General features: G+C 55.8%; 94 protein-coding genes and 4 tRNA genes. 72 read left to right on the top strand and 26 right to left on the bottom strand.

Translation table 11 applies throughout. The features are described 5' to 3' along the window. Positions 1-218: 218 nt before the first annotated feature. Complete coding sequence (locus E0E37_RS01735; protein ID WP_130861244.1) at positions 219-1,646, bottom strand: sigma-54 interaction domain-containing protein; 1,428 nt, start codon at positions 1,644-1,646, stop codon at positions 219-221. Positions 1,647-1,900: 254 nt separating this feature from the next. On the opposite strand from E0E37_RS01735, the gene E0E37_RS01730 reads away from it, so the two are divergent. From E0E37_RS01730 to E0E37_RS01710, 5 genes are read left to right on the top strand one after another with little or no spacing between them, the layout of a single operon-like run. Next, the gene (locus tag E0E37_RS01730) at positions 1,901-2,092 is read left to right on the top strand and encodes a hypothetical protein (RefSeq protein WP_130861243.1); all 192 of its coding nucleotides are present in this window, start codon (positions 1,901-1,903) and stop codon (positions 2,090-2,092) included. Next, on the top strand, positions 2,089-2,742 hold the full coding sequence (tmk, locus tag E0E37_RS01725; RefSeq protein WP_130861242.1) for a dTMP kinase: 654 nt from the start codon (positions 2,089-2,091) through the stop codon (positions 2,740-2,742). Before E0E37_RS01730 ends, tmk begins: the two co-directional genes overlap by 4 nt. Positions 2,743-2,758: 16 nt before the next feature. Further along, positions 2,759-3,622 carry a DNA polymerase III subunit gene (locus tag E0E37_RS01720; protein WP_130861241.1) on the top strand — a complete coding sequence of 288 codons (864 nt, stop codon included), beginning with the start codon at positions 2,759-2,761 and terminating at the stop codon, positions 3,620-3,622. A 16-nt stretch (positions 3,623-3,638) separates the two neighbouring features. Beyond that, entirely contained in the window at positions 3,639-4,559 is a 921-nt protein-coding gene (locus E0E37_RS01715) for a PSP1 domain-containing protein (protein ID WP_130861240.1), read from the top strand. Position 4,560: 1 nt separating this feature from the next. Then, positions 4,561-5,421, top strand: coding sequence for a tRNA1(Val) (adenine(37)-N6)-methyltransferase (locus tag E0E37_RS01710; protein ID WP_130861239.1), 861 nt, complete (start codon positions 4,561-4,563; stop codon positions 5,419-5,421). A gap of 45 nt (positions 5,422-5,466) precedes the next feature. Here the strand turns inward: E0E37_RS01710 and E0E37_RS01705 are convergent, their stop codons facing one another. Both E0E37_RS01705 and E0E37_RS01700 read right to left on the bottom strand, forming a co-directional pair. Continuing rightward, positions 5,467-5,709, bottom strand: coding sequence for an AbrB/MazE/SpoVT family DNA-binding domain-containing protein (locus tag E0E37_RS01705; RefSeq protein WP_130861238.1), 243 nt, complete (start codon positions 5,707-5,709; stop codon positions 5,467-5,469). 136 nt (positions 5,710-5,845) lie between these two features. After that, positions 5,846-6,187, bottom strand: a complete 342-nt coding sequence (locus tag E0E37_RS01700; protein WP_130861237.1) for a hypothetical protein — start codon at positions 6,185-6,187, stop codon at positions 5,846-5,848. A 234-nt stretch (positions 6,188-6,421) separates the two neighbouring features. Here E0E37_RS01700 and E0E37_RS01695 point away from each other — a divergent pair, with 234 nt between their 5' ends. From E0E37_RS01695 to E0E37_RS01660, 8 genes are all read left to right on the top strand, one after another. Continuing rightward, positions 6,422-7,015, top strand: a complete 594-nt coding sequence (locus E0E37_RS01695; protein ID WP_246019604.1) for a nucleoside recognition domain-containing protein — start codon at positions 6,422-6,424, stop codon at positions 7,013-7,015. After that, positions 7,000-7,527 carry a spore maturation protein gene (locus tag E0E37_RS01690; RefSeq protein WP_130861236.1) on the top strand — a complete coding sequence of 176 codons (528 nt, stop codon included), beginning with the start codon at positions 7,000-7,002 and terminating at the stop codon, positions 7,525-7,527. Before E0E37_RS01695 ends, E0E37_RS01690 begins: the two co-directional genes overlap by 16 nt. Positions 7,528-7,951: 424 nt before the next feature. Beyond that, a complete protein-coding gene (gene murA, locus E0E37_RS01685) occupies positions 7,952-9,214 on the top strand; it encodes a UDP-N-acetylglucosamine 1-carboxyvinyltransferase (protein ID WP_130861235.1) in 1,263 nt (420 codons plus the stop codon). 419 nt (positions 9,215-9,633) lie between these two features. Further along, positions 9,634-9,987, top strand: coding sequence for a hypothetical protein (locus E0E37_RS01680; RefSeq protein WP_130861234.1), 354 nt, complete (start codon positions 9,634-9,636; stop codon positions 9,985-9,987). Between the two features lie 169 nt (positions 9,988-10,156). Beyond that, positions 10,157-18,538, top strand: a complete 8,382-nt coding sequence (locus E0E37_RS01675; RefSeq protein ID WP_130861233.1) for an S-layer homology domain-containing protein — start codon at positions 10,157-10,159, stop codon at positions 18,536-18,538. Positions 18,539-18,747: 209 nt separating this feature from the next. Then, positions 18,748-19,764 (top strand): stage II sporulation protein D, encoded by a 1,017-nt coding sequence (gene spoIID / locus E0E37_RS01670; RefSeq protein WP_130861232.1) that lies wholly within the window; start codon positions 18,748-18,750, stop codon positions 19,762-19,764. 110 nt (positions 19,765-19,874) lie between these two features. Next, positions 19,875-21,740, top strand: coding sequence for a TolB-like translocation protein (locus tag E0E37_RS01665; protein ID WP_130861231.1), 1,866 nt, complete (start codon positions 19,875-19,877; stop codon positions 21,738-21,740). 14 nt (positions 21,741-21,754) lie between these two features. Beyond that, positions 21,755-22,369: a hypothetical protein gene (locus E0E37_RS01660; RefSeq protein WP_130861230.1), complete on the top strand. Its 615-nt coding sequence runs from the start codon at positions 21,755-21,757 to the stop codon at positions 22,367-22,369. A gap of 98 nt (positions 22,370-22,467) precedes the next feature. On the opposite strand, the gene uraA is transcribed toward E0E37_RS01660, so the two are convergent. From uraA to E0E37_RS01610, 10 genes are all read right to left on the bottom strand, one after another. Further along, positions 22,468-23,763 carry a uracil permease gene (gene uraA, locus E0E37_RS01655; protein ID WP_130861229.1) on the bottom strand — a complete coding sequence of 432 codons (1,296 nt, stop codon included), beginning with the start codon at positions 23,761-23,763 and terminating at the stop codon, positions 22,468-22,470. A 186-nt stretch (positions 23,764-23,949) separates the two neighbouring features. Then, positions 23,950-24,126: a ribbon-helix-helix domain-containing protein gene (locus E0E37_RS01650; RefSeq protein ID WP_130861228.1), complete on the bottom strand. Its 177-nt coding sequence runs from the start codon at positions 24,124-24,126 to the stop codon at positions 23,950-23,952. Positions 24,127-24,194: 68 nt separating this feature from the next. Next, positions 24,195-25,226, bottom strand: coding sequence for an SPFH domain-containing protein (locus tag E0E37_RS01645; RefSeq protein WP_246019603.1), 1,032 nt, complete (start codon positions 25,224-25,226; stop codon positions 24,195-24,197). A 183-nt stretch (positions 25,227-25,409) separates the two neighbouring features. After that, complete coding sequence (locus tag E0E37_RS01640; protein ID WP_130861227.1) at positions 25,410-26,480, bottom strand: type IV pilus twitching motility protein PilT; 1,071 nt, start codon at positions 26,478-26,480, stop codon at positions 25,410-25,412. 52 nt (positions 26,481-26,532) lie between these two features. After that, positions 26,533-26,928, bottom strand: coding sequence for a hypothetical protein (locus E0E37_RS01635; protein ID WP_130861226.1), 396 nt, complete (start codon positions 26,926-26,928; stop codon positions 26,533-26,535). Beyond that, the gene (locus E0E37_RS01630; protein WP_130861225.1) at positions 26,925-27,413 is read right to left on the bottom strand and encodes a hypothetical protein; all 489 of its coding nucleotides are present in this window, start codon (positions 27,411-27,413) and stop codon (positions 26,925-26,927) included. Before E0E37_RS01630 ends, E0E37_RS01635 begins: the two co-directional genes overlap by 4 nt. Beyond that, positions 27,406-27,912, bottom strand: a complete 507-nt coding sequence (locus E0E37_RS01625) for a DUF4860 domain-containing protein (RefSeq protein WP_165445152.1) — start codon at positions 27,910-27,912, stop codon at positions 27,406-27,408. The genes E0E37_RS01630 and E0E37_RS01625 overlap by 8 nt, the downstream gene beginning before the upstream one ends. 31 nt (positions 27,913-27,943) lie before the next feature. Then, positions 27,944-28,309 carry a hypothetical protein gene (locus E0E37_RS01620; RefSeq protein ID WP_246019602.1) on the bottom strand — a complete coding sequence of 122 codons (366 nt, stop codon included), beginning with the start codon at positions 28,307-28,309 and terminating at the stop codon, positions 27,944-27,946. A gap of 55 nt (positions 28,310-28,364) precedes the next feature. Beyond that, on the bottom strand, positions 28,365-29,432 hold the full coding sequence (locus E0E37_RS01615; RefSeq protein ID WP_130861223.1) for a type II secretion system F family protein: 1,068 nt from the start codon (positions 29,430-29,432) through the stop codon (positions 28,365-28,367). A gap of 4 nt (positions 29,433-29,436) precedes the next feature. Beyond that, the gene (locus E0E37_RS01610) at positions 29,437-30,120 is read right to left on the bottom strand and encodes a class D sortase (protein WP_130861222.1); all 684 of its coding nucleotides are present in this window, start codon (positions 30,118-30,120) and stop codon (positions 29,437-29,439) included. A 336-nt stretch (positions 30,121-30,456) separates the two neighbouring features. On the opposite strand from E0E37_RS01610, the gene E0E37_RS01605 reads away from it, so the two are divergent. The 7 genes from E0E37_RS01605 to E0E37_RS01575 all read left to right on the top strand — a co-directional run bounded on the left by E0E37_RS01605 (position 30,457) and on the right by E0E37_RS01575 (position 37,136). Then, complete coding sequence (locus tag E0E37_RS01605) at positions 30,457-31,689, top strand: BTAD domain-containing putative transcriptional regulator (RefSeq protein WP_130861221.1); 1,233 nt, start codon at positions 30,457-30,459, stop codon at positions 31,687-31,689. Further along, the gene (locus tag E0E37_RS18770; RefSeq protein ID WP_246019601.1) at positions 31,682-32,134 is read left to right on the top strand and encodes a hypothetical protein; all 453 of its coding nucleotides are present in this window, start codon (positions 31,682-31,684) and stop codon (positions 32,132-32,134) included. Before E0E37_RS01605 ends, E0E37_RS18770 begins: the two co-directional genes overlap by 8 nt. 64 nt (positions 32,135-32,198) lie before the next feature. Continuing rightward, entirely contained in the window at positions 32,199-32,423 is a 225-nt protein-coding gene (locus E0E37_RS01595; RefSeq protein ID WP_246019600.1) for a hypothetical protein, read from the top strand. A 111-nt stretch (positions 32,424-32,534) separates the two neighbouring features. Continuing rightward, positions 32,535-33,338: a transglutaminase-like domain-containing protein gene (locus E0E37_RS01590; RefSeq protein ID WP_130861219.1), complete on the top strand. Its 804-nt coding sequence runs from the start codon at positions 32,535-32,537 to the stop codon at positions 33,336-33,338. A 156-nt stretch (positions 33,339-33,494) separates the two neighbouring features. Then, a complete protein-coding gene (locus E0E37_RS01585) occupies positions 33,495-34,307 on the top strand; it encodes a MerR family transcriptional regulator (RefSeq protein WP_130861218.1) in 813 nt (270 codons plus the stop codon). A gap of 204 nt (positions 34,308-34,511) precedes the next feature. Beyond that, entirely contained in the window at positions 34,512-35,912 is a 1,401-nt protein-coding gene (locus tag E0E37_RS01580) for a YfcC family protein (protein WP_130861253.1), read from the top strand. A gap of 30 nt (positions 35,913-35,942) precedes the next feature. After that, positions 35,943-37,136 (top strand): M20 metallopeptidase family protein, encoded by a 1,194-nt coding sequence (locus E0E37_RS01575; RefSeq protein WP_165445151.1) that lies wholly within the window; start codon positions 35,943-35,945, stop codon positions 37,134-37,136. A 184-nt stretch (positions 37,137-37,320) separates the two neighbouring features. Here the strand turns inward: E0E37_RS01575 and E0E37_RS01570 are convergent, their stop codons facing one another. Further along, complete coding sequence (locus E0E37_RS01570; RefSeq protein ID WP_130861216.1) at positions 37,321-38,043, bottom strand: DUF5131 family protein; 723 nt, start codon at positions 38,041-38,043, stop codon at positions 37,321-37,323. 127 nt (positions 38,044-38,170) lie between these two features. Further along, a tRNA-Arg gene (locus E0E37_RS01565) sits at positions 38,171-38,247 on the bottom strand. A gap of 207 nt (positions 38,248-38,454) precedes the next feature. Between E0E37_RS01565 and E0E37_RS01560 the strand changes: the two genes are divergently transcribed. Further along, the gene (locus E0E37_RS01560) at positions 38,455-38,808 is read left to right on the top strand and encodes a hypothetical protein (RefSeq protein WP_130861215.1); all 354 of its coding nucleotides are present in this window, start codon (positions 38,455-38,457) and stop codon (positions 38,806-38,808) included. 70 nt (positions 38,809-38,878) lie between these two features. On the opposite strand, the gene E0E37_RS01555 is transcribed toward E0E37_RS01560, so the two are convergent. After that, positions 38,879-39,451 (bottom strand): rhomboid family intramembrane serine protease, encoded by a 573-nt coding sequence (locus tag E0E37_RS01555; RefSeq protein ID WP_207302903.1) that lies wholly within the window; start codon positions 39,449-39,451, stop codon positions 38,879-38,881. Between the two features lie 369 nt (positions 39,452-39,820). Here E0E37_RS01555 and E0E37_RS01550 point away from each other — a divergent pair, with 369 nt between their 5' ends. Both E0E37_RS01550 and E0E37_RS01545 read left to right on the top strand, forming a co-directional pair. Next, entirely contained in the window at positions 39,821-40,036 is a 216-nt protein-coding gene (locus tag E0E37_RS01550) for a cold-shock protein (protein WP_130861214.1), read from the top strand. 207 nt (positions 40,037-40,243) lie between these two features. After that, positions 40,244-41,830 carry an amidohydrolase gene (locus E0E37_RS01545; RefSeq protein WP_165445150.1) on the top strand — a complete coding sequence of 529 codons (1,587 nt, stop codon included), beginning with the start codon at positions 40,244-40,246 and terminating at the stop codon, positions 41,828-41,830. A 58-nt stretch (positions 41,831-41,888) separates the two neighbouring features. Here the strand turns inward: E0E37_RS01545 and E0E37_RS01540 are convergent, their stop codons facing one another. From E0E37_RS01540 to E0E37_RS01530, 3 genes are all read right to left on the bottom strand, one after another. Then, positions 41,889-42,776, bottom strand: a complete 888-nt coding sequence (locus tag E0E37_RS01540; protein ID WP_130861212.1) for an MBL fold metallo-hydrolase — start codon at positions 42,774-42,776, stop codon at positions 41,889-41,891. Between the two features lie 171 nt (positions 42,777-42,947). Continuing rightward, positions 42,948-44,228: a serine--tRNA ligase gene (serS, locus tag E0E37_RS01535; protein WP_130861211.1), complete on the bottom strand. Its 1,281-nt coding sequence runs from the start codon at positions 44,226-44,228 to the stop codon at positions 42,948-42,950. A 394-nt stretch (positions 44,229-44,622) separates the two neighbouring features. Next, positions 44,623-45,330 (bottom strand): J domain-containing protein, encoded by a 708-nt coding sequence (locus tag E0E37_RS01530; protein WP_130861210.1) that lies wholly within the window; start codon positions 45,328-45,330, stop codon positions 44,623-44,625. Between the two features lie 352 nt (positions 45,331-45,682). On the opposite strand from E0E37_RS01530, the gene E0E37_RS01525 reads away from it, so the two are divergent. The 22 genes from E0E37_RS01525 to E0E37_RS01425 all read left to right on the top strand — a co-directional run bounded on the left by E0E37_RS01525 (position 45,683) and on the right by E0E37_RS01425 (position 71,436). Then, positions 45,683-47,005 (top strand): HD-GYP domain-containing protein, encoded by a 1,323-nt coding sequence (locus E0E37_RS01525; protein WP_130861209.1) that lies wholly within the window; start codon positions 45,683-45,685, stop codon positions 47,003-47,005. A gap of 220 nt (positions 47,006-47,225) precedes the next feature. After that, positions 47,226-47,299, top strand: a tRNA-Gly gene (locus tag E0E37_RS01520). 250 nt (positions 47,300-47,549) lie between these two features. Then, the gene (locus E0E37_RS01515) at positions 47,550-49,415 is read left to right on the top strand and encodes an EAL domain-containing protein (protein WP_130861208.1); all 1,866 of its coding nucleotides are present in this window, start codon (positions 47,550-47,552) and stop codon (positions 49,413-49,415) included. A 250-nt stretch (positions 49,416-49,665) separates the two neighbouring features. Continuing rightward, positions 49,666-50,568: a response regulator transcription factor gene (locus tag E0E37_RS18975; protein WP_165445149.1), complete on the top strand. Its 903-nt coding sequence runs from the start codon at positions 49,666-49,668 to the stop codon at positions 50,566-50,568. A gap of 71 nt (positions 50,569-50,639) precedes the next feature. Further along, a complete protein-coding gene (locus tag E0E37_RS01505) occupies positions 50,640-52,052 on the top strand; it encodes a sensor histidine kinase (protein WP_130861206.1) in 1,413 nt (470 codons plus the stop codon). A 349-nt stretch (positions 52,053-52,401) separates the two neighbouring features. Then, positions 52,402-53,283, top strand: a complete 882-nt coding sequence (locus E0E37_RS01500) for a phosphate ABC transporter substrate-binding protein (RefSeq protein WP_130861205.1) — start codon at positions 52,402-52,404, stop codon at positions 53,281-53,283. 232 nt (positions 53,284-53,515) lie between these two features. Then, positions 53,516-54,406: a phosphate ABC transporter permease subunit PstC gene (pstC, locus tag E0E37_RS01495; protein ID WP_130861204.1), complete on the top strand. Its 891-nt coding sequence runs from the start codon at positions 53,516-53,518 to the stop codon at positions 54,404-54,406. Next, a complete protein-coding gene (pstA, locus tag E0E37_RS01490; protein ID WP_246019599.1) occupies positions 54,403-55,257 on the top strand; it encodes a phosphate ABC transporter permease PstA in 855 nt (284 codons plus the stop codon). Before pstC ends, pstA begins: the two co-directional genes overlap by 4 nt. A gap of 142 nt (positions 55,258-55,399) precedes the next feature. Continuing rightward, positions 55,400-56,155, top strand: coding sequence for a phosphate ABC transporter ATP-binding protein PstB (gene pstB, locus E0E37_RS01485; RefSeq protein ID WP_216858907.1), 756 nt, complete (start codon positions 55,400-55,402; stop codon positions 56,153-56,155). Between the two features lie 17 nt (positions 56,156-56,172). Beyond that, a complete protein-coding gene (gene phoU / locus E0E37_RS01480; RefSeq protein ID WP_207302902.1) occupies positions 56,173-56,895 on the top strand; it encodes a phosphate signaling complex protein PhoU in 723 nt (240 codons plus the stop codon). Between the two features lie 293 nt (positions 56,896-57,188). After that, complete coding sequence (locus tag E0E37_RS01475; RefSeq protein ID WP_130861203.1) at positions 57,189-57,908, top strand: amino acid ABC transporter ATP-binding protein; 720 nt, start codon at positions 57,189-57,191, stop codon at positions 57,906-57,908. Positions 57,909-58,581: 673 nt separating this feature from the next. Continuing rightward, positions 58,582-62,376 (top strand): phosphoribosylformylglycinamidine synthase, encoded by a 3,795-nt coding sequence (locus tag E0E37_RS01470; RefSeq protein WP_130861202.1) that lies wholly within the window; start codon positions 58,582-58,584, stop codon positions 62,374-62,376. A 116-nt stretch (positions 62,377-62,492) separates the two neighbouring features. Further along, positions 62,493-62,981: a 5-(carboxyamino)imidazole ribonucleotide mutase gene (purE, locus tag E0E37_RS01465; RefSeq protein WP_130861201.1), complete on the top strand. Its 489-nt coding sequence runs from the start codon at positions 62,493-62,495 to the stop codon at positions 62,979-62,981. A gap of 165 nt (positions 62,982-63,146) precedes the next feature. Further along, positions 63,147-63,851, top strand: a complete 705-nt coding sequence (purC, locus tag E0E37_RS01460) for a phosphoribosylaminoimidazolesuccinocarboxamide synthase (protein ID WP_130861200.1) — start codon at positions 63,147-63,149, stop codon at positions 63,849-63,851. 21 nt (positions 63,852-63,872) lie between these two features. Next, positions 63,873-64,904 carry a phosphoribosylformylglycinamidine cyclo-ligase gene (gene purM / locus E0E37_RS01455; RefSeq protein WP_130861199.1) on the top strand — a complete coding sequence of 344 codons (1,032 nt, stop codon included), beginning with the start codon at positions 63,873-63,875 and terminating at the stop codon, positions 64,902-64,904. Further along, positions 64,898-65,500 carry a phosphoribosylglycinamide formyltransferase gene (gene purN / locus E0E37_RS01450; protein ID WP_130861198.1) on the top strand — a complete coding sequence of 201 codons (603 nt, stop codon included), beginning with the start codon at positions 64,898-64,900 and terminating at the stop codon, positions 65,498-65,500. The genes purM and purN overlap by 7 nt, the downstream gene beginning before the upstream one ends. Positions 65,501-65,592: 92 nt before the next feature. Then, a complete protein-coding gene (locus tag E0E37_RS01445; RefSeq protein WP_130861197.1) occupies positions 65,593-67,023 on the top strand; it encodes an amidophosphoribosyltransferase in 1,431 nt (476 codons plus the stop codon). A 33-nt stretch (positions 67,024-67,056) separates the two neighbouring features. Next, on the top strand, positions 67,057-68,340 hold the full coding sequence (purD, locus tag E0E37_RS01440) for a phosphoribosylamine--glycine ligase (RefSeq protein WP_130861196.1): 1,284 nt from the start codon (positions 67,057-67,059) through the stop codon (positions 68,338-68,340). An 89-nt stretch (positions 68,341-68,429) separates the two neighbouring features. Next, positions 68,430-69,248 (top strand): bifunctional 5,10-methylenetetrahydrofolate dehydrogenase/5,10-methenyltetrahydrofolate cyclohydrolase, encoded by an 819-nt coding sequence (locus E0E37_RS01435; protein WP_130861195.1) that lies wholly within the window; start codon positions 68,430-68,432, stop codon positions 69,246-69,248. A 257-nt stretch (positions 69,249-69,505) separates the two neighbouring features. Beyond that, a tRNA-Ala gene (locus E0E37_RS01430) sits at positions 69,506-69,581 on the top strand. Positions 69,582-70,088: 507 nt separating this feature from the next. Next, positions 70,089-70,256, top strand: a complete 168-nt coding sequence (locus E0E37_RS18465) for a hypothetical protein (RefSeq protein ID WP_165445148.1) — start codon at positions 70,089-70,091, stop codon at positions 70,254-70,256. A gap of 556 nt (positions 70,257-70,812) precedes the next feature. After that, positions 70,813-71,436, top strand: coding sequence for a recombinase family protein (locus E0E37_RS01425; protein ID WP_130861194.1), 624 nt, complete (start codon positions 70,813-70,815; stop codon positions 71,434-71,436). Between the two features lie 105 nt (positions 71,437-71,541). Here E0E37_RS01425 and E0E37_RS01420 read toward each other — a convergent pair whose 3' ends face one another. Continuing rightward, positions 71,542-73,605, bottom strand: a complete 2,064-nt coding sequence (locus E0E37_RS01420) for an InlB B-repeat-containing protein (protein ID WP_130861193.1) — start codon at positions 73,603-73,605, stop codon at positions 71,542-71,544. Between the two features lie 302 nt (positions 73,606-73,907). Between E0E37_RS01420 and E0E37_RS01415 the strand changes: the two genes are divergently transcribed. Both E0E37_RS01415 and E0E37_RS01410 read left to right on the top strand, forming a co-directional pair. Continuing rightward, on the top strand, positions 73,908-74,564 hold the full coding sequence (locus E0E37_RS01415) for a hypothetical protein (RefSeq protein WP_130861192.1): 657 nt from the start codon (positions 73,908-73,910) through the stop codon (positions 74,562-74,564). A 112-nt stretch (positions 74,565-74,676) separates the two neighbouring features. Beyond that, a complete protein-coding gene (locus tag E0E37_RS01410) occupies positions 74,677-74,841 on the top strand; it encodes a hypothetical protein (protein ID WP_130861191.1) in 165 nt (54 codons plus the stop codon). 470 nt (positions 74,842-75,311) lie between these two features. Here E0E37_RS01410 and yaaA read toward each other — a convergent pair whose 3' ends face one another. After that, positions 75,312-76,100: a peroxide stress protein YaaA gene (yaaA, locus tag E0E37_RS01405; RefSeq protein WP_130861190.1), complete on the bottom strand. Its 789-nt coding sequence runs from the start codon at positions 76,098-76,100 to the stop codon at positions 75,312-75,314. A 319-nt stretch (positions 76,101-76,419) separates the two neighbouring features. On the opposite strand from yaaA, the gene E0E37_RS01400 reads away from it, so the two are divergent. From E0E37_RS01400 to E0E37_RS01350, 11 genes are all read left to right on the top strand, one after another. Beyond that, positions 76,420-77,487, top strand: a complete 1,068-nt coding sequence (locus E0E37_RS01400) for a fumarylacetoacetate hydrolase family protein (protein ID WP_130861189.1) — start codon at positions 76,420-76,422, stop codon at positions 77,485-77,487. 105 nt (positions 77,488-77,592) lie between these two features. Next, a complete protein-coding gene (locus tag E0E37_RS01395) occupies positions 77,593-78,963 on the top strand; it encodes a radical SAM protein (RefSeq protein WP_130861188.1) in 1,371 nt (456 codons plus the stop codon). Between the two features lie 312 nt (positions 78,964-79,275). Continuing rightward, a complete protein-coding gene (locus E0E37_RS01390; protein WP_130861187.1) occupies positions 79,276-80,586 on the top strand; it encodes a nickel pincer cofactor-dependent isomerase, group 22 in 1,311 nt (436 codons plus the stop codon). Positions 80,587-80,620: 34 nt separating this feature from the next. Next, positions 80,621-81,625, top strand: a complete 1,005-nt coding sequence (locus E0E37_RS01385; RefSeq protein ID WP_130861186.1) for a tripartite tricarboxylate transporter substrate binding protein — start codon at positions 80,621-80,623, stop codon at positions 81,623-81,625. 174 nt (positions 81,626-81,799) lie between these two features. Beyond that, positions 81,800-82,336 (top strand): tripartite tricarboxylate transporter TctB family protein, encoded by a 537-nt coding sequence (locus tag E0E37_RS01380; RefSeq protein WP_130861185.1) that lies wholly within the window; start codon positions 81,800-81,802, stop codon positions 82,334-82,336. Between the two features lie 21 nt (positions 82,337-82,357). After that, positions 82,358-83,899, top strand: a complete 1,542-nt coding sequence (locus tag E0E37_RS01375) for a tripartite tricarboxylate transporter permease (protein WP_130861184.1) — start codon at positions 82,358-82,360, stop codon at positions 83,897-83,899. A 48-nt stretch (positions 83,900-83,947) separates the two neighbouring features. Continuing rightward, positions 83,948-85,414, top strand: coding sequence for a glycerate kinase type-2 family protein (locus E0E37_RS01370; RefSeq protein WP_246019598.1), 1,467 nt, complete (start codon positions 83,948-83,950; stop codon positions 85,412-85,414). Next, on the top strand, positions 85,411-86,694 hold the full coding sequence (eno, locus tag E0E37_RS01365) for a phosphopyruvate hydratase (protein ID WP_246019597.1): 1,284 nt from the start codon (positions 85,411-85,413) through the stop codon (positions 86,692-86,694). Before E0E37_RS01370 ends, eno (E0E37_RS01365) begins: the two co-directional genes overlap by 4 nt. Positions 86,695-86,712: 18 nt before the next feature. Next, a complete protein-coding gene (gene eno / locus E0E37_RS01360; protein ID WP_130861183.1) occupies positions 86,713-87,996 on the top strand; it encodes a phosphopyruvate hydratase in 1,284 nt (427 codons plus the stop codon). An 81-nt stretch (positions 87,997-88,077) separates the two neighbouring features. Continuing rightward, complete coding sequence (locus E0E37_RS01355) at positions 88,078-88,926, top strand: MurR/RpiR family transcriptional regulator (RefSeq protein WP_246019606.1); 849 nt, start codon at positions 88,078-88,080, stop codon at positions 88,924-88,926. Between the two features lie 303 nt (positions 88,927-89,229). Next, positions 89,230-89,583 carry an Hpt domain-containing protein gene (locus E0E37_RS01350; RefSeq protein WP_130861181.1) on the top strand — a complete coding sequence of 118 codons (354 nt, stop codon included), beginning with the start codon at positions 89,230-89,232 and terminating at the stop codon, positions 89,581-89,583. Positions 89,584-89,859: 276 nt separating this feature from the next. Here E0E37_RS01350 and E0E37_RS01345 read toward each other — a convergent pair. The 4 genes from E0E37_RS01345 to E0E37_RS01330 all read right to left on the bottom strand — a co-directional run bounded on the left by E0E37_RS01345 (position 89,860) and on the right by E0E37_RS01330 (position 92,648). After that, a tRNA-Val gene (locus E0E37_RS01345) sits at positions 89,860-89,936 on the bottom strand. 93 nt (positions 89,937-90,029) lie between these two features. Continuing rightward, positions 90,030-90,986 carry an ATP-dependent DNA ligase gene (locus E0E37_RS01340; RefSeq protein WP_130861180.1) on the bottom strand — a complete coding sequence of 319 codons (957 nt, stop codon included), beginning with the start codon at positions 90,984-90,986 and terminating at the stop codon, positions 90,030-90,032. Then, a complete protein-coding gene (gene ku, locus E0E37_RS01335) occupies positions 90,987-91,799 on the bottom strand; it encodes a non-homologous end joining protein Ku (protein ID WP_130861179.1) in 813 nt (270 codons plus the stop codon). A gap of 174 nt (positions 91,800-91,973) precedes the next feature. Then, a complete protein-coding gene (locus E0E37_RS01330; RefSeq protein ID WP_130861178.1) occupies positions 91,974-92,648 on the bottom strand; it encodes a manganese catalase family protein in 675 nt (224 codons plus the stop codon). A gap of 335 nt (positions 92,649-92,983) precedes the next feature. Here E0E37_RS01330 and E0E37_RS01325 point away from each other — a divergent pair, with 335 nt between their 5' ends. The 10 genes from E0E37_RS01325 (at position 92,984) to E0E37_RS01280 (ending at position 104,574) form a co-directional block, all read left to right on the top strand. Then, positions 92,984-94,948 carry a fructose-1,6-bisphosphatase gene (locus E0E37_RS01325; protein ID WP_130861177.1) on the top strand — a complete coding sequence of 655 codons (1,965 nt, stop codon included), beginning with the start codon at positions 92,984-92,986 and terminating at the stop codon, positions 94,946-94,948. 355 nt (positions 94,949-95,303) lie between these two features. Further along, positions 95,304-97,847 carry an FAD-dependent oxidoreductase gene (locus E0E37_RS01320; protein ID WP_130861176.1) on the top strand — a complete coding sequence of 848 codons (2,544 nt, stop codon included), beginning with the start codon at positions 95,304-95,306 and terminating at the stop codon, positions 97,845-97,847. 685 nt (positions 97,848-98,532) lie between these two features. Next, complete coding sequence (locus tag E0E37_RS01315) at positions 98,533-99,618, top strand: TRAP transporter substrate-binding protein (RefSeq protein WP_130861175.1); 1,086 nt, start codon at positions 98,533-98,535, stop codon at positions 99,616-99,618. Positions 99,619-99,720: 102 nt separating this feature from the next. Next, positions 99,721-100,245, top strand: a complete 525-nt coding sequence (locus E0E37_RS01310; RefSeq protein ID WP_130861174.1) for a TRAP transporter small permease — start codon at positions 99,721-99,723, stop codon at positions 100,243-100,245. Beyond that, entirely contained in the window at positions 100,242-101,531 is a 1,290-nt protein-coding gene (locus tag E0E37_RS01305) for a TRAP transporter large permease (protein WP_130861173.1), read from the top strand. The genes E0E37_RS01310 and E0E37_RS01305 overlap by 4 nt, the downstream gene beginning before the upstream one ends. Positions 101,532-101,544: 13 nt before the next feature. Further along, positions 101,545-102,282: an SDR family NAD(P)-dependent oxidoreductase gene (locus tag E0E37_RS01300; RefSeq protein WP_130861172.1), complete on the top strand. Its 738-nt coding sequence runs from the start codon at positions 101,545-101,547 to the stop codon at positions 102,280-102,282. An 11-nt stretch (positions 102,283-102,293) separates the two neighbouring features. Next, positions 102,294-102,686: a cupin domain-containing protein gene (locus E0E37_RS01295; protein ID WP_130861171.1), complete on the top strand. Its 393-nt coding sequence runs from the start codon at positions 102,294-102,296 to the stop codon at positions 102,684-102,686. Further along, on the top strand, positions 102,683-103,150 hold the full coding sequence (locus tag E0E37_RS01290) for a VOC family protein (protein ID WP_130861170.1): 468 nt from the start codon (positions 102,683-102,685) through the stop codon (positions 103,148-103,150). The genes E0E37_RS01295 and E0E37_RS01290 overlap by 4 nt, the downstream gene beginning before the upstream one ends. A gap of 9 nt (positions 103,151-103,159) precedes the next feature. Next, positions 103,160-104,182, top strand: coding sequence for a zinc-dependent alcohol dehydrogenase (locus E0E37_RS01285; RefSeq protein WP_130861169.1), 1,023 nt, complete (start codon positions 103,160-103,162; stop codon positions 104,180-104,182). Between the two features lie 20 nt (positions 104,183-104,202). Further along, on the top strand, positions 104,203-104,574 hold the full coding sequence (locus E0E37_RS01280; RefSeq protein WP_130861168.1) for a cupin domain-containing protein: 372 nt from the start codon (positions 104,203-104,205) through the stop codon (positions 104,572-104,574). 82 nt (positions 104,575-104,656) lie between these two features. Here the strand turns inward: E0E37_RS01280 and E0E37_RS01275 are convergent, their stop codons facing one another. After that, entirely contained in the window at positions 104,657-106,849 is a 2,193-nt protein-coding gene (locus tag E0E37_RS01275) for a sigma-54-dependent Fis family transcriptional regulator (RefSeq protein ID WP_165445147.1), read from the bottom strand. Positions 106,850-107,288: 439 nt separating this feature from the next. Between E0E37_RS01275 and E0E37_RS01270 the strand changes: the two genes are divergently transcribed. From E0E37_RS01270 to E0E37_RS01255, 4 genes are all read left to right on the top strand, one after another. Continuing rightward, a complete protein-coding gene (locus E0E37_RS01270; RefSeq protein WP_130861166.1) occupies positions 107,289-108,266 on the top strand; it encodes a thiamine pyrophosphate-dependent dehydrogenase E1 component subunit alpha in 978 nt (325 codons plus the stop codon). 124 nt (positions 108,267-108,390) lie between these two features. After that, positions 108,391-109,365 (top strand): alpha-ketoacid dehydrogenase subunit beta, encoded by a 975-nt coding sequence (locus tag E0E37_RS01265; RefSeq protein ID WP_130861165.1) that lies wholly within the window; start codon positions 108,391-108,393, stop codon positions 109,363-109,365. 14 nt (positions 109,366-109,379) lie between these two features. After that, positions 109,380-110,825: a 2-oxo acid dehydrogenase subunit E2 gene (locus E0E37_RS01260; protein ID WP_130861164.1), complete on the top strand. Its 1,446-nt coding sequence runs from the start codon at positions 109,380-109,382 to the stop codon at positions 110,823-110,825. A gap of 17 nt (positions 110,826-110,842) precedes the next feature. After that, the gene (locus E0E37_RS01255) at positions 110,843-111,139 is read left to right on the top strand and encodes a biotin/lipoyl-containing protein (RefSeq protein WP_130861163.1); all 297 of its coding nucleotides are present in this window, start codon (positions 110,843-110,845) and stop codon (positions 111,137-111,139) included. Positions 111,140-111,232 lie beyond the last annotated feature (93 nt).

Genomic DNA, 111,232 nt, shown 5'->3' with positions numbered 1-111,232 from the left:
GAGAATACGGGATGAAAGAAGAGCAGATCGAGGAGTTCACGAAGAGCACCATTGAGAACCAGCAGCGGCTGCTGAAGAACAACTACGTGTTCCTGACGGAGGAGGAGATCCGAGAGATCTTCGCCGCCCTGTATTGATAGTCGATGACATGTGACGAGAGAACGGATAAAAAAACCGCGGAGCAGCCGAAAGCTGTCTCCGCGGTTTTTTAATGCAGTTTATTTATCGCTCTGATAATCCTTGCCCAGATATTTGCTGAGCTTCTGGGAGGCCGTGGGCTGGCTGATGCCCAGAGCTCTGGCCACGCCGGTGGTGGTCTTGTACTTCTCGTAGTTTTTCACAAGGACAGCCTTTTCCACGGAATTCAGGATGCCTTTCAGCGAAGTGGATTCGGAGTGCAGCGCCAGCTGAAGCTCGTCGGTGTGGATATGGGAGGGCAGTTCCTTTTCCGTGATGGTGAAATCATCGCAGGTGAGCACGGCGCGCTCCACAATGTTTTCCAGCTCCCGCACGTTGCCCGGCCAGTCGTAGCTTTCCATGCAGTCGATGGCGCCGCTGGAGAAAGTGTGAGACACGCCGTACTGTTCACAGAATTTTTTCGTAAAGTGGCTGACCAGGTGAATAATGTCTTCTTTCCGCTGCCGGAGGGGCGGGATGCTCAGCTCCAGCACGTTCAGGCGGTAATAGAGGTCCTCGCGGAAGCGGCCCTCTTTGATCAGGCCGGCCAGATCACAATTGGTGGCGGCGATCAGGCGGAAATCCACGGGCTTCTCTCTCAGGCCGCCCACGGGCATGACCTTCTTTTCCTGAATGACCTTAAGGAGTTTGACCTGCATGTGCAGGGGCATTTCTCCGATCTCGTCCAGAAACAACGTGCCGCCGTCTGCCAGTTCGATCAGCCCGGCTTTTCCGCCGGAACCGGCCCCGGTAAAGGCGCCTTTTTCGTAGCCGAACAATTCCGATTCCAGCAGCTGCTCGGGGATGGCGCCGCAGTTGATGGAGATGATGGGCGCGCCGCTGCGCTTGCTGTTGCGGTGGATAATGTCCACAAATAGGTTTTTGCCTACGCCGGATTCACCGGTGATGAGTACGGTGGCGTCAAATCCGGCCACTTTCAGGGCCATGTTTACCAGTTCCTGGATCCGCGGGCTGACGCCTACGATAGTCGTCTCCCCGTTCAGCTTCTGCCTGAGACTGATCAGCTCCGCACTGTATGCCGCCAGCGTATTTTGCAGATCATCGTACTCGTCTTTCAGCTGCTCATATTTCTCCGCATTCCGCGTATAGCTGATGATTTTGTGCAGGCTCCCGTCATCGTTAAAGATGGGGATGGAGGTACACATCAGATAATTGTCGTTTCCCGTATGCTGCAGCATGGTAGCAGGCTTCAGCGTGCGGAGGACGATAGCGGAGATACAGGGATCGAAGATCTTGCGTTCTTCCATTTCAAAGATGGAATGACCGATGGCCTCCTCGATGGGGATGCCGTACATGGATTCAAAGCTGGGCAGAGCGCTTTCTATGATCCCCTCGGGGCTGATGATGGTAAAATCGTCATAGAGAGTTTCAAGGATCCGGTAAAAATCGGTCTCGCTGTTGAGAATACCGCGGCTCTGCGCATTGTTGTTGTCGTTCACATTTTCCATGATGACGTCCTTTCTGTCAGACGGCAGCCAGTCTAACCGGCCGGCGGCGGACACGGAGGAAGAACCATATGAGTCCGTGTTCGCGGGCTTTTCCTGCGTTCTGTTTACAGTATATCACAAAGATCAGTGTGCTGAAAAGAGCGGCGTGGCATGAAGCGCGTTTTTAGTTGGCGTGTCCACGTTTTTATGATATACTTTATTTTGGATGCGGCTGTTCAGAAACGCGCCGCGCCGGAGAGGAGTGAGACGGCGGGATGTCAATTATGTTGCCGGAGATTGCCTTTGTGGTTTTGTTGTGCGTACCTGTTGCCATTTTAGCCGGATTTCTGCTGATCAGGCTGATGGACGAGTACATCCGCATCAATCAAGAAAAAAAAGAGGAAAAGGAGCGCAGGCGTAAAGCTGCTGAGCAGCAAAACCGCAGGCGCAGGGGATATTATAGATGAGCGAGGGGTTGTTTATTACTTTTGAGGGGCCGGACGGCTCGGGAAAGACGACGCAGATCCAGCGCCTGAAGGCGCTTCTCGAAGAGCGTGGGATAGAGGCGGTGCTCACCAGAGAGCCGGGCGGAACTCCCATCGGCGAAAAGATCCGGGAGATCATTCTGGACAGAGAAAACGGGGAAATGGACAGCCTGACCGAGGCCTTTCTGTATGCCTCCTCCCGTGCACAGCACGTGGCGCAGGTCATAAAACCTGCTCTGGAGGCGGGAAAGACTGTGATCTGCGACCGCTTTACAGATTCGTCTATCGTGTATCAGGGCTATGGCCGCGGCCTGGGCGACAGGGTGCGCGTCATCAACCAGATCGCTGTTCAGGGTCTGGAACCGGATGTGACATTCTTTCTGAAGCTTCCCCCCCAGACAGGAAAAGACCGGATCAAAGCCGAGGAACAGGACCGGATGGAACTGGAAAAGATCGAATTTCACAACGAGGTCTTTCACGGCTATGAGGAACTGGAGCGGATGGAGCCGGAGCGGTTTATCGCCGTGGACGCCGCCCGCAGCATAGACGAAGTGGCCGGGGAGATCCGTCTCCACATGTGCCGTCTGCTGGAGAAGGCCGAGTCGGAGATGAAAACGGAAAGACAGGAATAGAAAGTGAGTTGGGGGAATGGCTTTACGAAATATAGCGGGAAATGAGCGGATCGTGGAGCGGCTGGCGGAGTCGGTGCGCACGGGAACAGTGTCTCACGCTTACCTGTTCGAGGGCGATTCTCACGCGGACAAATTCGCGGTGGCGAAGGAGTTTGCAAAAGCTGTGCTCTGTGAGGAGAACCTGCGGGGAGACGCCTGCGACCAGTGTGTGAACTGCAGAAAGATGGACCACGGTAATTATGAAGATTTTATAGAGATCGGCGCGGACGGAAGCAGTATCAAGGATGAAGCGATCCTCGCGCTGCAGGGCGAGCTGGCGAAAAAGCCTTATGCGGGCAGCCGCCATATCGTCGTCATCAGAGACGCGGACACCATGACGCTGCGGGCGCAGAACCGTCTGCTGAAAACGCTGGAGGAACCCGCGTTGGGAACGGTCATCATGCTGCTGTCGGAGAATACGGAGAATCTGGTCTCCACTATCTTGTCCCGCTGCATCGTGTTCCGGCTCCACGGCCAGGACAGTGTGGCGGCGGAAGAGGTGAGGGAACGGGCCCGGCTCTTCGCGGAGCTGGCGGTGGAACGGGCGCCTTTCTACAGGATGTCCGCGGCGCTGGGGGACATCGCCCAGAAAAGGGAGGAAGCCGGAGCCTTTCTGGACAGTCTGGAGAGAAGGTTCCGGGACATGGCTCTGTGCGCCTACGATAAAAGAGAGACGCTGCTGTATGAACCGGAGGACAGAACGGCTCTGAAGGAACAGGGGCGCATGCTGACGCCGGCGCGTCTGGCGGCGGCGGTATCTGCCATAGAAGAAGCGCGCAGAGATCTGGCGCGAAATATCAATACAGGGTATGCGCTGAAAAATATGATTTTAAAGCTTTAATGGAGGATAAAAATAGATGGTAAAAGTAGCCGGTATCCGGTTTAAGACAGCGGGAAAGGTATACTATTTCGATCCCAACGGGCTGGATCTGAAAAAAGGTGACGAGGTGATCGTTGAAACTGCCCGGGGTATGGAATACGGAACGCTGACTTTAGATATAACCGATGTGGATGAGAAAGACATCGTGGCGCCGCTGAAGAAGATCGTGCGCGTTGCCGACGATAAGGACCGAAAACAGCACGCGGAGAATCAGAAGAAAAAAGAGAGGGCCATGACGCTCTGTCAGGAGAAGGTGGACAAGCATAAGCTGGAGATGAAGCTGATCGATGTGGAGTACACCTTTGACAACAGCAAGATCATCTTTTACTTTACGGCCGACGGGAGGGTGGATTTCCGCGAGCTGGTAAAGGATCTGGCGGGCGTGTTCAAGATGCGCATCGAGCTGCGTCAGATCGGCGTTCGCGATGAAGCGAAAATGATGGGCGGCATCGGCAGCTGCGGCCGCGGGCTGTGCTGCCACACGTGGCTGCCTGATTTTGAGCCGGTCTCTATTAAGATGGCCAAGGTGCAGAATCTGTCTCTGAATCCCACAAAGATCTCAGGGATATGCGGCCGTCTGATGTGCTGCCTCAAATTTGAGAACGAAGTTTACTATGAACTGAAAAAGGGCATGCCGGACATGGGCGAACACATCAAGACCAGGGATGGAAACGCCGTGGTGGTAGATGTCAACATTTTGGAAAACAAGATCAAGTGCCGCCTGGTGCTGGAAGAAAAGAATCAGGACAAGCCGGAAAAGCTGTCCACAGATTTTTACTTCTACAAAAAAGAAGAGATCAGGCGCAGCGATAAGCGCCGCAATAAAGAGAAGGACAAGAAGGACGATGAGATCGACGAAAGCCTGCTGGCCGAGATCAAGGACATCCTGAAGGACTGATATGTGCGGATACGACGAAAAGACTGCCGGAAACGGCGGCGCCGTTGCAGAAGGGAGCTCCGCCGTTTCCGGCGCTGCGTCCGGGAACTCCGGGGCCGGATGGGCGGAAGGGCAGGAGGAACGGATCGATGAGATCGGGTTTTCCGGCTACCGCCTTATACAGCGGCCTGCGGAATTCTGCTATGGGATCGACGCGGTGCTGCTGGCCGATTTTGCCCGAGTGAGAGACGGCGGCCGGATCTGCGATCTGGGCACGGGAACGGGCGTTATACCGCTGATCCTGCGCCACAAGACGAAAGCGGCGGAGATCTGGGGCGTAGAGCTTCAGGCGGCGTCCTTCCGGCTGGCGCGGCGAAACGCGCGGATCAACGGACTGGAGGAGAGTCTCCATTTTCTCCTGAGCGATGTGAAGGAGGCGGCGGAAAAACTGGGCAGAGGGACCTTCGATGCAGTAGTGTCCAATCCGCCGTATATGGCCGGCGGAGGGGGACTTCTCAGCCGGAATCCCGCCAAACTGACGGCCCGTCACGAGACGACGGCGTCCCTGTCTGATTTTGTACGGGCGGCGGCGGAGCTGCTCAACGGCCGCGGCAGTTTCTATCTGGTCCATCGGCCTTCCCGGCTGGCGGATATACTGGTCTGTTGCAGAGAGAATCGTCTGGAGCCGAAGCTGCTGCGCATGGTGGCTCCCCGTGAGGGCGCGGCGCCCAATATTCTGCTTCTGCAGTGTGTGAAAAACGGCAATCCGGAGCTGAATATACTGCCTCAGCTGAATGTATATGACGGCGACGGAGGTTATACGGAAGAGGTCCTGCGCATCTACGGGCGCCGGCCTGAACAGAGCATTAAAAAACCTGATTGAAGAATCTTTCAATCAGGTTTTTTGGCTTAGCTTGTCCGGCCTCTGCTAAAGACTTTTCATTTCTTTGAGACAGTCTGCGCAGACGTTCTTGCCTTTCACGTTGGATACGTTCTTTGCGTTTCCGCAGAAGATACAGGCCGGCTCATACTTCTTCAGAAGAATGTAGTCGCCATCCACATAAATTTCGATTGGGTCTTTGATCTCGATATCGAGAGTTCTTCTCAGTTCGATAGGAAGAACGATCCGCCCCAATTCGTCAACTTTTCTTACAATGCCAGTAGCTTTCATAAGTCTTCCTCCTTTTAGATTGCGCATCCCTGCCCGTTGGTGAGTGAGTGTGATTTAATTTATTATGACCCTTATATTAACAGTTTGGAAAAAAACAGTCAACCTATTTTCCGGCAAATTCACATAATCTTCAAAATTATTTTGAAGCGTCCCTGCTCTTTCTGTCCAAAAGGTTATTTAAGGATCCTAATGCATTGATAATATTGGTCATGGCCGACACCACGCTCTGGTTTCCCCGGATAATATCCGCGATCGTTGAGACCGAAGCGGACACATCGCCGATGACCTTCTCCGCTTCCTCCGCGCCGTCTCTGGCTACGCCGGAAATGACCTCGGCGTCCGCCATGATCTTCGCCATGGATTTTGCGGAAGGGATAAGATTTTTGACCAGTACAATAAGGTAAATCAGTAAAGCAATAATACCTGCGAAAATCAGAAGGATACCCAGATCTTGCAGCGAAATTGTTATTTCTGCCATATTAGCCGTCCTCTCTGCTAAGAATTTACTGTTGTTTTTCTTCTTTCTCTATTATCGCTTACCGGATGAATTTTTACAACATCTATTTTCATTTTCTGCATATGATGTGTAAAAGCTAACAGTTACATCCATAGTTTACTTCATAGTGAGAGCAGAGTCAACAGCCAGAATGTAGGTAAACCGATTTATTTAAGGAATCCTATAACTATTGGGTGATATGGGGGTGGTAGGTTTATGATGAATTACATATGGATCGCCATGCTGCTTCTGGGGATCGCATTCGCGGGCGTCACCGGACAGATGGCGGCGTTCAGCGATCAGATACTCAGCAACGCCGGAGAAGCCGTGGAATTTGTCATCGGGCTGGCGGGGATCATGGGGGTATGGTCGGGCATCATGAATATTGCGAGAAAGACGGGACTGATCGACGCGGCCGCCAGACTGGCTGCTCCGGTCATGCGCTTCCTGTTTCCCGGCCTGACGGACAAGGAGACTGTGTCGGCCATCCTCATGAGCTTTATGGCGAATGTATTCGGCGCGGGGAACAGCGCTACGGTGTTTTCTCTTCAGGCGATGACGCTTCTCGACCGGCAGAACGGCGGCAGAGAGACGGCCAGCAACGCCATGTGCATGTTTCTCGCCGTGAACATGTCGATGGTGCAGCTGGTGCCGATCACGGTGCTGGCCATCCGCAGTGAGACGGGATCAGCGAACCCGGAAAGCATTATCATCCCCTCTATTTTGGCGGGGCTGTTCTCCATGGCGGTGTCCATCGCGCTCTGCAAGTATTACGAGAGGAGAGACAGGAAAAAATGGCGCAGATCTTAAATACCATTTCACTTTTTTTCATTCCGGCGGTACTGTCTATCGTCATCGGCTACGGCCTTTACAGGCGGGCGCCGATCTACGATTATTTTATCGAGGGCGTGAAAGAGGGACTGCAGTCCGCTGTGGAGATCCTTCCGTTTATCATCGCGATCTTCGTGGGGATCGCGGCGGTAGTGTCTTCCGGAGCCATGGAGTTTCTGCAGGATCTGGCAGCGCCGTTGTTTCAGGCATTCGGCGTGCCTAAGGAGCTGACTTCTCTGATCATTTTACGCCCTGTTTCCGGCAGCGGATCCATGGGCGTACTGGAGCACGTGCTTTCTACCTATGGTCCGGACAGCTTTGTGGGAAGGTGCGCTTCCGTCATGACGGGCAGCTGCGAGACCGTTTTTTATGTTTTTGCCGTCTATTTCGGAGTCACTTCCGTAAAACGGATGCGTCACTGTCTGCCAGTGGGACTTGTGGGATATCTGGCGGGCATTCTGGCCTCCGTTTTTATCTGCCGGTACATTTAAAAAGGGCCATCCGATCCCATGAGCGGCCGGAGTGACAGAAGCGCCGCCCACGGTCAGCGCAAATTTATGTGGACGCGCGTATATTTGTCTGCAGAATGGCCATACTTACAGACAGAAGGAAGAGATTATAAAATATGTTTTTGTCCCCCTTTAACATATGCGTTACCGTCTCTTCCTTTTATTCTGTTTTTGATCCGGATACCGACCCTTCCAGAGCGGAAAATATGCAGGGCAAATTGCGGTTTGTTTTGACAATGTATGTGAAAATGATTATAATAAAACAAGTATGAAACGATCAGACGCAGATTAAAATAATGACGGATCGTTAGCTGACGGCCGATGTTCAAAGCGGTGCGGGAGAGAACGGACGGCGGCGATTTCATTAGTATTTGCAGTCTTTTTGTCAATATATCTGGAGGTAACGGTGGGTAAATTTTTAGTGGAGAAGTGCGGACCGCTGAGCGGTGAAGTGGAAATCAGCGGTTCAAAGAACGCGGTGCTGCCGATCATGGCCGCTGCACTTCTGGCGGAAGGGCGCTGTGAGATCAACGATGTGCCTGCGCTGCGGGACGTTGACGTGATGTGCCGCCTGCTGCGCAGCATGGGTTCCGTGGTAACGGAAGATTACGAAAATGCGACGATTTCTATAGAGACGGAAAAAATTGTAGCGGAGGAGGTTCCTTATGAGCTGGTAAAGCGGATGAGGGCTTCTTTCTTTGTGATGGGTCCTCTTCTGGCGAAAACGGGCAGGGCAAAGATCGCACAGCCCGGAGGCTGCGCCATCGGAGAGCGCCCCATCGACCTGCATCTCAAGGGCCTGCGTATACTGGGCGCGCAGATCACCGAAGGGCACGGGTATGTGGAAGCTGTGGCTGAAAAGCTGCATGGGGGCAAGGTATATCTCGACTTTCCCAGCGTTGGGGCCACGGAGAATATCATGATGGCGGCCACGCTGGCTGAGGGAGTGACTGTGATCGAAAATGCGGCGGAGGAGCCGGAGATCGTCGATCTGGCCAACTTTTTGAACAAAATGGGCGCCAGGATCAAGGGCGCCGGTACGGATACCATTAAGATCGAAGGCGTGGAAGCGATGCACGGAACCCGTCACACCGTTATTCCCGACCGCATCGAGACGGGGACCTTTATGGTGGCGGCGGCCATCACAAGAGGCGATATCCTGATCCGAAACGTGGTTCCGGATCACGTAAAACCGGTGATCGCCAAGCTGGTGGAGTGCGGCGTGGTCATCGAGGATACCGACGAGGGCATGCGGGTCAGAGGCAATGTGAATCCGCTCATATCTACAGATATAAAGACGCTCCCCTATCCCGGGTTTCCCACGGACATGCAGTCGCTGTTCATGGCGCTGCTGGCCACCACGGAGGGACCCAGCGTGGTCATCGAGACGGTCTTTGAGAACCGTTTCATGCACGTTGGCGAGCTGAATCGGATGGGTGCAAATATCAAGATCGACGGAAAGAGCGCCCTGATACCGGGACAGAGAAAGCTGCTGGGGGCGCAGGTGATCTCCACGGATCTGAGAGCAGGCGCGGCGCTGGTGCTGGCCGGACTTACCGCAGAGGGGGTCACAGAGGTATCGGAGATCTACCACATTGACCGCGGCTATGAAAAATTTAAAGAAAAGCTCAACGGACTGGGCGCCAAGGTGAGCCGGATCGACGACTGAGAGCGGCGGCCCGGATCCAACAGAAACAGCAGGACAGATTTACGTGAAAAACGGAGATCTGTCTTTTTTATTGTGTGCCAGACGGCGCACGTCTCTTAAAGGAAAGAATATAGCCGAAGGCAACGGTGTCTATCGTGAGGCAGAATTAGTAATTTGACCTAGGTTTTATATGAAAATGTTTTTTATAAAAAAAGATATTATTCATGGATAAACATAATAAGAAAAAAATATTTGGCATAACAGGATGATCTGCGTATAGAATCATGAAATACATGAAAAGGCGATGTGTTTTTCATGTAAAGTCAGCATGCCCTGATTAGATTTTTTATGTAAAGTGTGCTAAGGTAAAAATAGGAGTAAAATAATTTGGCAGGATGGGGGTGTGCATCATAAAAAATATAATTAAAAAGGAAGAGTATTTGTTTTATATTTTGGCTGCGCTTGTTTATCTTGTGGAGTATATCGAGTGGTCTTTTCCACCTGGCAATGTATGGGATTATGATTTGGATGTTATTTGGAATATACAGCTTCTGATCTATATGATGGGAGGAGTTACGGTTGCAGCCTCCGTAAATGCTGGATCAAAGTTGTATGAAAACAAAAGATTCTTGGTGCTCATGATCTGTCTGATCATATTGGACGGATATATATTAGATCGGCTTCTATTTCGCAAAAAACATTATCTTTCATTAATGATTCTTGGTTCTCATGTTTATTTGCTTTGCTGTTCATTATTTAAAACGCTGGTGATACGCGGCGGTCGGCGCAGATGAAAAGAGCCGTGATGGAACTGAAAATATTTCAGCTGGAACGTGAAAGAGCCGGTAGTAGAAAAGTTAAAAATTATAAATCTCTTCCAAACTTCTACTTTTTTTGATACAATATATGAGTAATGTGGGAAATCACAACTGAATATGGAATTTTGGAAGGAGGAAGTCTGCGATGCTGGAGAGTGGGGTCCGTATCGTAGTCGAAATGGGGAAGCGCTGTCCTTTTTTAAGGCGGCCGGCGTGTGAGACCGTGCGCTTTCTCTTCACGCTCATTTCGATGAGAGAAAAGTACAGGAGCCTGGCGGTGATATACCGGCAGGAATTTTTGCGTGGGTCTCGCAGGGGGATCGCCTTTTTGCTGTGCTTCTGCATGACGGCGGCGCTGTTTCCAGTGCCGGTCCAGGCGGCTGATCCGTCTGGATCGGAGGAGGCGGAAGCGCCGTACAGTGCAGGCCAGAGGACGATCACCGGCGATATTCAGGGCCCGGTGACCATCAGCGAGGACACGGTCTGGGGAGGCGGAACCATCGCCAACGCCGTGACGGTCGCTTCGGGAGCGTCCTTCGTGGTAGAGGGCAATATGCGTTTGGCGTGGAACTGCACCATCAACGTGGAAGAGAACGCGGCGCTGGTGTTTCAGAACGCCGCGGTACAGCGGGATGACGGCAAGTACAGGCTGACTCTGTCAGGTGAAGGCCGGCTGGAGGTGGAGGGCGACTGCCTGTGGGCTTTCAGTATTCAGCAGGGGCTTGACATGACGGTGCGGCCGGGCGCCGTTCTCCGGCTGGGAGCGGCCATGATCGTGGGCCAGGATATGAATATTCGGGGAGGCGGAACCATCATTCGGGGAGACGTATCGACCCAGCAGCTGATCAGGCTGCCGGACAGCGCAGGCGTAACGGTGCGCTTTTCTGAGATCACGCTGGACGGGGGAGCTGTCTGGAAGGGCGGCGCAGCCGGTCCCGAGGGAAATACCGGACGGTCCGCATCGGCTCCGCTGCTCTATGTGGGCGGCCAGTGCGAAGCGGTATTGGAAGACGGCGCAGTGCTTCAGAATAACTGCAACACCGCCAGGGACGGCGCAACGAACGGAATAGGCGGCGGCGTGTATATAGCGGGCGGCCCGTCGTCCGGGGGCTGTCTGGTCATGGAGCCGGGAAGCTGCGTCAGAGACAACTATACGGCGGCCATTTCGGGGAGCGAGGCAGCCGGGGGCGTTACCGTAGGCTCCGGGACCGGCGGATCGGAATCGCTGATCATGACCGGAGGAGAGATCAGGGGCAACTGCGGGCCTGTGGGCGGCGTGTCGCTGCAGTCGGGCGGCTGTGTGGTCTCAGGTGTGCCGGTAGTTGGGGACAACAGAAAAACGGGAGACGGCCAGGAGGATGCGCCGGACAACATTTATGCAGCTGATGGTCTGACGGTCACAGTGAAGGGCCCTCTGGAAGCGGGGGCCTATCTGGGCGCGTCCTGCCGGGATGTGACGGAAACGCGGGAGGTCCTGTTTGCGGAGGGAGCTTCCGGGGAGACCGGTTATGAGATCACGGCGGAGGACGCGTCCCGCTTTGCCTGCGATTCAGCGAAATGCATCGCCGTGCTGGAGACGGAGACCGGAAAGATATTCCTGCGGGAAAATCTGTGCAGCGTCGTCTTTAAGACAATGGACGGCAGCGCGGAGTATAAAAGGACGGTGACCTATGCGGGGCAGAAGGTCGAACTGTTTGTGCCGGATACGCCGGAAGGCTACAGCCCGTTCAGTCGCCTGACCTGGACCACGGAGCCCATGGGGGGCGGGGAGCGGTTCGATTTCAGCAAGCCTGTGAGCGGCAGTATCACTCTCTATGCTCTTTGGGAAGACGCCGACGGTACGGAAGAAAACCCTTATCGCATCACCACCCAGGAACAGCTGGTCTCCATGGCAGAGGGGATCAACGGAGCGGATGCTCAGGAGACTTACAAAGACCGTTGGTTCGTGCTGGAGACAGACGCGGCTTATACGCAGGAGCAGGGCATCGGCGCCGGCGCCGGCGCTTTCGAAGGCTGTTTTGACGGAAACGGGCACACGATCACGGTGGATATGACGCAGAAGGACAGCGCTGCTTACACCGGGCTGTTTGCAAGGATCGGCGCTTCCGGAACCGTGAAGGATCTTACGGTAGAGGGCAGCGTGAAGGTGACGGGGACGTCCGGCGACGGAACATTCCGGGCGGCGGGGCTGGCTGCATACTGTGAAGGTGTGTTGGAAAACTGCACGAATCTGGCGTCGGTAACGGTATCTTTCACCGGAACAGGCAGCATCGACGCAGGCGGAGTGGCTGGATTTTGCAGCGGCGGAGCGGTCTCCGGATGTGCGAACGAGGGAGCCGTTTCTGCTGTCGGATACGAGGTCTGCGTGGGAGGGGTCCTGGGACGGGTCTCGGCCACGGATGTGAAAGCCTGCGAAAACCGCGGTGCGGTGGCAGGGGAAGGGTCCCGGTCCGTCAGGGCGGGAGGTGCGGCCGGAGCTTTCCGCGGCGGGGAAACAGGCGGAATGTTTGCGGACTGCGGCAACAGAGGAACCGTTACAGGCAGAATGATGAAATCCGGAGAGGACTGTTTCAACTACACCGGAGGAGTGGTGGGCCACGGGGAGAATATGGCCGTGCAGCGCTGCACAAACGCGGGAACCGTCCAGATCAAAAAGACCTGCCGCAATTCCAGGCTGGGTGGTATCGCAGGGGCCGCCGCGTCGGCGGAGATCAGCGGCTGCACCAACGAAGGAGCGGTGGAGACGGACATCAGCGGCAGCCCATGGACAGTGACGCTGGCCGCAGGGGGCCTGGCCGGCGAGATCAGCGGCGGCATCCGCAATTCCTCAAACAGCGGCAGTCTGGATCTGCGGCTCAAAAGCATCGACACAGTGTACCGGCGGGCGGTCCTGGAAGGCGGCGGTCTGGCCGGATACGCGGACGGAAGTATTTTTAACAGCTGCAATACGGGATCGCTGTCGGGAAAGATCGACATCCTGGCGCTGCCGGGGGAAGAGGAGCCGGGAAGCATACGTCTTGCGGGACTGGTATGCCGCCTGAACAATGTCTACGACGAAAAGCTGGAGAATTGCTACAGCACCGCTGATTTCGCCATGGAGGGGACCGGAAGCGGCGGGGCCGGCGTCTCGTCAGGCGCGTTCGGTCTGGTAGGAAGTCTGGAAAAGAAAGTGAGCTACTGCTTCTGGAAGACCGGCGGAGCGGGAGCGTCTCTGCCCTTTGGCCCGGATGGGGGCGGAAATAAAATCGACAGGGGCATGAACCGGTCCTTTGCAGGGCCTGACGGCGCGCTGTCGGAAGAGATCTCCTTTCCCGAGCAGGACGGCGCTGTGTACGACAGTCTGCTGAGCATCCTGAACGCCTATGCGGCGGGCAACGCCGAGCTGGGTCTGTCCCCCTGGAGAACGGCGCCGGGAGAAAATGAAGGCTATCCGGCGCTGGGCCGGGCGGCGGTGCCGCAGGTGACGGCCAGAACAGAAGATTCGGTCACCATTGAGATCATCGCAGGGCACCGCTACGCTATCACAGAGACCGCACAGAAGCCCGGAGCGGAGGAATGGATCGTGACCTCGGAGAAGCGCTATACCTTCTCCGGTCTTTCCATGGATACGCCCTACTATATCTGGGCGCAGAAGATCGGCGCTGAGGAGGACACGGGTTCGCTGAAGGTTTTCACGGCACGCGGGATCATATCGCTGACCATCACCGATTCGGCGCTGGACTACGACGGGCTGGATCACACGCTGAGGGCGCAGGTGACCACGCCGGAAAGCGGCGCGTCCGTCACCTACCTGAATCCGGAGACGGACAAGTATGAAGCGGAACCGCCCCGGTATTCCAGTGCAGGGGAGTATACCATCCATTACCGGGCCCAGGCCAGGGGTTATGAGGACAAGGAGGGGACTGCCAGGCTGACGATCAGAGCGCTGCCGCTTTCGCTTAGCACGCCCGCGGCGGTCTGTTCCGAAAAGGAGTACGACGGTACCACGCAGGCGGCGGTGAGCTTTGCCGGAGCGCTGGATGCGTTCGGGATACTGGATGGGGACAGAGGCGATGTGACGCTGACCGCCGCTGCCTTCTACGCCGGTGCGGACGTGGGAGAGGCAAAGAACGTCACAGTGGTCTACAGTCTGCTTGGCAGCGCGGCAGAGAACTATAAGGCGCCGCAGAGAGACGCCGGGTATACGTCGGCCATCATCCCGAGAACGGTGACTGTCACCGGGGCTGCCGTCCTTGAGCGGGATTACGATCAGAGCCGCCGGGTACAGGTCACCGGCGGCGCGCTGGCAGGCGTGGTGCCCGGGGATGAAGACACTGTGGGACTGTCCTCCGCACAGGCATGGGGGACGATAGAAGACTCGGATGCCGGCCGGGGAAAAGCGGTGACTGTCACCGGATATCGCCTGACTGGAACGGGTAAGGAAAATTACCGGCTGGAGCAGCCCCGGGGACTCACCGTCACGATCCGGCCCAGGAGCCTGGGATCCGACGGAGTTTACAGCAGCGGAGTCACCGTGGCTGCCATCGGCACACAGATCTATACAGGCCTGCCCCTCTCTCCGGCGGCGGTGGTGACGGATGGAGAAAGAAGACTAAAGAGCGAAAAGGATTACACGCTGGACTATAAAGACAACGTGGATCCCGGTTCCGCCAGAGTGCTGATCACGGGAAAAGGCAACTATACGGGAACGATCACCGCTGCGTTCCTCATCGGCTACGGAAAGCCGGATCCGGGAAGTTTTTCGGTGGATGTGAGCGGGAAAAACGAACGGGGCTGGTACCGGGCTCCTTTTGAGATCCGGGCGTCCCAGGGCTGCGTTCTGGCCTCAGATCCCAAGGCAGGCCCGTGGACGGCGGCGCTGAGCATGGATGAGGAGACTCCCGCGGAGGGGCGGACAGCTGCCGTTTACATCAGAGAAGACCGCGCCGGATCTGCGGTGGCGGAGCTGCCGGTCTTCTACCGCATGGACAAGAGTCTTCCAGTCCTTGAGGACGGCGGAATTTCCGGCGTGCCTTCGGGCTGGACAAAGGAAAGTCCGGATATTATACTTTCGCCGGAAGACGGTATTTCGGGCGTGGAAAGCGTGAGCGTGACCCTGTCCTCCGGAGGCGCCGTCACGGCAGTGACGGTGACGGGACCGGATCCGCAGGGCAAATACATATTTACGGCGGATGTAAACGGGATCTATGAGGTGACGATCACAGACCGGGCGGGCAACAGCGCCAGCCGGGAGATAACCGTAAGCAAAATCGACAGAGATAAGCCTTCGGTATTTTTCCAGCCGGAAATTGCAGAGGACAGATGGCACGGAGGGATGAGCGTGGCGGTCACTGCGGAGGACGGCGCGGGGAGCCGGCCGGAGGAAATATCGCTGGAGCTGTCGGTGAACGGCGCCGCGGTGTCAAATCCGGCGGCGCTTCTGACCAGCGGCGTTTACGCGCTGCGGGCCAAGGCGAGAGACGCCGCGGGAAATGAAGAGCTGGCCTTTCGGACCGTGCGGGTGGACACGGTGATCGACGATTTTGCGCGGCTGGTGCGGGATGCAGACGGGAGCTTTGAACAGCTGTACGGCGTTCTGACAGCCTACGCAGATTACACAGAGGATCAAAAGCAGCATATAAGGAACAGCGACGACGGGGAGAAAGCGTGGACAGATCTGTCCGCAGCGGTGAACGCCGTGGGTCCCGGTCTGCTGGCGGAGATCCAAAAGGTGCTGGAGGCGGGAGGCCCCGCCATAGGGGACATCGTGCGGGCGGAGGTGCTCTATGAAATTCTGCCTCCGGAGTACAAAAAACAGATCGACGGCGCAGCTATGAAGAGGCTGGCCGCCGACCGGGCGGCGGCGCAGGGCGCTGTGGACCGGGTACTGTCCGCAGCGACTTATGAAGAGCAGAAGGCGGCCGCCTTCTCCAAGTGGGGTTACGGCGGGCTGACGGATGGTCAAAAAAAGCTCTTCGGAAATGAACCGGGATTGACAGAGCGGCTGGAGACTATGGTCGGGGATGTGACGGCGGTAGATGGAGTTCTGGGCCTTCTCTCCAGGGTAGAAAAACCCTATAGACCGGCATCTAAAGCCGGAATCGCGGAAACGCAGAACGCCAGACAGGAGCTGAGCGGCTACCAGGCTGGTCTGATCCCGGAGTTTGAAAACCGCCTGATCGACGCTCTCATCGTCATGAAAGACAGGACGGAAGCCGCGGAAGCACTGGCGGAGGCACTGCCCGCGCCGGAGGATTTTCAGCGGTCCGACGAGAGACGGCTGAGAGCGGCGCTGGAGGCGTATGGGGATCTTACCGCGGAAGAGAAGGCAATGTACGCGGAAGATCTGGCGGGGAAGCTGGACGCCCTCTACGAAGTTATGCTCGCCGGGCTGACGGAAGATCTGGAAGGGTCGGAGGATACGAAAGCCGCGGCGGCAGCGGTCCGCATTATGCTGCGGGTATACGACGATCCGGACCGCACGGTGGAGACGATACGGCAGGCGGAGGAGGCCTATGAAGCGCTGGAACCGGCGGCAAAAAATGCCTATGACAATACGGCGGTCAGAGAGGGATCCGGCGCAGCGGAGCTGCTGGCGGAACTTTCGGCGGATCGGGAAGCCGTGTTGGAGCTGACCGGTCTTTTCGGAGGGTTTCTCTCCGAGGGGTCGGAGGATCATCTGAGGACGCTGGAGCCGGGCGATCTTCCCGTACTGCAGGCTGGACTGGAGCAATTTGAAGAATTGAGCCAGGTTCGCAGGCGTTTGACTGACTGCTCCGTCTCCGGAGCGGCCGGCGCCCTGTCCGGGCTGTGCGCGGCCGCGGAGCGGACGAAGACGCTGATCGGAAACATCCCCCTTCACGATGAATGGGATCCGTCCACAGGCGGGCCGCAGTTTGCCTGCTGCAGCGGACAGGTCCTGGATCCCCATGATTTCAGCCGGCACCGGGCGGCGCTGGAGGCGGCGGCTGCGGACTTCGCAGGGCTGCCGGACCGCGCGGGGGAACTGTTGACCCAGGAAGAAAAAGAAAGGCTGCGCATAGAATACGGAGCGCTGATGGCATTCCTGAATTTCAGCGTCAGGGCGGAGACGCCCACCACGGTCATCGAGCTTCGGGGCCTGTCCGGCGGTCTGGATTTTTCCGATGCGGAAGGGGCCGCTAAGATGACGCTTTCTGTGGAGGCGAGGGACGAGGTCTGTGCCGTCGCCCCAGAAGCGCCGGCGGGAAAGTCGCTTCTGCTCTCCGTCAATATCCGGATCCTGGCCCGGCTGTTCGACGATGCGGGTGCGGACCCGACAACGGAAGCGCCTTACCGAACGCTGGCGCTGCAGCCTTTGCCCGGGCGGCGGATCCTGGTAAGGATGAAGGTGCCGGCCGGCTGCCGCAAAGATTCGGTGGAGATCTGGCATGTGGCCGACAGCGGCGCGCTTTACCGCCTGCGGGATTTCATTCTGGTCAGGGAAGAGGACTGCGTCTATGCGGTCTTTGAGACCGACGGCTTCAGCCAGTTCCTTCTCTACGGACAGGTGGAAACACAAAACAGCGGGTCGGGACACGGTCATTCGTCCCGTCCGAACCTGCCTGCGGATCCTGTCGCGGAGGAGATCAAGGCGGTATTCAGCGATATCGGAGGCCACTGGGCGGAAGAAAACATTCGCTTCGCCGCTCAGAAGGGCTTTCTCAGCGGTATGAGCGACGGAACGTTCCATCCGGAAGAGGGAGCTTCCCGGGCCATGACGGTAACGGCGCTCTGGAATATGGCAGGAAAGCCCCGGCCCGGAGGCAAGGATCACTTTTCTGACGTGAAGCCGGGCAGCTGGTATGAGGATGCGGTGAACTGGGCCGCGGAGCAGGGGATCGTGGCCGGTACCGGCGGCGGCCGGTTTGAAGCAGAGCGGCCGGTCACACGACAGGAACTGGCGGTGATCTTTTACAATTTCAGCCGCCGGGCGGCCGGATGGGATGCAGGGCACGGGTCCGGGACCCGGGAGACCGTGAGCGCGGCGTCGTGGAATGGGGCGGCCGGAGAAACCGGGGCGGAGCTGATCCTGCTGGAAAAAAGCGGGCATATCGCGGCGGTGCCCAGCGAAAAGGACAGGGATCAACTGGAGACAGAACAATTACTGCGCCGTGGGGAGCTGAGCAGGTTCCCTCTGGCTCTTCTGTCGGCCAGACAGAAGATCTCCGCCATGTTTCGGTGGGAATGGCAGAACGCGGGCCGCGGGTCTGCCGGGACCCGGACGATAGGAACGTCCCGGGAGGAACTGGGCGCACGGGAACGAAAGCAGGACGTCCCGACGGCGCTGTCATCGCCGCTGTCATTGCCGCTGACAGCTCTCTCCGCATCCGCGGTGGATATGGCGTCGGTCTATGAGGATCAGGATAGGATCGCCGTCTGGGCGCGGGATGCGGTGTCGTGGTGCATGGAGAACAGTATCATGACAGGGCGGCCCGGAAATCGTTTCGTGCCGGAGGATCCTGCAGTCAGGGCGGAGCTTGCGACAGTGGTGCAGAAGTTTTCGCAATGGCTGGACGGCGCAAGGTAAGAGGGCCCGGGCCTCCGTTTTTTTCAGAAAAAGTCTTTCCCGCGCATGGAAGCGCAGGGAAAGGCTTTTTCTTTTTTTGTTCTTATCCCCAGCCCTTCGCATATAAATAGAGAGTGAAGTACAAGCCGCCGGAAAAAGGGACAAGGCCGGAAGAGACGCGGCTGAACGGCCGGCAGCGTTAAGCGAATCTTTTAGTGTGGAGGTGCAGGATGAAGCGATACCAGAGGGAGATCGTTAAGTATACCGCCGTGATCTGTTTTACAGTGATTTTTTCTTTGATTGTGCTGCCCGGGATCATTGTGGGCCTGTATCCCCAGGGATCCGGTGAAAAACCGCCTGTGCCCGGTCAGACGCAGGCTCCAGGGCCGGATATTCAGATCAATGTCTACCGCCATGAGAGCGGGAAGGTGGTCTCCGTCCCGTTGGAAGAATATGTGAAGGGCGTGGTGGCGGGGGAGATGCCGAGCACTTTTGAGGTGGAGGCGCTGAAGGCGCAGGCCGTGGCCGCCCGCACGTATGCCGTCTCCAAGGTGAGACGTTCCGCCACGGGAAATCCAGCGGAGCATCCGGACGCCCCGCTGTGCGACGATGTGCACTGCCAGGTCTACAGGACGGAGGAGGAGCTGAAAAAGCTGAAAGGCGACCAGTGGATGGCGGAGGGGTATAAAAAGATTTCAGAAGCCGTGGAGGCCACGGCGGGTCAGGTGATGTACTACCAGGGGGCGCTGGTGGAACAGCCCCTGTTTCACTCCTCCAGCGGGGGGAAAACAGAGAATTCGGAAGACGTGTTTACTTCCGCGCTGCCTTATCTGCGCAGTGTTGACAGTCCCTATGAGGAGGACGCGCCCCATCAGGGGGAGAGCGTCAGCATCAGCATGGCCACCTTCGCCTCAAAGATCAAAAGCGTGTATCCAAACGCCGGAACGATCAGCAGGGACACGGTCAAGATCACAGAGCACAGCGAGGGAGGCCGGGTGGAGACCATGAAGGTGGGAAACGCGTCGGTCACAGGGCGCAGGGTGCGGGATCTTTTCGGGCTGCGCTCCGCCAATTTCACCATCAGCTTTACAGGCAGCGATATCGTGTTCACTACCACCGGCTACGGCCACGGCGTAGGTATGAGTCAGTATGGGGCAAACGGCATGGCGAAGGCGGGCTTCGGCTACACAGATATCCTGAGCCATTACTACAGCGGCGTGGAAGTGAAGCCGGTCACGGCACAGTAAAAATAACCGAGTGCTTTTTTGCCGGAACAGGCAGGCGCCGCATTATCCTCTGTTTTTTTTCGCCAGTCTATCGTATAATGATAGCAGGATGGAAAAAGAGGAGAACGCAGATGAAAAAAATGAGAGGTGCCGCCGCGGCTCTGGCCGGATTGCTGCTTTGCGCGTCCATTCTGACGGGCTGCGCGCCAAAAGCCCACATTGAGGATAAGCCCAAGAAGTCTTATGTGAAATGGATGAAGGTCGCCGACGGAGAATATATGCCCTTTACAATGCCTGAATATATGGGGACGAAGGGTCTGTTCATTCAGCGTATGGGGTACGAGGAGCCGGAGGAGATCTATCACGCCGACCTGAAGACAGACAAGGTATCGCTGATCAGCAGCGGCTTTGATTACAGGGGCGAGCTGGAGAAGGCGAAGGAACAGCTGAGGGCACGGGATCGGGATCTGTCTGGAATAGGCACGCAGTACCTGCCGAAGCGGAACGCGATCCTGATCCAGGTGAATTCACCGGAGCTGTGGCTCTATCATATCGAGAAGGGGGAGCTTGAGCTGCTGGGGAACGGTGATTATACCGGCATGCCTTTTGAGCAGATCTACAATTCCGCTTTTGAGAAATGGGGGGAGCAGACTTATCTGTACCCGTATTCCGGCGTGCTGCCTTCCCCTGATGAAAAGCTGCTGGCTTTCGGGTCCGATCTCACGCAGGCGGCCGGACAGACAGGGCAGGAGATATGGCTGTACGACATGCAGGATCAGACGGAGAAACAGCTGCTGGCCGGGGAAGGACCGGGCGTGGATCTCACGGCCGAAGGCTGGGTCAGCGATGGCATGCTGCTGTGCGTGGAGAGACGCGCGGGAGGAGAGACGGAGGACGGCGGCGGAATGTCTGTTTTTCTGGCGGATCCCCATGGCCGGCGCACGGAGCTGGAGCTCTTTGGAGAAAATCCTCCCGAGGATATGCGGGTATACGCGGCCGGCGGCGCGGTGATCGCATCCTCCGACGAGAGGGGGATCCAGGCGTATCGGGTGGACCAGGCCGGCAAGACTGAGCTGATCCTGGATCATCAGCTGGACGAGGGGAGTATGCGGGGCGAGCCTAAAATGAACCGGAACGGCACGCAGCTGGCCTATCTAACCGCGCCGGATCCCTACAGCGCCGACCGGTATCTGCAGATCCTGAGCGTCAAGGACGGCGGCGAGAGAAAGATCGACGCCGTGCGGATCGGGGAAGGTGTGGAGACCAGCATTAAGAACTATTGGTGGATCGACAGCAGCAGACTGCTGATCACCGTGAGAGAAGAATGGGACGGGCAGGAGACCGGGTCTACCTGGGTTCTGGACCTGAGAGCGGAAGAACAGGCCGGCGGGGAAGGAGACGGAGCCGGGGAGAACGGCAGCAACGGTCAGAACGGGGGTACGCAGAACGCGGCGGAGACCGCTGTGGAGATCGACGAGGCGCGGGCCCAGGACAGAGCGAAGACGAGAGACGCGTCGGTCATGGCGCGGGCTTATATGTTGATACTGGAGCGTATTTACGAGGAAAGTCCTCAGCTGAATCAGCCCGTATTGGGATCCTCTGAGAGCGGCTCCGGCGGAGGAGAGGGCGAGACGGCCGGGACGGCCGGGACGGCCACGGAAGGCGCGGTACAGGAGGAAGGACTCCGGTATCTGGCGCTGGATACCACGGACATGCTGTGGCTCACTGATGCGCAGAAAGCGGAGCTGATCTCCATGGCCGCGGAAAAATGGGGCGTTCAGGTTCTGGACCGCACCTACACCCAGCTGGGGCAGGAGGGATATCTGAACGAAGACGGGTATTTTGAGGACGGAATGGTGCTCAAAATTACAGGCGGATATTTTATGAACAATGAGATGAAGGCAGACGCACTGAAGCTTCGCTCGGCTCATGAGGGAGCGTCCCTCTCCGGGCTTACGCTGCGGTTTGAAAACGACAGCTGGCGCATGAAGAAGTAGCGGGGAATCGTAAAATGGCCAAGGAAGAAAAAGAACTGGAAGCGGGGATGGGAGCGGCAACAGAGCCCGAAGCCGGAGCCGGAAGGGATCAGGAAGAACAACGGGATAAGATCAGGCGGGCCATGACCTCTGTGGTCTGGGTCCTGGCCATGCTTTCCATTCTGCTGACCGGATGCGGGGCGCCGTCGGATACGCTGGGCGATCCGGTGGAAGCCTATCTGACGGCCATCGGTCAGTTGGAGGACCCCGAGGCGTTTGCGGAAGAAGAAGGCATGAATTATATCGCGGTGGACACCCGCTATATGACGGGATTTGGATCAAAGGATGACAAAAAACGATTCCTGTCCGAACTCTCTGACCGCTACGGGACGGAGGTCCTGGACAAGAATCAGGTACAGCTGGCCAGGGGAGGATATCTGAGGGACAATACGTCCTTTGACGACGGTGTGTTGTTCCGTCTGAGGGAACTGGATTATTCCACGTATGACGAGAACCCTGTGGTGCTTGAAGTTGCGGAATGGGGCCGGGGAACGGAGACCATGCTGCGCCGGCGGGTGACGCTGGAGGCGGAGGACGGAGAGTGGACGGTGACAGATATGACTGAGATCACAGAGAAGGGCCTGTACTGACAGATGAGAAATGAAAACCGGCAGCCGGCGGAACGGAGCTTTCAGAAAAACTCCGGGACCGCCGGCTGCCGGTTTTTGGTTCTATGAGGGGCAGGGGACTACTGGATGGTGTCGGAGACGCCTTCGTCGTTGGACAGATTGGCTCTGTCGATGATGTAGAATATCAGGGACAGGAGCATGGCGACGATGGTAGCCAGGGCCATGCCCTTCAGCTGCACCTCTCCGATCTGAATGAAAGCGCCGGACAGTCCGGTGACGAAGACCACGGAGGTCAGGGCCAGATTTCTGGATCTGTCGTAGTTGACCTTGCCTTCCACCAGCAGACGCAGACCGGAGGAGGCGATCATTCCGTAGAGCAGGAAGGACACGCCGCCCATGACCGGATCGGGGATCGTCATAATGAGGGCGGAGATCTTTCCGATGAAGCCCAGAAGCAGGGAGAGGATCCCGGCTCCGCCGATCACCCATACGCTGTAGACTCTGGTGATGGCCATGACGCCCATGTTCTCTCCGTAGGTAGTGGTGGGAACGGAACCGCAGAAACCGGAGATCATGGTGGACAGTCCGTCGCCCAGCAGAGTTCTGTGAAGTCCCGGGTCTTTGATGATATCCCTTCCGACGATCTTTCCGGTCACGATCTGATGGCCGATGTGCTCGGAGATGACGACTAATGTAGCCGGGAGAATGATCATGACAGCGCTCATATTCCACTTGGGAGCGCTGAAATTGGGCATGGCGAACCAGCCCGCCTCAGATACGGCGCTGAAGTCCACCAGGCCCAGAGGCAGGGAGACGAGATAGCCCACCACGATAGCGATAAGCACCGGGATGGCGCTGAAGAATTTGCGGAAGAGCACGGAGCCGAAAACGGCTGTGCCCAGAGTGATCACAAATACCAGGACGAAGGAGGGATTGATCTCCGTGTACGTATCGCTCAGGACCAGACCGCCCATGCCTGCGGCGCTGCCCGCCAGCTCCAGGCCGATGAGCGCCACAACAGGCCCCATAGCCGCAGTGGGCAGCAGAACATCGATCCATTTCGTGCCGAATACTTTAATAATGCCGGCGGCCACACAAAATAAAGCCCCGGAAACAATGAAACCGCCTAAGGCGTATTGAAAACCGAGGTTCGGGTTTGCCAGTATGATAAGTGTGGGCGAAATAAAAGCAAAGCTGGAACCTAAGAAGGCTGGCGCTTTGCCTTTTGTGAGAAATATATAAAGAAGGGTACCGATACCGTTCATGACCAGCACCACTGCGGGGTTTATGCCGAAGATCGCGGGAACCAGTACAGATGCGCTGAACATGGCGAATAAATGCTGAATACTGAGCGGGATGCACTGACCCAGGGGCACGCGCTCGTCTACTTGAATGACTTTTCGTAACTCACTCATTGCTACTTTTCCTCCTTTGTTTTGACCACTGAAAATTTAACTCGAATAATAATACCATCCCGCGCAAAAAGATGCAACCCCTAAAAAAGAAAATATGCTCACAAAAAAGCGGGCGGAGAAAGGCCGGTCCGGCGTCCATTCTCTGCCCGCTGCGGAAGGATCGAGATCCGACCTGTCCGCCTTCGCTCATTCTTTATGGGTTTTCGATCCGTTTTTTCGGCGCTTTACACATTCGGTAAGCAGATACTCGATCTGTCCGTTGACGGATCTGAATTCGTCCTCCGCCCAGGCGGCGAGTTCTTCATACAATACGGCGGAAAGACGAAGGGGAACCTGTTTTTTGCTTTTCTCTTTGTTTTCCACGATTCCTTCGGCCTCCTCGCAATGGAGCCGGCGGCATTCTCCCGGCCCGCGTGGTTTTCTGCCCGCTGTTAGTAGAGCGAGCCGCTGTTGACGATGGGCTGGGCGTCTTTGTTGCCGCAGAGCACCACCAGCAGATTGCTGACCATGGCAGCCTTGCGCTCATCGTCCAGTTCCACGATATCGCCTTCGGACAGCTTGTTCAGAGCCATTTCCACCATGCTTACGGCTCCGTCCACGATCATCTTTCTGGCGTCGATGATGGCGGCTGCCTGCTGGCGCTGCAGCATGGCGGCGGCGATCTCCGGCGCGTAGGCCAGATGGGTGATCCGGGCCTCCGTGATCTCAAGGCCGGCGATATTTACCTTAGACTGAATTTCTTCCTTGAGCTTTTCGGCGACTTCCTGACTGCTGCCCCGCAGAGAGCTCTCGTCGCTGCCTTCTGCGATATCATAAGGGTAGAGGCGCACGATGTTTCTCAGCGCGGAGTCGCACTGGATCGACAGGTACTCCTGATAATTATCCACATTGAACACTGCCTTGGCGGTGTTTACCACCTTCCAGATGACCACGATCCCGATGATGATGGGATTTCCCAGTTGGTCGTTGATCTTCTGCCTGTCGTTGGAGAGGGTCATGGCCTTCAGAGAGATCTTCTTTTTTCCTGTAGTTATGGTCTGGCCGTTGATAGAGACGCCCTTGATGGTGACGGCGGCGCTGCCGTTATCAGAAGGGGCCGGCGCCGCAGCGATAGTTTCAGACGCGGGATTGGCTGCGGTGACGAAGGGGTTGACAAAGAAAAATCCGGGTCCCTTCAGCGTTCCGTAGTATTTGCCGAACAGCGTCAGCACGTAGGCCTCGTTGGGTTTGAGCACCTTGAGACCACAGAAAATGATAGGAGCGGCGATGACGAGATAGCATGCCCCTACCAGACAGAAAAGTACGCAGAGAGCGGCGGAATACCAGGCGATGGAAGCGCCCAGCACGATCAGCGCCACCGCGGCTATCATGAGAAAAATATTCAGAAGAAGCATGGGCATGCCGCCCACTCCCGGAGCCTGTTTCTCTTCCATCTGAAAGTCTGCGCGTTTTGTTTCATCCATTATAAAAACCCCCTTTTGTGATCCATTGTGCGCGTTGGAGTCTGCCCTCCGCAGGCGTGCGGCACCGCCGGTACCGGACGGACCGGTCCGTTCGGATCTGCGCGGAGCCTGCCGGCAGGACAGAGGCTGCACACAAAATGAAATCTATGTGATATCAAAATAATATCACATATTTCGAGGTTGTCAACTATTTTTCGACAGGTTGTCCAGGCTGCGGCGCATGGATTCCTGGTTGAGACTGTACAGAAGGGCGTTTTCCCGGGAGATAACGCCGGCGCTGAAGAGGTTCAGGAGACTTTTGTCCATGCCGATCATCCCCTGATCGGAGGAACTGTAGATGACAGAATCGATCTGGTGGACCTTGGCGTCACGGATCATCGTGCGGATGGCATTGTTGCAGATCATGATCTCGAAAGCGGGAACGGGAAGGCCTTTCTCCGAGGGGATCAGCTGCTGGCAGACCACGGCGTTCAGGACCATGGAAAGCTGAACGCGGACCTGCTGCTGCTGGTTGGGCGGAAAAACGTCGATGATGCGGTCTACTGTGTTGGCCGCGCCCAGGGTGTGAAGGGTGGAGAGGACCAGCAGGCCGGTCTCCGCCGCGGACATGGCGGTGGCGATAGTGTCGTAGTCCCTCATCTCGCCGAGGAGGATCACATTTGGAGCTTCCCGCAGAGCGGCCCGCAGGCCCATGCCGTAGCTGGCGGTATCCAGAGGAACCTCCCGCTGGGTCACGATGCTTTTTTTGTGCTGATGCAGGTATTCAAGAGGATCTTCCAGCGTGATGATGTGGGCCTCCCTGCTCTGGTTGATCCGATCGATCAGACAGGCCAGAGTGGTGGACTTTCCGCTGCCCGCGGGACCGGTGACCAGGACCAGGCCTTTTGTCATGGATGAAAGATCTACGACTGTTTCCGGTATGCCGAGCTCCGTCGGATCGGGAAGCCGAAAAGCTACCACGCGCAGCACGGCAGCCATGGTGCCCCGCTGCATAAAGGTGTTGACGCGGAAGCGGCCCAGATTGGAGATGGAAAACGAGAAATCGTCGTCGTGGCTCTGCAGGTAGGGCTGAATATCCCGGCCCGCCATAGCGTACAGCTGACGGATCAGCGATTCCGTATCTCCGGGCATCAGGCGGCCGCCTTCCGTCAGGATGCGTTTATTGACTGAGTAGGACAGGGCGCGGCCCGCGACGATAAAGACCTCGCTGGCCTTCTGTCCGGTGATCCGCTCCAGAAAGAGATTAAAATCCATTGGTTTCCTCCATCATGATATAAAACTTGCTGTGGATCCGGCGGACGGCCGGTTACTCCACGATGACGTCGCTGAACTGGGGCAGGTGTTCGTCGTAATCCCAGACTTCCACGGCGGTCAGTTTTTCTTCCAGAAGCCGCAGCCGGCCGTCGGTGACGCTGATGGTGACCTGCAGCGCCTGACGGTCTGTCACGGGAAAGGAGGCGGTGACGCTCTCCGGGAGCGTCCCGCGGGAAAGACCGGCGTCCACTTCCGCAAGCCAGGCTTCCGCCGCGCTGTCCGCAGCATAGTAAGCGGCGGTATAATCCGTGCTTTTTTCTGTCAGCCGAAAGTCGGAGAGGGCGGTCATGAGAGACAGGGAGGCCAGAACGGTCAGGCACAGGACTACGAAGACCAGGAGGATGACAGGCGCGCCCGTTCCGAAAGACATGTTCAGTTTACGGTTCATTGGACTTCCTCCTTCTCCTGAGTCCCGTCGCTCTGCGGGTACTTTCCGGAATAATACTTTTTTGTCTGAAGGGTATACAAAGGGATCTGGTCTGCATCCTTCCGGCTCTCTCCGATCTGGCGGACGGTGATGGTAAAAGAAACCAGAGTGCCGGCTTCGCCGACGCTGAATTCCGGTGCCGCTTCCGCGTAAAATGAGGGCGGGCCGCTGCCTTCGGCCAGCGGTTCCCAGTTTTCATCGTAATAATATCGCCGGGTCTCGATCTCTTCGGGAGAGAGAATCCGCTGCCCTTCCGCAGCGTCTGTCGCCGCAGCTGCGGCGCAGGACAGGTTTTCTGCTCTGTCGGACAGCTGGTCGGCTTTGGCAAAGACCTGAAGCAGAACGGCGGAGGCCATGGCAAAGAACACGATGACGATGATCAGCTCCAAGAGAAATACGCTCAGGCGGGAGACGCCTGCGGAGCGGGGTCGATCTGCGCTATTCATCTGCCTCACCTCCCCGGAGCGTCAGCGTCATCTCTGAGCGTTGGCCGTTCTGGCCGGCGGCGGTCAGGGTCAGCCGGCCTCCGTCCAGGTGAAAAGACAGGCCGTCGCTGTCCAGGATCGGAGTGCCGTCCGCCGGTTCAAATTCGGCGCCCGCGTCGATGTAAAGCTCGTACAGAGAACCGTCGTATTCATAGATCCAGGTTTCGCAGGGCTCTCCGCCGTCGTCGGAGGTGAAGACCAGAGCCGGAACGCCGCCGCACTGGTCCTGGCGGACCGCTGCGGGCGCGCCGGTCTGACGGACCTTCCCGGCGATGTAAAAGAGCGGGGTGGTGCGCTGAAAATGCAGTTCTTTCTGCGTGGAGATCCGCGTGTAAGCGTTGGCGCCAAAGACCGCCATCATCAGAGCGGAAAAGGCAAAGACGCAGAGAAGCAGCAGAATACACAGGGTATCCGGCGAGCGGTATTCTTTTCTGCGCTGGTTATTGATGCGTGAATCCATGGAAAACTCCTCCCGGTGGGCCGGTTCCCCTTCAGTCATTCAGAGAAATGACTGTGATAGTGGGAAATAGATTGGAGGCGAAGGCCTCGTAGTGAACGATAAAGTTGTCTGTGTCCACGGACAACCCGTAGTGATCGGTCAGATACTGCAGGTCCGGGGGATACATCCCCTCGCAGACATAGCACTGGACCACGGCGCGCCGCACCGCATCCTCCAGAATGCGGCCGCTCTCTCTGCCGGAACTCTGGGAGACCGCGGAGGATCCCGTCCAGAGAAAGAGCATCAGCAGCAGAAAGAGGATAAGCGGACCGGCCAGACCGCGGACGGGTCCGCGGGTCTTTTCACGGAAGGGGCTCTGTTCCTGCAATTTGGAATTTTGACGATGGTTATGCGGCATAGGACGCCGCCTCCTCTCATTTATATTTTCGGGCCGCCCGGCGGGGGCGCGGCGGTCAGGCTCCGATAGCGGACATGACTCCCAGCAGCGGCAGCATGACAGATACCAGTATGATGCCGATCAATACCGAGAGGACCGCTACGGATATGGGCTCGATCAGGGCCAGCCTGGCGGCGGCGTCCCGCTCAAAGCGGTCGGTGCAGAGATCGGCGGCGTAACGCATGGCCTGATCCGGAGTTCCCGCTCTGACGCCTGTAGTCAGAATTCCGGTCAGCATGCGGGAAAACAGCTCCGACCGTTCCAATGCGTCGGCAAAGGACAGGTGTTCTTCCGTCAGAAGACGCCGGCATTCCCGGGCCTTTTGTTCGACCCTGCGGCTGCGGATGAGGGGAATGGAAAGCTCCAGGGCCCGTTCCGTATCCGCGCCGCTTGCCAGAAGCGCTGCCATGGAAGAAGCCAGGGAAGCCAGCGACATGGAATCCGCCATCCTCGTATCTGCCATTCGGCCGGCAAAGACCGACCGCCCTTTCTGGGTAGATCTGAAAAAAACAACGGCGCACAGGATCAGCGCCATGAGACCCACGGCCAGCCAGGAAAAGCGGGTAAACAGACTGCCGAAGCGCATGATGACCAGGGCGGCGGGAGACAGCTCCGCGCCCAGGCTCTGCAGGACCGTCTGAAAGACAGGAAGGACCTTTGCGGAGATGAGGATCAGCACGGCGGCCATCATGGCGATGAGGACCGCAGGGTACAGGACGGCGCTTTTCAGCGCTTCCTGCATGGAATCCAGCTTTCGGTAATAATCGGCCATGGACGCCATGACGCTGTCCAGGCTGCCGGATTCTGAGCCGATCTCAGCCATATGGATCAGATGAGCAGGAAAAACGCCGGCCTTTTTTAAAGCGTCGCTGAATGAACGGCTGTCGTCAAGTTCTCCGCAGGCGGCGGCGAGAGCCTCCCGAAGAGAGCCCTCGGGCGCGTCTTCGGCCAGAAGGCGCATACTGTCGGAGAGGAGCATGCCGGAGCGCAGCAGCATGGCGGTCTGCTCGCAGAAAATCGCCAAACTGCGGGAGGAAAGCGCCGCCGCTTTCTGCTGATCGTGTTTGGACTGTTGCTGTGCCATAAAATTATTCCTCCGTTTCCACGCCGGCCAGCGTGCCGCGCACGATGAGCCGATGCGTATTGCTGCCCTTCGGGGCGCAGGTGATCAGTGTGATCTGTTTTTCTTCGCCGTCCTCCGGTGCGTCCAGGACCCAGGTGTCTGTGGGGAGGACCAGAAAACTTTCAGCGGCGATATAAGTATAGGTCCTGCCTTCATATTCTGCGATGATCTCATCCCCTGGAGCCACCTCGTCCAGTCTGGAAAAATACGTGCCGAAGGTATAGTTGCGGTGACCTGCCACCGCGCAGTTTCCCGCAGTTCCAGGCATGGCGGTGCCGGTCACGTGTCCGGCGCCGTAGCGCAGTTCTCTGGCGGAAGAGCCTTCCAACAGAAGAAGATCGCTTTTGATGGAAGGGATCCGGATGGAGCCGATCACTGCCGCGGGAATTTTTTTGTCCGTCCCGGACGCCGGATCGGAAACGCCTTCCCCTGGGCCGTCTATACCGGCGCCGGTGAGATCGGGGACGTCCGCCACCTGGTCCTGAAAGGCTTCGTCCATGATGGACGGCCCGCCTTCGGACTCATCCAGACCGGCCTGATATTCCCGCAGAAGCCGCTGCTGTTCCAGATAAGTAAAGCCCCGTCCCGCCAGCGGGACGGCGATCAGGACCAGGCCGAAAAGGATCAGCAGGGCGGATAGTTTTTTCATAGTGAGGTACGGTTCCTTTCGGTTATCGGAGCGCTGCCGGCCTGCCGCAGGAACGCGGGCGTCCGCATCTGTTTTGAGACCGGCCGCCTGGGGAGACTGCGCAGCGCGCTTGAGAATACCCTCATTATATTAAAAGCGGGGAGGAAAAGCAAGAAGGGGGATACGGAAGAGCGGAAAGGGCCCGTGAGAATTCTGCGGCGGAGATATGAAAAGCCGGACGTGCCGGACCGGCTGCCGACAGATGTTGAAAAAACGAGAATAAATGTTTTCAAGCAGTCATTATTAGGGTATAATAATATGAATGCTTATGGCCGGATGGAAAGGGGCAGCAGGGATATGGAGAGTTCAACAGAAAAAGATATGTTGCAGGTGCAGATGCTGGGGGATTTCTGTCTGACATATAACGGAAAAGTACTTTCGGGGGAGAGCGTCAGGGCAAAGCAGGTCTGGAACCTGCTGGAGTACATAGCGGCAAACCGGGGCAGGGAGAACTCTCTGGACCGGATCATAGAGGCGCTGTGGGAAGAAGGCGACGCCGAGGATCCGGCAAACGCGCTGAAAAACCTGGCCTACCGTCTGAGGACTACGCTGAAAAACAGTCTGGGGCTGCCGGCCTCTGATTATATCGTGTTCAAGCACGGCACTTACAGCTGGAATATGGAGGCGCCCTGCGTCTTTGATACCGATCTGTTTGAGGAAGAGCTGAAGCGGGCTAAGCAGCAGGGGCTTTCCCGGGAAGAGATCTATCAGCATTACTCCCGGGCGGTGTCCCTTTATAAGGGCAATTACATGCCTCAGGCGTCCTACAAGCAGTGGGCGCAGTCGCAGACCGCCTATTATCAGAGGCTTTTCATGGAGGCCGCGGCAGTGCTCAGCGGCATGCTGCTGGAAGATCAGAGGTATGCGGAAGCGGAGGATGCATGCCGGGCGGCCATCGCCTGCGATCCTTTTGTGGAAGTGAACCACATCAATCTGATTCGCGCTCTGGTGGGATCCAACAATCAGAAAAAAGCCCGTGAACACTACGAATTCGTCTGCCGCCTGTATCTGGATGAACTGGGCGTCAAGCCTTCCGACACGATCACCAAGATCTACATGGATGTGATCAACCAGAATGCGGAGTTCGAGCGGGATCTGGCGGCGATCAAGGAGGAACTGAAGGAGGATACGGAGGTAAAGGGAGCGCTCATGTGCAATTTTGAAGTGTTCCGCTCGATCTACCGCCTGCAGGCCAGGGCTGCGCTGCGCAGCGGCAGTTCCATCTACATCGCGCTGCTGACCGCCACCGGCAGGGACGGCGCGGAGATCCGGCCGGAGATGCTGGAGAGGATCGTGGATAATATGACCACAGTCATCTCGTCCTTCCTGAGAAAAGACGACATGGTTTGCCGGTACGGCCGGGCTCAGTTCCTGATCATGCTGGCGAATATTACATATGAAAATATGGGGATGGTGCTGGATCGCCTGATCCGTCAGATCAACGCCTGCAAAATGGGGCAGAAGGTCGAGGTGCACGGTCAGGTGAGAGCGCTGGATCCCGTTGAACTGGAGGAGAAACGTCATGAATGATCCGGAAAGAGGGAAGATATCGGCCAATATCTCACTGTTCCGCATGTACGCAGAAAAAAAGGATCACGATCTGGCGGGAGTTCTGGTGAACGATTATTACGGTTTTCGCATCGACTATTCCAGCGTGGGTCAGCTGTTCAGCTATCTGGATGAATTTTTGGATTATGTAAATTTTCCCATGGCCGCCACCAGGCGGCGCACCTTCGGTGAGAGCGCTCCCGAAAAACGGGAGGCCATGCCGGAGCATGTAAAGGATGTGGAGGACGGCGCGATACCGGACCGGCAGCCTGATTTTATTCTCCACGTGCAGTTCCGGCAGGGGGCGACCTGGCAGGGAACGCTGAGACGGGCGGACCGGCAGACGACCCGGCGGTTTCGCAGCGAGCTGGAACTCATAACGCTGATCATGAACGCTCTGGATATAGAGCGGGGAAAGGATCTATGACCTGATTGTGACAGAGCAGTGTTACCATACAATCAAGCTAATTTTTTGTATGGAGGAGGCACCTGTGTTACAGACGGAGAGAGAAGGCAGCACGGAAAAGAAGCGGGCTGAAAAGAAAAGTGAAAGCGCTACGTTTACTATAAAGATCCAGTTTGCGCGCAACGCCACCTGGCAGGGAAGCATTTCCTGGCTGGAGGGTCAGAAGACGCGCAATTTCCGCAGCGAGCTGGAGCTGATGAAACTCATGGCGGAGGCGGCTCCCTGTGAGGAAGAACTGGCCGACTGGTAGCGTGGGATCTGCCGCCCGGCGGCAGACATAGGGCAGAATCGTCCGCGGGAAGGTGAGCCTGCGGGAGGGGCCGGTCCTGCGCGCTGAATGTAAGAGAAGGGATTGAATAAAATGAAACGAAAAACAGGAGTCATCGTGGCAGTGGTCTGTATCCTGTTTGCGGCGTCCGTTGCGGCGTCTTCAGGCGCGGAGTATTTCGATACCAGCGCTCTGGACAAAGGGGTCATCAAGGTGGCCTGTACCGCCGATACACGTCTGAAGGTACAGATCCAGGGAGGCGGGTCCACGACCTACACCTACGACCTGAACAACACGGGGAAAAAAGAGAGTTTTCCGCTGCAGATGGGAAACGGGGATTACAAGATCACGCTGTATCAGCAGACTTCGGACGGCAAGTACAAGGTACTGGCTTCGGAGAAAGTGACGCTGGATCTGAGCGATCCCAATGCGGTTTACCTGAATTCCGTACAGAGCATAGAGTGGAGCGTCAATCCTCAGACAGTGGCCAAGGCGGTGGAACTCACCAAGAATGAGCCGGATCTGGAGAAAAAGGCGAATATTCTGTGGAATTATATGGCGAAAAATAATAAGTACGATCAGAATAAACTGGCGTCCCTGCCCAGCACTTATCTGCCGGTGCCGGATTCCACGCTGGCTGCCCGCAGCGGTATCTGCTATGATTTTTCCAGTCTTTACGCGGCGATGCTGAGAAGCGAGGGCATACCGGCGAAGCTGGTAAAGGGATATGCGCCGGATTATGCGGTGGGCTATCACGCCTGGAACGAGGTGTACGACGCGGCGAAAAAACAGTGGATCGTGGTGGACCCCACTTACGATCTGCAGGCCAACGCCAGCTCGAAACCGTTTACCATGGTCAAACAGGCGGACAAATACAAAAAGGCGTCGCAGTACTAGAGCGGAGCAGTGTGATAAAACCGGGAGTTGGATATTCCCGGTTTTTTAAATATAGCCGGCGGCGACGGCTGTTGCGGCAAGACCGCTTGCCGGGAAAAAGCGCCCGGGGCGGAGACGGCATAAGCGGCGGCTGCGGTGAAAAACGGAGGGATCGAGATGAAACAGGAGTATCTGGTAGGGGAGTTGGCGCAGCATTTTGGGGTGAGCAGGGATACCATCCGGCTGTACGACAAGGCGGGGATCGTGACGCCGAAAAAAAGCGAGAAAAACGGTTACCGGCACTACTCAAGAGAGGACTTTATCTGTCTGGCCTATGTGATCGAGCTGAGAAAGATCAATCTTTCTCTGGAAGAGATCCGGGTGATGATGAACGAGAGCTCCATCGAGCATGCGGCGGAGGTGATGGAGACTCAGGAGCGGCTGATCGAAGAAAAGATCGAGGAGATGAAGCGGCTGAGGAGCATCGTGTGGGATTACAAGATCTGTTTTCGCAGCGCCGTGACGGATCTGGGCAAGATCGAGATCACGGAGAGCCCGGTCTTCATCTACAAGGATGTGGGCGACTCGCTGATCGAGACCACGAAGGACTTCTCGGAACTGACCGACTACCACGTTCCCAAGTTTACTTTTGTGGTGGATAAGGATCTGTTTTTATCCGATGAGTTCGATGATGTGAATACCTGCAAAAAGAAATTCTCCTACGCCGTCACCCTGAAAGATGACGAGAAGCTGGCAGAGCGCGCCGATTTTCCGCGGGATCGCTTTCGCGTGGTACATTACCGCAAATGTATCTATACGATACTGAAGTTTTACACCAATGTGGACTACGACTCCATCCTCGAACTGAAGCGGTATGTGATCGAAAATGGATTTGTGCTCACGGGGGACATTTTGCTGCGCGTTATCTCCATGAGAAACGACAAGCGTCAGAATACGGATTACTATGAGGTGTGGGTCCCTGTGAAATAAAAAATATATTTTGGAAAACCCCTTGACATTGGACCTGGTCAATAGTTTACCGTATATAGTATACCAAACCTCATCGCGATGTGGTTGCTGTTAATTCTTTGGCTGCCGGGACCTTTTTTCAGGGCCCTGCAGCGAGAACGGCAATGGACGGTATGCTTTGTTAAGCATGCTTGCGCCGATTGAGGAGGTTTTATCGTGTCTGAAATGAAAAAGAAAAAGGAATTTCCCCACATCTTAGTCATTCTTCTGATCGCTATCATCGTGGCAACTATCGCCACCTACATTATTCCCGCGGGTCAGTATTCACGGGTGCTGGATGAAGCCAGCGGCAAAATGATCATCGACCCGACCACCTTTACTTATGTGGAACGTACTCCGGTCAATCCCTTTGAAATGTTCGTGTCCATCGAGGAAGGCCTGATCGAGGCGGCCAATATCACCTTTCTGATATTCTGTGCATTCTCCTGTCTTTATCTGCTGGAACGCACCGGAACCATCGACGCGGCTATCGCGGTGATGGTGCGGAAAACCAGAAAAAATCCACAGTTTGCCAACGCTATTCTGGTGGTCTTGATGGTGATCCTCTCTGCATGGGCATCCACCGGTACCATCTCATATGAAGAGATCATCGCATTCGCGCCTATTTTCGTGGCGGTCTCCATGGCTTTGGGCTATGACGCGCTGGTCGGCGTGGGCATCTCCGTCATTCCTGTGGGAGTGGGCTTTGCGTCTGCTACGGTCAATCCCTTCAGCATCGGCGTAGCGCAGACCATCGCAGAGCTGCCCATGTTTTCCGGACTGGAATATCGGCTGCTGGTTTTGGTGGTCATGACGGCCTTCACTGTGAGCTATGTGCTGTGGTATGCGAATCGCGTGAAAAAAGATCCCACGAAAAGTCTGGTCTACGGTATCGACTATTCCGATCTGGAAGTAGACGAAAGCCGGATGGAAACTCCCTTCAACACCCAGAGAAAACTGTCCCTGCTGGCGCTGTTCGCCGGCGTGGGCTTCATGGCTTTCGGCCTGATCAAACTGGGCTGGTATATCAATCAGGTAGCGGCGATCTTTATGATCGTGGCCATCGTCGTGGGCTTTATCAACAAGTGGAACCCCAGTAAGATCGCGCAGATCCTGGTACAGGGGCTGTCCAACGGCGTTCTGGCGGCTATTATCGTCGGAGTGGCCAGAGGCATTCTGGTCGTCATCACCAAAGGAAATATTCTGGACACGATCATCCACGCCTGCGTCAGCATGCTGGAAGGACTGTCGCTGTACATCAGCGGAGTGGGAATGCTGATCTTCCAGACCTTCCTGAATCTCCTGATCCCGTCCGGTTCCGGTCAGGCGGCCGTGTCCATGCCTATCATGACGCCCATCGCGGACCTGATCGGCATGAACCGTCAGATCGCAGTGCTGATCTTCCAGTTCGGAGACGGATTCTCCAACCTGATCTGGCCTACCGGCTTCATGCTGATCGTCTGCGCTATGGTCAGGATCCCGCTGAATAAGTATTACAGATTTATCATCCCGTTCTTCCTGTTGGGATTCGTACTGCAGGTAGCCTTCATCATGGGCGCGATCGCGACCAATTACGGTCCGATGTAGAGCGGCAGGGAGAAAAGAGGTATGACGGAAATGGATTTTTTAACGGAAATGATGGATCGGGTGGAAGGGTGCAGGGAGGAATTGGTGCAACATCGCCGGTATCTGCACGAAAACCCGGAGACCGGCTTCGACGTGGATAACACGGTGGCCTATATCAGAGAGTGCCTGAAAGAAAAAGAGATCGAGATGCTGCCCTCCTCCGTGGGCGTCATCGGCAGGATCAGAGGAGGAAAAGCTGCTGCGGGCGTCAAGGCGGCGGGACTGCGGGCGGATATGGACGCCCTGTCTCTGCAGGAGATCAATCAGGTTCCTTACTGCTCAAAGCGGCCGGGAAAAATGCACGCCTGCGGCCACGACGGCCATACGGCCATGCTGCTGACAGCGGCCGGCGTACTGAAGGAATTTGAGAGAGAACTGGCCCGGGATGTGATCCTGATGTTCCAGCCGGCCGAAGAAGGCCCGCAGCCCGGCGGCGCGAAGCCTATGCTGGAAGAGATGGAAAAGCTGGGCATAGCGTCCCACATCGGCGTGTTCGGCGGCCTCCATCTCACCACGGAGTACCCCCTTGGGACCGTGGCCGTAAAATACGGCAGTCTCATGGCGTCCACAGATGAATTTTATCTCAAGATCAAGGGGAAGGGCGGTCACGCCGGCACTCCCCATCAGACAGTGGATGCGCTGTCCGTGGCGGCCAAATTTGTGACGGAGATGGAGAGCTTCATGTCCAGAAAGATGGATCCCTTTGATCCTGCTATTTTTTCCGTGGGTATTCTCCGCTCAGGAAGCGCCATCAACATCGTTTCCGAGACGGCGGAATTGGGCGCCACGATCCGGTGCCAATCCGAGCAGAACAGGGCTTATGTTCTGGAAAACGCGGAAAAGATCATCCGCGGGATCTGCAGTTACACCGGCGCGTCTTATGAACTGGAGATCAAGCGCGGGCTTCCCGTGCTGGTCAACGATGAGACGACAACGAAGAGCGCGGAACGCATCGCGGCCCAGGTGGTGGGGAGCGGGAATATCATCCACAAAAAGACGTCCGAGATGGGCGCGGAGGACTTCTCTTACGTGGCGGAGCGCTTTCCGGCGGCGTTTCTGTGGCTGGGAGCCCGCAATGAGGAAAAAGGCTTTGTTAACCTCATGCACAATCCGGGCTTTGACTTTGACGAGGACGCGCTGCTCACAGGAGCGAAGCTGCACTGTCGTTTCGCTGTAGAATTATAAACGAGAACAAAAGAAGATCCGCTGAAAACGCCAGATGTGGTTTTCAGCGGATCTTTTTTATTTCCGTGATGCGGCGCGCCTATGGGATAACTAGTCTTTTCCCATTTTTCTCCTATGCGCCATGACCATGAGCGGCGTCCCGCGCCTGTATATTTCATACCGCTGAAGACAACGGGATAAAGGATCAAAACAGCCGCTTTCCATCTGAAATATCTATATTGAATGCTTTCGCCATTCCGGTCTGCTTATACGGATTGATTCGTTCGCCCAGGCCGTCGTGCCGGAAAAGGGAGCCCGTATTCTTAAACCAGAAGGTCACACCCGCTTTTGCGCATTGATCCCGGATATTCAGCACCCACTCATAATCGCACTGGCGCGCTTCCCGCCCGGTTTCGCCGCCGACGGTAACATGATCCACTCCATAGAGATAAGGGGTCAGGTCGATCGCTTCCAAAAGCGGCGCGCAGGCGATAAACCGCCGTTTTATCGGATAGGATAAAAACAGGGGAAGGCGGTAATCGGCCAGCGCCTGGTTCTCTACCGTGCAGCCCAGGTTTACATTGTCATAGCCCTCGCCCCAATCGGCGGGAAGGGATACCGGAAAACGGTCGATGCGCTTTGTCAGGATGAGAAACTCAATGTCCGTCCGTTCACGGATCATGGCCCAGGCCTCTTTCCGCCATTCGTCAGCTTCGGGCAGGAAAAAGTCGGTGGCAAAGCAGGTGGCGAGGATCTTATTTCCTTTGATGTTGTATTCGCCTTTTTTATTTCTTCTAATGGGCCAGTCGAATTTATCTGTTTTCAGAATCATATTCTGTCCACAGCGTTTTGCATAGGGTCCATAAAAATAACAGTTTGTGCAGCCGTCACTTATTTTGTAACAGCCTGTCCACGGCTCCCAGTTCATAGGCAGTCTCCTTTGTTCTGCGTAAAAAAGCGGCGGTTTTGGCAAACCAGAGCCGCCCTGTGTCTGCATACAAAAACAGCTTTCTCAAATGGAAAGCTGTTTTTGTATAGAAGTTTGTTCCTTGATATGGTACACCCGACAGGGTTCGAACCTGCGACCTTGTGAGTCGGAGTCACACGCGCTATCCAACTGCGCTACGGGTGCGCATCTGTATTATATATTACCACATTTATTTGAGATAATCAAAGCTTATTTTAAAAAATCTATTTTTTCCGCGTCTCGGAGCGCTGCGGAACAGGGTGAAACGTTCTTTCCCTTGGCCTTCTTTGCCGCTTGCCTGCAGGAGGTTCCTGCTATATAATTCAGGTAGGAACAGTATTCTCTGCAAGATCGTCAAAGGAGGAACAGACCATGATAAAAAAGCGTAAGAAAACGCTGGCTGCCGCCGGCATCGTTATTCTGCTATTGCTGCTTTCTCCCATCTTTGTCTCAGCGGGCCGGGCGGCAGGGCTCACTATGCCGATCTACGGCAACTGCTGCAACCTCAGCTATACAAACAACGGCGAGCCCATCGATTTTCTCGATGCGCAGTGCAGTATCTACAATGAGGCATGGCAGATCAAGGGGGGCTTCGATCCCCAGGCGGCCAGAGAACTGGTCCGGGCCGTGAAACCAAAGATCTCTCAGATGTCCGGCAGTACGCAGACCGTTGCCGGGCTGGTGACGGCCTACTTTGATGTTCGGCTTTTCCTGTCCGGCCAATAGAGCCGCCGGTTCAGGCTCCGTCTGCCGGCCCGCCATGCAGGGGAGAGGGGACTGGATATTGTCAGAACTTTCATTTCCTGTTTATGAGCGCGAAGCCGATGATCGTGCCGCAGACTCCGCCGACGATGTGCGTCAGATGCGACACGTTGTCCCGCATGAAGATGCCGCTGACCAACTCGCCGCCGATATAGATGACGGCCACCAGGATCAGAGTCAGGGGGATGGTCCCTTCCTTGGCGCCGGAAAGCGACGAAAGCAGGATCATCATGAATACTACTCCGCTGGCGCCCAAAAGGGCTGCAGAGGGGAAGAATATAAAGTTGACCAGTCCGGATGCGGCCGCTGTGATGAAGATGGCCAGCAGCATGGTGCGGCTTCCGTATTTTTCTTCAAGGGGCGGTCCGACCACCAGGAGCAGGGTAGTGTTTGCGATATAATGATCCAGGTTGGCGTGCCCCAGCACGTGGAGCACCATGCGCGGCCAGGTCAGCGGATCGCTCAATGGCGCCCGGTATACGCTGAAGAGAGCTGCGGTGGTGCGGCCGCCGCTCAGAAAGCCAAGAAACAGCGCAGTCAGTGAAAGCAGCGCAAAGGTGAGGACCACCGGAGAATTATAGGTTATCTTTTTCCCGATCTGTTTCATCAGAGTTACCTCCATATTACCAACAAGAGTACGCGCCGCGGTCATGCAGATCCACGTTTGTCTGCCGGAGCCCATCACAGGATCCGCCCGGCATAAGCATAATTATTATATCAGAACGGCCGGAGAAATTCAGCTCTTTTGGTTCCGGCAGGCTGATCCTGGGCTTTGACGGCGGCTATAAAATTAATATTATTAATTTTCAAAAATCGGTTGACAAATTGGTGAATTATGCTACAATATAGACATATTCACAAGGCACGATTGGTTCACATATTTTTGTAAGTCATCTGCTTGGTTGATGGTTTACAAAAATATGTGATTTTTATTTTGCCGCGTCCGAATATAATAAAAATCAAGGAGGTACCGACAATGTATACAGGTACAGTAAAATGGTTTAACGCTGATAAGGGATATGGATTCATCTCCAACGATGATGGCAGTGATGACGTATTCGTGCACTTCTCTTCGATCGTCTGCGACGGTTTTAAAACTCTGAACGAGGGACAGAAAGTGACCTTCGATACAGAAGTTGACTCCAGAAACAGCAGCAAGATCAGAGCAGTCAACGTTTGCCCGGTGCAGTAAGCAACTGAAAAAAGCCCTCTCTATGGAGAGGGTTTTTTTATTTTCCCAAGTCTTTTTACAGTGGTATAATAGCCGCAGAGCGGATATTAATTATATGATTCTGTGCACGGCGGACGCCATGTCTGCATCCATGATCGGCCTAGGGTCTGTCATGGGATGAACGCAGTATGCAAAGCAGAGGACAATGAATCAGAAAGAAATGAACGAATGAAATTATATACGAACGGAAAAATCGCATCCATGGACCGCGATCTTACTTTTTATGAAGCCATCGGTATCGAGGACGGAAAGATCTGTTTTCTGGGTTCGCGGAAAGAGGCGGAAGCGCTGCAGGCCGAAGAACTGGTGGATCTGGGGGGAAAGCTGATGCTGCCGGGTTTTGTGGATACCCATATGCATATGCTGATGTACGCGTTCTTTGCCCGCAATGTGGATCTGTTTGGCTCCCGGTCCGTAGACGAGGTGATCAGCCGGTTTCAGGAAAAGTTAAAATCTGATCCGGGACGGTCCTACCTGTATGGCATGGGATGGAATCAGGAAAATTTTGAGGGCGGGGCCTTCCCGACAAGAGCGGATCTGGACCGGATCTCCACGGAGATCCCCATCTTCGCCGCCCGTATCTGCGGTCACATCGCCGTTTATAACAGCAAGGCGCTGGAACTTCTCAGAGCCTCTCAGCCCGGCGCTCACGTGCTGGGAAATACGGATTTTGAGACCGGTCTGGTGAAGGAGGACGCGGCGTTGAGCTATTCCAGTCTCATTCCGCCTGTCAGCGAGGAAGAACTGGTCCGGATGATCCTCGACGCCCAGGCTGAGATGAACCGGTGCGGGCTCACCTGTGCTCACAGCCACGATTTCGCCGTTATGCCGGGAGTGGAGTGGAAGACGATCGTCTCCGTTCTGAGACGCCTTTCCGACGAGGGCAAACTGACTTGCCGTATCTTTGAACAGAGCTATTTTCCGGACGACAGAGAATTTGCCCAGTTCCTTTCCCAGGGACTGCGCACGGAGCGCGGGGGCGACGGCTTCTTCCGCATCGGCCCCAGAAAGATCGTTTTGGACGGCTCTCTGGGAGGCAGTACGGCTATGGTCCAAAAGGGCTATGTACACGACAGGGCGAACAAGGGGCTTGCCTCCTCCACAGAGGAAGCGTTTTACCGCTCCGTCCGTCAGGCACACGACAGCGACTGCTCCGTGGCCGTCCACTGCATCGGCGACGAGGCCATGAGATGGACGCTGTCCGCTTTCCAGCGCTGCCAGAAGGAGAACCCCAAGCCTGATATCCGGCATGGGATCGTCCACGCCCAGCTGACCACGCCGGAGATTATGGAAAAGATGAAGGAGCTGGAAGTGCAGGTATTCGCTCAGCCGATCTTCATCAACGCCGATATGGAGGTCATCTACGACAGGATCGACGGGGAGGACGCGGCGCACACATATAACTGGAAGACTATGCTGGACATGGGGATCCACGTCAGCGGGGGGACCGACGCGCCCGTCGAGCCGTTTCACGTCATGAACAATCTTTACGCCGCCATAACGCGCAAAAACCTGGAGGGCACGAAGACCTTCCTGCCGGAGCAGGCCCTCTCCGTGGAAGAAGCAGTTCGCCTTGTCACCTCATACGCAGCCTGGGCCAGCTTTGACGAAGACAGGAGCGGCACGCTGGAAGTGGGAAAGAACGCCGATCTGGTGGTTCTCTCAGAAAATATTTTTGAGATCGAACCGGATCGGATCAAGGATGTAGACATACTTCTGACCGTGGCCGGCGGCAGAACCGTGTATTCGGTATAAAATACCCTTTCAACCGCGGCGGCCCGGGCCGAAAGGATTCGCAGAGGGCGGGCAAAATTTATTTTGCAGCCCTCTGTTTCCACAGCATGCGATTATCCTCGAAAGAAACGCTCAGCTGACCCAGGTCGCACAGCCAGGAGAGGTAGGAGCGGATCGTGCTGCCTACGAGGACGTATTGATTCACGTCCATGGTCAGTCCGTAATCGTCAAAAACACGCTTCAGGATTTCTTCAAAGGTAAGAGGCTCCCCGCAGCAGGCCAGGAGCTTTTCTTTTATTTCAAGCACCTTTTGGCGATTGGCCCGGGCCAGAGGCCGGATATCCGGCACCGCTTCGGCATGGGAAGGGATGAAGCTGGCGCCTTCCAGCTGTTCGATCCGGTCCAGGGTATCCAGATAGGCGGCCACGTCGTAGATAAAGGAGATGTGGTACTTGTCTATGATGGTCTCACTGGTCAGGCAGTCGGCCAGAAACCAGACGTTGTCCGGAGTTTTTACGCCGATCATGTGAAAGTAGTGCCCGGGCAGGTCGATGATCTCCATGCCCGGCGGCAGCGGAGCCGTGGAAAGCTCCAGGACCTGGCTGTCCTGAGCCATGAGAAATTTGTTGCGCAGGGCTTTGCAGGGATACCCGCCGTACAGGAAGGATGGTTCCAGTATGGGAAAGCGCGTGAAAGCGGCGTCGATCCCTTTGGCGTATATGGGGCAGCCCAGACGGTCCTGAAGCAGATGATTCCCTCCGATGTGGTCCGCGTTGGAATGGGTATTGATGATGGCTTTCAGGTTCCAGCCCTGGGCTGTCAGGATCTTTTGGATCTTTTTCCCGGCTTCTTTATCGTTCCCGCTGTCGATGAGCCAGACGTCTGTGGCGTTTTCCAGGTAAAGGCCCATCTTGGCGGGACAGTCGATATAGTAAGTTCGTTCTGCGGCGTGGATCAATTCATACATGCTATGCACCCTCTCTCTTGAATAATGATCGAATTGCTGTTCTGCGGCCGGACGAAGGCGGCGTGGGCGGGCGTGCCGCCGGCGGCGCCGTCTTTGAAAGCCGCCGGATATGGAAACTGCCGGGCGGGACGTTTCCGTCGCGGCCCGGCAGCTGAAGAACCATGGGTCAGTTTATCTGATCGCTTCCTTGCCGCCCATGTACATGCGCAGGGGCTGCGGAATGCTGACGCTGCCGTCAGCGTTCAGGTTGTTTTCCAGGAAAGCGATGAGCATACGCGGCGGAGCGACCACCGTGTTGTTCAGTGTATGAGCAAAGTAGAGGTTTCCGTCGGCGCCGCGTACCCGGATCCCCAGGCGCCGGGCCTGAGCGTCTCCCAGATTGGAACAGCTGCCCACTTCAAAGTATTTCTGCTGTCTGGGGGACCAGGCCTCCACGTCGATGCTCTTGACCTTCAGGTCGGCCAGATCGCCGGAGCAGCACTCCAGGGTGCGCACGGGAATGTCCATGCTGCGGAAGAAGTCCACGGTGTTCTGATACAGCTTGACGAACCAGTCCATGCTCTCCTCGGGCTTGCAGACTACGACCATCTCCTGCTTTTCGAACTGATGGATGCGGTAAACGCCCCGTTCTTCGATGCCGTGGGCGCCCACCTCCTTGCGGAAGCAGGGGGAATAGCTGGTGAGAGTATGAGGCAGCGTCTCCTCGTCAAGAATGGTGTCTATGAATTTGCCGATCATGGAGTGTTCGCTGGTACCGATGAGATACAGGTCTTCGCCCTCGATCTTGTACATCATGTTCTCCATCTCGGCGAAACTCATGACGCCGGTGACAACATTGCTGCGGATCATGAAAGGGGGAACGTAGTAGGTGAAGCCCCGGTCGATCATGAAATCCCTGGCGTAGGACAGGATGGCGGAATGAAGCCGGGCGATGTCGCCGGACAGATAGTAGAAGCCGTTGCCGCTGGTCTTTCTGGCGCTGTCCAGATCAATGCCGCTAAACTTTTCCATAATATCCACGTGATAGGGCACCTCAAAATCCGGCACGGCCGGTTCGCCGAACCGTTCCACTTCCACGTTTTCACTGTCGTCTCTGCCGATGGGCACGGAGGGGTCGATGATATTGGGAATGACCAGCATCCGTTCTCTGATGCGGCCGGCCAGATCTTCTTCCTCGGCTTCCAGTTGAGCCAGTTCCTCGGCCATAGCTGCAGTCTGAGCTTTTTTTACCTCGGCCTCGTCTTTTTTGCCTGCCTTCATCAGCCCGCCGATCTCTTTGCTGACCGTTTTTCTCTGGCCGCGAAGCACATCGCCTTTGGATTTTACCTCGCGGATCCTCACATCCATCTCGATGATCTCATCCACCAGCGGCAGCTTTTCCTCCTGAAATTTCTTTTTCAGATTTTCTCTGATCGTCTCCGGATCGTTCCGGAACATTCTGATGTCTAACATGGTATTTCCTCCTGTTTTTCTATTTTGTGCTTGCAGCGTGTATTTATGTGTCTTCGGCGGTCTGCAGTTCCGCTTCGCCGTTTTCCTGCGTAATTAAAAAAAACCGCCCCATCATCATGGGACGGAAAGCTCCGCGTTGCCACCCAAATTGCCGGCCTGTCCGCCGACCCCTCGAACGCGCTGTAAAGGGCGCAGCCCTCGGCTTTCGCCGTCAGCTCCGAAAGTGGAAAAGTCCCGTATTGCACCGGTTTGCACCAACCACCGGCTCTCTGCAGCAACTCTGTGGACCGCAGCTCTCATCCCCGCTGTATCTGTGAGACTATTTGATTTTAATTGTACTTATTATATATGGCATTTTCCGTGAATGCAAGGAAAATTTGCGGCGTATATCCGGTCAGTCGGCGTAGAAGTCTTCAAAATCCATGTCCCAGCACTCAGGGCAGGGGGAATAACCCAGCCGTCTGGCATTGCCCACATCCAGGATATAGGCGTGATCAGGGTTCAGAAATTCGCAGCCGTAGTGATGGTAGCGTTTGCTGTAAGTGGGGACCACGCAGGTGCTGTTGTAGTAAAAGTGCAGATCTTTCAGGAGCGCTGCGTTTCGTTCCTCAAGTTCGCCGCTTTTGGCCGCCGCGCTCTTCACCGTCTCCTTTGTCTCTTTGAGAGCGGTATTGAGACGATACTGTTCGTCAGAGAGAGCGGAGTTTTCTTTAGACAGATGATAGACGGAAAACAGAAGGACGACGCATAGTAGAGGAACTGCGATGCGCAGAGCCAGTACGGGAATATTTGATTTTCCAAAGCCCGAGAGAAGGGTTGAAAAACGAGACTTTTCCCCCTTGATTCCGCCGTTCTCGCCGTTCTCGTCGTTGTCACCGTTTTCGCTGCGCTCTGCACGCAGGGCGTCGTCGTAATTTCGCCGCGCCTCGGGATCAGACAGGACATTGTGCGCTTCGTTGATCTGCTGCGTGATGTCGTGGGCAAAGTCCTCGTCCTCCCGGTACACGTCAGGGTGATATTTGCGGACGAGGGCTTTGTAGGCCATCTCGATCACTTCCTGTGAAGCGTTCTCGCGTACTTCCAGTATTTCATAATAATTCATCCGGCGTCTGCCTTTCTATTTCAATGTAAAAATGATCTGTGCCTGCGGAGCGCCGCGCCTCCGCAGGACTGCACAGACTCCGGCGGCCGCTGTTTCGGCGCGCTGCGAAGAGTTTTCCGACTGTGCAATTCCATTTTATATGAAAGAAGAAAGAAATCAAGAGTTAAGTCGAATAAAGCGGCTGGAAGCTGAAATATGACGGAAAATGACAGAGAAGGCACGCCTGTATATCGTTGACAGGGCCGTCAGGTTGAATTAAACTGAGTATTATATCAGCAGGCGCTGTCTGGATAATTGGTCCTGGGGCCATGGGCCGCGGGACAGAGGATGGGCCGGCGAAAAGGAAGTGAATATGAGTTTTGAAGGATGGAAGGCGATCCGGCCTGAGGAAACGGATATCCAGGCGGCGGATGGCAGTATCGCAGGCATTATCAGCCGGGCGCTGAATTTTGTGGACCCCCGTCTGGTCCAGCATGGCAGCAGGGTAGCGCAGCTGGTCCACAGTTTTTTGATCAGCAGAGGGCAGTACGATCGAAAGCAGATCCGCGATATCTGCTTCACGGCGCTGCTTCATGATATCGGTGCATATAAAACAGAAGAGATCGATCGCATGGTCAGCTTTGAGGCGGAGCAGGTGTGGGCGCACTCGGTTTACGGCTCGCTGTTCATCCGCCATTTCTCGCCTCTCTCTCAGTATGCGGACGCCGTGTTGTTTCATCACACGTCCTGGGAGATCCTGAGGGAGATGAAGGAGGTTGGAGCGGAGACGGTCTGGCTGGCGCAGACCATCAATCTGGCGGACCGGATCGACATGTTTTTTCAGCGCGGCGAGGGGACGGAGGCGGAATTGAAGCGCCGCATTGGGGCGGCTGGAGGACGGCGGTTTATGCCGGAGATCGCGGAGATGGCGCTGGCTATGGACTTCAGCGGATGGGAGGACGGCGCCGGCCTGCAGGAGGGCGGCAGAAACGGCGGGGCGGAATTCCCACATCACGTAGAGTTCTTTTCGCGGGAAGAGATCGTGGAGTATCTGCAGATGCTGGTCTTCGCCATTGATTTTCGGAGTCATTATACGGTGACGCACACGATCACCACCACGGGAGTCAGCATGGAGACGGCAAAACGTCTTGGCATGAACAGGGAAGAGATCAGGTGCGTGGCGCTGGGCGCGCTGCTGCACGACCTGGGAAAGATCGGGATCCCCATCGACATTTTGGAATTTTCAGGCCCGCTGAATGGGGAGCAGATGGCGGTGATGCGGACTCATGTGGATCTGACGGAACAGATCCTGGGCCAGACAGTATCGCAGACGGTGAAACGCATCGCGCTGCGGCATCACGAAAAACTGGACGGGTCCGGTTATCCCGGAGGATTGAAGGCGGCGGAACTGACCAGAGCGGATCGGATCGTGGCGGTGGCGGATATCGTCAGCGCGCTGAACGGCCAGCGCAGCTATAAAGAGGCGTTCCCGAAGGAAAAGACGCTGGATATTCTGGCGGAGATGAGCGGTCAGGGGCTTTTGGACGGGGACATCGTTGCGCTCATATGCGCTGAATTCGACAGCATTATGGAGGCTGTGGGAATCATGTGCGGGCCGGTGGTGGAAGCCTACCGTTTTGTGAACGGGGAGTATGAGCGCCTGCTTGAGAAATATTCAGGGGAAGGGATCAGCTGAAGCCGGAGAAAGCGTACAAAATTGCAGACATGGAAGGGCGCCGGAACTGATTGGCCGGGAGAAAGGAAAGGGTCAGGGTCCGGATCCGTGGGGGCGGATCCTGTTTCCGGCTGCTGGAGGCGGTCTTGGGGCGGCGGGAGAGGGACTTTTGAAAAAAGTTGAAATAGTCCTTGAAAAACGCCGCCGAATTTGGTATGCTAATAAAGCACGAAGCGAATATGCGGGTGTAGTTCAATGGTAGAACTCCAGCTTCCCAAGCTGGCAGCGTGGGTTCGATTCCCATCACCCGCTCCACAACGAAAGCATTGGAATTTAGACGTTCCAATGCTTTTTTTACGCCGCCTGTTCCCCAGAGGCCGCCGCCCCATCGGAGCATTGGATCCCCTGGGCGGCTTGCAATATTCGCCATGATAGGATATAATCTTTCATAGTAACTAGAAATATCATACAGCAGAGAGACTGGATAAGGTCCCTCAGATCTCGATCGCGGCAGCGGCGGAAGAGCCGGCGGCCAGCGGCAGAGCTTCGGGTGAGGTTCAAACATATGAAACGTTTTTTGGCAGGCGGCTTGATCGCTCTTTTTTTGCTCCTTTTACTCTTCGGAGGGGTTACGATCCATACGATCGTCTCATCTCAGACCAACGGCCGCCTGATCAATTATGTGGGCATCGTGCGGGGCGCGTCGCAGCGCTTGGTCAAGCTGGAACTTGCGGGACAGGAGAGCGATGAGATGATCGCTTATCTGGACGGTATTCTGGATGAATTGTCAGCGGGAAACGGCAGCTATGGGCTGCCCTGTCCTGAGGATCCCGCGTATCAGAGGAATCTGCGGGAACTGGATCAGATGTGGGAAGAAGTGAAGGCGAACATCGCTGATTACCGTACAGGCGGGAATAACGCCCAGGTGCTGCTGACGCTGAGCGAAGATTATTTTACCCAGGCCAACAATACGGTTTTTGCCGCTGAGGATTATTCGTACCGTCAGTCAGGTATTTTGCTGTCGGCTTCGGCGGCCATGCTGGTGATCATGCTTCTGACGTGGATCTTCATTCTCGTCGCTTGTTCCAAGAATCTTCTGAGTCTGGAAAAAAGCAATGAAAGGCTGAGCGATCTGGCCCAGCGAGACGCCCTGACCGGCGTCTATCTGCTGGAAGCGTTTAAAGAAAAGGCCCAGAAACTGCTGGAAGCGGAGCCTGATGAGAAATTTGCCGTGCTCTACACTGATTTTGCGGATTTCAAATATATCAACGACGTGTTTGGCTACGCTTACGGCGACAGCATACTGACCCGCTACGGTGAGATCCTGAACGGGGGATTGAGAGAAAATGAACTGAGCGGAAGGGTCTCGGCGGACAATTTCGTTTTGCTGTACCGCTATGAGGAGAAGGAAGAGCTGGCGGCCCGCCAGAGGGAAGCGGACCGGTCGATCACCGATTTTATGCACAACTCCCACGACGGCCAGACGATCTCCACCTACTGCGGTATCTGCTGTGTGGAGGACGTGATCGAGAATCTGAAGATCGACGGCTTTCTCGACCGGGCGAATTTTGCACGCAAGACGGTGAAAAACGGCACGAATTTAAATTATGTCTACTATGACGAGAGCATACGAAACCGGCTGCGGGAAGAGAAGAGCGTGGAAAATCGAATGGCGGAAGCTTTGAAACGCAGGGAATTTACCGTTTATTATCAGCCCAAGGTGGAGCTTTCGACCAACAGGGTCGCCTGCGCGGAGGCTCTGGTCCGCTGGCGGAGCCAGGACGGGACTGTCATTCCGCCCGATCGTTTTATTCCGGTCTTTGAACGGAAATACATGATTAACCGGCTGGATCAGTATGTGTTTGAGGAGGTGTGCCGCTGGCTGCGACATATGCTCGATGAAGGGAAGCCTGCGCTGCCGGTGTCGGTCAACGTATCCCGTCTCCAGTTTTACGATCTGAATTTCGTGAACCGCTATGTGGAGATCCGGGATAAGTATCAGATCCCCCCGTCTCTTCTGGAGATCGAATTCACCGAGTCCATCGCTATCGATAACGCCAACCTGCTGGTGCGGATCGTGGACAAGCTGAAAAGGGCGGGATTTGTCTGCGCCATCGACGATTTCGGGAAAGGTTACTCCTCGCTGAGTCTTTTGAAAGATCTTTCCATCGACATATTGAAGATCGACGGCTTTTTTTTCACGGGAGGGCCGGACAGCGCCCGGGATATGGCCCTGGTGCAGGGCATCGTTGACCTGGTGAAAAAGTTCCGGTTGAAGACCGTAGCTGAGGGAGTCGAGCATCCGGAACAGGTCGAATATCTCAGAAGGATCGGCTGCGACTACGTGCAGGGTTATGTGTTTTACAGACCGATGCCTCAGCAGGACTACGAGGAGCTGCTGGTGAGAGAAGAAGAAAAGTCCAGAAGATAAATAGTGTACAAACAGCGGGATCCCCTTGTTTCAACGGCGAGACAGGGGGATTTTGCGTGGGGAGCGGCCGGCAGGGGATGGGAGAAAGCAGATTTTCTTTGACATTCGGCATCGATCCGCTATAATGGGTGGCAGGAAGAAAAGGGACAGAAAAAGGATCAGGCTGCACGGGATGGAGGGGCGGCGGGACGGAAAACGAGCGGACCGCACAGCGGAAATACCGTACGGCGCAGGATAAATGGAGGGAAGAATGCAGCGAATATTAATGGTGGAGGACGAGCCCAATATCCGTGAACTGGTGGCGTACAATCTGACCGCCAACGGTTTTGAGGCGCTGATGGCGGAGGACGGCCTGCAGGGCATGGAGATGGCGGTCTCGGAAAAACCGGACTTGATCCTGCTGGATATCATGCTGCCGGGCAAGAACGGATTTGATCTCTGCAGAGAACTGCGGCAGGCGGGAAACCGCACGCCGATCATCATGCTGACCGCAAAGAACGAAGAGATCGACAAGGTGCTGGGACTGGAGTTCGGCGCTGATGATTATATATCAAAGCCCTTTGGCATAAGGGAGCTCATCGCCCGGATCAAGGCGGTGCTGCGGCGCACAGGGGAGACGGCGGGCGCTGCGGCCGGTTCCCCTGCAGGCGGCGAAGATTCTGTGAACGGCGTGGGTAAGGCTGCTGTCTCCGGGGCTCAGAGGGAGCCTGCGAAACAGGATGCGGCGGGTCAGAAGCCGTCCGCCTCCCATGGTTCCCGCGGTCCATCCAGCGGCGGGATGGGAGCAGAGAACGGAGCCGCCGGCGGCGAAGCCCAGGGAATAGGCAGAACTGCCGCGGCAGCACTGCCCTCAGGCGAACGGCTGGTCAACGGAGATCTGGTCATCGACGTGGGCCGCCACGAAGTGACGGTGGGAGGCAGGAAAGTGGAGCTGACGCTGAAGGAATTCGATCTGCTGACCACGCTGGCGAGAAACAGGGGGCTGGTGTTTACGCGGGATCAGCTGCTGGATAAAGTGTGGGGCTTCGAGTACATCGGGGAGACCCGGACGGTGGACGTTCACGTGCGTTATCTGAGAAAGAAGCTTGGAGATCCGGAAAAGGACGGCGCCTACATTCAGACGGTCCGCGGGATCGGGTACAAGATGCCCTAGGGATCGCTGCCGGGAAAATACGGGGCTGAAAACAGAGTTGGCCGGGAAGGGCATATCGAGGCAAAGAAGCGATGAAACAGAAAATATTGACGCTGTCCATCTCTCTGATCCTGCTCAGCGTGGCGATCACCAGCTGGCTTTCAGTGCAGATGAATATGAACAGCCTGATGCAGCAGAAGGAATCGGAGCTGCAAAACTATTGCGAGCTTATCAATCGGGCAATCACGGAAGATCTGGATCACGGTCTCACCGTGGACTACGGCGATTATGCCGGCGAGTTTTCCGCGGAGATCGACCAGCGGGTCACCTTTGTGGCGCCTGACGGGAAGGTCATCGGCGATTCGCTTCTGAGGGGCAGTCTTGCGGACATGGAAAATCACGGGGAACGTGAGGAGATCCGCGGCGCCATAGAAAACGGAGTGGGCAGAAGCAGCCGGGCCAGCGCAACGATGGGAAATCAGTATCTGTATGTGGCGGCAGCGCTGATGGACCGGGGAGAGCTGATCTGCGTCACGCGGGTGGCCATGGAGATCGACCGGGTCCATCTCATCGGAGATTTTCTGGTGGAAGCGTCGCTGAAAGCGGCGGGGGCGGGGATCGTCATCGCGATTATCCTTTCTATCGTTTTCGCCGGCAGGATCACGCGGCCCATTCGGATCATCGTGGAGAGCGCGGAGAAGATGGCCCGGGGAGATTACCGGCAGCACATTGAGGTCAGGACCGGCGATGAACTGCAGGAGCTGGGAGAGACCATCAACGATATGTCGGGCAAGCTGGCGCTGGCGGTGGAGGAGATGGAGAAGGCGGAAAATATCCGCCGGGAGTTCGTGGCCAACGTGACCCACGAGCTGAAGACGCCGCTGACGTCCATATCGGGCTTTGTGGAGACTTTGCAGGACGGCGCGGACGAGAATCCCGAGATCCGCAGAAAATTTCTGGACATTATCGCGGTGGAGGCCGCCAGGCTGAAGCGTCTCATCAATGATATTCTGGTCATTTCCGACATAGAGAGCGGACGTGAGGTGAACGTGGACCGGGATGTGAACGTGCGGGAAGCGGTGGAGGAGATCGTTGATTTTCTTCAGCCGCAGATCGAGGCGAAGGGGATCAGCGTGAGCATGGAGTTCGCCTATGAGATCTATATCGGCGGCAGCCGGGACCGCTTTAAGCAGATGATGCTGAACCTCATCGAGAACGCGGTGAAGTATTCTGATGCGGGCGGCAGCGTGCGGATAAGAGTGTGGAAGGCGGAGAACCGCATTTGGCTGGAGGTGGCGGACGACGGCCAGGGTATTGCCCCGGAGGATCTGCCGCGGATCTTCGAGCGGTTTTACAGGGTGGATAAATCCCGGTCGCAGAAAGCCGGAGGAACAGGGCTGGGGCTTGCGATCGTCAAGCATATTGCAGGATTGTTCGGCGGCGAGGTCAAGGTGGAAAGCGCCCTGGGAGAGGGGACGGCCTTCACGGTGATCCTGCCGGAGTAAGAAGAGCGCAGGCCCATAAAAATATGGATACCATATGCATAACAGAAAAACGAGCGACAGCAGAACGCTGCGGGCTCGTTTTTTTGTGTGCGGGTTCCGGGGGAAGCCACGGCCCTCCGCTGGCGGCGCTTTCCGTGGACAGGGCTTGGGACCGTTGAAATTTCAGCAATAACCGTCTGCGGATCGCCGGACTTAACATGGATTTAACAATTGGCCCTGCCGGTCTAACACGCATTTAACAAAGGCGTTATTTGCCTTTAACATTGGTTTCGTAAGATAGGAACTGCAAAAGGGAAACACGAAAAATAGCAATGAGAAGAAAAAAGAAAAAAGAAAGAAGGAACTGAACATGGGCAGAAATTTGTTGAAGAAGACATGGATCGCCGGACTGGCTCTGGCGCTGATCGCAGGTGCGGCACTGACCGGATGCGGCAATGGAACGGACGGCGGCAACGGGGGAGACGGCGGAGATGCTTTGTCCGGGACTGTGGTGATCGCGGGATCCACATCCGTACAGCCGCTTTCAGAGGAATTGGCGGAGGCCTTTTCCGATGTAAACGGCGATATTACGGTGGAGGTACAGGGCGGCGGCTCCGGTCAGGGAATCAAATCCATCGAAGATAAGATCGCAGATCTGGGCGCCCTGTCCAGGGAAGTGAAGGAAGAGGAAAAAGCGCTGATCGCGGCGGAAACGGTGATCGCGAAAGACGGCGTGGCAGTGGTCGTCAATCCGGACTGCGGCGTGAGTGATCTGACCCTTGAACAGATCCGGAAGATCTATACCGGAGAGATCACAAACTGGAGCGAAGTGGGCGGCAATGACGCACCGATCGTTGTGGTCACCAGAGAAGAGGGTTCCGGCACCCGGGGCGCGTTCACAGAGATCACTAAAGTCCTGTCCAAGGATGAGGCTGGAAACGAGATCGATGGGACGACCACAAACGCCATCGTGCAGGGATCCACAGGAGCGGTGAAGCAGACCGTGGCTTCCACCCCGGACTCCATCGGCTATATCTCGCTGGGAGCTCTCGACGATACCGTGAAGGCGCTGAACGTGGAAGGCGTGGCTCCGTCCAACGACACGGTCCTCTCCGGAGATTACAAGATTTCCAGACCGTTCATCTATGTGTCCGGCGAAGAAGTCAGCCCTGCGGCGCAGGCGTTCCTTGACTTCGTGCTGAGCGACGAAGGACAGGCGATCGTAGCGCAGGAATTTATCCCCGTCAATTAAAGACAGGGACGGTCCGCTGAGCGGGCCGTCAGGTATACGGCAGCAACCTCCTCATTGAGACGATACAATACGGCGAAGGCCAGGGGGACAGGGGCCCGGGAGACCGGGCCTCTGTCCTCGGCAAGCCAGCCGGGACGGATCAGGCCAGATCAGCCGGTTCGGGGCCGGGCCTGCGCAGCGAGAGAGAATCTGATCAGATAAGAGAAAAATAGAGCGCTGAGAGAGAAATAAGATGAAGACTTACGAGAAAGTAATCGAAAAAATGATATTGCTGTGCGCCGTGGCGGCCACGCTGTCTGTGGCACTGATCACGGTGTTCATTTTTCAGTCGGGGCTGCCGGTGATGGCAGACTACGGAGTGTTCGACTTCATTGCGGGGACTACGTGGAAACCGACAAACGGGCAGTACGGTATTTTTCCGCTGATCGCGGGAACGCTGTCGGTCACGCTGGGCGCTCTGGCCATCGGGATCCCCACAGGCATCGCCTGCGCGGTGTTTCTTGCGGAGATCCTGCCGCCGAAGCCTGCGAGGCTGTTTAAATCTGCCATCGAACTGCTGGCGGGCATCCCGTCGGTGGTCTATGGATTTTTCGGACTGGTGGTCCTGGTGCCGGCCATCCGAAATTATATATTGCCGGTCTTTCAGATATTTGATCCGGACATCACCACCACCGGATTCAGTATTCTGGCCGGCGCTGTTATTCTTGCCATCATGATCCTGCCCACCATCGTGAGCATGTCGGAAAACGCCATTGCGGCGGTGCCGGCGGAATATAAAGAAGCGTCGCTGGCTCTGGGAGCCAACAAGAGGGAGACCATCACCAAGGTCCTGATCCCGGCCGCAAAATCGGGAATTATTTCTTCCGTGATCCTGGGTATGGGAAGAGCCATCGGCGAGACTATGGCCGTTCTGCTCATCACAGGAAATATGGCCGTGATCCCGGGTAGCGTTCTGGATTCCGTGGCTACCCTCACGGGTACCATCGCCATGGAAATGTCCTACGCGTCGCCTACGCACCAGCAGGCGCTGTTCGCGGTGGGCATCGTGCTCTTTGTGATCATCATGCTGCTGAATCTGACCGCGCAGCTGACGGTAAAACGGCTTGGAGGTGAGGGGAAGTGAGCGGGGTAAACACAGACCGTCTCAAGAGAAAAAAATCAGCCGCCAACGGGGTGTTTTACGGAGTGATCGGTCTGCTGGCAGCGCTGACGCTGGCCTGTCTGATCATCATTATCGGATTTATACTGGTCAGGGGGCTGGGAAATATCAACTGGGAGTTCCTGTCTCAGGAACCCAGACGCATGGGCAGAGAGGGCGGGATCTTTTCCGTCATCGTGGGCACCATCTGGGTGACGCTGGTCTCCATCGTCATCGCTACGCCTATCGGCATTGCATCGGCCATTTATTTTACAGAGTACTCAAAGGAAGGCCGGCTGGTAAAGATCATCCGCTTCTTCACCGAAGTGCTGGCGGGAATTCCTTCTATTATATTTGGTCTGTTCGGCTTCGCGTTTTTCGTGGTGTTTCTGGGCATGGGCTGGTCCGTGATCTCCGGAGGGCTGACGCTCTCTATGATGATCCTGCCCACTCTGACCCGGGCCACAGAGGAATCGCTGAAGACAGTGCCTATGAGCTATCGGGAAGGCAGTCTTTCGCTGGGAGCCACGAAATGGCAGACCATCGTCAAGGTAGTCCTGCCCTGCTGCCGCCCGGGGATCCTCACCGGACTGATCCTGGGCATCGGCAGAGCCATCGGCGAGACGGCGGCGATCATGCTCACCGTGGGCGGATCCCTCCGGCTGCCGTCCTCCCTGTTTGATTCCACGCGGACCATGGCGGTGCATCTGTACATGCTGGCCTCCGAAGGATTGTCGGAAGAAAAGACCTACGCCACGGCGGCGCTGCTGATCATCATCGTGCTGATCATCAATACGGCGGCGAACCTGATCGGCAAAAAACTGGGAACCCTGTAGGCTGATCCGGAGGGGACCGGAAAGAGAGAAAAGAGAGCAGGAGAAAGAGAAGGAATAGGAAATGGAACAGACAGTAAAATTGGCTATGCCGGAAAGATCTCAGGAACAGGCGGCGCGGAAGGCCGCGGAGGAGAAGGCCGGTATGGAAAAAAAGTTTGATATAAAGAAGCTGAACCTGTTTTACGGGGCGTTTCAGGCTCTGATCGACGTGGATATGGAGATCTACGCCAACCGTGTGACGGCGCTCATCGGGCCTTCGGGCTGTGGAAAATCCACATTTCTTCGGACGCTGAACCGGATGAACGATCTGATCGAGGGCATCCGCATCGAGGGGAGCATCCAGTTCGACGGCCAGGAGATCTACGACAGGTCCTACGACCTTATCACATTGAGGAAGAAAGTGGGAATGGTGTTTCAGAAGCCCAATCCCTTTCCCAAGTCCATCTATGAAAATATCGTCTACGGTCCCCGCATCCATGGGGAAAAGGACAAGACGAAGCTGGACGCAATCGTGGAGCGCACGTTGAAAGAAGTGGCCCTGTGGGACGAGGTGAAAGACAGGCTGGACCGCTCGGCGACAGGTCTCTCAGGAGGACAGCAGCAGAGACTGTGCATTGCAAGATGCCTGGCGGTGGAGCCCGAGGTGGTTCTCATGGATGAACCGACCTCGGCGCTGGATCCGGTGGCTACGTCAAAAATAGAAGGACTGCTGGAGCAGTTGTCAGAGAAATATACCATCGTTATCGTCACCCACAATATGCAGCAGGCGGGCCGGGTATCCGACTACACGTCTTTCTTCCTGTCCGGAAAGGTGATCGAGACAGATCTGACGGAAAAGATATTTTCTAATCCTTCCAATAAAAAAACGGAGGATTACATTACAGGGAGATTCGGCTGATAAGGGAGGTTTGAACCATGGCAGCAAGAGCGCAAATGGAACACAATATGTCCGCTATTACAGGGGACCTGCTGGAGATGACGTCGCTGGTCGAGGAGACCATCTACAGCGCTGTCCGTTCGCTGAAAGAAAAGGACGGCGAACTTGCCCGGGCGATCATCGACGGGGACGAGAAAATAGACGATATTGAAGACGCCATCGCAGACAAAACGTTAAAATTTCTGGCTACGCAGCAGCCGCTGGCAGGGGATCTGCGCATGTGCATCTCTATTCTGCAGCTGATCCGCGATCTGGAACGGATCGGCGATCACTGTGAAGACATTGCAAAGTACACGCTCCGTCTGGAGAATGAAACATATATGAAGGAACTGATCGACATTCCGCGCATGGCGGATATGGCGGCAAAGATGGTAAAAAACGCCATCGACGCCTTTGTCAACCGCGATCTTCGTCTGGCGCGCAAGGTCTGGATCGCAGACGAAGAGGTTGACGAGCTGTTCCGCAGCGTCCACGAGGAGCTGCTGGGAATGATCGGGGAGGATGAGAGAAAAAACCGGCAGAGCGTCATGTTTCTGTTCATCGCCTCCCATCTGGAGCGGATCGCCGATTACGCTACGAATATCTGTGAGGAAACGGTGTTCGCCATCGAGGGGATCGTCGATATGGAAAAGGAGCGTTCTCAGAACGCTCAGGGCGGCGTCCCCGATCCTGCGGCGAAACAGAGCGGGGCAGATAAATAAAAGGACCCGCAATATATTGAAACAGCTTATTTCTTCTCTTAACAGAGCCCCCGTCAGGCAGACAAGATCTCCTGAACGGGGGCTGCTCTTATTTTATGATCGCAGCCGCGGCACGGGTTATAGGCGGGCTGATCAGGGGACGTGAAACAGGGGAGATCGGGCCGCGGTCGAACGGATAAAAGAATAATCACAGATTTTTATAAAAGAGCTTGCATAATTATTCATGCGGTAGTATAATCATCATTGTACCGAAAAAGAACGGTATGAAAATCGATGTTGAGGGGGTACTACTTATGATTAAGATCAACAATCTGAAAAAGAAATTCGGCGACCTTGAGGTTCTGAAGGGAATCGACGAGGAGATCAGAGATAACGAGGTAGTCTGCGTGATCGGACCGTCAGGCTCCGGAAAGAGTACGTTCCTGAGATGTCTTAATCTGCTGGATCCTCCCACGGAGGGTTCCGTGGCCGTAAACGGCAAAGAAGTAAGTCTCAAAGAGATCAACGCCACAAGACAGCACATGGGCATGGTGTTTCAGAATTTTAATCTGTTTCCGCACATGACCGTGCTGGAAAACGTGGCGATCGGCCCCATGCGGGTCAAGAATATGAAGGAAGCGGAGGCGAAAAAACTGTCGCTGGAGCTGCTGAACAGAGTGGGCGTGGCCGACAAGGCGGAGTCCTATCCCGGAGCGCTTTCGGGAGGTCAGAAACAGCGGGTAGCCATCGCCAGAGCGCTGGCTATGAATCCCGACGTAATGCTTTTCGACGAGCCGACCTCGGCGCTGGACCCGGAGATGGTGGGCGAGGTGCTGGACGTGATGAAGGGATTGGCCCACGGCGGCATGACTATGGTCATCGTGACTCACGAGATGGGATTTGCCAGGGAAGTGGCGGACCGCGTCCTGTTCATGGACGGCGGTTCCATCGTGGAAGAGGGCACGCCGGAACAGATATTCAACCATCCCCAGCATGAGAGAACCAAGAGCTTTCTGAGCAAGGTGATCGCGTAAGATCACGGCCCCTGGAAAAATGCGTATACGCGTTTCCGCGGATGAATGGAAGCCAATGAAATAGGAGCTGCTGCTTTTGGGAAAAGGAGAAGCGGCCCGTGACGATGTCATTGAATTGGAAAAATGACATCTGACCGGGGCCGCTTCTTTTTGCGCTGCGGTCCGCAGGGGGTCCGGCCGGAAATTTCTCAGAGACGGGCCTATTTAAAACGAAAGATAGAGGAGTCACGGGGCGGAGTTTATGATATAATAGCCGCAGAGCGGCTATTATCGATTCTGTGCGCGGCGGACGCCATGCGCGGATCATCCCACGACGGCCTGCGGCCGGTCATGGGATAATAGCCGCAGAGCGGCTATTATATTGATTCTGTGCGCGGCGGATGCCATGCGCGGATTATCCCACGACGGCCTGCGGCCGGTCATGGGAGGATGGCCGCAGGGAAGGAACGATTGCGACATAAGCTGCATTGCGCCGGCAGCGCCCTGCGGGCAGCCTGAATGATGCGTGGGTATGAGAGGAGGAATTTTACGCTTTTTTAAAATAATTTTCGTGTTTTATTTGAAATCTTGAGGAATATCTGGTACTATTAAGTGGAAAAACGCTAATTATTTCTTAAAAAACGAATATTGAACGATAAAATGATATATAATGTTCGTAAAATGGAGGAGAATCATGGTACGAAGAGTTTTTGTGGAGAAAAAAAGCGGTTTCGATGTGGAGGGTCAGAAGCTTTTGACGGACCTGAGGACCAACCTGCACCTCTCCCAGCTGGAAGGGGTACGCGTCATAAACAGATATGATGTGGAGGGAATAGACGACGCTACGTATGAGTCTGCCAAGCATGCTGTTTTTTCCGAGCCTGCCATTGACATGGTGTGCGAGGAGGAACTTGCCCTGAATGCGGACTCATTTTCTTTTGCCTGCGAATATCTTCCGGGGCAGTACGATCAGAGGGCGGATTCCGCGGCACAGTGTATTCAGATGCTGAACACGCAGGCCAAGGTGACGGTCCGTTCCTCGAAGGTCTACGTGCTCAGCGGCGGTCTGACGGATGAAGAGAAAGCGGCGGTCAAGGACTATTGCATCAATCCGGTGGACAGCCGGGAAGCGGACTGGGACAAGCCGGAGACCCTGGCCATGGATTCTCAGGTCCCTCCGGCGGTGGAAGTGCTGGCGGATTTTAAAAACTGGTCTGATGAAAAGCTGGAAAGATACCGCAGAGAACAGGGCTTTGCCATGAGCAGCGACGACATTCTCTTCGTGCGGGCTTATTTCGCCAAAGAGGACCGGGATCCCACCATCACCGAGCTTCGCGTGATCGACACCTACTGGTCCGATCACTGCCGCCACACGACGTTCAATACACGGATCAGGGAGATCCGCTACGGCGAGGGCCCTTACGGCCGTCTGATCAAATCCGCTTATGAGGATTATCTGGAACTGAGAAAAGATGTGTACGGCCAGCGGGAGAAGGATATCTGCCTGATGGATATGGCGGTGATCGGCGCGAAATATCTGAAAAAGCACGGCTTTGCAGATGATCTGGACGAATCGGAGGAGATCAACGCCTGCAGCATCAAAGTGAAGGCGAAGATCGACGGACGCGAGGAAGACTGGCTGGTGATGTTCAAAAACGAGACGCACAACCACCCCACTGAGATCGAGCCCTTCGGCGGCGCGGCCACCTGTCTGGGCGGGGCCATCCGCGATCCGCTGTCCGGCCGCGTTTACGTGTATCAGGCCATGCGGGTGACGGGAAGCGCGGATCCCAGAGTCAGGATCGAAGATACGCTGTCCGGAAAGCTGCCCCAGAGAAAGATCACCAAGGGCGCGGCGGACGGCTACAGCTCCTATGGAAACCAGATCGGTCTGGCCACCGGGCTGGTCCGGGAAGTGTATCATCCCGGCTATGTGGCCAAGCGCATGGAGGTAGGCGCGGTGATCGGCGCAGCTCCGGCGGACCATGTGCGCAGAGAACGTCCGGTACCCGGCGACGTCATCGTATTGGCCGGAGGGCGCACGGGCAGAGACGGCTGCGGCGGGGCCACAGGGTCGTCAAAGGAGCACACGGAGGAATCTATCCTCAACTGCGGAGCGGAGGTCCAGAAGGGCAATCCGCCGGTGGAGAGAAATATACAGAGACTGTTTCGCAGAAAAGAAGCTTCCACGCTGATCAAGCGCTGCAACGATTTCGGCGCGGGCGGCGTGTCCGTGGCCATCGGCGAGCTGGCTGACAGCATCGACGTCAATCTGGATCTGGTGACGAAGAAATACGAGGGTCTGGACGGCACGGAGCTGGCTATCTCCGAATCTCAGGAGAGAATGGCCGCCGTGGTGGCCAGGGAAGACGCGGATCGGTTCATCGCTCTGGCCAACGAAGAAAATCTGGAGGCCACGGTGGTGGCCCAGGTCACCGATACAGGGTACTTTCGCATGTTCTGGAGGGGAGAGAGGATCCTCTGCCTTTCCAGAGATTTTCTGAATACCAACGGAGCGAAGCAGGATACGGCGGTGTCGGTACCCGCCGGCTGGGAGCCGATCTTCCAGGTCCCCCAGGTGGGTCCGGCAGGGAGTTCGGACGATCTGAACGCCTTTGTGCGGCGGTCGGTGCAGGATCTGAACTGCTGCAGCCAGAAGGGGCTGATCGAACAGTTCGACAGCACCATCGGCGCAGGCACGGTGCTCATGCCGCTGGGAGGAAAGAATCAGCTGACTCCGGCGGCGGGCATGGCGGCCAAGCTGCCGGTCACAGAGGGCAGCACGGACACAGCGACGCTGATGTCCTTCGGCTTTGATCCGGCCATCGCATCGAAGAGCCCTTACCACAGCGCGCTGTACGCCGTGATAGATTCGGCCACGAAGATCACGGCCATGGGAGGCGATTACTCCAAAGCCCGGCTGACCTTTCAGGAATACTTTGAACGGCTGAATAAGGAGCCGGAGCGGTGGGGCAAGCCTTTCGCCGCGCTGCTGGGAGCGCTGAGGGTGCAGAAGGAACTGTCGATCCCCGCTATCGGAGGGAAGGACAGCATGTCCGGTACTTTCATGGACATTCACGTTCCGCCTACGCTGGTCTCCTTCGCCGTAGGCGTTGCGGAAGCCGGCGGCATCATCTCGGCGGAGCTGAAAAAAGCTGGCAGCAGGCTGATCTATTTCAGCAATACGCGGGATGAAAATGAAGTCATCGATTTCAAAGGCTACAGAACGAATATGAAGGCGGTGCAGAAGCTCATGGCTGCGGGAAAGGTCCTGGCGGCGGATACGGTGAGTCAGGGCGGTCTGCCGGCCACGGTCCTGCGCATGGCTGCGGGAAACGGCATCGGTGCGAAGCTGTACGGCATCCGGGCGGAGAACCTGATCCCGGCCTACGGCGACCTGCTGCTTGAGGTAGAGGCGGATACGGACCTGACGGGTGTGGAAGGACAGTTCGCCGTCATTGGAGAGACCGCCGGCGATCAGAGGATCGAGATCGGATTCATCCGTGAGACCGGCGGGGACGCCGCGGCGGAGGAGCTTTATATCTTTGATCTTGAGGAGCTGATCAGAGCCTGGAGGACGCCGCTGGAGGGAGTGTTCCCCAGCGTGGCCGCGGAGGACAGGAACGCGGAGCCTGCGCCGCAGATCGCATATACAAGCAGAAATGAAAAGCGCCCGGCGGTGAAGCTGGCCAGGCCCAGGGTGCTGATCCCGGCCTTCCCGGGGACCAACTGCGAGATGGATTCCAAGCGGGCTTTTGAGAGAGCGGGAGCGGAGGCGTCCATTCAGATGATCCTGAACCGGACGGAGGAAGATCTGAACAGTTCCATTCACCGTCTGGCAAAGAGCATCAGAGAGAGCCAGATCATCATGATACCGGGAGGCTTTTCCGGCGGAGACGAGCCGGACGGCTCGGCCAAGTTTATCACTGCCATCTTCCGGAATCAGCAGATTCGGGAGGCTGTGGAGGATTTCCTTGAGAACAGAGACGGTCTGATGCTGGGGATCTGCAACGGATTCCAGGCGCTCATCAAGCTGGGTCTGGTGCCTTACGGAAAGATCGTGGAGCCGGGGGAGGACAGTCCCACGCTGACCTACAATCGGGTAGGCCGTCACGTGTCCTGCCTGATCCGTACCAGGATCGCCTCGGTAAAATCGCCCTGGCTGGCCAATGTGCACACGGGCGACATCCATACCGTTCCCATCTCCCACGGAGAGGGGCGCTTCATCGCCAGCGAGAGTCTGGTGGATGAACTGATCAAAAACGGGCAGATCGCAACCCAGTATGTGGATGATCAGGGATGCGCCACCATGGACCCCAGATTCAATCCCAACGGCAGTGTGGCCGCAGTCTGCGGCATCACTTCGCCCGACGGCAGGATCTTCGGAAAGATGGGCCATTCCGAGCGGATCGGAAAGGATCTGTACAGAAACGTGGAGGGCGGCAAGGATCAGAAGATCTTTGAGGCCGGCGTGGATTATTTCAGATAGAAAAAAGCGGCGAAGCCGCGGGCAGGACGCCGCGGCTTCGCCGATGCAGAGGATAAACGGCAGGGGACCGGAAAGGCCGCCTGAGTGAAAATTTATGGAATAGAGAGGAGCGGCGCATGAAAGTTGGTATTGTCATGGGCAGTAAGTCGGATTACGGCACTGTCGAAAAAGCGGAGAAGATTCTGAAGGATTTTGGCGTGGAGTACGAGACAAGGATCATATCCGCGCACAGAACGCCCAGAGCGGCGGAGCGGTTTGCTTCCGGGGCGGAGGAAAACGGCATTGAGGTGATCATCGCTGCGGCGGGCAAAGCGGCCCATCTGGGCGGCGTTTTGGCTGCCTTTACGCCGGTGCCGGTCATCGGTCTGCCCGTCAAGTCTTCCACAATGGACGGACTGGATTCTCTGCTGTCCATCGTTCAGATGCCCAAGGGCATTCCGGTGGCCACGGTGGCGATCGACGGAGCGGAGAACGCGGGATTGCTGGCGGTGCAGATGTTGTCCATCAAATATCCGGAACTGCGGAATAAGATGAAGGCTTATAAGGCAAAAATGGAAGAGGATATCATGGCTCTGGACGCAGAATTCAACGGCGGTAAGCAGTAGATACAGCAGGCAGATCGAAAGTATGATCGAGCAGGACGGACTGGGCGCCGCGTTCAGACAGCGCGGCGCAGCGGAAGGCGAAAAGGAAAGGGATCCCCGCGGACATGCGGGGGAAAGCGGACCGCGGGCAGGACTGCGGCACAGCATGAAAGGGAGGAATGAAACATGCAGAAACTGGAGCAATTGTACGAGGGAAAGGCGAAGAAAGTATTTAAGACCGATGATCCGAAACTTTACATTGTAGACTATAAAGACGACGCAACGGCGTTCAACGGAGAGAAGAAAGGAACCATCGCCGACAAGGGCGTGGTCAACAATATCATGTCCGACATTATCTTTGAGATGCTGGAAAAGAAGGGCATTCCCACTCATTTCGTGGAAAAGCTCAGCGACAGAGAAACGCTGGTCAAAGCTGTAAAGATCCTGCCGCTGGAGGTGATCATCCGCAATGTGGCAGCTGGTTCCTTCTCCAAGAGATACGGCGTGGAGGAGGGAAGAGCTCTGGCCCACACGGTGCTTGAGTTCTCGCTGAAGGACGACGCCCTGGGCGATCCCCTGATCAACGACGATCACATTCTGGCTCTGGAGCTGGCTACGGAAGAACAGCTGGCTACGGTCAGGAAGTACGCTTACGCGGTAAACGACGCGCTGAAAGAATTTTTCCTGGAAAGAGATCTGAAGCTCATCGACTTTAAGATCGAGTTCGGTCTCTGCGACGGTGAAGTGATCCTGGCCGACGAGATCTCTCCGGATACCTGCCGGCTGTGGGACGTTCACACCAATGAAAAGATGGACAAGGACCGTTTCAGAAGAGATCTGGGCAACGTGGAGGAGACCTATCAGAACGTTCTGAAGAGAATGGAAAAATAGGATAGATAATGGAGGATTGAAATGGAAGAAAAGCTCACTTATAAGGACGCCGGCGTCGATACAAAAGAAGGGGAGCGGGCGGTAGGACTCATGAAAGATCACGTGAGAAAGACCTTCACCCCCAACGTGCTGACAGGGCTGGGCAGCTTTGGAAGCCTGTTCAGGCTGGATGTGGCGGATATGAAGGAACCGGTGCTGGTGGCCGGAACCGACGGCGTGGGGACGAAGCTCAAGGTAGCCTTTCTCATGGACCGCCACGACACGGTGGGTCAGGACTGCGTGGCCATGTGCGTCAACGACGTTCTCTGCCAGGGGGCAAAGCCGCTGTTTTTCCTGGACTATATTGCTACGGCAAAGGTGGGGGCGGAGAAGATCGCCGACATCGTAAAGGGAGTGGCGGACGGCTGTGTGCTCGGCGAGTGTTCGCTGGTGGGAGGCGAGACGGCGGAGATGCCGGGCTTCTACAGCGAGGGAGAGTACGACATGGCCGGTTTTGCAGTGGGCGTTGTTGATAAAGAGAAGATCATCGACGGGTCCAAGATCAAAAAAGGCGACGTGGTAGTGGGCATTCCGTCCTCCGGATTCCACAGCAACGGTTTTTCGCTGGTCCGCAAGGTGTTCTTTGAGAAGATGAAGCTGGATGTGCTGGACTATATCGACGAGCTGGGAGAAACGCTGGGCGACGCGCTGCTGCGGCCCACGCGGATCTACACGGCGGCCTGCAACGCGGCCTGGAAGGCTGCCGAGATCAAGGGCATCGTCCATATTACCGGAGGCGGTTTCTTTGAGAATATTCCCCGGATCCTGCCCAAGGGGCTGGGCGTGGAGATCCACAGATCTTCCTGGAAAGCGCCTGCGCTGTTCGACTACATTCAGAAATGCGGCAATATTGACGAGCGCGACATGTTTGCCACGTTCAATATGGGCATGGGTCTCATGATGTTCGTGGATGAGAAGGAAAGTCCGGCGTTGATCGCAGCTCTTGAGGAGGCCGGCGAGAAGCCGTCTGTGATCGGCAGAGTGACAGAAGGCGAGGGCGTGACCCTATGCTGAGGATATCGGTGCTGGTCTCGGGCGGCGGGACAAACCTGCAGGCTGTCATCGACGGCGTGGAGGGGGGAGAGATCCCCTGCGCCCGGATCGTGCGGATCATCGCCAGCAACAGCCGGGCCTATTCCCTGGAGCGGGCGAAGAAGCACGGTATACCAGCCGCGGTGATCGGAAAAGAAAACTACCCCGATCCGGAGGCCCGCGCCCGGGAGATCCTCAGAGAACTGGATTCGGCCCAGACCGATCTGGTGGTGCTGGCCGGATATATGAGCATCCTGTCTCCGGACATCATCAGGGCCTACGAAGGCAGGATCATCAACATCCATCCGTCGCTCATTCCCAAATACTGCGGCATGGGCTTTTACGGAAAGCGCGTCCATGAGGCGGTGCTGGCCGGCGGTGAGAAGGAGAGCGGCGCCACGGTCCATTATGTGGACGAGGGCGTGGACTCCGGTCCCATCATCCTGCAGGGCAGGGTGCCTGTTCTGGCAGAGGATACGGCGGATACGCTGGCGGCCAGGGTACTTGAGACGGAACACCGGATCCTGGTGCAGTCCATCCGTTATCTGGCGGAAAAGAAAATGGAAAATGAGCGTTAGAAGCCGCTGAACTTCAGGCTTGCCGGAGGAGCGGAAGACAGATCGGCTGGTATGAGCGCAAAATAGAATGTGACTAATTTAAGGAGGGAAAAGTGGGCGGATTATTCGGCGCGGTTTCAAGGGACGACTGTATCGTAGATTTATTTTTTGGAACGGATTATCACTCTCATCTGGGAACGAAGAGGGGCGGCCTGTGTGTGTACGACGGGTACGGCGGGTTCAACCGTTCCATTCACAACATAGAGAATTCTCCCTTCCGGACGAAGTTTGAAAACGAGATCGGAAATATGGTGGGAAAGATGGGGATCGGCTCCATCAGCGACGGGGAACCTCAGCCGCTGAACGTATTCAGCCGTCAGGGACATTTCGCCATCGGCACGGTGGGACGCATCAACAACAAGGAACAGCTGGTACAGGAGCTGATCCGCACGGGATGTCACCAGTTCATGGCCATGAGCAGCGGGGAGATCAACAACACCGAGCTGGCTGCGGCGCTGATCTCATCAGGACGGGATCTGGTAGACGGGATCCGCTACGCGCAGGATAAGGTGGAGGGTTCCCTCACCATGCTGGTGCTGACGCCCAAGGGGCTTTACGCCGCCAGAGATAAATTCGGCAGAACGCCCATGATCATCGGAGAAAAAGAGGGCAGCATCTGCGCCGCTTCGGAATCCTTCTCCTTTATCAATCTGGGATATCAGACGGCGAAGGAGCTGGGACCCGGAGAAGTGGTGTTTGTGACGGAGTCGGGCTATGAGACCGTCCAGGAGCCCCGGGAGGAAATGCATATATGTACGTTCCTCTGGACCTATTTCGGGTACGTGACTACCACGTACGAAGGACAGAATGTGGAACAGGTGCGCTACCGCAACGGCGCGGGACTGGCCAGGGCCGATATAGCCGACAACGGCGGCGTGCCGCTGGATGTGGACTACGTGGCCGGCGTGCCGGACAGCGGCACGGCCCACGCGCTGGGCTATGCGGCGGAATCGAAGATCCCCTATTCGCGCCCGCTGATCAAATACACGCCCACCTGGCCCCGCAGCTTCATGCCGCCCAATCAGACGGGACGGGAGCTCATCGCAAAAATGAAGCTGGTTCCGGTGCGGCAGATCATCGAGAACAAAAAGTTCGTGCTGGTGGACGACTCCATCGTCCGTGGAACGCAGCTCTCGGGAACGGCGCAGTTCCTGAAAGAGAACAATGCGAAAGAGATCCACGTTCGGTCGGCCTGCCCGCCTATCATGTATCCCTGCAAGTACCTGAACTTCTCACGCTCCGTATCGGACAGAGAACTCATCTCACGCAGAGTCATAGAAGAGCTGGAAGGCAGCGTGCCTGACGAGGCGACGCTGGCGAGATATGCGGACGAGGATTCGAAGGAAAACGCCCGTATGGTGGAAGAGATCCAGAAGAAGCTGGATTTTGACGATCTGCGCTTCCACAAGTTATCCGGCATGAAAGAGGCGGTGGGCATCAGCCCATGCAAGCTCTGTACCTATTGCTGGGACGGGCGGGGATAGAAGCTGACGGCGGAGTAGACGGAGGACGACAGAATGAAAATATTGATAGTTGGAAACGGCGGACGGGAACACGCCATCGCCTGGAAGCTGGCCCAGAGTCCCAGGGTGGAGAAACTTTGGTGCGCGCCGGGAAACGCCGGCATCGCCCAGGTGGCTGAGTGCGTGAAGATCGGAGCGGAGGACATCGAGGCCCTCTGCGCCTTCGCCGCTGAGAAAGAAGTGGATATGGCGGTCATCGGACCGGAGGTGCCCCTTGCCATGGGCGTTGTGGATGAGATAGAGAAACGGGGCATCCGCGCCTTCGGACCCAACAAAAAGTGCGCTCAGCTTGAGGCCAGCAAGGCCTTTACCAAGGCGTTCCTGGACCGCCATCAAATTCCCACAGCGGGATATAAAGAGTTCACAGACAAAGAAGAACTGAAAAAAGCGGTGGGGATGTACGGCTATCCCATGGTTCTCAAAGCGGACGGACTGGCCTCAGGCAAAGGGGTAGTCATCGCTGAAAACGAGGCGGAAGCCCTGAAGGCCGTGGAGGAGATGATGGGAGACAGAGTCTTCGGCACGGCGGGCGACAAGGTGGTGGTGGAGGAGTTCCTCACGGGCATCGAGGCGTCCATGCTCTGCTTCGTGGACCAGCATACCATCGTACCCATGGAATCCGCTCAGGACTACAAGCGGATCTTCGACGGGGACAAAGGACCCAACACCGGCGGCATGGGCAGTTATTCCCCCAGTCTGGTCTTTACACGGGAATTGGAAGAACAGATACGGGAAAGCATTCTGGAGCCTACGCTGAAAGGGTTTCAGGAGGATGGACTGGACTTCAGAGGCGTGCTGTTCATCGGTCTGATGATCGGTGAGGACGGGCCGAAAGTCATCGAGTTCAACAACCGCTTCGGCGATCCGGAGACACAGTCCGTGCTGGCGCGGCTGGACAGCGATCTGACGGATATATTCGAAGCGGTCATCGACAATCGTCTGAGCGATCAGGAGATCCGGTGGAGCGACAGACGGGCGGTCAGCGTAGTGCTGGCATCCGCGGGCTATCCGGCCAGTTCTGACAAGGGCCGTGTGATCAGCGGTCTGGATCAGGTGGACAGCGATGTGATCGTATTCCACGCGGGGACGGCCTTTGCCGGAGCGGAAGACGGGTGCGGGGAGCCTGCGGTGGTCACCAACGGCGGCCGGGTGCTGGCTGTAACGGCTACCGGAGCCACCCACGACGAGGCCAGGGAAAAGGCTTTTGCCAATGTGGAGCGCATTCATTTCCAGGGCATGCAGTATCGAAAGGACATCGGCACCATCGTGAAAAGGTAGCGTAAGAAGACCGGCGGTCCGGCCACCGGCGGCTGAAGACGCGGGAAATACAGAACGAGCAGAACAAATCAAACGAACAGGAGAAACATATGTTACTGAGCGGAAAAGACGTGGCCGCCCGGCTGAAGCAGCAGATCGCCGAACAGGCAGAAGCCAGAAGCCGGGCAGGGCGCAGGCCCTGTCTCGCCATCCTTCGGGTTGGAGAAAACGGGCCGGACGTGGCCTATGAAGAGAGGGTGCGCAAAAACGGTATAGAGCTGGGGATCGACGTGAAGACGCTGGCTTACCCGGCGGATATACAGGAGGAGGCCCTGCTTTCCGAGGTAGAAAAGGTGAATGAAGATGACAGCGTGGACGGCATGCTGATCTTCAGACCGCTCCCGGGGCAGATCGACGAGGACCAGATCGCCCGGGCGGTAAAACCTGAAAAGGACGCCGACTGCATGAATCCCATTCAGCTGCAGAGGCTTCTGACGGGAGACGCTTCCGCCATCGCCCCCTGTACGCCGGAGGCGGTGATCGCCATTTTGAAGCATTATGAGATCCCCATAGAGGGGAAACGAGTGGCGGTGGTCAACCGGAGCCTGGTGCTGGGCAAGCCGCTGGCTCTGCTGTTTTTACAGGAAAACGCCACCGTTACCATCTGTCATTCAAAGACCAGAGATCTGGCGGAGGTTCTGCATCAGGCGGACATTGTGGTCACAGGCATAGGAAAAGGGCGTTTCTTTGGCGCCGAGTACTTCAATGAGAACGCCGTAGTGATCGACGTCGGCATCAATTTTCTGGACGGCAGGATGTGCGGGGACGTGGATCTTGAGACGGTCAGGGACAAAGTGGCCGCCATCACCCCGGTTCCCGGCGGCGTGGGCGCGGTGACTTCCACGATTTTGCTGAAGCATATCCTGTAGGCAGATGAGCGGTGACCGGAAAGACGGATCGATGCGAAAGAAATAAAGCGTCCGCTAAGTCCGACCCAGTGAAATAGACGTGCTGCAGAGCGATCTGCAGCACGTCCTTCTTTTTCCGGACGCATGCAGGCCGGGACCGGAGCTCTTCTGCATTACAGTATAGATCTCATCATGAAAAACAGCGGAGGATACAAAAAAATATTTTTTGGGACTTGCACAGATCAAGTTTTGTGTTATAATGAAAAGGTAGCAGTTTTGGGGAATTAGCTCAGCTGGGAGAGCGCCTGGTTCGCAATCAGGAGGTCAGGGGTTCGATCCCCCTATTCTCCACCAAAAATGTTGAAAAACAGCCGTTTTCAGGGAATTGAAAAGGGCTGTTTTTTTAATTAATTTTGAATTTTCCACAGCTTTCATACATCGGTATTCGCCTTGGTGAGAAAGGAGTTTTTCACCGTCTTACGTTTGTGATTATCACCGATGTGGGTATACTGTCGGGCTAAGTTTGATTTTTTGAAATGGATCTTTACCACTTGCTTAGGGTAGTCGTATCTTATTGCGTCTATATTACATTCGCGTTATGCTGGCAGAAGAGTGTGGAGGCGTTACCATGATACCAGATTACTTTGATCGGGATGAGCTGAAGAAAATTATACTGGATCGCTACAGTGGAGTTTGTTTTTCGGAGTATCCCTTTTTTATGAAGGAATGACCGCCTATGAATTTGAGATAGAGAGAGCCGCATATATCGAATACTGCCTAAAACATAGCGATGAATGGCGGAAAGAGTACCTGCCGTTGTGGAAACAGCGCGGAGAAGAACACTAGAGAAAGGATTGCTGAATGACAGTTTCGTATGATATGGTAAAGGATTTCATAGAGTATGTCATCGTCGGAGAGACTGGCTGGGAAGGCTTGCGAAAAGATTCACCGGAAACAGCCAATATGGCCTACCAGAAGTATCTCGACATGCAGCAGAAAGACGAAAATGGGTTTGAAGTGAGAATGTAATAAGCGTTAACCGAGCGCGTCAGAAATGGCGCGCTTTTGTTCTGCCTGATCGCATGCGCGCATAATCACAGCACGAACGATCCGAATTTAGTTGGCCTGCTGTGCGGTGGCAGCTGCAAATAGTAGCGCCAGAAAAAGCCAAAGCACGAAAAACTTCACTATCCGCAGGTAAGAAAGGATTTGACATAGGAACCGCGGCGCTTGGAGGCGCTTTGTTTGGCGGAGTTGGTCTTATTGCGGGCAGTATTAACGCAGAGAAAGTTCTTATAACGTGTCTGAAATGTGGTCATCAATTTTGGGCTGGGAAATAGCATGATAATTAACCCAAATAATCCGATAAATTAAGATGCTCCCTTTTGGGCGGTCAAGTGTAATATAAAAAGCTTGTTGCCGAGAAGGGGGCGTTTTAGCGTTAAACCGGCTGTTATTCTGTATTACTTTGTTTCCTGCAATGGGGCCGCGGAGGGCAAGTCTTCTCCCGCCGTCCCTTTTATCCTTTACAATGAAAGAGAGGACGGAGAGAGCCGTCGAATATCATTGTGGAGGAAGTGATGGAATGAAAGAATACGGTTACGCCCGTGTTTCGGGAAAAGACCAGAACCTTGACCGCCAGATCGACGCTATGCTGAAGGCGGGTATCAAGCGCCGGCAGATATACATGGAGAAGAAAAGCGGGAAAGACTTTCAGCGTCCCGCCTACAGACGTCTGATGAAGCGTCTGCGGTCCGGCGATCTGCTGGTGATCAAATCGATCGACCGGCTGGGACGCAACTATGATGAGATCATAGAGCAATGGCGGATACTGACCAAGGAACGCGGCGTGGATATACGGGTGCTGGACATGCCCCTGCTGGACACCACTCACGCTAAGGATCTGCTGGGTACCTTCATTGCGGATCTGGTGCTGCAGGTGCTTTCCTACTGCGCGCACGCAGAGCGGGAGAGCATCCGCCAGCGGCAGGCGGAGGGGATCGCAGCCGCCAGGGCGCGGGGCGTTCAGTTTGGCCGTCGGAAGAAAGAGCTGCCTCCGGATTTTCCGGAGCTTTACACTGCGTGGAGACGGGGAGATATGACCGGCGCCGAAATTGCCGCCCGGTGCGATATGGCGCTGGGGGTCTTATACCGCAAGCTGCGGGAGGGAGGCGTACAGGTACAGACAGCGCCGCGGCCCAGGAGGTAGGGCGGCGAGGGGGCGGCGTTCACTGCCGCCCCCGAAGAGACCCTGGTCTTTTGCACGAAGAGCGAAGGCGCTGGCAACGGCTGACCTTAAGGCAGAACAGGCCGTTCAGAGAGCGCAGCGTCTGGAAACGGCACCGGAAGGACAGGAAGGCGCCGGACAGGGGACCGGTTCCCAGCAGACGCAGCAGGAAATGAATGGCGGCTGGGGGGACCACTGCTGCCAGACTGCGTAAAGAGTCACGTTGCCCGCCGGCATGGAAAAAATATCTCCCGGCCGGTATACTGTTCCGCTGCCGCTGGAATCGAGGGACCACCCCGAAAACCGGTAGCCCGCCCGCCGCAGGCCGCCCGAATTATCCAACACGGTCACTGAGTCGTTCTCCTCGTAAGGATTTCCGGGATCAACGGGGGCCGTGCCGCCGTCGGCGCCGTTTTCACGGTAGGTGACAGTGTAAGTCCTGGGAGGAAGGGGCGTCCACTGAGCGGTGAGCGTTACATCCTCTGCGGGCATGAAGAATGTCTCTCCCGGATAATAGATGCGGCTGTCGGCGGAGGAGAGCCAGCCGGCGAAGCTGAAGCCGTCTCTGTACAGCCCGCCGGTATTTTTCAGGACCGTCACCGTGAGGTTTTCTTCGTAGGGGTTTTCCGTATCCTCCGGGGCCGTCCCGCCGTCGGCTTCGCCTCCGTCGTAAGTGACTTGGTATTCGGGTACATCGATGACGCTGAGATCTGCGGGGATATTGATTCTGTGAGAACTGTCGGCGCTGAGGGTGATCACTTCCCCCGTCCGCGGACCGGTGCGCAGAGCAGTAAGCGTGCCTGCGCCGCTTTGCACCGCGTGGATCCCCTGCCCGCCGGCGTCGGCGGATACAGAGCCCGTACCGGAGGAGATAGTCCAGCTGTAATTTCTGTAGTCACTCATGTTTTTGCCGCCGTTGTAGGGAATCTGGTATACTTCGTCGAAATACTCCACGCGGGAATAATTCTCGATGATCTGGGAACTGCTTTCTGCGGAGATCGCTCCGCCGGAGATCACCGCACCGAAAAATCCCGTATCCTCCTGCCCATAGGCGTAGGTGAAGCCTTCGAGGATGCCGTCTTGCACTGTGATGTCTCCGTCCGAGAAGACACCGTCCCGGGTTCCCGTTCCGGTGACGCGCCCCGCTGCTATGGCAATACCTCCGTTGTACGCGTACACGCCGTAGCTTCTGGGCACCTGGGAGGAGGCGATGCCGGTGAGCAGGCCTCCGTTTTCCACCAGGATGCCGCTGTTTCCTGCGCTTCCCGCGCTGCGGATACCGTATTCGCCCCCGGACGCTGTGAGCGTACCGTTGTTTACCCTGTAGCCGTAGACCATGATGATCCCGGCGTAGGAGCCGGCGCCTGCTTCAGCGGTGACCACTCCGCCGGGGTTTACAGTTATGCCAGCTCTGTCGCCCTGGATGCCGTGAGCCACCTTCAGCGTATTTCCCCCGGTACCGGTGAGCGTGCCGTCCACCACAGTAGGACCGCCCAGATATACGCCCACGCAGGCGGCGCCTGTGACACTGCAGCCCGGTCCGATGCTCATGGCGGCATCGGAGTTGTGGCCGGCGTCGCAGAACACGCCGTAAGAATTGTAAGACTCCGGCGCTCCCCTGCCGTCGATGAGGCCGCCGTCTGATACGGAAATGCTGAAACCGCTGTAGACGCCGTATTTGCCGGCGCCCAGCACAGTGGGATTTGAGCCTGTAAAGGATCCGTACAGGGAACTGCCGCCGGTAACGGAAAGACGGCTGCTCAAAATGTTGACGGCGTTGAGCCCGTCGGTAGATCCGGCAGCGCGGACGGTGGCCCCGCCGGTAATGGTCACGTCTCCGTTTACCCGGATACCGGATATGCGGCTGTATTCCGTCACGTCCTGATTGTTCGCGACGATCTCGCCGGGGCCTATGATCGTCAGTGAACCGGATGGGACCGATATTTTTTTTGCGTTCACCGCACTGGAATTATGAAGGGTTATGAACGCTGCTGAGGCAGAAGGCGCCGAGATCTGCGTCTCAGGGCCGATGGTGTCGGCTGAGATGGTGTTTCCGCCGTCCAGAGAATAGTAACCGTCATCATATATGATCAGGGAATCACCCATTGTAAGCACGCCCGTGATGGGCGCGGCGTAAGGTTGATCAGCCATGTGTTTCACTCCTTTTCTGACGTACCTGCCGCAGATCTTTGAAGCGGGCTGATATCCGCATGGCTGCGGAACGGAAGGCAGGATCGCCCCGGGCCGCGTATTCCCGGCAGGTACTCGGTACAGTGTATGAAAAAGGCGTGAGCGCGGTGCGCCGCTGCGTTCTGTGGACTGTGCTGCCGCTGTTTTTCGCTCATTCTGTATACCGGATATGCGAAATGGAATTCTGAAATACTGAGAGAAATAGTTTTCCGCTGTGATTTATGGTAAACTGAAAAAAGAAAAACAGCAGGGGGGAAAGAGAGTTGAAGAGAAAAACGATGGCAGGGATGGCGCTGGCGCTGGCGATGCTGACAGTGCTGGCAGCGCTGGCCGGGTGCGGCGCCGGCGAGCCCAGGACGTTTACGTTTGAAGCGCTTTCACAGGAAGAATTTTCGAAAGACGCGGGAGTGCTGGACGGCACTTCGCACATACTGGGACTGGCGGACGATTTTACCGGGGAGGGGGCGGCGCTGATCCAGGGACAGCTGCTGACGCGGTTTGGTGAACCGCTCTACCTGACAAAAGATCTGGAAAATGCCTACGAGTATATAGTGGAGGCCACGGATGATAAGGGAAATCAGCTGATCCTAAGCGTATACTGCGGACCCACAGGTCCTGCGGTGGGCGGCCACAGCTCGGCGCCGGGCATAGAGCAGGCGGCGGAGGCGCTTAAAAAATACATCGAGGAGGCGGAGCCCTCTGATTTTGATTACTTTGGATATTATCTGGACACAGCTTCAAAAATCGAGCAGGGGGTCTCAGGCGGACGCGCCTACTTTGAGGAGACGCTGATGACTGAAGCGGAGTTCATGCAGGCGCTGGAGGAACTGCAGAGCGTTGGAGGCGCGGAAGGCGGAGCGGGCAGTGCAGACGGGGCGGCGGATGCCGGCGGAGGATATGGAGCCGGCGGGCAGCTGTAGGAGGGAGAACGGGGCTGGGCTCACCGGGGTCGGGCGACCAGACATTTAAAAGTGCGCCGGACTTTTGGCGTAGATATCGAATACGGAGGGGGAATTTCGCGGAGATCTCCATATGGCGGGACCCGCCGCTTCAGAGCTGGTGACGGTGGGGGCCGGGCTGATCGGTATGGAGGCCCTCATGGAGGATGTGGAAAATGCCATTTATCCTCATCCATCTATATCGGAGGCGATCCGGGAGGCGTGCATGGCCGCCCTTGGCCGCGGGGTCCATATGTAGCATAGCAGATAGGCAGGCCAGGCGGAAGGCGAAACCGCCTGGCTGATTTTATTATGCAATGCGAATCAGCAGTTGATTGAAAATGTGAGATGATCCATTTTTTCTTTTTGCTATCTATCAACACCCAAAAAAGAAAAAAACAGATGAAGTGACGGACGTTTCAATTGTATATTTTGTCGATTTCTGGCGTTTTTTTCTTTTTGGAAGAGTTTTAGTGTCAAACAAGGAAAAATGATTTCTATATTTTTCATAAAAAACATATTTGACCCATTTATTTTTCGTTTTCGCGCCACATTTGCCGGCAAAAAGAAAAAATCCAGAAAACGACCCACACGCTTTCCTTTTCGGCAGACAGCGGTCACTACCCTACCCAAATCTCAGTTTTCAAGAGCTGCCTGACCACAAATCAGAACAGTTCTCGCGTTGACCTCAGCAGTTTGACTGCGGGGCCGGCGGACACCCATAGCAGTTTACTCGTTTCCGGCAGCGCTTTCTTTAATAAAAACAAAGGTGTCTTCTCCGGAAAAGGATTCCGAAAAACGATAGCCCAAGCGGTCGAATTTTCTGATCTGCCCGACTTCCTCCAATTGATTTTCCGCCATATAACGGACCATCTCGCCGCGGGCCATTTTCACATAGACCCCTTTTTCTTTCACCTTTCCATTTACAAGCTCGCCGAATACCGGCGTGATGAAACGAACCTGTTTCGGAAGCCAGGGGCGGACCGCCTTCGCGTATTCTTCCGAGGCCAGATTGAGAATACATTGATCTCCGCCGCGGCCGCCGGCGTCTTCGCCTTCCTGCAGCAGGCTTTGCGCGATATCGCCTTTCCAGAAATCGTATAGACTGCTGCAGAAATCCGTTTTCAGTCCGGCCTGCATTTCCAGGCGGTAGGGCGTAACGCCGTCAAAGGGACGGAGAACGCCGTAGAAGCCGGAAAGAATCCGCAGGTGTTTTTCCGCATAGTCAAATGCGTTTTCCGTAAAGACAGCAGGCGCCATGTACTGGTACTGGATGCCCTCGTAGGCCAAAATGGCTGGTGTAAGGCGGTTTTGCAGGTCCATGTCGGCGAAACGCTCGTAGTTCAGCCGCGCGATCTGGTCGTTGCAGCGGAGCAGTTTTTTCAGGTCCTCGTAAGAAAGTCCCCGCAGATAGTCTCTGAGCATCTCGGCGCGGGACAGAAATTCCGGCAGATGTCTGTGGGGCAAGTCGTCGGTGTTTTGATTCATTTTCTTTGCGGGAGATATGATGATCTTCATTTCAGAAGGTTTCCTTTCTGTGATCTTATATGTTGGCAGGCGCGCTGGCGCTGCTGGGCTGCCGCAGCCGGCTGGGCTGCCGCCGGCCGTCAATGACATCATAACACAATTGAAACTGGGGAGGTACTTCCGGCGGCAATTTTTCTCTCTTTTGTTCAACTGTCAGTCCGGCGCTTTGTTGACGCAGGTCTTTGGGAGGCATCCGTGCAATACAGTCGTGACGGTTCTGCGCCGTTGACAGGGACCATATTTGCGAATAAAATGAAAACAAATCGTGAGCCGCAGGGGCTTTTAAAGGAAACAGGCATGGAGGTTCTGTATGAAATTTATATGGTATGAAAAGGACGGCGTGAAGCAGGCGGGAATTTTGAGCGGCGACGGTACGCGGGCTGCGGCGGTCTCCGCTGTTCTGGGCGGAAAGCAGTTTGGAGATATGATCTCTCTGATACGGGAGATATCAGACGGTGAGCTGAAACTGCTCGGGGAGGCCGCGGCGGATCCCCAAAAAGCGGCGGTGTTTTTCCCGGTGAGCGAGATACGCATACTGGCGCCCATCGAGCGTCCCATACACGATGTTATCTGCGTGGGGGTCAATTACAGGGATCATCTGGAGGAATCCAGGGCGTCTTCCATTCAATTTAAGGAAGCGCCGAAAAAGCCGGTATATTTTGGGAAGCGTGCGCTGCGCATACTTGGCTCTGGCGAGAAAATCCAGGCCAGACCGGATATTGACGAGGAGCTGGACTACGAGGTGGAGCTGGCCGTGATCATCGGAAAGACAGGTCGGGATATTCCCAGGGAAAAGGCGGAGGAATATATCTTCGGCTACTCTGTGTTCAACGATCTCTCTTCCCGTTCGCTTCAGAGAAGTCATGTGCAGTGGTTCAGAGGCAAGAGTCTGGATACCTGCACGGCCATGGGACCAGCGATCCTGCACAAGAGCGCGCTGCCCTTTCCAGTGGAAGTGGATGTGATCAGCCGAGTGAACGGGGAAGAAAGGCAGCATTCCAACACCAGACTGTTTCTGACGGACATACCGTCGCTGATCGCGGATCTCTCGGCGGGCATGACGTTGGAAGCAGGGGACATCATAGCAACTGGCACGCCGGCGGGCGTGGGCATGGGCTTCAGCCCAAGGCGTTTTATGAAACGGGGGGATGAAGTGGTCTGTGAGATCCCCCAGATCGGCTGGCTTGGCACCGTCTCTTTTAAACATCTTGATGTGTATAAGAGACCAGAACACGCCGTAAAAATTGTAAAGCACCGGGGGTCCCCCGCGCGCAGGCAGACGCGGACCGGCCGAACCGTCAGACGTAGCCAAGGCGCGCCGCAGGGCATGCCGCCAGTCGCGCAGGCAGACGCGGACCGGCCGAACCATCAGACATAGGCTGGGCGCGCCGCCGAACATGGGTCTGCCGAATCATCGACGTAGGCCGGGTGCAATAGCGGGCATACCGCTGGGCGCGGAGCGCAAACGTGAGGGAGAGCAGAGATGAGCAGAGAAGAAATGGTATTTGAGATAGGTCCCATCCGGCCTCCCAGCGAGGCGGGCAGCCTGCTTCTGCGGGTGACCCAGGGCTGCACGTGGAACAAGTGTAAATTCTGCGACGTCTACAGGAGCACGCCGTTTCGGGCGTATTCCGCCCAGGAGGTCAAACGGTCTGTGGATATGATAGCGGCGTACCGGCAGCGGATCCTGGAATTGGGCGCGCGGACGGCGGAAGGAAGAGACACAGTCGGCAAAGGCACGGCCGGAAGAAACGCCGCCGACAAAGATGCGGCCGGCAGCGACGCAGCAGGCGAAGATGCGGCTGGCAGCGGCACAGCCGACAAAGACGCGGCCGGAAGGGGTACAGCCTGCAAAGACACGGCCGGCAAAGGTATGGCCGGCAAAGATACGGCGGACGGGGAAGCGAGCGGGGAAGGGACACCGCTGCCGGTACCGGATCACCGGGCGGCGATGGCGGACATGAGAACGCTGGGACCGGAGGAACAGAATTGTTACTTTATGGTCTACAATTGGCTGCGCAGCGGCGGCGATACGGTTTTTCTGCAGGATGGAAACACCGTGGTCCTGTCCTCGGGCCGTCTGGCGGACGTGCTGCGCTACCTGAAAGAAAAAATTCCGGGCATCCGGCGCATTACCTCTTACGGTCGGGCGGAGAGTCTGGCCCGTGTGCCGGCGGAGCAGCTGAAGGAACTGGCTGAGGCGGGGCTCGACCGCATCCATTCCGGTTTCGAGTCGGGTTCTGACGCGGTTCTGGCTCTGATCAACAAGGGAGCCACGGCGGAGCAGGAGATCACGGCGGGGAGAAAGATCAGGGAGGCCGGGATCGAGCTGTCCGTCTATTTTATGCCCGGCGTGGGAGGCAGAGCGCTGTCCGCGGAGAACGCCCGGGAGACGGCGAGGGTGGTCAGCGCCATAGATCCTGACTTTGTCCGGCTGCGCACCAGCGTGATCAAACCGGGGACCGGTCTGTGGACGGACGTGGAGGAAGGACGGCTGATCCCCTGTACGGACAGAGAGAAAGTCCTTGAGATCCGGGAGCTGATCGAGAGGGTTTCCGGCTGTACCGGGGTTTTGAAAAGCGATCACATCATCAATCTGCTGCCCGCTGTGGAGGGCAGCCTCGAAAGCGGCCGGGAGCATATGCTGGCGGTCATCGACAGCTTTCTGGGGCTTCCGGAAGGCGAGCAGCGTCGTTTTCAGCTGGCCCGCAGGGCCAATCTGGTCGAGACGATGGAAGACATGATGTTTCTGGACAGGGAAATGGATCAGAAGATCGACCAGGTCTGCAGGCGGGTAAGGGACCCCGAAAGCTGGGAGGAACTGATGAACGGGTATTTGCGGCACTATATATAGGAGACCGCGATAGGAGACCATGGGACGGACAGGCCACAGAGATGGGGAAAAGGACCGGACCGGCAGTTGAAAAGCTGCCGGTCCGGCCTTTTTTTTGCCTGCCGCAGGCAGGGACGAGCGGGCCGCCGGCGGTTTTAAAGGGAGCTGGACAAAAAGGGAAAGAGAGACAAACGTAAATTATTAAATTATTCGGAAATGTATTGACTAAGACTAAAATGTATTATATAGTTCAATTAAGAAGTAAAAAATACATTTGAGACGACGGCACAAAACCCGCGCTGTATCTGCGGGAAGAAAGGAGGGGGATGGACTGTGAAGCTGGCTCGGAAGGGGTACTACGACCGAATGCTGGAAGACGTCCGGCTTCCGCGTATGATCGGGGTCAGACTCGCCTACGATCCGCACTGCGTCATGGATGTGGAGGCGGAAGCAAGAGCTCAGCTGGAGGGCTGCGGCTGTCTGGAACGGGTGAGCGGAAAAACCGTGGCGCTGGGAGTGGGAAGCAGAGGGATACGGAATCTTCCTCTGCTGGTGCGGACCACCGTCGGCGTTCTGCGGGCTCACGGGGCGGATGTCTTTATCGTCCCTGCCATGGGAAGCCACGGAGGAGCCGACGCCGAAGGGCAGGCCAGTCTCCTTCGCCATCTGGGCGTGACCCCTGAGGCGGTGGGAGCGGAGATCCGCTCCGACATGGAGCCAGTAGTGATCGGCGAGACCGGGGACGGCGTGCCCGTGTATTTTGACGCCAACGCGGCTGGGGCAGACTACACTGTCACTATAGCGAGGATAAAGCCGCACACCACGTTTCGGGGATCGTACGAGAGCGGCATGGTAAAGATGAACGTGATCGGTCTGGGAAAGCAGCGGGGCGCGGATTTCTGCCACATCCGGGGGATGGCCAATATGCCGGACAATCTGCTGAAGATCGGCAGGGTCTCGCTGGAAAGATCCAATCTGCTGCTGTCTCTTGCAGTGGTGGAAAACGCTTACGACCAGACGTATCTGATCCGGGCCGTATCAAAAGAACGCATTCTGGAGGAAGAGCCGGGACTGCTGGAAACGGCCGGAAGGCTGATGCCCCGCATCCCTTTTCGGGAGCTGGACATGCTGGTGGTGGACGAGATCGGCAAGAACATCACGGGGACGGGGATGGATCCCAATATCATTCAGCGCTTTTCTTCAGAGCATATGCCGGCGGATCCCTTTATCAAGAGACTGGTCATTCTACGCATGACCGACGCCACGGACGGAAACGCGGCGGGGGCCGGATTTGCGGATATCGCCTCGATGCAGGTATATGAAAAGATGGAAATGGAGAAGACTTATCCCAATTCGCTGACCGCCCGTACGACCATACCCAGCAAGATGCCTATTTTCATGGAAAATGACCTCACGGCGCTGAAGGCGGGGATCAAGACGGCGCCGGACGTGGATTATGAACGCATGCGGATCGTGCGTATCCGAAATACGCTGTGCATGGACCGCATGGAACTGTCCGAGGCCCTGGCCGCTGAGGCGCGGGAACTGCCCAACGTTGAGCTGGCCACGGAGCCGTACAGCCTGCCCTTTGACAGGGAGACGGGGAACCTGCCCGCAAGCGGGTTTTTATATGAAGCATTCTGATCAGAATGCGTGTATTTGATGAGGAGGTAAAACAATGAAGAAGATTCTTGGAGTGGCACTGTCGCTTATCATGGTTCTGGCGCTGGTCACAGGCTGCGGCGGAGACAGCGGTTCGGGCGGTTCCGGCGGAACGCAGAAGGTGGATTTCCCCACGAAGGAGATCAAGGTGATCGTCCCCTGGAACGCAGGCGGAGGAAACGACGTGGCGGCGCGTGAACTGCAGCCGATCTTTAAAGACATGTTCGGCGTGGATCTGGTCATCGAGAATGTGGCCGGCGGATCCAGCGCGGTGGGACTGACTCAGGCGATCAACTCTGAGGCAGACGGCTACACTTTGGGATTTATGACCAGTACATATCTGGGCCTGGCTGCTCAGGGCACTGTATCCGACGCGCTGAGCGATGATTTTGAGAACATCTGTCTGGTCATGGAAGATCCTATCGCGGTGGTCTGCAAAACGGGCAGATACGAGACCATGGAGGACTTTGTGAACGACGCTGCCGGCAGACCCGGCAAGGCTGTGGTAGCCATGTCCAATACCTTCGGTACGGCGCCGGTCTACTGCACGATCCTCAACGAATTAACGGGCATGGACTCCAAACTTGTCTGCTATGACAGCGGCTCCCGCTGCGTGACGGAGGTGCTGGGCGGACACGTGGAAGTGGCGTGCAGCAACTACACGGATTTTGCGGATCAGGTCGCCGCAGGCGAGATGAAGGTCCTGGCGCTGATGACCCAGGAGCGTTCTAAAGTCCTGCCCGATGTTCCTACTATCCAGGAGTGCGGATACGACGTATTTTCGCTGGGATATATCCGTCAGATGAGCTTCATGATAGCGCCCAAGGGGCTGGATCCTGCGGTGAAAGATATCCTCTGCGACATGTTCCAGCAGGCTTGTCAGAGCGAAGAATACCAGGAATTTGCCACTTCGAGAAGCTTTACTTCCTCGGGAGCCACCGGCGAAGATCTGGACGGCATCGTCACGGAGGTCTATGACGGCCTGAAAGAAGCATACGATTCCTATTTCGCTGGGAAATAGCCGGCGGGACAGGGTTCTCCTCTTAGCGGGAGCGCCGCAAAAACAAATCGCTGAAACAGCTCCGGGGCGTCCCGGATTTTCAGTCAACAGTTATTTTGCGGCGCTCCTTTTCAATGAGACTGCCCGCAGGCGCCATGGGGCGAGAACGGCGGAGCGGGGAAAGGAGCGTACACGATGAAGGACAAGACGGCGCGTGTATACGAGCTGATCGCATGCGTCATTTTGGGGGCGTACAGTGCGGTGATGATTCTCTATGCACGGAGCAATCCCTCGACGATCAAGGTCACCGGCATGGATTCCTACACTTTTCCTGTGATCATCTATTCCATAATGTTGCTTGTGAGCATTATTTTGCTTGTGAAAAATATAATGCTGTCTTTGAAAATGAAGAAAGAATTCCTTAAAATGTCAGATGGAGAAGAAGCGATGCTGAGCGAGGAAGAGAGAAACAGATTCCACTTTCAGGGGCTGGACCGCCGCGTGGTCATCACCATCGGTCTGATTATCCTGTACGCGGCGCTCTGGAATGTGATCGGTTTCACGCTGTCCTCTGTTCTTTTCATCATGGCGGAGGCGAAGGTTCTTCGCAGACAGACCTCCTGGAAGGCCTGCGCCGCTGTGACGGCAGGCGCGGTCTTCATCGTTCACATGATCTTTGTGGAATTGTTCTCGATCAATCTGCCGGAAACATTTTTGAAGGGCATTTTATAAGAAGGGAGAGGTGCACCCGACATGACTGATTTTTCTGTTGTATTTGCCGCGGCGGCGGATGTGGTCACTGACCCTTCCACACTGCTGGTCATTCTGGCCGGAACCTGCATGGGGCTCATTTTCGGGTCTCTGCCGGGGCTGACCGCAACCATGGGAGTGGCCCTGCTCATTCCCATTACCTACAATATGGAACCGGTGCAGGCTATAGGAATGATGCTGGGCTGCTACGTAGGCGGGATCGCCGGAGGGGCGATCCCCGCGATCCTGCTGAACATTCCGGGTACGCCGGACGCCTGCGTCACGACCATGGACGGCCATCCCCTGGCCATGCAGGGCATGGGGGCAAAGGCCCTGGGCTGGGCGGCGTTTTCCTCCGGGATCGGCACGTTTTTCAGCTGGATGATCCTGGTGCTGGCGGCGCCGCTGCTGGCCAGCGCCTGCATCAAGTTCGGATCGCCGGAATACTGCGCCCTGGCGTTTTTCGGATTGTCGATCATTATCGCCGTATCAGGAAAATCCATTTTGAAGGGCCTGCTGGCCGGACTGCTGGGGATCGGGATCTCGTTTATCGGCATCGATCCCATCTGGGGCAATATGCGGTTTACATTCAGCAATGTGAATCTGCTGAGCGGCATCAGTCTCATGCCGGCGCTGATCGGATTTTATTCCATTCCGCAGATCCTAAACGGATGCCTGGGACAGAGCGTCAAGGTGGATGGAGGAAGGATACGCCTGCGCGATTTCGTGCCGTCCCCCCGGCAGCTGTGGCGGGAGAAATTTACGATCATTCGTTCCTCGGTCATCGGAACTGTCATCGGAGCGATCCCGGCCACGGGAGGAAATATCGCCGCCTACATCGCCTACGACCAGTCTAAAAAATGGTCTAAGGACCCGGAGAGCTTTGGAAAGGGCAATGTCCGCGGGGTGATCTCGGCGGAGGCCGCCAACAACGGCGTGTGCGGCGGCGCTATGATACCGCTGACCACGCTGGGTATACCGGGCGACAGTGTGACGGCTATGCTGCTGGGCGGATTGATCATCCACGGTCTGCAGCCGGGGCCCCTGCTCTTTGCGGAAAACCCCGGCGTGGTATACGGTCTGTTTACCACGCTGCTGATGGCCACGCTGTTCATGGTACTGCTTCAGATGTTCGGTATCCGGATCTTCATCCGCATCCTGAGCGTTCCGATCAATTTCCTCAGCGCTATGCTGGTAGTTCTCTCTCTGGTGGGCTCTTATGCGCTGAACAACAACTTTTTTGACGTGATCGTGGCGCTGGTGCTGGGATTGGTGGGCTTTATCATGAGCAAGGCCGATTTTCCCATGGCTCCGGCGGTGCTGGGCCTGGTGCTGGGCGCTAAATTTGAGAGTGAATTCCGCCGGTCGCTGCAGGTGGGCGGGGACGACATCAGGATATTCCTGGAACATCCCATTGCCATGGCGCTCATAGCGGTGGCGGTAGGCATGATGATCTTCTCTGTCATCTCCCACAGACGCAGTCAGAAAAAGGAGGCGGAGAGGGAGGATGCTCTGGAGAAGGAAGGCGGACTCGGTGTGAAATGAAGATAGGAAAGGTGAGCGCGCCATCGGTGCGGAGACGAGGACAGGATTATGGAGAGACTGGAAGAAAAAATGAAAAATGAGACGACGGCAAAGAAAAAGATCCGCAACACGGACCGGCTGTTATGGGCAGGCGACACGGGATCAAAGGGCATCGTGCTGGATATTACGGAGAAGGTACTGCAGAGACTGGACGCGGGAACGCGGATAAAAAGCATCATGAGCCTTGAGGGGGCGACGCTTCGGATCGGAAAGAAGAGCTGGGATCTGAACCGGAAGCGGAACGTTTATCTCATCGCGGCGGGGAAGGCGGCCAACGCGATGGCCATGGCAGTGGATGAGATCCTGGGAGACCGGCTGACCAGAGGCTTTGCCGTGGTAAAGATCGCGGAGCCGGAGGACGTTTACAGAAATACAGAGGTCTTTGTGGGCGGCCATCCTATCCCCAACGAGGAAGGGCTGCGGGCCTGCGGGATCATTCTGGACACCGTGGATAGAGCGGGACCGGAGGATCTGTTTATCACCCTGATGAGCGGCGGAAGTTCCGCCCTTCTGAGCTGTCCGATCTCCGGCATCACGCTGGAGGATGAGAAGAAGACCACGGATATTATGCTGAAATCCGGGGCGGGGATCATGGAGATCAACGCCATACGCCGTCATATTTCCCAGATGAACGGGGGAAATCTGGCAAAGCGCATCCGCGCGGCGGGGGCGGAGATGATCGGATTTTCCATCTTTGACGTGGTAGGCTACGAGAAAACGGGAGACATCGGCGTGCCTTATCCGAATCTCACAGGAACGCCCATAGGAGCGGACGATACCACGCTGGAGGACGCCAGACGCGTGATACGGGATTATAATGTGGCGGACCGGCTGCCCAAAAGCGTGGTGGATTATCTGATGAACTGCGGGCCGGAGGGGGAGACCGTGAAGGCATTCCCGGAGTTTACGTATTTTGCGCTCAATTCTCTTCCGGATTCCTGCTGTTACGCAAAAGAGGCCGCGGAGGAGATGGGTCTGCGGGCGGTGATCCTTACCTCGTTTCTGGAGGGGGAAAGCCGGGACGCGGGAACCATGTTTGCGTCCATTGCCAGGGAGATCCAGACCTACGGCAATCCGGTCCCGCCGCCCTGCGTGATCATCAGCGCCGGGGAGACGACCACGAAGATCGGTCCGGAGAGCACGGTGAGCGGACACGGGGGGCCGGGTCAGGAATTGACCGCAGCCTTCGCCATCGCCGCGGAGAAGGCTCCCGGAGCCTGCATGCTTTCCATCGACAGCGAGGGAACCGACGGCACCTCGCCGGCCGCGGGAGGCATTACAGATTCCACGTCTTACAGGCGTGCACGGGAGAAGGGGATCGATCTCCATGAGGCCCTGAGGACCCATGGGTGTTACGAAGCCCTTTCATCCATCGACGGGGCGGTGCTCACGGGGAATACGGGCACAAATGTGTGTGATTTTAATTTGATGTATGTTCCGGAGATCCGGCGGGAAAAAGGAGAGCAGAATGAATGATGAATGGAAATAAGATCAAGAGCGTCCACGCTCGGCAGATCTTCGACAGCAAATGCCGGCCGATCATAGAAGTGGACGTGACGACAGAGAACGGAAAACTGGGCCGGGGATCGGCCTCCACAGGCACCTCTGTGGGAATGTATGAGGCGAAGATATTGACCGACGGCGACCCGTCGCGCTTTTCAGGGAAAAGCGTTTACAAGGCCATCGACAATGTAAATAATATCATCGGACCCGCCATCCGCGGCATGGATATTTACGATCAGGAGGCCATCGACCTGAGGATGATCGGGCTGGATGGGACGCCGCAGAAAGAAAAGCTGGGCGGAAACGCCGTCTATGCCGTCTCCACCGCCTGTGTCAGGGCGGCGGCGGAGACGGAGGGAATGCCGCTGTACCGCTATCTGGCGGGCGGCAGTCTCAGGACGCTTCCCATTCCCACGTTCAACAGCATCAACGGCGGAAAGTACGGCGATTTCTGGATGGGAGTTCAGGAGTTCACCTTCTGTCCTTACCGGGCGGAAAGTATGGAGGAGGCGGTCGATATCGCCATGCACGTCTTTCCCATGATCGGCAGGGTGATCACCGAATACCAGAAAGGGAAGCAGGCGTTGGTGGGGCACTATTACGGCTGGCAGCCGCCCACGGAGGATCCGGCCGTCACTATGGAGCTGCTGCACGAGGCGGTAGTGCGCTGCGGGTATGAGGACAAGGTGGCTTACGCGCTGGATTTTGCCTCCAGCGAAGTCTACGACGAGGCCAGCGGCACTTATTACATGGCAGGAGACCGGCTGACGGCCGATGAAATGATCGGCCTGGCCCGCGAACTCAGCGAGCGGTATCCCTTCCTCTACATAGAGGACCTTCTGGACGAAAACGACTGGGAGGGCTATCAGCGGGCGGTCCGGGAAGTGAAACGGTCCATCATCATCGGGGACGACTTTATTGTGACCAGCGAAGACCGCCTGCGCAGAGCTTACGAGCTTCACGCCGCGGAGGGATTCATCTTCAAGCCCAATCAGGTGGGAACGATCACGGAAAGCCTGCGCACCCACCGCTTTGCGGAGGAACACGGCATGATCACCATTCCCTCCCAGCGAGGAGGCGGAGTCATCGACGATGTGGTGATGGATCTGTGCCTGGCCATGCAGGTGCCTGCAGTCAAAAACAGCGCTCCCCGGTCCGGAGAGCGGATCTACGCCTGCAATATGCTGTACCGGGCCGCCGATGAGAACCCCCAGGCAAAGCTGTACGATTTTTCCCAGATCAAGAGATTCTGACGCGAAGGAGGGATAGACATGAACAATAGTACAAAGATCAGGTCCGTTCACGCGCGGCAGGTCATGGACTGCAACTTTCGTCCTGTTCTGGAAGCGGACGTAGTGCTGGAAAACGGCGTAGTGGGCCGCGGGGCGGCGCCCACGGGCAATTCCGTGGGCATCCATGAGGCGGCCGTGCTGAGGGACAACGATCCCGCAAGATTCTGCGGGCTCAGCGTATTTCAGGCCATCGACAATGTGGATCGGGTGTTGGGACCGGCCGTCGCCGGGATGGACGTCACGGATCAGGAAGCCGTAGACCGAAGGATGATCGAGCTGGACGGCACGCCGGACAAATCGCGGCTGGGGGGCAACGCAGTCTACAGCGTTTCCATCGCCTGCGCCCAGGCGGCGGCCAGGGCGGGAAATGTAAGCCTGTACCAGTCTATAGCCGGAGGGGCTCCCGCATGCCTGCCGCTGCCTGTGGCCAACAGCATACTGGGAGGCCGGTATGGGGATCGGACCGTATGCTTTCAGGAATTTTCCTTCTGTCCCTATAAAGCGGAGAGCATGGAGGAAGCCATGGAGATCATTTTCCACGTGCACCGGGAGATCGGAGCGATCTTCACCAGAGAGCAGGGAGGCGTTCCCGCGCAGAAGGGAAACGGACACGGGTGGAAACCGCCCACAGAGGACCCGGAGGCCATCATGCAGATGATGGATGAAGCTGTCAGGAACTGTGGGTTCTCTGATAAAGTGGCGTTCGTGCTGGACATGGCTTCCAGTGAAATGTATAATAAAGAAACGAAGACATACTATATGAACGGCAGGGAACTGACTGCCGACGGGCAGATCGCATATATAAAACGGCTGACGGAAAAATACGATTTTCTGTTTATTGAAGACGTGCTGGATCAGGACGACTGGGAGGGGCACCGCAGAGCGCGCAGGGAGATCTGCCGCACAACGCTGATCGGGGACGACCTGATCGTTTCCGACCGGGAGCTGCTGCGGCGGGCCTGTGAGGAACAGGCGGCGGAAGGATTTATCTTCAAGCCCAACCAGGTGGGGACGATAACGGAGGCCATCGAGACCAGACGCTTCGCGGGAGAACACGGCATGATGACCATACCGTCTCAGCGCGGCGGCGGAACCATCTGGGATGTGGTCATCGATCTGGCGGTAGGTCTCGGTGCAGAGGCCTGCAAGAGCTGCGCTCCCCGGGGAGGGGAGAGCGTTTACGCCATGAACTGCCTGTATCGGGCGGCCGATGAGTATCCGGACGTTCCCTTTGCGGATCTGTCACGCTGGATCAGGTTTTAAGGGATCTGCCGCATATCGTCCGGCCCGGCGCGCCGGAAACACCCGCGCCGGTGAATGTTAAGGGAAAGGTAATTGCTGCAGATGCTGGTTCTCGTGAAGATCAATGAAAATTATCCGGATTTTACAAGGGGCGAAAAGAAGATCGCGGACTATATTATAAAGAATGGAAATGTGGTGGCGTTTTCCACGCTGGAGGAGGTGGCCGACAAGGCAGGAGTCAGCACCACCTCGGTGATCCGGTTTGCCCGGACTCTGGGATTCGAAGGGTACACGCAGATGCAGCAGAGCATCCAGAAGGAGCTCATGAAAAAGGTGAGTCTGCCGGAGCGGTACGAGGGAAGTTATCCGAAAATAGAGAAAGGCCACCTGTTGGATGACATTCTGACGGAGGAGATCGGCCGTCTGAATAAGACGGTGAAATACGTTTCGCCGGAAGCGCTGGATCAGGCTGTAAAGGCCGTTTCCGGCGCGCGGAGGATCTATATCCTGGGCTGCCGCGCCACATTCAGTCTGGCCTGCTACACGGCCGCCTACATGAGCCAGATCTGCGACAACGTGACGCTGGTGGGCGGCATAGGAGGCATGCATCCGGAGGAACTGGTCAACGCGGGGGAGGGGGACGTCTGCATCGCCTATATGTTTCCGCGTTACCAGAAAATAATGGTCAATTCTCTGGAGTGGCTGAAGTCCAGAAACGTCAGGACGGTGATCATATCCACGCCGTCCAACGACACCATACGGCATCTGGGCGATATTTTCCTGTTCTGCGATGTGGAGAACGGCATCATGTCCAAGGACAGCCTGATCCCTGCGATGTTCCTCTCCAACTATCTCATCACGGCGGTGATGGCGGAGGATTATGAGAACACGAAGAACAGACTGGCTCTGATGGAAGAAATATTGGAAAAAGGCTCCTATCTCAGCATTTAAGTTTCAGGCTGCCTGACCGGCCAGGGATCCGGTCCCGTGGGAAGAGTCTGGACAAGCCTGTAAGTTAAGAGCGGCGGAGACGGCTTTTCACAGGAAAGCCGTCTTTTCTTTTTTGTCCTTCGCCTGCGGGAGAGAAAAGGGAAGGTTTCTGCACGGACGGTCTTTATTTGCCCTTGCGGAATATAGCCGAACGCGATAAAATAGGGGACGCGGGCGCCGGAACATATGAACTGGAAGGACGGCCGCGTTCAGAGTTCACATCCTTAGCGGAGAACTGTCGGTCATGTGTGGGAGGTATTAGCAATGACGATACAGGAATGTTACAGATGTCTGGGCGAAGATTATGCCGGCGCGCTCGACCGGCTCGTAACGGCGGAACGCGTAGAAAAGTTTTTTAAAAGACTGTCAAAGGATCAGAATTTTTCCCTGCTGTGTCAGGCCATCGAGGAGGAGAATGCGGAAGGGGCGTTCTGCGCCGCCCATTCGCTGAAAGGACTTGCCATGTTTCTGGGACTGGAAGAACTGAGCGGCGCTGCAAGCGCGCTCACGGAGTCTCTCAGAGACGGACAGATCACACAGGAGGCGGGAGCGTTTCTGGTCGATGTGTGCGAAGCGTATGAAAAAGTGCTGAAGGTGATCGACACGTTTTACGATTAGATCTGCGGAGACGGCGGCGCTGCGGCCATGGGACCATGGGGCTGTTGGGCGGATATAAAATGAAAAAGAATCGAATACATAATAAAAATGCAGGTCATCCGAAAAGGAAAACCTGCATTTTTATGTTTGCGGCGGACGCAGGCCGCTCCACCGCGTCATGGGCGGCGCGGAGTCCTGCGCCGGAAGCCTTGATATTGCTGTTCTCCGTGAGATATGAGACCTGCACATAAAAAGATCCGCTGTCGACGCCTTCTGCGCTCTCAGCGGATCCTGATGTGGTGGGGACAGCTGGGCTCGAACCAGCGACCTCATGCTTGTGACGCATGCGCTCTAGCCAGCTGAGCTATGCCCCCGCATCACAATATCTATTGTACCATAAACAGAGAATTTGGGAAGCCCCTTTTTTATTTTTTTTCTTTCCGGGTGTCCGGAAGGCCCGGAATCGGTCATTGAAAGGGATCGACGCATTCTTCAGCGGTTTTGTCCGCCCTGAGTCCTTTGAAGACAGGGTGGCGGAGCCCTCCGTTCTCGGTGCGTTCCATATAGGACACGGTGCATACGAGATCAGGGAGCAGCCAGACGGCGCGGTCGTTTCCGCCTTTCGTTTCGGGATAGGAAGAAAAGAGCGGGCGGTCCGCCCGGGGATGCCGGGAGATAATGTTGAAATCACCGCGGGACACGCCCATGGTGACGTGTCCTTTATAGAGCATCGCTGAGCCGCGGTACTGACCGAGGACGATGCTGACGAGATGATCCTGCTTTTGAATGTAGCCGCAGACTACAAAATCGTCGTCTTTGAGATTTTTTATTTTCAGCCAGTCTTTCGTGCGCTTTCCGGGATAATACAGACTGCCTTTTCGCTTGGCCACTACGCCTTCCAGATCCTTCTGCTCCGCCAGAGAGTAGAGGGCGGTCCCATGGCCGTCGAATACCCGGGACAGGGCCAGAAGGGACGTTTCGCCGATAACGGTCCTGCGCAGAAGATCCTTGCGTTCTTCCAGGGGACGCAGGACCACAGGCTCGCCGCCAAGATACAGAATATCGTATGCGGTGAAGCAGGCGGGATGCTTGTCCGCGGCCAGTGAGATACGAAACGGATTGGACATGAGACTGCGCCGCCGGATCTCGGAGAAATCCGGCACGCCGTCCACCATTACGATGAGCTCGCCGTCCAGAATACAGCGGTCTCTTACCTGACGATGGATGGACTCCAGTTCGGGCAGCTTGGAAAGCATCCGCACATCGCGCTTGTTGATCAGTTCCACGTCTCCTTTTGGGTCGAGATAGGCCAGACATCGTTCGCCGTCCAGCTTCAGCTCGAAGAGGTAATCCGGGTCGTCGAAAGGCTTGCTCTCTGCGCCGATGAGCATGGGCTGCGCTCCTCTGCTGTCAAAGAGATCCATCTAGGAACTCTTCTTTCTGGGAGCGCGCTTTTTTTTCGGAGTCTCCCCCGCGCTGTCTCCGCTTTGTTCGATGCTGCGCTGAAGGGCCTCCATCAGATCGATGACGTTGCCTCCGGACTCGGGCTGGGAAGCGACGATGTTTTTGCCGTTGATCTTGTCCTGTATGAGCTGTTTCAGCCGCACCTGATATTCGTCGTGATACAGAGAAGGATCAAAGGGATGGACCATGCTGCCGATAAGCGTTTTCGCCATGGTGAGCTCCGTCTCGTTCAGCTCCGGTCTGCTGTAAGGTTTGGGGATGTCTTTGATCTCATCCTGGAAAAACATCTTCTCGATAAGGACCCCCTCTTCGGTGGGAATGACGCACAGCAGCGTTTCACCGTTGCCCATGACGGTTTTGGCCACGGCGATCTTTCCCTCTTCCATCATGGAACGGCGCAGAAGCTCAAAGGCTTTTTCGCCGCCGGCTTCCGGCACCGCGTGGTACGTTTTGTCATAGTAGATGGGCCGGATGGACGTCAGATCCGTAAAATGAAGGATCTGAATGGTCTTGTCTTTTTCCGTTTTGATCTTTTCCAGATCTTCGTCGGTGACGATCACGTACTTGTCTTTATCGTACTCAAAGCCTCTGATGATATCGCCGCTGTTCACTTCCTTGCCGCAGGAAGCGCAGATCTTTTTATAGCGTACCCGGCTGTTGTCCTCTTTACAGAGCTGGTTGAAATGGATGTCGTTATCCTGCGTGGCCGTGTGAAGGGCTACGGGGATGTGGACCAGTCCAAATGATATCGCACCTTTGTGGGTGGCTGCCATGTGATCACCTCGCCGTCAAATATTTGTCCGGCCCGCGGATCGGGCCGTCTGTCCGTAGTTTAACCGGAAGCAGGGTATCTTATGAACGTGGAATAAAAGGAATGAATAAAAAAACCTCCGGCGTCGTCACAAGCGTGTGTGCTCCTGTGAAACAGCTGCGGAGGTCTTTTTGTTTTAGCTCAGGCCGCTGAAGCTGGGCGGCACGCTTTTGGCCGGGTCAAAACTCTGTCCGCCGGGGGAAGACAGGTCGAAATAGACCCGGGAATCTGCCGTGACTCCCCAATCCTGCTGAGAACCGCTGCTGTCCTGAATGCGGTTGAACGCCTCGCGGAACATGGTGTTGTGCGCTTCCTCACGGTTCAGGAGGAAGTCGATCATCTCTTTTACGCCCTTATCGTCGATCTGACGGTACAGGTTCTGGTAGACCACCTTGGCCCGCTGCTCCGCCGCGATGTCGGAGAGAAGATCGGCGGCCAGATCGCCGGTCTCGTTGATGTAGGCGGCGGTCCACAGATAACCGGAAGCGTTGGCCAGCATGGGAGTCAGCCCTGTGAGCACATGCGCTTCCACATTGCCGATGGTTGCGTTATTAGCGTCGGGCTCGTGACCGTTCAGCAGATTGACCGCCGTGGCCACCATCTCCATGTGGCAGAGCTCCTCGGAACAGATGTCCAGAAAGAGATCCTTGATCTCCGGATCCTTGATGCGCATGCTCTGCGCCAGATACTGCATAGCGGATTTCATCTCGCCCTGAGGTCCTCCCAGCTGTTCCTGAAGCAGCGCGGCGTAGTTGGGATTGGGACGGTCGACGCGGACGTCCTGCAGCAATTTTTTTTCGTGTTTAAACAAATTCATTACCTCCGTTTCTCGTACTTGTAAACGTACACAACAGACGAACGGCTAAAATACCTTCATCTGATTTTAAGGTGCGCAGCCGGACAAATTTTATTCCCGTATTTTGAGCCGCCGGCACAGAAGTAAAACAGGTGGTAAAACTTACAGGACTATGATAAAATGATATGGAAACCGCTGTATATTTTTACATGTGACTGCAATTCGCGGATCTGCCGGAGAGGAAAAGACAAGGCCGGCGGAGACGGGAAAACAGCGCCGGGCGGAATGCCGGCGGCAGCCGCGTGGATGTGTGCGGCGGAAGGGCACGCAATGAAAAGAAAGAGGAGAGCATGATGCAGATCAGTGAAAGTGAACTGAAGTATTTGAGGCTGCTGTCGGAGAGCTACGGCACCATAGGAGAGGCCAGCACAGAGATCATCAACCTGATGGCGATCCAGAATCTGCCCAAGGGCACGGAGCATTTTATCAGCGATATCCACGGCGAATACGAATCGTTTCTTCACATTTTGAAAAACGCTTCCGGAGTGATCAAGCTGAAGATCGACGAGACCTTTGCGGATTCGGCCACGCCGGAGGAGCGCAGGACCTTCGCCACGCTGATTTATTATCCCGAGGAAAAGCTGGAGCTGATCAAAAAAAGCGGGATCGATCTCCATGCTTTTTACCGAAAAACGCTGTACCGGCTCATCACGCTGCTGGGCATCGTGACGGTCAAATACACCCGGTCCTATGTGAGAAAGCAGATACCGAAAGAATACGCGTATATTATTGAAGAATTGCTGTACGGCGCCACAGAGGCCCAGGGCAAAGCGGATTATAAGGACAGCATCATCGAGAGCATCATCGAGATCAACGTGGCGGACGACTTCATCACAAAGATGGCGGAGCTGATCCGGCGGATCTCCGTATATAAGCTGCATATTCTGGGGGATATCTTCGACAGAGGCCCCGGAGGGGATATCGTGCTGGACGCTCTCATGAAGCACCACAGTGTGGATATCCAGTGGGGCAATCACGATATCCTGTGGATGGGCGCGGCGGCGGGAAACAGGGCCTGCATCGCCAATGTGATCCGCATCTGCACCCGGTACGACAACCTGCACACGCTGGAGGTGGGTTACGGGATCAGTATCAGGCCCCTGGTGATCTTCGCCATGGATACATATGGGGACGATCCCTGTCCCAATTTCAAACCGATCGTCAGCTCCAAGGACGCGCTCTACGCGTCGGACTTTAACAGTCTGGCCAAGGTGAGCAAGGCTATCGCCATCATTCAGTTCAAACTGGAAGGGCAGCTCATCGAAAAGCATCCCTACTACGAGATGGACGCTCTGCGGCTGCTTCACAAGGTAGATTACAAGAACGCCACCGTGGAGATCGACGGCAGGACCTACGAGCTGAACAACAAGTATTTTCCCACCATTGATCCGGATGATCCATACCGGCTGACAGAGGCGGAGGAAGCGGTGATGAACCGGCTTCGGGCGGCGTTTCTGGAAAGCGAGGTGCTGCAGAAGCACGTGCAGTTCCTTTTCGCAAAAGGCAGTATTTATAAGTGCAGCAATAACAACCTGATGTTCCACGGCTGCGTTCCCATGGAAGAGGACGGCAGCTTCACCATGGTGAAGACCAGCGGCGGAGAGGCCTCGGGCAAGGCGTGGTTCGACTACGCGGAGCGCATCGTTCGGCAGGGTTATTTCGGGGAGGAAGGTTCCAGACAGAAAGAGCGGGGCGTGGATTTCTTCTGGTATCTGTGGTGCGGCTACAAGTCCCCGCTTTTCGGGAAGAAAAAGATCACTACCTTCGAGCGCTGCTTCATCGAAGACGAGTCCACCTGGGTGGAAGAGAAGAATCCGTATTACAAGCTGTCGGAACAGGAAGAGATCGTGGACAAGATCGCGGAAGAGTTCGGGCTGCCCCGGGAGGATTCCCATATCATCAACGGCCACATGCCGGTGAGCAAGGGGAAAAATCCCGTGCGCGCCAACGGCAGGACCTTCGTCATCGACGGCGGATTTGCCAAAGCCTATCAGAAGAAGACGGGCGTGGCGGGCTATTCGCTGATCTACAATTCCTACGGGTTTATCCTCACGGCTCACGAACCTTTCGAGTCCGCGGAGATCGCTGTGCAGGAGGAACGGGATATCCTTTCCACCACGGTGGCCAAACAGAATATTACCACGCGGATCCTGAACAAGTCCACGGACACCGGCATGGAAATGCAGGATAAGATCGACAGCCTGAAAAAGCTGCTGGTGGCCTACCGCAGCGGCTTGATCAAGCAGAGAGCATAGACGGCCAAGCGGTCTGAGATCGGAGAGCAGGCTTACAGATACGTCTCCCCCTACCTGAAGGGGAGACGTATTTTTTTCAGGGGGGAGGGGTGGGACGGGACAGCGGCGGCGCGGCCGCCCCCACCCTGCGGCGCTGGGAGACGAAATTTGTCGCAAAGGGGACGGGGCGATAGGGTTTAAAAGCGGGGAGGCTGGGTAAATAATAGAACAGAAACCGGTGCGGCGGCATCTGCCAGGGAACGCGCCGGGAGGATCTACATAGAGAGAGGCTGTCGGCACAGACAGCAGGGCGGTGAGCGGCCGGCGGACGGACGCCATTTTCTGGACAGAGGCGCAGGCCGAAAAGGAGGAAAACATGGAATCAAAACAGTTGACAAAGGATCTGTACTGGATCGGAACACTGGACCCGGAGCTGAGGGTTTTCGATATTATTATGGAGACGAAATTCGGGACGAGCTACAACTCCTATCTGCTGAGAGGATCGGAAAAGACGGCGATCTTCGAGACGGCGAAGGCGAAGTGTTTCGAGTGTTATTACGACGCGCTGACGGCGCTGACAGACGTAGATAAGATCGAGTATATCATTATCAATCACACGGAGCCCGATCACTCCGGCTCCATCGAGATGCTTCTGGACATCAATCCGGGGATCAAGCTGGTAGGGACGGCGGCGGCCGTCAACTTTGCCAAGGAGATCTGCAACAGAGATTTCAACAGCATTATTGTGAAGGACGGAGACACGCTGTCTCTGGGCAATAAGACGCTGCGTTTCATCGCCGCGCCGAACCTGCACTGGCCGGACAGCATGTATACTTATATTGAGGAAGAGAAAGCGCTGGTGACCTGCGATTCCTTCGGCGCCCACTATGCGCTGGACGAGGTGACCAACGACAAGATCACCAACAGAGAAGATTATATGGAAGCGCTGCGCTATTACTTCGATATGATCATGGGACCGTTTAAGAAGGAAGTGCTGGCAGGCATAAAGAAGATCGAGGACATCGGTTATGAGATGATCTGCCCCGGCCACGGACCGGTTCTGGTGCAGAATCCGCAGGAGATCGTCGGGATCTACAAGAACTGGGCCACAGAGTTCAACCCGAATCCGAAAAAGACCGTGGTCATGCCCTACGTATCGGCCTACGGCTATACGGGAATGCTGGCGGAGGAGATCGAAAAGGGGATCCGCGCAGCAGGAGATATCGACGTACACAGCTATGATCTGGTGACCGCCGACGTGAACGAGGTCCTCTCCGATATGTACTGGGCGGACGGCCTGCTGTTCGGCACCCCCACCATCGTGGGAGAGGCTCTGAAGCCGGTGTGGGATCTGACGACGTCCATCTTTGCCAGGACCCACGGCAAAAAGCTGGCTTCCGCGTTCGGTTCTTACGGCTGGAGCGGGGAAGGCGTGCCCCACATCATGGAACGGCTGAAGCAGCTGAATATGAAAGTAGTGGGAGAGGGCCTGAAGGTCCGGTTCAAGCCAAACGAGGCGGAACTTGCAGGCGCCTACGAATTCGGTTTCAATTTCGGAGCCTCTGTTCTCGCCGGAAAGGTGGTGGAGGCCAAAAAACCGGGAGCTGTGAAAAAGTGGAGATGCCTGATCTGCGGCGAGGTGGTGGAAGGCGAGGAACCGCCTGCAGCCTGCCCTGTCTGCGGTGTAGGACCCGAGCAGTTTGTGGAAGTGACGGAGCCTGACGTGACCTTCCGATCCAAGAGTCAGGAAACCATCATCGTAGTAGGAAACGGAGCGGCGGGCACGGCCGCCGTGGAGGAGATCCGCAAGAGAAACAAGACCTGCAGAGTCGAGATGATCTCCAGAGAACCGGTGCCGGGCTACAACAGGCCTATGCTGACCAAGGGGCTGCTCTCCGAGCTGGATGAGCTGAACCTGTATATTAAGTCCCACAGCTGGTATCAGCTCTTTGACGTTAAACTGACGCTGGGGACAGAGGTGACGGCCGTGGATCCGGACAAAAAAACGCTGACCCTGTCCGACGGCACAGACAGAACGTACGACAAGCTGATCCTGGCCACAGGGGCCGAATCCTTCGTGCCTCCGATCAAGGGAGCTGACCTCCCCGGTGTGTTCACGATCCGCTCTCTGGAGGATGTGAAAAAAATACAGGCGTATATGGAACAGATCGGCGAGGCCGTGGTCATCGGCGGAGGCGTGCTGGGTCTGGAAGCTGCCTGGGAACTGTGCAAAGCCGGAAAGAGCGTGTCCGTGGTGGAAATGGGACCGGGACTCATGGGCAGACAGCTGGACGATAAAGGTTCTGAACTGCTGCGTCAGGCGGCGGAGAGAGCAGGGGCCTTCGTTTACACGGGAAAAGGGATCGAAGAGATCTGCGCCGACGGCAGCGGGGCCGCGGCCGGAGTGAAGCTGAACGACGGCACGCTGGTGCCGGGCGCTCTGGTGATTCTGTCCACCGGCGTAAAACAGAATATCGAGCTGGGCAAAGCCGCCGGCGCGCAGACGGGAAGATCTATCGTGGTCAATGAGAAGATGGAGACCGGCGTGAAAGATATTTACGCCTGCGGCGACTGCGCTGAATTTGAGGGCGCAAACTACGCCATCTGGGCTCAGGCCGTGGACATGGGCAAGGTGGCCGGCATCAATGCGGTGGGAGACGAAGCCGTCTACCGGCAGGTGATCCCCTCCAACGCCTTCAGCGGTTTCCGGCTGTCTCTGTTCGCGGTGGGCGACAATGGGAAAGACGCGCAGAAGAAATACAAGACCATGGAGATCACAGACGAGGCGAAGGGCACTTATGAGAAGCTGTACTTTGTGAACAATCGCTTCTGCGGCGGTATTCTGATGGGCGATGTGAACAGATCCGCCAGACTGCTGGAAGCCTACAAGAACAGCGATCCTCTGGAGAAGCTGCTGTAGGGGAAGGCTGAAAATCGATAAAAACTCTCTTTGGGTGAGAATCATGTATGAAATGATTCAAACCTGAAGAGAGTTTTTTGTTGACTACTTTTCTTCTGTCACTCAAAAATTTTGCCGCAAACAAATGGATAAAATTGGATGTTTTGCATTGGCGAAGTCCCTATGCAAGATTTGTTTTCACAGGTAAAATGACCATGGGACAAATTTGGTAATGAATGACGTACGTGAAAGAAAGGAAAGGAGGCGCGTGAGAAGAAAGGAACAGTGGTTGAATTTTAAGGTATGACGGCTGGGCGATATGAAAACGAAGATCAAGAGAGAGTCAAAATGACACATTTGTCACAGAAATATGTGTCTATAGAAAAGAAGTGTGACAAAGGCTGTGACGTTTTTTGTGGCTGATTGGTTGAAACCATAACCGTGTCAGAGAATTGTCTCAAAAAAAACATTGAAAATCAGCTTTTTTTGTAGATGAATGTGTGAAAAATTTATCTTGTGCTAAAAATGGCACGCATATTGCTTTATCCATTTAATGTCCCAATTAATTTCATGTACGCCTAAATGTCATGCCATTGCTGCCTATGTTAAAATGGTGACCGCACTGAGAGGAGAAAAATCGGCGATACGTGAAAGCCAAACCGTTAACTGATTACAACAAAGCATTGAAAAGAGAAGGAGAAAGAATATGAAGATGAATAGAAAGCTGAGAGTTTTAACATTCGTACTTTGCATGGCGCTGATGTTAGCTTTGGGGCTGACCGGCTGCGGTGACAGCGGCTCCGGCGGAGACGGCGGCGGTGGCGGCGCAAACGGAGACACATATACCTTCAAGATCGTCAACCTGGCGGCGGAACAGGATCCTCTCAATGTCAGCTATCGGCATCTGGAGGAGCAGTTGGAAGAAAAGAGCGACGGGCGGATTCAGGTGGAAATATACGCAAATAAAGCCATCAGCAATTCTGATGAAGAACAGGCGGAAATGATCAGAAGCGATATGGCGCAGATGACCACCTGTCCCTCGTACATTATGGCGGCCATGAATTCAGAATTGAAGCAGTTCTATATCTTTGACATCCCGTATTTATTCAGAACCGCGGAGGACATCTACGCCTACGGCGACAGCGAGATGGGCATGGCCATGCGCGAGGAGCTTCTGGCCAAGACAGGAAACATCAAGGCCTACGGCCCCTTTGGAATCGGCTGGGTGAAAATCATGTCCAACAAAGCAAATGTGGATGATCCGGCCACGGCGTTCAAGGGTCAGAAAATCAGAACCACTTCCTCTGAGTTCTACATGGGAGTTGCTTCTGCTCTGGGCGGCACGCCGACTCCGATCTCCTACGGCGAGGCTTATACAGCTCTTCAGCAGAAAACCGTGGATGGAATCATGACGGCTACCAGTCTGCTGCAGTCCGACCGGTTCTATGAAGTGCAGAGCTCCATGGCCTGCATCGACCCGTATCAGATCACCCATTATCCGATCATCAGCAATTCCTGGTATGAAAGCCTGCCCGACGACCTGAAGAGCGTCTTTGACGAATGTATGGAGGAGTACATCGGCTACGTGCGCGATCTGGAGGAACAGGCGGAGGCAGACGCGATCAAGTTCATCGAGGAGCAGAATGTGAATGTGGCACGTTACGACGAGGCGAAGATGCAGGTACTGATCGATCTCTGCAAGCCCATGTGGGATTCCAAAGCCGATCTGGTGGGCGGCAGAGCCGTCATCGATGAAGCCGCCGCGTTTTTGGAAGAGTTCAGGGCGCAGTAGCTGAGACGGATACATTTTGAGAAGCAAACAACAACCATACATAGCCGAGAGGCCATTATCCGGTGAGGATAATGGCCCTCGTGGCAGGATGGAGAGTAGATTATGAAACATTTTTTTAACAACCTGGAGCGAAATATCTGCGCCATATGCCTGCTGATCATGCTGGCGATATTGAGCGTACAGGTGTTTTCCCGCTTTTTCGGTGTTTCAAACTCCTGGTCTGAGGAATTGGCCCGGTATCTTTTTATCTGGCTGATCTTCGTCGGATCGGGGCTGGCGGCGGAAAAACACGCGCATATTACGATCGAAACCATGACTTACATCTGGCCGAAAAAGATCCGAAGGTACGTGGAGATACTCGGGTGTCTGGTATGGGTAGCCTTTGCCCTTGTGATCGTGTATTACAGCGCTCAATATACCAACATGCTGTATCATGCCAATCGGATATCGCTGAGCCTGTATGTCAATATGGCCTATCCCTACGCGGCGATACCGGTGGGATATGCGTTTCTGGCGGTCAGGATCGTACAGCGTGAGCTGATCCCCAGGCTGACGAATCGGACAAAGGAGCTGAGCCTGGAAGAAAAGGTGTTGGCCAGCGTCGAAGAAGGGGAGGCAGACGAATGAATGTTGGAGTCATGTTTTTAATATTTTTCTTTATTTCCCTTGCGCTGGGCATTCCAATCGCCTACGCCCTGGGAATCGGAACGGTGGCCGTCGTGTTTTTGACGAATATCGTTCCCATAGACCTGATTATACAGACCTTTTTTACCTCTGGCGATACCTTTCCGCTGCTGGCGGTGCCGTTTTTCATACTGGCCGGCGATATCATGCTGGAGGGCGGGATATCCAGCAGACTTGTGAATTTTGGCAGGACGATGCTGGGACATGTAAGCGGGTCTCTTGGATTGATCACTGTTTTTACCTGCCTGCTGTTCGCGGCTATTTCCGGCTCAGGTCCGGCCACAACCGCGGCTATCGGAGGAATCATGATTCCTGCGATGATAAAGGACGGATACGATGAGGGCTACGCCACGTCGCTGACCGCTGCGGCTGGTTCCCTGGGACCGGTTATTCCTCCCAGCATCACCTTCATTATCTATGGCATTATCGCATCTGTCTCCATCACGGATCTGTTCATAGCGGGGATTATCCCCGGGATCGTGATCGCCCTCATTTTGGCAGCCTTTGTCATTTATACGTCCAAGAAGCACCATTATGGTTCGACTAAAAAAGAAAAGGCCCCCGCCAGGGAACGGCTGAGAGCGTTCAACGAGGCGAAGTGGGCTATCCTGGTCCCGGTCATCATTCTGGGAGGTATCTATGGAGGCCTGGTGACCCCGACGGAGGCCGCGATCATCGCCTGCGACTACGGAATCATCATCGGCTGCTTTGTCTACAAGGAGCTCAATCTCAAGAACCTGCCCAAGATATTCTTTAAGAGCGCCCTCACCTCCGGCACAGTGCTGATCCTGGTGGGAGCGGCTACTGCCTTTGGAAAGGTGCTTACGCTGGCCAGGATCCCTCAGGCTGTTTCAGACTGGATACTGGGGATCTCAGACAATACCGTAGTGATCCTGATTATTATTAATTGTGTGCTGCTGCTGACCGGAATGTTCATGGAGACGCTGGCGGCCGTCATCATTCTGGCCCCGCTGATGCTGGCTATCGTACTTCCGCTGGGAGTATCGCCCATTCATTTTGGCGTTATGATGGTGTGCAATTTGGTCATCGGACAGTGTACGCCGCCGGTAGGAGTCAACATGTTTGTGGCGGCGGGCATCGGAGAGCTTCGGGTGGAGCGAATGTTTAAATGGCTGTTCAAGTTTATCATCGTGATGATTGTTGCGCTGATGGTCATCACCTTTATACCCGCGCTGTCCACGTTCCTGCCCGGCCTGATGGGAAAGTAAGGAGGAAACGGCTATGATTTTTACAGCTAAACGGGCCCTTGTCACAGGGGGCGCTCAGGGAATCGGACTGGCCATCGCGGAGAAGCTGGCCGCGGAAGGACTGCAAGTAATCATCACTGATGTTAACGGGCCGATGGCAGCGGAGCAGGCAGAGCACCTGAGCCGGAAGTTCAGAAGAAGCTGCGCGTCTGTCAAAATGGATGTTTCCGACAGGGAGGAAGTCGACGCCGCGGCGGCGTTCATCCGGGAATCCCACGGCCCCGTGGATGTTCTGGTCAACAACGCCGGAATCTGCTATCCGGCCAGGGCGCTGGACGAGATTACGGAGGAGGAATGGCTGAGGGTATTTCGCATTAACGTTTTAGGCATGGTGAACTGCGTGAACGCCTTTGTGGGACCTATGAAGGAAAAGCAGTTTGGAAAGATCGTCAACATGGCTTCCAGCTCAGGCTTTACGGGAGGAATTTCCGTTTCCGCCTCCTATGCCGTCAGCAAGGCCGGCGTCATGGCGCTGACCAAAAACATGGCCAAGCAGTTTGGCGCGTTTCAGATCAATGTCAACGCGCTGTCGCCTGGAATCATCGCCAGCGCTATGACGGCTGATCTCACCTACGATATGGACACGCTGGCGCTTCCCCGGTTTGGGGAAGTGGCGGACGTGGCGAATCTGGCGGCGTTTCTGGCCTCTGACGAAGCGTCCTATCTGACCGGTACGACAGTTGATATCAACGGCGGACTCTACATGAGATAAAAGGAGACAGCATGGTTAAATTTAAACTGGATGAACTTCCGGGAACCTTTATCGGAGAAGGCCAGACCCGGAGGGAGGTCAAGCTTTTCAGCTCGCCCAATTCAGACATCGCCACGGAGCATTTTGCCCTGGGCATGACGATCATTGAGCCGGGACAGGAGCACGAGGTACACGAGCACGAGCTGAACAGCGAGGTTCAGGTGATTTATGCGGGCGCGGGCGTCATGCGTACAAGGGATGGAGAAATACCCGTGGAAAAGGGCGATGTGATCGGTTTGGCCACGGAGGAGCCCCACGGTTTTGCAAATACGGGAGCCGAAGCCCTGAAAATTTTGTGGGTCTACTATCCGCCCGGACTGGCGGAGGAGAAGTTTCTGATTCGGAAGGGAGGCGGGGAGTCATGAGCAAAACGCTGCCCGAATATGGGCTTCATCACGTGGGTTACGTAGTGGAGGATCTGCAGGACGCTCTGGCCGTCATGAAGGCGAATTTGGGGGAAATCGAGTATCAGATATACGACTTTAAACCTACCAAGGCGTGGTGCTATGAGGAGCCTGTGACAGATTACGCGCTTAAGATCGCCATGATCAGCCTGAAGGAAAACGGCTCCTGTATTGAACTGATTCAGCCGGTGTCTGAAGGGCTGCACCGGGATCTGTTGGCTGACCGCGAGGGAATCAATCATATCTGCTTCGCGGTGACAGGCGACTATGATCAGTGGCGGCACCATTACTTCAAAGCCGGAGCTCAGTTTATCTTTGAATCTGAGACAGAGGACGATGTGGTGGGATATCGCAGGTGCTTTTATGTGAAGGACACGTCGAATAATATAGTGGAGATCAAAGAGACGCCGTATTTCAGATCGTGAGGAGAACCGATGAAAGCAGTAGTGAAATGGAAAGAGGGAGCAGGGAGCATATCCTTTGCGGAATGGCCCGCGCCTGTTCCGGGGCCGGGAGAGGTGCAGATCGATGTGGCTTACGCCGGCATCTGCGGAACGGATCTGAAGATCAGGAGCGGAGATTATTGGAGCAACCCGCCTGTGGTTCTGGGGCATGAATACAGCGGTTTTGTGTCAGACACGGGAGAGGGCGTCACAGATTTAAAACTGGGAGATCCCGTAGTGTCGGAGACCGCGCAGGTGGTCTGCGGAAAATGTGAGTATTGTCTGTCCGGAAACTTTCTGATGTGCGACGGCCGGCTGTCCATCGGCTATGGGACGGACGGCGCCTTTGGCGATTCCATCGCGGTGAGAAGAGCCATCGTACACCAGATACCGGAGGGGGTCTCCATGCGGGAAGCCGCCATGTGCGAGCCCGCCGCAGTGGCCCTGCACGCGGTGTTCGATTACGCGCAGGTTCTGCCCACAGACACTGTGCTGGTTTTCGGTCCGGGGACCATCGGGCAGCTGGTGGCTCAGGCTGCCAGGAGCCTGGGCGCCTCTGTAGTGCTGTGCGGGACAGAGGCGGACGCGTTCCGGCTGGAGATCGCGGAACGGCTGGGATTTACGGTTACGGCAGCCGGAGCAGAGGAGCTTCAGAGCTTTGTGGACCAGCTTACGGGAGGAAAGGGCGCGGACTGGGCCTTCGAATGCTCCGGGGCGGCGCCCGCCGTCTCCCTGGCCCTGCGCTGCCTGAAGAAACAGGGTGTGCTGGTTCAGGTAGGGTTGACAAAGCCGAATATTCCACTGGACTACGGCCTGGTGGCTATGAGAGAGCTGACCATCCGGGGAGCCTTCGGCCATCGAAATGTCAACTGGAATCAGGCGCTGCAGATGATGGCGGCGAAGCAGATCGACGTAGATCCGCTGATTACGGACGAGTTTTCATTCGAGGAATGGGAGGAGGCCTTCGACAAGGCGGAGAAACTGCACTCGATTAAGGTATTGCTTCATCCTTAGAGTAAAGAAAGGAGTAAGGTATGGCGACACTGGCGGAGAAAAAGCTGGTTATGAGAATTAAGGACGGGACCGACTTCAGAGGTGTGGGGGGACTTTGTAAGCGTATCGTCCATCCCAGCATCAACGGATCGAAGCACGTGGGGGTCACGGTGGCTTTCGTGATGCCAGGGGACGAGCTGCCCTTCCACAGCCACGACAACGAAGAAGCGTATTTCGTCTTACAGGGAACAGGCCTGATGAGACTTGGCAGCTACGATGAGGATATTCAGCTTGAACCGTGGCTTTCAGTATTCATGCCGGGAGGGGAGCCGCATTATACAAAGAACACGGGGAATGAACCACTGGTTCTGCTTTGCTCTCTTGCGCCTCCTCCGGTAGCGATGGATAAATAACAGACAGCTTCTCCTCAATTGAAAAATCCGCCTGGATATTCTCGTCCGGGCGGATTTTTCTATGCGTACGGTAGACGTATATTCAGCGATGTCTGTATGCTTTGCTGTCAATGTTGTATTTGTCCAGCTTTCTGTAAAAGGTCCGGCGGTTCATTCCGAGGAGACTGGCCGTTTCGCTCACGTTGCCGCCGCACTGGATCAGGCCGTCGATAATGATCTGCTTGTTCTGTTCTTCAATACTGAGCGTGGCATCGTGGCGGTGGGGAGCGGATGCTGTCTCGCCTGCGGGAGGGACGGACCACGAGCCATCCCATGAGGCCGACGGGTTGGAAGCAGCCGCCCGATTGGAAGCGTCCAACGGCTTCGCAGTGTCCAATGGGGCGGGGGGGATAGAAGCGGCCGATGGAACAGGAGATCCGTTGGCTTGGACTTCTGCGGCGGGCAACTCCGCCTGTGTAATGTAATTCGGCAGGTGCTTCAGCTCGATCAGATTGGAATCGGATACGTTTACAGCCCGCTCAACGGCGTTTTCCAGCTCGCGGATATTGCCCGGCCAGGAATAGGACAGGAGCACGGGATAAACATCCGGACTGATCGTAATATTGCGGTGCTTGGATTTATTGTACTCCCGAACGAAATAGTCTGCCAGCAGGAAGATGTCGCGCCCCCGCTCAGCCAGGGAAGGCACATTGATCGTCAGCACGTTCAGACGGTAATACAGGTCGCTCCGGAAGGTCTTTTCGTGAATCGAGGTCACTAGATCGCAGTTAGTGGCTGCGATGATGCGCACGTTGATTTGCTTGGGATATTTGCCCCCGATGCGGACGATCTCACGGGTCTGCAAGACGCGGAGCAGGGAGCTTTGCACATCCATGGGCATGTCGCCGATCTCGTCGAGAAAGATCGTACCTCCCTCCGCCAGTTCAAATTTGCCGGGGCTTCCCTCGCGGTTGGCGCCGGTAAAGGCGCCCCGCTCGTATCCAAACAGCTCGCTTTCTACCAGACTGCGCGGCAGGGCGGCACAGTTGATGGCGACGAAGGGGCCGGAGGCATAGGAGCTTTCGTTGTGAATCGCCTGTGCGATCAGTTCCTTTCCGGTGCCGCTGTCGCCTAAAATCAACACGTTGGAGTCGCTGTGAGCGGCCCTGCGGCTGGTTTCGATCAGAGACTGAGCCGCGGCGCTTTCACCGATGATGGAATCAAAGGTGTATTTTGCTTTGTAACCGCTGATGTTGTTGATCAGGCGGTTGATGAGCTTGGGTTCGTTGAAGCGGAGCACCGTTCCCTGGCGGATGCCCCTGGCATCCCGCACGTAGTTGACGCTCACATTAAATTTTTCAGCCGGCCGCCCTGAGCCGGCCAGCGTGACGTTGACTTCCTTATTGTACAGCTCCTGTTCCAGGATTGCATATTTTCCTTCAGTCTTTATATTGCCGTCAAGGCAGAGCAGATCGAAAAAGTTTCTGCCGATTACGTTTTCGTATTTCAGGTGCAGCATGTCCAGCGCCGGGTTGCTCACCTGAATGATACGGTGGGTATTGCTCAGGAGAAAAAGACCGGAGGAAAGACTTTGGATGATCGTGTTTCGCTGTGCGCTGATCAACTCGATGGATTCATAGGCCCGTCTGATTTTCAGCTCTTTTGAGATGCCGTCAGCCGCGCTGGTGACCATGCCCATGGTGTGCGGATGTATGTTTTCATAGCGCAGAGTGATATTGAGACAGCCCAGGATATTTCCATCCGCGTCGAAAATAGGGGCGCAGGAACAGGAGTAGACTTTGTGTGTCTTCAGATAGTGCTCCCGGCCGCAGATCAGCATAGGCGCTTTCATGGTGAGACAGGTTCCAATAGCGTTTGTGCCGGCAATATCCTCCCGGCGGTTTGCGCCTGTGACGAGCATAGTTTCTTTGCCCCGCTGAATGATATCCGGATCTCCGATGGTATCGAGGATATAACCGTCTTTGTCACAGAGCATGATAAAGGACCCGGTGCTCGCCACGATTGAATAGATCATCTCCATGTAGGGGTGTGTGATCTCGATCAGAAATAAATTGGAATTGATGCGGATATTCAGTTCGTCTGCCCCCAGCACGTGCCGTGCCGGATTTGCGGAGCTGTCGGGATTCATAGGGTCTACGCCGTAAGACTTGGAGCGCTTCCAGGAGGCAAGAATCTCCGGGCGCACACAGGAAAAGTCATAGTCTTCACCGTTAATAAATTTTTCCCAGGCGATCGACAGCGCCTGTTGATAGACATCATCTACTGGATTTTTCATAGCAGACCTCATTTCAAGACTCACTGGGTGCTGCTTCCGGCGCACGGCCGGCTTGTCAGGTCCGGAGTGAGACAGGCAGCATCGGTGCAAAAATTTCACTGGATTAGTTTTATTATAAACAATGTCACAGATTTGTAAAGCAAAATGTCGCACATGTCGCAGATAATGTGCTAAAAAGACACTTAAGTGTGACATTTAAAAAAAAGAAATAACATTTAAATTATAAAAAGTCGCTGAAGCCACAGGAGAAAGAAGTGGAAATTAAAAAATGTGACAAAAAGTCGTTGGAATTTAAGCGGTTTGCGGGTGTGACACAAAAAACAGAAGAGATCAGAATGAAAATGTGCAAATTGGCACAAAAGTTGCTTTGCTAATATGTGACATAACTCGGGCAGCATTGGAGCACCTATTATTCTTACATATCTATAGGAGGTCAAGGATGAAAGTAAAGAATTACGGCAAGGAGCAGCTCATCGGTTTTTACGAAACCATGTATAAGATGAGAAGATTTGAGGAAGAGGTTTTCGAATTTTATAAAAAAGGCATGATGGCTGGGCTGGCGCATCTGTACATGGGTGAGGAAGCGGTGGCCACGGGAGTCTGTGCGGCGCTGGCAGAGCACGATTATATCGGAAGCACCCACCGGGGTCACGGGCACCTGGTAGCCAGAGGAGCAGACATTGACCGCATGATGGCAGAGATTCTCGGAAAGAAGACGGGGTATTCCAACGGAAAAGGCGGATCTATGCACATCATGGCCATGGATAGGGGTATTTTAGGCGCCAACGGCATCGTCGGCGGAGAAATTCCCATCGCCACAGGCGCGGCGTATAAATCCTTATATAAAAAGAGCGGCGAGGTGGCGGTATCCTTTATGGGAGACTCTGCCACCAACGAGGGGACCTTCCACGAGAGCCTGAACATGGCGGCCGCGTGGAAACTGCCCTGCGTGTATGTAATTGAAAATAATCTCTATGGTATCTCCGTGGATATCCGCGACGTAACGAACACGCCGGATCTGGCTGTGCGTGCGAAGGCATACGATATTCCCGGAATCGTGGTGGACGGCATGGATGTGACTGCGGTTTATGAAGCGGCCCAAAAGGCGGTAGAACGGGCAAGAAACGGCGAAGGCCCCACACTGATCGAGTGCAAAACCTATCGCTGGCAGGGACACCACGTGGGGGATCCCGCCACATACCGCAAAAGAAAGAGCGAGACGGAGAAGGAAGACTGGATGGAGCGCTGTCCGGTGGCAAACCTGAAAAAGGCGATCATTGACGCGAAGAAAGCGACGGAAGAAGAACTTCTTGCTGTTGAAGAAAAGGTGGAGCAGGAGATTCAGGCCGCTGTAAAGTTTGCGGCAGAAAGTGAATATCCAGATGCGGCGGAAGCATACACAGACGTATTTGCATAGCGGTCAGCTCAAAAATCAGCGGGCGCCGGGCCGGGATGCCGACGCGCAGATACGGCCGGCAGGGCTGCAGCAGACGTCCGCCGGCCATGACGGGTTGAAATAAACAATAAAGAGAGGTAGGAAAATGAAAGAGATAACATATGCACAGGCTGTTTGCGAAGCGCTGGACGAGGAGATGGCGCGGGATGAAAACATCGTTTTACTGGGTGAGGACGTGGGCTTCATCGGAGGAAACTTCAAGACATCCGTAGGACTTTTGGAAAAGTACGGTGATCTGCGGGTTAAAGATACGCCGATCTCAGAAGCCGGGTTCGTGGGTATGGGTGTAGGCATGGCGCTGACCGGTCTGCGGCCGGTGATTGAGCTGATGTTCTCCGACTTCCTTTTGGTGGCGGCAGATCAGGTGATCAATCAGGCGGCCAAAATTCGTTACATGTCGGGCGGGCAGGCGACTGTTCCCATGACGATACGCTGTCCTATCGGCGCGGGAAGATCTTCCGCTGCCCAGCATTCCCAGTCCATGCAGGCTATGGTGGCGCAGTTTCCGGGAATCAAGATCGCGGTTCCCTCCACGGCGCAGGAAGTAAAAGGTCTGCTGAAAACTGCCATACGCGACAATGACCCTGTCATTTTCTTTGAGCACAAGATGGAATACAACAAGAAATTTTCCATAGACGACGATGTGGAGCCTATTCCTTTCGGAAAGGCCAGAATCGCCAGAGAAGGAAAGGATATTACCATTGTGGCTACGTCCTCTATGGTCATGAAATCGGAGAAGGCGGCGGAGCGTTTGGCAAAAGAGGGGATCGATTGTGAAGTGATCGATCTGCGCACCATTGTTCCCTTTGACCGCCAGACTGTCATTGAATCGGTGAAGAAGACAGGAAAGCTGGTCGTGGCGGATGAAGCATACGAGAGATGCGGCATCGGAGCGGAGATCGCCGCCGATATCGCGGAGGATATTTTCTATTATCTGGACGCGCCCTGCGGAAGAGTGGCCAATCCCAATGTGCCGCTGCCCTTCAGCCCGGCTCTTGAATTTCCGTTGATTCCATCGGAGGAAAAGGTCTATGAGAAGGTAAAGACCTATTTTAAGTAGAGGGGGGCAGGAATATGGCTGAAATCATCGTAATGCCCAAGCTCGGCTTCAATATGAGCGAGGGAAAGCTGGTGAACTGGTATAAAAAAGAGGGGGAATCGGTTCGGAAAGGCGAGAACCTGTTCTCTGTGGAAACGGATAAAACAAATATGGATATTGAGGCCACGGGGGACGGCGTGGTTCGCAGCCTGCTGATTAAGGAAGGCGATTCCATTGCCGTAACGTTGCCCATTGCCATTGTCGGCGATAGTACGGAGGATATTTCTGCGGTTCTGGCGGAAGCGCTGGCGCTGCTGGGAAAGGACTCGAAAGTCTGTGACTGCGAGGCAACCGGCCAGACTGAAAGTACGGCGGATGCACTGATGACCGCTGTTAAGTCGGATGGCGGCCGGGCAAAGATTTCACCCAGGGCGCGGAGAAAAGCCGGCGAATTGGGAATCTCTTCCGACGATCTTTGCCGTTTTGTGACGGGAACCGGATTTGATGGCGGAATCTGCGAGAAGGACGTGCTTGCCTACGCGGCGTCCCTGCCCGCAGACACAAGACAGAAAATTGGAGCCGCAGCTGCGGCGACGCCAGTGGCCAGAAATATGGCCGCCGCTGAAAATCTGGATCTGGACGGCATTGCAGGAACCGGCGCAAACGGAAAAGTAACAAAACAGGATATTCAGGCAGCTATGGCCGGAGCTGCGGCCGGCGGCGCGGCACGAACCTGCCAGCAGGCGGAGATGAATGCAGGGGTGAAGCTGTCGCAGGACGGCAAGGAGATTCTGGAGGAAGTGCCTTACGCCGGAGTGAGAAAGATTATCGGCGACAGGCTGGCCCAGAGCAAGTTTACGGCGCCTCATCTGTATTTCACGCAGAAGGTGGATCTGACAAATCTGCTGGAGTTGCGCAGGGAGGTGAACGCGGTACAGGAACAGAAGACGTCGGTGACGGATTTTATTGCAAAAGCGGCGGTAAAAGCGCTGCAGAAGTATCCGGAAATGAACGCTTCGCTGTTGGGCGACACGATTGTCAAGTACAAGACAGTCAACGTAGGAATCGCTGTGGCGGCGCCCGGCGGGCTCATCGTGCCGGTGGTGAAGAACGCGGAAGCAAAGACCGTCACAGAAATCGCGGCTGTCAGCAGCGCGCTGTTTGAGAAAGCCAGGGCAGGCAAGCTGACGCCGGATGAATACACGGGCGGCACATTCACGATCTCGAATCTTGGCATGTTTGGAATCGAAAATTTCACGGCTATTATCAATCCGCCGGAGATGGGTATTCTGGCTGTGAGCAGCACAAAGGACGAACCGGCTGTCATTGTGAAGGCGGATGGGACGAAGGAAATCGCCATCCGTCCGATGATGAACATCCAGCTGACCACTGATCACAGGGTGATCGACGGCCTTCTGGCGGCACAGTTTGTAACTGAAATCAAAGATCTGCTGGAGCGCCCCGTGGCGTTGATGGTATAGGGAACAAGGAGTATAGTATGGCAGAAGTAATCATAATGCCGAAACTCGGTTTTAATATGAGCGAGGGGAAGCTGGTCGAATGGTACAAAAAAGAAGGGGACAGTGTAAAAAAGGGCGAGTCTCTTTTTTCTGTTGAGACAGACAAGACAAATATGGATATCGAGGCCACGGGAGACGGCGTGGTGCGCAAGCTGTTCATCGAGGCGGGAGATACACTGCCGGTGACTATGCCCATAGCCGTTGTGGCGGCTGGAGAAGCCTTTTCTTTTACACCTCTTGATTTGTATAAGAGACAGGGATTAATCCCTTTATAAAAAAAGCGGCGAGGGGGTGGTATCCTTTATTGGGGACTCCGCCAACAACTAGGGGAGCTTCCACGCGAGCCTGAACATGGCGGAGGCGCGGTG

The sequence above is a fragment of the Bacilliculturomica massiliensis genome (assembly GCF_900605495.1).
In the GTDB taxonomy this organism is placed as follows: Bacteria; Bacillota; Clostridia; order Peptostreptococcales; family Anaerovoracaceae; genus Bacilliculturomica; species Bacilliculturomica massiliensis.
The sequence above is the reverse complement of the archived record's forward strand: the minus strand, read 5'-3'. Positions and strand labels throughout refer to the sequence as shown.

What these genes read in the sequence shown, in the direction of transcription:
- E0E37_RS01400 (WP_130861189.1), top strand. Translation starts at nt 76,420, where the DNA reads ATGAAATTTATATGGTATGAAAAGGACGGCGTGAAGCAGGCGGGAATT.
- E0E37_RS01420 (WP_130861193.1), bottom strand. Translation starts at nt 73,605, where the DNA reads ATGGCTGATCAACCTTACGCCGCGCCCATCACGGGCGTGCTTACAATG.
- E0E37_RS01380 (WP_130861185.1), top strand. Translation starts at nt 81,800, where the DNA reads ATGAAGGACAAGACGGCGCGTGTATACGAGCTGATCGCATGCGTCATT.
- E0E37_RS01375 (WP_130861184.1), top strand. Translation starts at nt 82,358, where the DNA reads ATGACTGATTTTTCTGTTGTATTTGCCGCGGCGGCGGATGTGGTCACT.
- E0E37_RS01610 (WP_130861222.1), bottom strand. Translation starts at nt 30,120, where the DNA reads ATGAAAAAACTATCCGCCCTGCTGATCCTTTTCGGCCTGGTCCTGATC.
- E0E37_RS01590 (WP_130861219.1), top strand. Translation starts at nt 32,535, where the DNA reads ATGAAACGAAAAACAGGAGTCATCGTGGCAGTGGTCTGTATCCTGTTT.
- E0E37_RS01735 (WP_130861244.1), bottom strand. Translation starts at nt 1,646, where the DNA reads ATGGAAAATGTGAACGACAACAACAATGCGCAGAGCCGCGGTATTCTC.
- E0E37_RS01255 (WP_130861163.1), top strand. Translation starts at nt 110,843, where the DNA reads ATGGCAGAAGTAATCATAATGCCGAAACTCGGTTTTAATATGAGCGAG.
- uraA (WP_130861229.1), bottom strand. Translation starts at nt 23,763, where the DNA reads ATGAGTGAGTTACGAAAAGTCATTCAAGTAGACGAGCGCGTGCCCCTG.
- E0E37_RS01260 (WP_130861164.1), top strand. Translation starts at nt 109,380, where the DNA reads ATGGCTGAAATCATCGTAATGCCCAAGCTCGGCTTCAATATGAGCGAG.
- E0E37_RS01555 (WP_207302903.1), bottom strand. Translation starts at nt 39,451, where the DNA reads ATGAAACAGATCGGGAAAAAGATAACCTATAATTCTCCGGTGGTCCTC.
- E0E37_RS01515 (WP_130861208.1), top strand. Translation starts at nt 47,550, where the DNA reads ATGAAACGTTTTTTGGCAGGCGGCTTGATCGCTCTTTTTTTGCTCCTT.
- purN (WP_130861198.1), top strand. Translation starts at nt 64,898, where the DNA reads ATGCTGAGGATATCGGTGCTGGTCTCGGGCGGCGGGACAAACCTGCAG.
- E0E37_RS01300 (WP_130861172.1), top strand. Translation starts at nt 101,545, where the DNA reads ATGATTTTTACAGCTAAACGGGCCCTTGTCACAGGGGGCGCTCAGGGA.
- E0E37_RS01700 (WP_130861237.1), bottom strand. Translation starts at nt 6,187, where the DNA reads ATGGCAGAAATAACAATTTCGCTGCAAGATCTGGGTATCCTTCTGATT.
- E0E37_RS01320 (WP_130861176.1), top strand. Translation starts at nt 95,304, where the DNA reads ATGGAATCAAAACAGTTGACAAAGGATCTGTACTGGATCGGAACACTG.
- E0E37_RS01625 (WP_165445152.1), bottom strand. Translation starts at nt 27,912, where the DNA reads ATGGATTCACGCATCAATAACCAGCGCAGAAAAGAATACCGCTCGCCG.
- E0E37_RS01410 (WP_130861191.1), top strand. Translation starts at nt 74,677, where the DNA reads ATGGCGGGACCCGCCGCTTCAGAGCTGGTGACGGTGGGGGCCGGGCTG.
- E0E37_RS01500 (WP_130861205.1), top strand. Translation starts at nt 52,402, where the DNA reads ATGGGCAGAAATTTGTTGAAGAAGACATGGATCGCCGGACTGGCTCTG.
- pstC (WP_130861204.1), top strand. Translation starts at nt 53,516, where the DNA reads ATGAAGACTTACGAGAAAGTAATCGAAAAAATGATATTGCTGTGCGCC.
- E0E37_RS01640 (WP_130861227.1), bottom strand. Translation starts at nt 26,480, where the DNA reads ATGGATTTTAATCTCTTTCTGGAGCGGATCACCGGACAGAAGGCCAGC.
- E0E37_RS01540 (WP_130861212.1), bottom strand. Translation starts at nt 42,776, where the DNA reads ATGTATGAATTGATCCACGCCGCAGAACGAACTTACTATATCGACTGT.
- eno (WP_246019597.1), top strand. Translation starts at nt 85,411, where the DNA reads ATGATGAATGGAAATAAGATCAAGAGCGTCCACGCTCGGCAGATCTTC.
- E0E37_RS01435 (WP_130861195.1), top strand. Translation starts at nt 68,430, where the DNA reads ATGTTACTGAGCGGAAAAGACGTGGCCGCCCGGCTGAAGCAGCAGATC.
- E0E37_RS01385 (WP_130861186.1), top strand. Translation starts at nt 80,621, where the DNA reads ATGAAGAAGATTCTTGGAGTGGCACTGTCGCTTATCATGGTTCTGGCG.
- E0E37_RS01660 (WP_130861230.1), top strand. Translation starts at nt 21,755, where the DNA reads ATGGCCAAGGAAGAAAAAGAACTGGAAGCGGGGATGGGAGCGGCAACA.
- ku (WP_130861179.1), bottom strand. Translation starts at nt 91,799, where the DNA reads ATGGCAGCCACCCACAAAGGTGCGATATCATTTGGACTGGTCCACATC.
- E0E37_RS01645 (WP_246019603.1), bottom strand. Translation starts at nt 25,226, where the DNA reads ATGGATGAAACAAAACGCGCAGACTTTCAGATGGAAGAGAAACAGGCT.
- spoIID (WP_130861232.1), top strand. Translation starts at nt 18,748, where the DNA reads ATGAAGCGATACCAGAGGGAGATCGTTAAGTATACCGCCGTGATCTGT.
- E0E37_RS01475 (WP_130861203.1), top strand. Translation starts at nt 57,189, where the DNA reads ATGATTAAGATCAACAATCTGAAAAAGAAATTCGGCGACCTTGAGGTT.
- E0E37_RS01275 (WP_165445147.1), bottom strand. Translation starts at nt 106,849, where the DNA reads ATGAAAAATCCAGTAGATGATGTCTATCAACAGGCGCTGTCGATCGCC.
- E0E37_RS01630 (WP_130861225.1), bottom strand. Translation starts at nt 27,413, where the DNA reads ATGAATAGCGCAGATCGACCCCGCTCCGCAGGCGTCTCCCGCCTGAGC.
- phoU (WP_207302902.1), top strand. Translation starts at nt 56,173, where the DNA reads ATGGCAGCAAGAGCGCAAATGGAACACAATATGTCCGCTATTACAGGG.
- E0E37_RS01325 (WP_130861177.1), top strand. Translation starts at nt 92,984, where the DNA reads ATGATGCAGATCAGTGAAAGTGAACTGAAGTATTTGAGGCTGCTGTCG.
- pstB (WP_216858907.1), top strand. Translation starts at nt 55,400, where the DNA reads ATGGAAAAAAAGTTTGATATAAAGAAGCTGAACCTGTTTTACGGGGCG.
- E0E37_RS01675 (WP_130861233.1), top strand. Translation starts at nt 10,157, where the DNA reads ATGCTGGAGAGTGGGGTCCGTATCGTAGTCGAAATGGGGAAGCGCTGT.
- E0E37_RS01370 (WP_246019598.1), top strand. Translation starts at nt 83,948, where the DNA reads ATGGAGAGACTGGAAGAAAAAATGAAAAATGAGACGACGGCAAAGAAA.
- E0E37_RS01690 (WP_130861236.1), top strand. Translation starts at nt 7,000, where the DNA reads ATGGCGCAGATCTTAAATACCATTTCACTTTTTTTCATTCCGGCGGTA.
- purD (WP_130861196.1), top strand. Translation starts at nt 67,057, where the DNA reads ATGAAAATATTGATAGTTGGAAACGGCGGACGGGAACACGCCATCGCC.
- E0E37_RS01285 (WP_130861169.1), top strand. Translation starts at nt 103,160, where the DNA reads ATGAAAGCAGTAGTGAAATGGAAAGAGGGAGCAGGGAGCATATCCTTT.
- E0E37_RS01710 (WP_130861239.1), top strand. Translation starts at nt 4,561, where the DNA reads ATGTGCGGATACGACGAAAAGACTGCCGGAAACGGCGGCGCCGTTGCA.
- E0E37_RS01560 (WP_130861215.1), top strand. Translation starts at nt 38,455, where the DNA reads ATGATAAAAAAGCGTAAGAAAACGCTGGCTGCCGCCGGCATCGTTATT.
- E0E37_RS01355 (WP_246019606.1), top strand. Translation starts at nt 88,078, where the DNA reads ATGCTGGTTCTCGTGAAGATCAATGAAAATTATCCGGATTTTACAAGG.
- E0E37_RS01550 (WP_130861214.1), top strand. Translation starts at nt 39,821, where the DNA reads ATGTATACAGGTACAGTAAAATGGTTTAACGCTGATAAGGGATATGGA.
- E0E37_RS01470 (WP_130861202.1), top strand. Translation starts at nt 58,582, where the DNA reads ATGGTACGAAGAGTTTTTGTGGAGAAAAAAAGCGGTTTCGATGTGGAG.
- purM (WP_130861199.1), top strand. Translation starts at nt 63,873, where the DNA reads ATGGAAGAAAAGCTCACTTATAAGGACGCCGGCGTCGATACAAAAGAA.
- E0E37_RS01635 (WP_130861226.1), bottom strand. Translation starts at nt 26,928, where the DNA reads ATGAACCGTAAACTGAACATGTCTTTCGGAACGGGCGCGCCTGTCATC.
- E0E37_RS01705 (WP_130861238.1), bottom strand. Translation starts at nt 5,709, where the DNA reads ATGAAAGCTACTGGCATTGTAAGAAAAGTTGACGAATTGGGGCGGATC.
- E0E37_RS01715 (WP_130861240.1), top strand. Translation starts at nt 3,639, where the DNA reads ATGGTAAAAGTAGCCGGTATCCGGTTTAAGACAGCGGGAAAGGTATAC.
- tmk (WP_130861242.1), top strand. Translation starts at nt 2,089, where the DNA reads ATGAGCGAGGGGTTGTTTATTACTTTTGAGGGGCCGGACGGCTCGGGA.
- E0E37_RS01395 (WP_130861188.1), top strand. Translation starts at nt 77,593, where the DNA reads ATGAGCAGAGAAGAAATGGTATTTGAGATAGGTCCCATCCGGCCTCCC.
- E0E37_RS01270 (WP_130861166.1), top strand. Translation starts at nt 107,289, where the DNA reads ATGAAAGTAAAGAATTACGGCAAGGAGCAGCTCATCGGTTTTTACGAA.
- E0E37_RS01575 (WP_165445151.1), top strand. Translation starts at nt 35,943, where the DNA reads ATGGATTTTTTAACGGAAATGATGGATCGGGTGGAAGGGTGCAGGGAG.
- E0E37_RS01290 (WP_130861170.1), top strand. Translation starts at nt 102,683, where the DNA reads ATGAGCAAAACGCTGCCCGAATATGGGCTTCATCACGTGGGTTACGTA.
- E0E37_RS18465 (WP_165445148.1), top strand. Translation starts at nt 70,089, where the DNA reads ATGACAGTTTCGTATGATATGGTAAAGGATTTCATAGAGTATGTCATC.
- E0E37_RS01545 (WP_165445150.1), top strand. Translation starts at nt 40,244, where the DNA reads ATGAAATTATATACGAACGGAAAAATCGCATCCATGGACCGCGATCTT.
- E0E37_RS01695 (WP_246019604.1), top strand. Translation starts at nt 6,422, where the DNA reads ATGATGAATTACATATGGATCGCCATGCTGCTTCTGGGGATCGCATTC.
- serS (WP_130861211.1), bottom strand. Translation starts at nt 44,228, where the DNA reads ATGTTAGACATCAGAATGTTCCGGAACGATCCGGAGACGATCAGAGAA.
- E0E37_RS01310 (WP_130861174.1), top strand. Translation starts at nt 99,721, where the DNA reads ATGAAACATTTTTTTAACAACCTGGAGCGAAATATCTGCGCCATATGC.
- E0E37_RS01730 (WP_130861243.1), top strand. Translation starts at nt 1,901, where the DNA reads ATGTCAATTATGTTGCCGGAGATTGCCTTTGTGGTTTTGTTGTGCGTA.
- yaaA (WP_130861190.1), bottom strand. Translation starts at nt 76,100, where the DNA reads ATGAAGATCATCATATCTCCCGCAAAGAAAATGAATCAAAACACCGAC.
- eno (WP_130861183.1), top strand. Translation starts at nt 86,713, where the DNA reads ATGAACAATAGTACAAAGATCAGGTCCGTTCACGCGCGGCAGGTCATG.
- E0E37_RS01605 (WP_130861221.1), top strand. Translation starts at nt 30,457, where the DNA reads ATGGAGAGTTCAACAGAAAAAGATATGTTGCAGGTGCAGATGCTGGGG.
- E0E37_RS01505 (WP_130861206.1), top strand. Translation starts at nt 50,640, where the DNA reads ATGAAACAGAAAATATTGACGCTGTCCATCTCTCTGATCCTGCTCAGC.
- E0E37_RS01620 (WP_246019602.1), bottom strand. Translation starts at nt 28,309, where the DNA reads ATGCCGCATAACCATCGTCAAAATTCCAAATTGCAGGAACAGAGCCCC.
- E0E37_RS01525 (WP_130861209.1), top strand. Translation starts at nt 45,683, where the DNA reads ATGAGTTTTGAAGGATGGAAGGCGATCCGGCCTGAGGAAACGGATATC.
- E0E37_RS01665 (WP_130861231.1), top strand. Translation starts at nt 19,875, where the DNA reads ATGAAAAAAATGAGAGGTGCCGCCGCGGCTCTGGCCGGATTGCTGCTT.
- purC (WP_130861200.1), top strand. Translation starts at nt 63,147, where the DNA reads ATGCAGAAACTGGAGCAATTGTACGAGGGAAAGGCGAAGAAAGTATTT.
- E0E37_RS01530 (WP_130861210.1), bottom strand. Translation starts at nt 45,330, where the DNA reads ATGAATTATTATGAAATACTGGAAGTACGCGAGAACGCTTCACAGGAA.
- E0E37_RS01570 (WP_130861216.1), bottom strand. Translation starts at nt 38,043, where the DNA reads ATGAACTGGGAGCCGTGGACAGGCTGTTACAAAATAAGTGACGGCTGC.
- E0E37_RS01315 (WP_130861175.1), top strand. Translation starts at nt 98,533, where the DNA reads ATGAAGATGAATAGAAAGCTGAGAGTTTTAACATTCGTACTTTGCATG.
- E0E37_RS01585 (WP_130861218.1), top strand. Translation starts at nt 33,495, where the DNA reads ATGAAACAGGAGTATCTGGTAGGGGAGTTGGCGCAGCATTTTGGGGTG.
- E0E37_RS01350 (WP_130861181.1), top strand. Translation starts at nt 89,230, where the DNA reads ATGACGATACAGGAATGTTACAGATGTCTGGGCGAAGATTATGCCGGC.
- E0E37_RS18770 (WP_246019601.1), top strand. Translation starts at nt 31,682, where the DNA reads ATGAATGATCCGGAAAGAGGGAAGATATCGGCCAATATCTCACTGTTC.
- E0E37_RS01280 (WP_130861168.1), top strand. Translation starts at nt 104,203, where the DNA reads ATGGCGACACTGGCGGAGAAAAAGCTGGTTATGAGAATTAAGGACGGG.
- E0E37_RS01305 (WP_130861173.1), top strand. Translation starts at nt 100,242, where the DNA reads ATGAATGTTGGAGTCATGTTTTTAATATTTTTCTTTATTTCCCTTGCG.
- E0E37_RS01340 (WP_130861180.1), bottom strand. Translation starts at nt 90,986, where the DNA reads ATGGATCTCTTTGACAGCAGAGGAGCGCAGCCCATGCTCATCGGCGCA.
- E0E37_RS01720 (WP_130861241.1), top strand. Translation starts at nt 2,759, where the DNA reads ATGGCTTTACGAAATATAGCGGGAAATGAGCGGATCGTGGAGCGGCTG.
- E0E37_RS01265 (WP_130861165.1), top strand. Translation starts at nt 108,391, where the DNA reads ATGAAAGAGATAACATATGCACAGGCTGTTTGCGAAGCGCTGGACGAG.
- E0E37_RS18975 (WP_165445149.1), top strand. Translation starts at nt 49,666, where the DNA reads ATGCAGCGAATATTAATGGTGGAGGACGAGCCCAATATCCGTGAACTG.
- E0E37_RS01425 (WP_130861194.1), top strand. Translation starts at nt 70,813, where the DNA reads ATGAAAGAATACGGTTACGCCCGTGTTTCGGGAAAAGACCAGAACCTT.
- E0E37_RS01615 (WP_130861223.1), bottom strand. Translation starts at nt 29,432, where the DNA reads ATGGCACAGCAACAGTCCAAACACGATCAGCAGAAAGCGGCGGCGCTT.
- E0E37_RS01580 (WP_130861253.1), top strand. Translation starts at nt 34,512, where the DNA reads ATGAAAAAGAAAAAGGAATTTCCCCACATCTTAGTCATTCTTCTGATC.
- E0E37_RS01295 (WP_130861171.1), top strand. Translation starts at nt 102,294, where the DNA reads ATGGTTAAATTTAAACTGGATGAACTTCCGGGAACCTTTATCGGAGAA.
- purE (WP_130861201.1), top strand. Translation starts at nt 62,493, where the DNA reads ATGAAAGTTGGTATTGTCATGGGCAGTAAGTCGGATTACGGCACTGTC.